Source organism: Phenylobacterium sp., from assembly GCF_025351295.1.
In the GTDB taxonomy this organism is placed as follows: Bacteria; Pseudomonadota; Alphaproteobacteria; order Caulobacterales; family Caulobacteraceae; genus Phenylobacterium.
This window is the reverse complement of sequence record NZ_JANXWD010000106.1, coordinates 57,672-147,487: the sequence shown is the minus strand read 5'-3', so window position 1 is coordinate 147,487 and position 89,816 is coordinate 57,672. Positions and strand designations below refer to the sequence as shown.

The window sequence follows — 89,816 nt, the reverse complement described above, 5'->3', positions numbered from 1 at the left end:
CCGGCGGCTGGGCGTCGGCCGCGGGGCGCGCATCAGGCCCGTCGGCCGGCGGCGGCTGGAAGCCCGGGCCGCCCGGAGGTCCGCCGCCCGGCCGGCCGCCGAACCGCCGCGGCGGCGGCTGCGGTCCGATCGGGCGCGAGTAGTTGAAGCCCCAGCGCAGCTCCTCGCGGTCCTCGCGGGCGAAGTTCACCGGGCGGTAGTCCACCTGGATGAGCTGGCCCTGGGCATTGCGCAGGAAGCGGTCGGGGAAGGCCGCCTCGATCTCCGCCGTCGCCGCCGGGAAGGTCTCAGTGGCGTTGTTGATCCGGCTCTTGATGTAGTTGGCGGTGAAGGTCAGGTCCTGCTTCTGCAGCGGCTTCCAGGTCAGCCCGACCTTGGTCACCCAGCGGTCGTCGCCGATCAGGGCCGCGTTGCCGCCGTCCAGCCGCCGCACGTCCACCGTCTGGCCGGTGGCGTAGTCGAAGATCCGCGCCGCCTCAGTCACCACCGTCGGCCCGCCCAGCTGCGCCATCGACGGCGCCGCCTCGTCGTAGGTGCGCGACACGATCAGGGTGACGCCTGTCAGCGGCCGCCAGTTCACCCCGGCGCCCAGGACCTTCAGCGTCCCGAAGTCGGAGACGTCGTTCACCGCCGCATTGCCGTTGATCGACAGGTCGCCCAGGAACCCCAGCACCTTGCGGCTCCGGCTGGCGATCGGCAGGTCGACGCTGCCCTGCGCCGACAGAGTGTTGCGCGACAGGTCCACGGACTGGGTCGTCCCGCCGCGCAGGGTCTCCGACGACAGCCAGCTGGCCGCCTCGGTCGCCCGCAGGCTGACATAGATCGGGCCCGCCGGCGCCTGGAAGGCCGGGCCGCTGACCAGGGCGTGGACCTGGACGCCGTCGCTGTCCGACCGCGCCTTGTTGCGCCCGCGCTCGCTCAGCAGGCCATCGGGGAAGGCCGCATAGGGATTGACGCTGCGCCCGGTCACCGCTGCCTGGAGCGTCGCGGCGTCGACGCCCACGTCGCTGCGGGTCAGGGAATTGGCGTGGTCGTAGGCGCCGGTCAGCGACAGCCGCCAGGTGGGCAAGTCGCGGTTCAGCGTGCCGCCCAGATGGCCGGTCCAGCCCTCGGTGTCCTGCGCCAAAGGCCCGAACGCGGTCGAGTAGCGGTCCAGCACGGTCGTCGGCCCGAACGGCGAGAACGGCCCGCCGCCGGGGACCAGCAGGCTGACGCCAGGCAGGCCGCGCAGGCCGTCGCTGCTGGTGGCGCCCAGGGTCGCGTTGAGCGTCCCGGTCAGGGCCTTGCCCAGCGCGCGCGTCACCACGGCGTTGGCGTTGACCGACCGGGTTTCGGGCGTCAGCGTTCGGTAGCGGCCCACGTCGCTGGCGTTGAGCATGCCCGCCGTCGCCGCGAAGTCGCCCAGCGTCAGGGTGCGGCTGGCCGCCGCCGCCGGCAGGCCGGCCACGGTGACGGGCTTGCCGGCCAGAGCGCTCAGCGCCGGGTCGACCTCGCCGCCCAGGAGGCCGGTGACATTGCCCACGAGGTCGAAGGGCAGGGCCGAGGGCAGGGGTGCCACGCCGCGCTCGTGCTCGGTGATCGCCGAGGCGACGCTGGCCTTCAGGTCCAGGTTGAGCCGGTTGTCGCCGCGGATGTGCAGCAGGTCCAGCTCGGCGGTCCCGCTGGCCTGGCCGCCCGCGGTGGCCCCGCCGCCGCCGGCCTCGACCGTGGTCGCCCGGAAGCGGCGGCGCAGCACGATGTTCACCACCCGCTGGTCGGCGGCGTAGCCGTATTTCAGCGCCACCTCCTCGGGCAGGATGTCGACCCGCAGGATCGCCTCGGTGGGGAGGTCGCGGATTTCGTTGAAGCCTGAGATGCGCCGCCCGTTCAGCAGCACCACCGGCGCCTCGCCGCCGCGCCCACGGTCGCTGCGGATCTCCGGCGCCAGCTCGTCCAGCAGCTCGGTCACCGTGCTGACGCCATAGGACTGGATCTCGGCCGGCCCCAGCTGCAGCTCCGGCTTGATGTCGCCCACCACCGCGCCCGGCTGCGGCCGCTCCTTGGCCGCGGTGACCACCAGTTCGCTGACGGTGGTGTCCTCGTCCTCGTCGACGTGCGGCGGCTTGGGCGGCTTCGGCTTCGCCGCGACCTTGGGGGCAGCCGCCTGGCCATAGGCGGGCAGGGCGCTTCCGGCCATGCCCGCGCCGATGAGCGCGCCGACCAGCGCAGACCGCTTCAGAAGTTTGATGCCAACCACCCGCTCGCGACCTTCGCAGCGTCCCTCGAACCGCTTGGTCCTATGCCGCCGCGGCCAAAGCGGGGCGAACTATTGCACCCCCGTGTCGTAAACGGCGCCGCGGAAATCCAGGCAGTCCTCCTTCCCCGCGAACGCGGAAGGCAAGACCGCCTACTTCGGGTCGGGCAGGCCCAGGACGCGCTTGGAGACGATGTTGAGGTTGATCTCCGAGGTGCCGCCCTCGATGGAATTGGCCTTGGAGCGCAGCCAGGATCGCACCGCCCCCAGTTCCTGCTGGGAATAGGCCTCGCCCTCCCAGCCCAGGCCGCCCAGGCCCATCGCCTCGAGCATCAGCTCGTTGCGCTCGTGGGCGATCTTGGCGCCGGCGTACTTCATGATCGCCGCGGTGTTCGACGGCCCGTTCGAGGCCCGCGCATCGTCGGCCGCCCGCTTCATGGTCTGCTGGAAGGCGCGGTTCTCCATCAGGTGGTCGGTGATCCGCCGCCGCAGGTCGGGCTCGTCCAGGCGACCCTGTTCATCCACGCCCAGCCGGTCCTTCGCCGCCTCGGGGATGGTCGGCATGGCTACCGTCTGGCCGATGTTGCCGCCGCCCAGCGAGCCGGCGATCGAGTCGCGCTCGAATTGCATCAGCCGCTTGGCCACCGTCCAGCCGCCGTTCAGCGGCCCGAACAGCTGGTCCTTGGGCACCTTCACGTCGGTGAAGAAGGTCTCGCAGAACGGCGAGGTCCCGTTGATCAGCAGGATCGGCCGGACCTCGATGCCCGGCGCCTTCATGTCGATCAGCAGGAAGCTGATCCCCTCGTGCTTCTTGGCCTTGTTGGTCCGCACGAGGCAGTAGCACCGGTCGGCGTTCTGGGCGCCAGATGTCCAGATCTTCGAACCGTTGACGAGGTAGTGGTCGCCCTTGTCCTCGGCGAAGGTCTGCAGGGAAGCCAGGTCCGAACCCGACCCCGGCTCGGAGTAGCCCTGGCACCACCAGACGTCGCCGTTCACGATTCCCGGGAAGTGCTCCTTCTTCAGCGCCTCGGAGCCATACTCCAGCAGCGTCGGGCCGAAGAACGACACGCCCATCCCGCCGATCGGGTTGCGGGCGCCGACCTTGGCCATTTCCTCGGCCAGCACCTTGGCCTGCTCGCGGGTGAGCCCGCCGCCACCGATCTCCTTGGGCCAGTTGGGCGTGCCCCAGCCCTTGGCCCCCAGCGCCAACCGCCACTGGGTAGCCTCGGCGCTCTCGGGCTTCGCCTGCAGCTTGGCCAGCTGGGCATCGGGCTTGCCGGCCAAGGCTTTCGGGAAATTGGCCTCCAGCCACGCGCGAGCCTCCGCCCGGAAGGTCTCCACCTCAACGCCAAAGTCCGCCATTACAGTCCTCCTCTGGATCCCGGATCGGCCTGCCGGCCGTCCGGGATGACGCTCCGCGTCACTTCGGGTCGGGCAGGCCCAGCACGCGCTTGGCCACCACGTTCAGGTTCACCTCGGACGTGCCGCCCTCGATGGAATTGGCCTTGGTTCGCAGCCAGCCGTGGGTGGCGACGATCTCCGGCGTATCGAAGCCCTCGCCGTCCCAGCCCAGGCCCTGGTGCCCCAGCGCTTCGATCATCAGTTCGGACCGTTCCTTGGCGAATTCGGCCGCCGCGAACTTGATGATCGAGGTGGCCGCCGACGGTCCGTTGCCGGCCCGCGACTCCGCCGCCGAGCGGCCGATGGTCAGGCGCAGGGTCTGGAAGTCCATCTTGTTGCGGGTGATCCGGGCGCGTAGGTCGATGTCCGACAGCGCGCCCATGTCCCCGGCGTACTTCATGGCGATGTTCGCCAGGTCGCCTGACGCGCCGCCCGCCGAGCCGCCCTCGCCGAACCCGGCCGAGATGTTCTGCCGCTCATACTGCAGCAGCCGCTTGGCGATCTCCCACCCGCCGTTCACCCGGCCGACCAGGTTCTCCTTGGGGATCTTCACGTCGGTGAAGAAGGTCTCGCAGAACGGGCTCTCGCCGCTGATCAGCTTGATCGGCCGCGTCTCCACCCCGGGCGTCTGCATGTCGATCAGCACGAAGGAGATGCCCTCGTGCTTCTTCGAGGCGTCGGTCCGCACCAGGCAGAAGCACCAGTCGGCGCGGTCGGCATAGCTGGTCCACACCTTCGAACCGTTGATCAGCCAGTGGTCGCCCTTGTCCTCGCACTTGGTCGCCAGGGCCGCCAGGTCCGACCCGGCGCCGGGTTCGGAGTAGCCCTGGCACCAGCGGATCTCGCCGTTCACGATCCGGCGCAAGTGGGTCTGCTTCTGGGCTTCGGTGGCGTATTCCATCAGCACCGGGCCCAGCATCCAGATGCCGAAGGCCAGCACCCCCGGCCGGTACTGGCCGGCCGCAAGCTCCTGGTTCAGCACCCGGGCCTGGGCCGGCGAGAGGCCCCCGCCGCCGTACTCCTTGGGCCAGGTGGGCGTGGTCCAGCCCTTCTGCGCCATCCGCTTCATCCAGACGGTCTGTGGATCGCCGGAGTTCGCGAAGGCGCGACCGCCCCAGACCGCTTCGGGGTCGGTCTTGGCGTTCGGATCGCGCAGCTCGGCCGGATAGTTGGCCTCCAGCCACGCCCGCACCTCCGTCCGGAAGCCGTCCAGTTCCGTGGCGCCGAAATCAGCCATGGCCATCTCCTGAATACGAACCTTGGCGCCAGCTTAGCGCCCGGCCCCGGCAGGGCCAAGTGAGATGAAACGCTTGTTTGAGCGCGCTGGCCCCGACCTCGGCTATACAGCGCCCCGATGCGCATCCCCCGCGACCTCATGCCCGCCGCGATCGCCGCCGCCCCCTGGACGGGCGCGCTGCTGACGCTGGCGGCCGGCGTCATGCTGCTGGCCTCGGGCGCGACGCCGTCCGAGCCCGAGCGGTTCCTGGCGCTGATGAAGTTCGAGCCGGTGATCCTGATCGAGATCGGCCACTTCGTCTCCAGCGTGCTGGGGCTGGTGCTGGTGATGCTGGCGTTCGGCCTGCGCGCCCGCCTGGACGGAGCCTGGGCGGCGACCATGATCGTGCTGCTGCTGGCTGCGCCGCTCAGCCTGATCAAGGGCTTCATCTGGGAGGAGACCACCCTGCTGGTCGGGCTGGCCGCGCTGCTGGCGCCGTTCCGCGAGGCTTTCCCCCGGGCCGCGCGCCTGACCCGTATGGAGGTCACGCCGGGCTGGCTGTTCTCGGCCGTCTGCCTGGTGGCCGGCGCGGGGCTGCTGGGCCTTTGGTCGTTCGAGCACGCCGACTACGCCGACCGGGCCTGGTGGCGGATGATGGTCGACGCCGACGCCGCCCGCTCGCTGCGCGCCTGGGCCGGCGCGGCCCTGGCCCTGCTGGCCGTGGGCGTCTGGCGGCTGTTCGCCACCGCCGCGACGCCGCCCATCGTCGGCGAGGAAGACCCCGATTATGCGCGGGTCCGCGCCATCCTGGCCAGGGCGGAAATCTCCAAGACCAACTCCAACCTGGCCCTGCTGGGCGACAAGCGGTTCCTGTTCTCGGCCTCGGGCGAGAGTTTTCTGATGTTCGGGGTGCGGGGGCGCAGCTGGATCGCCCTGGGCGCCCCGGTCGGGCGCCGCGACGAGCGGCTGGAGCTGCTGTGGCGGTTCCGCGAGCTGGCCGACGCCCACGCCGCGCGCTGCGGCCTCTATGGCCTGGACGCCGAGGACCTGCCCGACATCGTCGAGCTGGGCTTCTCGATCCAGAAGCTGGGCGAATCGGCCCTGACGCCGCTGGAGACCTTCAGCCTCGAGGGCCGCCGGCGTGGCAACCTGCGCCGCGCCTGGCGCAAGGCGGCGGAGGAGGGGGCGACATTCACCGTCGTCCCGCCGGCCGAGGTGGCGCCGCTGATTCCCGAGCTCAAGGCGGTGTCCGACGCCTGGCTGGAGGGCCATGCGGGCGGGGAGAAGGCCTTCTCGCTGGGCGCCTTTCGGCCCCGCTACGTCGCCGAGTTCCCGGTGGCCGTGGTGCGCTGGCAGGGGCGCATAGTGGCCTTCGCCACCCTCTGGACCATCCCGTCGAAGGAGGCCTTCTCCATCGACCTGATGCGCTACGTCGAGGCGGGCCCGCGCAACATCATGGACTATCTGTTCGTGGAGCTGATGGCCTGGGGCGCGCGGGAAGGCTACGCGGCCTTCGACTTCGGCATGGCCCCGCTCTCGGGCCTGGACGACCGCCCGCTGGCCCCGATGATGTCGCGGGTGGGCCGGCTGCTGTTCGACCGCGGCGAGGAGATCTACAACTTCCAGGGCGTGCGCCGGTACAAAGACAAGTACGACCCGCTCTGGCAGCCGCGCTACGTCGCCGCCGCCCGCAAATGGGCCATCCCCGTCCTCCTGGCCGACGCCAGCCTGCTGGCCTCCGGCGGCATGGCCGGCCTGACGCGCCGACCGAAAAGGGCGGAGGAGCCGGCGGTGGAGGCGGCTTGAGCGGCGCGCGCTCGGCTCCGTAGGCTTGCGGATTTTGAAGGTTGTCTATATTTTGACTGGATTGACGGTCAAAAGAGCGGCGCATGAGATCGGTGGCAAAGAAGTTGGAACCCGTCGCCCGACGGCCGAGGGTGGCCAAGGGCGTCCCGCCGCGCTTTCCGGCCCGGCTGTCGATCGCCAGCCTGATGGATGCGACAGGCGCGGTGCGGGTCGATGAGGTGGCCGACGCCTTCAGCATGACCAAGGCCCAGCTGGCCGAGACGGCCGGGCTGGCGCGAGAGGTGTTCCAGAAAGCCAGCCGGCGTGACGGCCCCAAGGCGCAGAGCCGGGTGCGCGAGATGCTGGAGATCATCAGCCTCGTGCAGGGCTGGGCGGGGGGCCCCGCCCAGGCGATGGCCTGGTACCGCGCCGAGCCGATTCCGGCCTTTGGCGGGCGCACGGCCGAGGCGCTGGTGAAGTCCGGATCCGCCGGCGCGGTGCGCGACTACGTCGATCATCTGGCGACCGGCGGCTACGCTTGAGGTTCACGGGCGAGTGCTTCCGGGCACACGACCCCAACTGGTCCTGGACGCCGCTGTCAGGCGCCGGCGCGGCCCTAAAGGGCCGGCGGTTCAACTGGCCGGGACTTGAGACCCTGTATCTTTCCCTCAGCTTCAACACGGTCTTCCGCGAGGTCTCCGGCGGCTTCGCCCACCGCCTGACGCCCTACGTCCTGTGCAGCTACGACGTCGATTGCGACGATGTCGCCGACCTGCGCACCGAGGCCGGTCGGGCGAACCTCCGCGTTGAACTCGCAAGTCTTGCCTGCGCCTGGGGCAGCGACCTCGCGGTCGGCCGCGAACCGGCGTCGTGGCGGGTCGTCCGCCGGCTGCTCGCGGAGGGTCATGCGGGCGCCCTGGTCCCCAGCTTCGCGAACGGCGCGACGGCTGACGATCAGAACCTGGTGCTCTGGCGCTGGGGGCCGGACTTGCCGCACCGGGTCACGGCCTACGATCCCTCGGGCAAGCTGCCGAAGACCCGGCTGTTCTGAAGCCGGGCGTCCCGCAGCATCACCGCCCCGGTGGGTGGATGCCGTTGGCCTGCAGGCCGGTGAACAGGGTCGCGAGCGCGCCGGCCGCCGCCAGCACCATGATGAACCGCCAGGGAATCAGCCGCGGGCCCTTGAACGGGTTGGGCGGCCGCGCGCCGCGCCAGCCGGCGAAGGCGGCGACCGCCAAGGCGGCGCCGGAGACCGCCAGGGTCGTCGTCAGGTCCATGCCGCAGCCCTAGCCGAAGCCGTTCGCCCCATCCACAGGAACCGGCGCCGCACACCAGATGTAGCGTTTACGTCGCGTTTACACCCCAGGTTTCGGTCGATAGCGTCCCTGACAGCACGGGAGATACGATTCGGATGAGCGCGGGGGCGCCCTGGAGCGTAAAAGGTATCGATCCCAAGGCCCGCGAGGTCGCGAAGGATCTCGCCCGCCGTTCCGGGATGACGCTTGGCGAGTGGCTGAACCGGGTGATCCTGGAGGACGACGTCCCCGAGGAGATCACGCTCGAGGAACAGTTCGCCGAACGCCCGCACCGGATCTCCCAGGGCGCGCCGCACCTGCGCGCGGTGCCGACCCCCACCCCGCCGGACCTGGCCCGCGTGGCCTTCGCCCTGGACCGCCTGACCGACCGCATCGAGGCCTCCGAGACCCGCACCGGCCTGGCCATCCACGGCGTGGAGCATTCGGTCCGCCAGGCCCTGGCCCGCATCGAGACGTCCGAGCGCGAGCAGCACGCCGCGGTGATGCGGCTGGAGGGGACCCTGGCCGAGGCGTCGGCCGAGCAGAACTACATCGGCGAGCGCGTGCGGCGGCTGGAGTCCGAGGCCGGTCCCCGCTCCGCCGAGGCCCTGCGCGCGCTTGAGGGCCGCGTCGCCCGCGTCGAGCCCGAGGCCGTCGTCGACGTCGTGCTCCAGCGCCTGAGCGACCGCCTGGCCCAGGCCGAGGGTCGCACCGGCGCCGCGCTGGAGGACCTGAAGGTCTCGCTCTCCACCCTCGACCAGCGGCTGTGGTCGGTGGAGCGCGGCGCGGGCGAGCAGACCGAGCTGAAGTTCGAGGCCCTGGGCCAGGTGCTCACCCACCGGGTCGAAGCGGTGCGCGCCGAGGTCGCCCAACGGCTGGCCGAGACGGCCGGCGGCGCGGTCGAGAGCCGCCTGGCCGAGATGGCCGAGCACATCCGCCATGCCGAGGCCCGCTCGACCCGGGCCGTGGAGGAGATCGGCCGCCAGGTGCTGGCCATGGCCGAGGTCGTGGGCAGGAAGCTCTCCGACGCCGACCAGCGCAGCGCCGACGCCATCGACCAGGTTGGGACCGAGGTCGCCCGGATCGCCGGCGCTGTCGAGCTGCGCCTGGCCCGCGGCGAACACGCCCAGGCCGCGGCCTTCGAACGGCTGACCGCCGAACTGACCCGCGCCACCGAGGGCCTGACCGAGCGCCTCACCGTGTCCGAACAGCGCGCCGCCGAGGCCATCGAGGGGGTCGGCGCGCAGGTGGCCCGGGTCACCGAGCGCATCGAGGCCCGCCACGAACGCGCCGACCTGAGCGACGAGGCCCGCCTGAGCGACGAGGCCCGCCTCGGCCCACCGCCCGAGCCGGAGCCCGAACCCGGCGTCACGCCGTTCGGACCCGAGCTGTACTCCCGGGCCGAACCTGAACCTGGAGCCGAAGCTGAATCCGAACCTGGGACCGAGGCCGAGCCGGAGGCCGAGGCGGGCCCGATGCCGGAGACCATCACCGCGCCCTGGCGCCGCCTCGAGCTTGACGTACCGCAGCCGGGGGTCCCCGGGACCTTCGCCCCTATCGCCGAGGCTGACGATGACATCTTCGCGCCCGACCCCAAGGACCCGCCGCCGCTGGGCCCGCAGCTGTCGACGCGCGAGGTGATAGACAAGGCCCGCGCCGCCGCCCGCGCCGCCCGCGGCCCCGAGGTCTCGCCGATGCCGGAGATGAGCGCCAAGGTCGACGCCCGGGCCGCCTCCGGACGCCTGTTCCAGGGCTTTGGCATCCGTGCGCGCCGCCAGAACACCGCGTTGCAGACCGCCCTGATGGTGGCTGGCGGCGCGGCCTTCCTCAGCGTCGGCGCCGCGGGCCTGACCCTGATGCAGGGCTCCGGCCGGTTGCACACGGCCGACGACGTCGCGGTGTTCGGACCCCACCCGCGGGCCGCCATGGCGCTCGCGCCGACCGCCGTGGCCGCGCCCGACCCGGTCGCGGCGCTGACGCCGCCGGCCTTCAGCCAGGTCCGCGCCGACGTCGAGGCCGGCGTCCCCGGCGCGGTCGACAAGCTGCGTGCCCTGGCGGCCAGCGGCCAGGCCCAGGCCCAGCTCTACCTGGGCCAGCTCTACGACGCCGGCGAGGCCGGCCTGCCGAAGACCCCGCAGGAGGCCCGGCGCCTCACCGCCCTGGCCGCCGAGAGCGGCGACGCGGCGGCGATGCACAACCTCGGCGTCTACGTCTTCCGCGGCGAGGGCGGACCGCCCGACCCGGCCGCCGCCGCGAAGTGGTTCCAGAAGGCCGCCGAGGCCGGGGTGGTGGAAAGCCAGTACAACCTGGGCCTCCTCTACCAGTCGGGCAGCGGGGTCGGTCGCGACCTCGGCCAGGCCCGCCACTGGTTCAAGCTGGCCGCCGCGCACGGCGACGCCGAGGCCCGGCGCGCCCTCACCGATCTGGCCCGCGGCGCCCAACCCGCCGCGGCGACGAAGCGCGCCACGGTCGCCCGCGCCGCGCCCGCGCGCGCCGCCGCCCCGCACCCCGCCCCGGCGCGCAGCGCCAGCGCCGCCTCGCCGAACGTGAAACAGGCCCAGGTGATCCTGGCCCGCCTCGGCTACTACGAAGGCCCCGCCGACGGCCAGGCCAACGAGGCCTACAAGGTCGCCCTGTTCCGCTACCAAAAGGACCAGCGCCAGACCGCCGCCGGCCCGCGCCCCTACGTCGCCGAACGGTGAAGCTGGGGCTCGCACCCCAAACCCGCTCATCCCGGCGAAGGCCGGGACCCAGATGGATTGGCTCAGAGGTGGGTTCGAGGGACCCGGCGGTCATCCGAGCCAACCCGGCGCCCATCGATCTGGATCCCGGCCTTCGCCGGGATAAGCGGTTAGGTCTGGACCCAGCGCCGGCTCGGGCCTAGGCGCGGACGGTGGACATCTACCTCCCTATCGCCGAGGTCGCGGTCAACGCCCCGCTCATCGTGGCGCTGGGGGCCCTGGTGGGCTTCATCTCCGGCCTGTTCGGGATCGGCGGCGGGTTCCTGATGACGCCCTTGCTGGTGGTGTTCGGCATTCCGGCGCCGGTGGCGGTGGCCAGCATGGCCAACCATGTGGCCGGCTCGTCGATGTCCAGCGTCATCGCCTATGGCCGCCGCCGCGCGGTGGACTTCCGGATGGGCGGGGTGCTGGCGGCTGGCGGCGTCGTGGGCGCCGTCGCAGGCGTCGAGTTGTTCCGGCTGCTGCGGCTGCTGGGCCAGGCTGACCTGGTGGTGTCGCTATCCTACCTGCTGTTCCTCAGCGTGATCGGCGGGCTGATGCTGACCGAGAGCGTGGGCGCCATCCTGCGCCGCCGCCGGGGCCAGCCGCCGCCGCCGCGCCGCGACCGCCGCCCGGTCTGGCTCTACGGCCTGCCGCTGAAAATGCGCTTCCCCCGCTCGCGGCTGTACATCAGCGTGATCCCGCCGCTGGTGCTGGGCGCCTTCGTGGGCGTGCTGTCGGCGATCATGGGGGTGGGCGGCGGCTTCGTCCTGGTGCCGGCCATGGTCTACATCCTGCGCATGCCGGCCGGCATGGTGGTGGGCACCAGCCTGATGCAGATCATCATCACCACGGCGCTGACCGGGGTGCTGCAGGCCGGCCGGAACCAGACGGTCGACATCGTCCTGGCCAGCCTGCTGCTGGTCGGCGGCGTGGTCGGCGCGCAGCTCGGCGCGCGGGCCTCGTCGCGGTTCCGGGCGGAGGAGCTGCGCGCCATCCTGGCCTTCATCGTCCTGCTGGTCGGGCTGCGCATGGGACTCGGCCTGTTCCTGACGCCCGACGAGCCCTTCATCCTGATGTCGGGGACGGGCTGATGGCGGCCCTTCCGCCACCCGGCCTGCCGGCCGCCCCGCAACCCGTGGCGGAGGCCTCGCAGCCGGTCATCTCGGCGGCCCTGACCAACGCCAAGGTGCTGGTGAAGTCCGACTTCCGCGGCGCCCGCATCGTCCTCTACGGCGCCGTCTTCGACCCCGCCGCGCGGCCCAGCGACGTCGTGGTCCTGGTGCGCGGGCCCGAGCAGCCGATCCGCATCACCCGCAAGCAGAAGGCGCTCGGCCTCTGGCTCAACAGCCGCCCGGTGGTGTTCCGAGGCGCGCCGGGCTTCTACCGCGCCGCCTCCAACCGCCCGCTGGACGACATCGCCCACTTCGGCGAGTTGCGCCGGCTGGGCGCCGGGCTCGACCACCTGGGTATCAACGCCCCCGCCGAGGAGCGGACCGAGACCCGCTACGGCGTCCGCGACGTGGTGGTCTCCAGCCTGGGCGCCGACTACTACCAATGGCGCAACGCCGTCGTGCGCCTGAAGGAGAAGGCCCGCCTGTACGACGAGGACGACCACGGCGTCAGCTTCGTCGACAGGGGCCTGTTCCGCGCCGAGATCGCCCTGCCGGCCCAGGCGCCCACCGGGGTCTATCGCGCCGACATCCTGCTCTTCCAGCAGGGCCGGCTGGTCTCGGCCCGGGCCCGCACGCTCACGGTCGAGAAGGTCGGCCTCGAACGGGCTCTTTACCTATGGGCGCATGAGAGGCCATGGTCCTACGGATTGGCTTCCATGGCGTTCGCCCTGGCGGCCGGTTGGGCGGCCTCGGCGGCATTCCGGAGAGATTGATTGCTCATGGATGACGTACGACCCGCCGCCAAGGCGGAGTCCATTCCTGCCGCGCTGTGGGGGATCGCGCTCCTGGCGCTGTCGCCGTTCCCGGTCTCGACCTACCTCTATTGCTATGGCCCGGCGTCCGGGATGGGGTCGGCGCTGAACGCGCTGATGCTTTGGTCGGCGGTGGTGCTGTCGTTCCTGGGTGGCGTCCGCTGGGGCCTGGAGACCCGCGAGGCGCAGCCGCGGGCGCTGCGCCAGGCCTTCTCCGCCCTCTGCGCGGTGGCGGCCTGGGTGATGATCCTGGCCCGCGGCCGCCTGCCCGAGACCTGGGTGATCGGCGGCTTCATCGTCGCCTTCCTGATCCAGTGGCTGTTCGACCACCAGACCCCCGACACGCCGTCGCGCTATCCCATGCTCTCCACCGCCGTCACCACCGCCGGCTGCGTGTCCCTCGCCTGGGCGCTGGAAAAAGCGATGAACGCCTAGAGCCTTTCCGGTTCAAATGGAATCATTTGAAGCGGACAAAAAGGCTCTAAATCAAAAGCTTAGAGCACGACGGGCGCTTGAACCGGTATCCACTTCAAGCTGTCGTGCTCTAGGCCCGCTGCCCGCCGCCCTCTGCGAAAAATCTGCGGTATCCTACCCGTCCGGGTAGCGCGCCAAGGGTCAGGCCAGGTGATCCTCAAGGTCGACGCGGACCTGAGGACGGCGACCATGAAGATGATGTTCTACATTGCGGTAGGGGCCTTGATGGTGGCCGCCGCCCCGGCTTCGGCGGCGCGGGTCCACTACCACTTCGCGGGAACCATCGATGCGGTCCTGAACCCGGCGTCGGCGCTGGGCGTGATGGTCGGCGACGCGGCGGTGGTCGATGTGTTCGCCGATCCGGCGGCGCGCGTCGACGTCACCGCCGCCGCCAACGCCGCGTTCGGCGCCCACTACACCCGGCTTGAGGCCGCTTCCCTGGATCACCCCGGCGACAGCCTGCAGTTTTTCGTCCACCTCGACGGCGGTGACCTGATCCAGCTCTATGGGTCGGACCAGCTCGGCTCGCCGGACCCGCTGCTGCACATCCCGGCGCCCTACGTGCTGTTCAACAGCGGGCGATTCTTCGGCGTCGGCTTTGCCGGGGCCAACGCGCTCGGCGAAGCGATCTTCACCGCGGGCGCGTCGCCGCAACGCTTCGACTTTGTCGGCGGCGATATCCGCGCGCCGGGCCCGTCGTTCGGCGGCCACTTCGACTACAGCAACACGCCCGGGGTTCCCGAACCGGCCAGCTGGGCGCTGCTGATCCTGGGCTTCGGGCTGATCGGCGCGGCGATGCGGCGGCGCCCTGTCGCCGTCGTGGCTTGAGGAGACGCTGTGATGAAACTCGCCGTCCTGCCCCTTGTCGCCGCGCCCTTCGCGGCTGCGCTGCTGGCCGCCGCGCCCGCCAACGCCATCCTGTGCAACCTATTCACCGAGTTCGGCGACCCCGCGGCGCATTTCAGCTGGGGCGGCTATCTCGATGGCGCGTTCACGCCGTTCACCGACGCCAGCGGTTGCGTGATCGCCGGGACGTCGTGCCTGCACGCGGATAGCGAACCCCCGCTCGGCGTCTACAAGACCCTCGGCGGGGCGTTCAAGGCCGGAACCGTGCTGGTCCCCGCCGGCGCGCTGATCTTCCATCCCGGCCCGCTGTCGCGCGCCGCGGTGCTGTTCACGGCCCCGCAGGCCGGACGCTACACCTTCACCGGCAGCGCCTTCGTTGCCGACACCGACCCCAGCGGCACGTTCATCATCGGGCTGCTGCACCCCGGCGGGGCGAACTTCACCGAGTTCAACCTTGGCAAGCTGGACGCGCTGGACCCGGCGCTCGGCTTCAACCTGACCGCCACGCTCAAGAAGGGCGACAGCTACGGCTTGGCCGTCGACAACGCCGGCAGCTATTTCAACGATTCAACCGGGTTGAAACTGCTTGTCAGCCATGCCCCGGAACCGGCGGGCTGGGCGCTGCTGATCGCCGGATTCGGGCTGACCGGCGCGGCGATCCGACGGCGGGCGGCGCTGTCGACCCTCTGACCCTTCGTCGCTCGTGTGATCGAATCCGCTGTTCCCCCAGCCGCTCAATCGCAGTATCTTAGCAGTGTAAACATTGCGGGAGGCGAGGATGGCGGACGGCGGGACAGCGCTGGTGACCGGTGGGTCGGGCTATATCGGCGGCTGGTGCGTGGTGGGGCTGCTGCAGCAGGGCTACGTCGTGCGCGCCACGGTGCGCGACCTCGCCAAGGAGGCCGACGCGCGGGCCTCTATCGCCGGCGTCGTGGACCCCGGCAACCGCCTCAGCTTCCACGCCGTGACCCTCACCGCCGACGCCGGCTGGGACGCAGCGGCTGAGGGTTGCGACTATGTCCTGCACGTCGCCTCGCCGCTGGGCGTCGCCGAGCCCAAGGACCCCGACGTGCTGATCCGGCCGGCCCGCGAAGGCGCGCGGCGTGCCGTCGCCGCGGCGATCAAGGCTGGGGTCAAGCGGGTGGTCCTGACCTCCTCGGTGGCGGCCACCAGCAAGGGCTCCGGCGGCGGCGACTGGACCGCCGACGAGACCACCTGGACCGACCCCGACGCGCGCGGGGTCAGCGCCTATGCCCGCTCCAAGACCCTGGCCGAGCGCGCCGCCTGGGAGCTGATCGCCGAGCACGGCGGGGCCACGACGCTCGCCACCGTCAACCCCGCCCTGGTCCTGGGCCCGGTGCGCAGCGGCGACTTCTCCGACAGCGTCCAGGTGGTCGAGCGCCTGCTGACCGGCCGGGTCCCCGGCCTGCCGCGGCTGGGCTTCAACGTCGTCGACGTGCGCGACGTGGCCGACCTGCACATCCGCGCCATGACCGCGCCGGAAGCCGCCGGCCAGCGCTTCATCGCCGCCGCCCACCACGCCTGGATGGCCGACATCGCCGCGATCCTGCGCGCCCGCCTGGGCGAGGCGGCCGCCAAGGTCCCGACCCGCAAGGTGCCCGACCTCCTACTGCGGCTGGTCGGCCTGTTCGACAAGGACCTGGCCTCGGTCGCCCCCAGCTTGGGGCACAAGCACGACTTCAGCTCGCAGAAGGCCCAGGACCTGCTGGGCTGGCGCCCGCGCGCGCTGGAGGACACCATCGTCGACTGCGCGACGAGCCTGATCGCGACAGGCTCGGTCTGAGGCGTCCCTCGTGCCTTCCCCGCTGCGCGTGGGAGGCAAGGGCGGACGGTCCATGGCGCGGCGCAGCTTGACCTTACGTGGGGCCTATGATCACGGTTTCGTGATCGTAGGAATTCCCGCATGAAAATCCTGGTTCTCATTGCGTTGGCCGCCGCCATGGCCCTCGCCGGTTGCCAGAAGCCAGTTCAGAACCCGCTGACCCGTCCGAGCTTCAGCGGTCAGCGAGGCCGGTTCGTCGGCGTGGGCATCTACACGCCGGGTCGGATGTGGCGGCAGATGGCGCCATCCTCGGCGAAGGACACCGCCGCGGTCTCCGTGAGCCCACCCGGCGCTGTTCTTGAGGACGACGAACAGGTGATCGTCGTGATCGACAGCGCGTCTGGCGAGCTGCGTCAGTGCGGCAATCTCAGCGGCCGTTGCATCTCGATGAATCCGTGGTCGAGGCCGATTGCCGCCGCCCTTCTGGTCCCGGTCCCGCTGCTCAGGCACGCGCAGGACCTGGACGAAGAAGCCGCAGCGAAAAGCCGGGCGGAGGACGCAGAGCTCAAGTCGAAACTCAAACTGCGATAGAGCCTTTCCGGTTCAAATAGAATCATTTGAACCGGACAAAAAGGCTCTAAATCAAAAGCTTAGAGCACGACGGGCGCTTGAACCGGTATCCACTTCAAGCTGTCGTGCTCTAGCCGCCCCACCCTAAAAGAACACACTCGCCCCCACCACGATGCCGCCGCGGCCGGGCGAGGGGTGCGGGTGCGGGGTGGCGTAGGCAGCGATCCAGGCCAGGCGCAGTTCGCCGTGGTCGAAGCCGCGGACGGCGGCCAGCATCAGGTCGTAGCGGTGGCGGACCGGGACCTCGGCGGTCGGGCCGTCCAGCCGCTTCAGCAGGCCGACGTGGGCCACCAGCCGCCAGTTCTCGGCCGGTCGATAGACGCCGCTGAGGTCCGCGTAGAGCGTGTCCACGCCGCTGTGGAGGTAGTTGGGCGAATAGCTGACCCGCAGGCTCAGGTCGTTCCGCGCCACCCCGGCATAGACCTCGTTGTAGCGGACCGGATAGCGCTGGTTCACCTGGATCTTCACGTTGGTGTTGCTGGCCCCGACGTCCCACGACAGTCCGTCGGCGTGGTGTTTCGCGATCCCGATGTACTCGATGTCGCCCAGCCGCTTGACGTCTCCGCCGCCTGTGTCGGCGACGATCACCGAGCCCCCGGCGTAGGCGCCGCTGGGATGGTCGTAAGCCGCGCCCAGGCTGAGCGCCGGCCGCCGCTCGGTGAGCGACACCCCGCGCAGCCGGTAGTCAGAGGTGAGCGCCAGGCTGCCGCTCAGCTGGGCCTGGGCTGGCGGCGCCAGGCCAAGCGCCGCCAGCCCGCACAGCAACCCCAGGCCTGGAGCGAGGCGGCGGCTCACCTTAGGGGCGCGGAATCGCCGAATAGGCCACGGGCTGGGCGCCGCCGCAGGGGCCGGCGGCCCCTAGCAGGGACGCGCAGGCATCGATCCCACCGCCGACCCGGGCGACCACCAGGGTCAGGGGCGAACCGCCGCGCCGGTCGTGCTCGCGCAGCAGGGCGAACAGGCCGCTGACATGGGCGGCGGAATAGGAGCTGCCGCTGACCAGGCCCCATGTTCCGCCCGGCTGGGTGGTCGGCACGTCGCGGCCGGGCGCGATGAAGGCGCCGGGGCTGGGGCCGCCGCTGCCGCTGGCCACCGCGACCACGCCGGGATGCGAGGCCGGGAAGCCGCCCCGCGCCAGGCCGGGGTCGACGGCGCCCACCACCACGATTCCCCGCGCCAGGGCCACGTCGATCAGCCGGCCCAGCAGCAGGTCGGGCGGTCCCGCCAGGCTGAGGTTGATCACCTGGGCGCTGTGCTCGATGGCGAAGCTGACCGCCCGCGCCAGGCTGAGGGTGTTGCAGAGGGTGGCCTGGGCGTCCTGCTGCCAGCAGGCGCGCAGCGCCAGCAGCCGCGCGCCCGGGGCCACGCCGACGATGCCGATCCGGTTGTCGGCCACCGCGGCGATGATCCCGGCGACGCCGGTGCCGTGCAGTTCAGGGTTGTCGGGCCGGCCCTCGACGAAGTTCTGGCTGGCCAGGACCTGGCCGGCCAGGTCGGGGTGATGGATGTCGACGGCGCTGTCGACCACCGCCACCCGCACGTTCCGGCCGGTGGCGTAGCGGTGCAGGGTGTCCAGCCGCCATTCGCGGGCCGCCGGCTGGGCGCGGTACAGCGGGTCGTTGGGCGGGGCGCCGGCAGTCAGGGCCGGGGCGGGGGCCTGGGCGTGAGCCTCGGCGCGATAGACATGCATCGGCTCGGACCAGGCCACGGCGCGGTCCTGCGACAACTGCGCCGCCACCGCCTCGGTCGACTGGCCGGCCGGCACGCTCAGCACGAAGCAGTCCAGCCCCACCACCGGCATCGGCCAGCTGGTCGACAGCGTCAGGCCGTGCGCGTGGGCCAGGCGCAGCGCGATCCGCCTCCGCGCCGCCTGGGCCGCGCCCGGGCCATAGCCGCCGCCATAGGTCGCGTCCGGGCGGTTGTGGTCCGCCGGCAGCCGCAGCAGCACCAGCACCTGGCGGTCGGATGGCTCCGGGCGCGCGGTCTCGGCCTGGGCCAGGCCGACCGCCGCCATCCAGGCCAGCAGGCCGCACAGCAGGTATCGGCGCAGCCAGGCCATCAGGGCGCCGCCCCGCTGTCGACCGGCTGGGCCAGCACGATGTCGGATCGCGCGCGCAGCGTCGTCAGCGCCTGGGTCCGTCCGGCGGGGGCGACGCGCAGCACATAGGCGTCGGCCGCGGTCGGTCCGCCGACCAGTTGCGCGCCGACGGCCCGCAGGCTGGCGCGCATCTGCGCCTCGGTCGTGTCGGGACGGAAGATCACCACCACGTTGCCGGCCTCGCTCACGGGCGCCGCGCCCAGGGCATGATAGCCCGCTGCGGGCGCGCCGGGCAGGCGCATCGACGACAGCGCCACCGCCCCCGCCGCCAGCGCCATGGTCGCGGCGATGCCCCAGCCCAGCCACGCGCTCCGCGCCGAAGCGCGCGCCGGGCGCGCGGCCTCGAGCGCCGGCTGGTCGGCCTCCAGCCGAAGGCGCATCCGCGACCAGCCCTCTTCGACGTCCACCGGCAGCCGCGCCACCTCGGCCTCCAGCCGGCGCTGGAAGCGCACCTCGGCCTGGCATTCCGCACAGCCGGCGACATGGACATCGAGGCTGGCCTGTTCGACCGCATCCAGCTGCCCGGTCACGAACCAGGGCAACAGCTCGCGCAGCGCCTGATGCTCGTCGTTACGGATATGAATGACGCCGTCCCCCATCACCACCAATCCGGGCCGATCTGGTCGGCCACCATGCCCTTCAGATGCCGCCGGGCATGGTGCATCCGCGTCTTCACCGTACCCACCGGGCAGTCGAGGATCTCGGCGATCTCGCGATAGCCGGCCTCGTGGAAATAGGTCAGGTCCACCACCGCGCGGTGCTCCGGCGACAGCTGGCCCATGGCGGTCGCCAGGATCTCCTGCAGCTGCCGCCGGCCCAGGTCCTGCTCCGGGGTCGCGTCCGGGCTGGCCCGGAACCCGGCCTGCGGATCCTCCACCGGCTCGTCGTGCCGCGACCGGGCCTTCAGCGCGGTCCGATAGGCGATGGCGAAGATCCAGGTCGAGACCTTGCTGGTCCCATTGAAGGCTTCCGGCCGCCGCCACACCACCATCAGGGTGTCGTTCAGCGCCTCCTCGACCAGGTGTGGCCGGCGCAGGATGTTGATCAGGAACCGGCTGAGGCGCGGGTGGTAGATGCGGTAGAGCTGCTCGAAGGCCCGCAGGTCGCGGCCCACGATCCGGGCGATCAGGCGTGTCTCATCGAGCGCCAGCGGTTGCACCACTGCGCTGCGCCGTTCGCCGATGTCACCGCCCCTTCGGAGCATGGGCCTCCCTTGCGTCTCAGCGTTTATGCCCCCCGGCGGCGGAAAGGTTCAAAGCACAACTTAAGCACCCGCCGCGCCAACCCCCGATTGAACCTTTTCCGAAGCGTCCGGCATTGACGTGAAGCGGCGCCGGGACCGGTGCGGGCTGTCTGGAACAATCTGAGGAGCACTGAAAATGCGGAAACTCCTGCTGGTCGCCGGCGCCATTCTCACCTTGGGCGCCGGGGCGGCCCACGCCAACACCGTGACCGATCCGACGGGCGACTTCCTGGCCAGCTTCGCTGGTCCCGACGATCCGGACCTCGACGTCACCAGTTTCACGGTCAACTATGACTTCGGGACCTCGACCTTCATGGTGGGCGCGACCTTCGCCGGCGCGATCAACGCGGCCAAGCCCGGGCTTTATGTGGTCGGCGTCGACACCGGCACCGGCCCGATCAGGCCGTTCGGCGGTATCGGCGAGCCCAATGTGATCTTCAACCAGGCGCTGGTGATCCAGAAGACCGGGGTGGGCGTGGTCAGCGGCCATCCGTTCACCGCGACCATCACGGGCGACAGCTTCACCGCCCTGATCCCGCTCTCCTTCCTGCCGTCCACCGGCTTCAAGCCGCAGCACTACGGCTTCAACCTGTGGCCGCGCACCGGCCTGGGCAACAGCGCCCAGATCGCCGATTTCTCGCCGCAGAACGCACTGCTCTCGCCGACGCCCGAGCCCGCCGCCTGGGCCCTCATGCTCGCCGGCTTCGGTCTGGCGGGCGCCAGCCTTCGCCGGCGTCGCGCCCTGGAGGCCGCCGCCGCCGACGCCTAGCGGGACCCCCCCGCCGTCCGATTGCGTCTCGCAGAGCCGGCTAACCCTCCCGTCTCGACGAGGGCCGGACGGCGGTCCCGCCGGGGCCGTGTCCCGCCAAAGCCAGGCCCAGGGGTCCCGTCCCCCCAGCCCGGGCCTGGCGGCGGGGCGCGGCCCCCACCGCGCTGTTCCACCGGCAACGCGGTCTGATCCTGTTCGGCGTCGGCGCCTACGATGCGTGCAGGACCGTCGCGGCATCCGGACCCGGCTTCGGACTCGTAGCCACCTCAGTGCGCGGCGTTAGCCTGCGGGCGAGGACAAAGGGCAGGGGGTGGTGGTGCGAGGGGCGAAGCTCGTTCTGGCGGTCTGGCTGGGCGTGGCCGCGCCCGCCGTGGCGGCCCCGAACTTCTCCGGCCTCTGGAGCAACAATTCCCTGACCCAACTGGAACGCCCGGACGACTTCAAGACCCTGGTGGTCACCGAGGCCGACGCCCTGACCTACGAGAAGAAGCACCTGGGCAAGCCGCCCGAGATCCCCAACGACACGATTGGCGGCGCTGACTCCGAATGGTGGGACACCGACATCGGCCTGATGCGCATCCGTGGCCAGATCCGCAGCTCCGAGCTCGTGTCCCCCGCCGACGGCCAGCTGCCCTTCACGGCAAAGGCCACCGCGTCACAGAAGGCCCGGTCCAAGCGCCGCAAGGTCGATTTCGACAATCCGGAGTCGCGCGACCGGAGCGAGCGCTGCCTCGCCACCGACGCTGCGGGCCCGCCCATGCTCAACGGCGGCTACAACGACAACTATCAGTTCGTGCAGACCCCGGGCCAGCTCGCGATGCTGGCCGAGCACATGGCCGCCCTGCGCATCGTCCGCCTGGCGCCGGACGCGCGGCACCCGCCGCCGTCCCTGCGCTTTGCCATGGGCGACTCCATTGGCCGCTGGGACGGCGATGTCCTGGTGATCGAGACCACCAACTTCATCGCCACCGATATCGGCTATGAGGCAGGCCCCGCGGACGACATGCGGGTCGTCGAGCGCCTCTCCCGCACCTCGCCCACCGAGCTGCACTATGAGTTCTGGGTCCACGCGCCGGCCGAGTTCACCCAGCCCTGGCAGGGCGAACTGACCTTCCACGCTACCAAAGGCCCGCTCTACGAATTCGCCTGCCACGAAGGCAACTACGCCCTGCCCAGCACATTGTCGGCCGGCCGTCAGGCCGAGGCCCGCGCCCGCGCGGCGTTCGCGAAGGTCTCGGCCGGGACGTCGGGGCTGCGGGGCCCGCTCAATCCCCGGCCAGCTGTCGCCAGCCCACCGCCCGCACCCGCGTGGTCCCCAGCGCGCCGGCCAGAGGGGGCCGCACGAACATCCCCGCGAACGCCGCGTCCAGCACGTTGAGGCCGCCGGCATAGGCGCCGAAGGCCGGCAGGATCGCCCGCTCGCCGTCGGTGATGAAACACCGTCGCCGCACGGTGCCGCGGGGCGCGCGGACCTTGGCGGCCGGGTGCAGGTGGCCGGCCACCTCGCCGGGCTGGGCGCCGGGCTGCGGCTCGTGGCGGAAAGTCAGGCCGGCCAGGGCGATCTGGTCCACCGCCTCGCCGGGCAGCGCCCGCGGCCCGTCGGCGTCGTGGTTGCCGATCACCCACACCAGCCTGCGGCCCACCGCCAGGGCCCGAAGCCGATCCGCATCGTCCGCCGCCAGCCGCCCCTCGCTCTTCCGGTCATGGAAGGTGTCGCCCAGCAGGATCACCATGGCCGGCGCCAGCGCGGCGACCTCCGCCTCCAGTCGCCGCAGGGTCTCGCGGGTGTCGTAGGGCGGCAGCATCTGGCCGCGCGCGGCGTAGCTCGACCCCTTCTCCAGGTGCAGGTCCGCCACCACGAGGCAGCCCTCGGCCTCCAGCCATAGCGCGCCCGAGCAGCGCATGGTCACCTCGGCGTCGCGAACCCGCAGCCGCAGTCCGCCGCACGGGCTGGCCGCGAACGCGTAGGTGTGGGGCAGGGGAGCAAGCGCGTTCACCGGGTAGCCTCTGCGATCAGGTCGTCTTCCGCCTCCGCCAGGATGCGGTCGCCGGCGGCGCCGGGCGAGCGTTCCTTGCCGATCTCCAGCAGGATCGGCACCGAAAACGGCGACAGGTGGTCCAGGGCGGAATGCCGGATGCGTCCGCGAATCCGCGCCAGCATGTCGCCCAGCCGCGCCACGTCGATGAGGCCGGTCGCCGCATCGGCCCGCGCGCACTGCAGCAGGATGTGGTCCGGCTGGTGACGGCGCAGGACGTCATAGATCAGGTCGGTGGAAAAGGTGATCTGCCGGCCGGTCTTCTGTTCGGCGCCCGGGAAGCGCTTCTCGATCAGGCCGGAGATGATCGCGCAGCCCTTGAAGGCCCGCTTCATCATGAAGCTCTCCGACAGCCAGGCCTCCAGGTCGTCGCCCAGCATGTCCTGCGAGAACAGCTCGCCGAAATCGATCGCGTCCATCGGCTCCAGAGACCAGATCGCCATCGCATAGTCGTTGCAGACAAAGCCCAGCGGCCCCACCCCCAGCCGCTCCAGCCGTCTCGTGAGGAGCATGGCGAGGGTCGTATGCGCCAGCCGCCCCTCGAACGGATAGCAGACCATGAAATGCCGCTGCCCCTTCGGGAAGGTCTCCAGCAACATCTCGTCCTCGGCCACGATCAGCGACCGGTCCCGCTGCAGTTCCAGCCACTCGCGCACGTCGGCCGGCAGCACGCTCCAGTGGTCCTGGTCGAACATCAGCTGGCGCACCCGCTTGGCCAGGTAGGTGGAGAGCGCGAACTTCGACGATCCCCACGACGGCATCTTGGGGTCCTTGTGGGCGGCGGGGGTGACCAGCACGTCCAGGTTGGTGATCCCCACCAGCGCCCAGATCTGGCCGGCGAAGATGAAGGTGTCGCCGGGGTCGAGCATCTCCAGCATGCCCTCCTCGATCTCGCCGATCTTGCGGCCCCCTCTCCCGCCGCGCATGGCGATGCGCACCGACAGCATGGCCGGGGAGACGATCGCACCGACGTTCAACCGATGCCTCTGCGCCACGTTCAGGTCCCGCACCTTCCAGCGTCCATCGGGTAACTGGACGATGCGTCGGAAGCGGTCGTAGGTCTTCAGCGCATAGCCGCCGGTGGAGACGAAATCGACCACCGCCTCGAAGTCCTCCCAGGTCAGGTCGCGGTAGGGCCCGGCCGAGCGCACCTCGTCGTAGAGCGCCAGCAGGTCGAACGGCTCGGAACAGGCGCAGCCCATCACGTGCTGGGCCAGCACGTCCAGCGCCCCCACCCTTGGCGGGTCGCCGTCGAGCTTGTTTTCCGCGATGGCTTCGCGGGCCGCCTGGCACTCCAGCATCTCGAAGCGGTTGGCCGGGACAAACAGCGCGCGGGACGGCTCGTCCAGCCGATGGTTGGCGCGGCCGATCCGCTGCACCATCCGCGACGCGCCCTTGGGGCTCGCCAGCTGGATCACCAGGTCCACGTCGCCCCAGTCGATGCCCAGGTCCAGGGTGGAGGTGCAGACCACGGCGCGCAGTTCGCCCCGCGCCATCGCCGCCTCCACCTTGCGCCGCTGCTCGGCGGCGAGACTGCCGTGGTGCAGGGCGATCGGCAGGTCGTCGTCGTTCAGCTTCCACAACTCCTGGAACGCGAACTCGGCCTGGAAGCGGGTATTGACGAACACCAGCGCGATGCGGCTGCGCCGGATGACGTCGTAGACCTCCTGCATGGCGTGCTGGGCGGTGTGTCCCGCCCAGGGGACCTTTCCCTCCGAGAGCAGGACGTCGACGATCGGCTGCGCGCCGGGCGGCCCGCGGACCAGGTCGATAGAGGCGGGGCCGTGCGCGCTGGGACCGCCCACGACGTCGACATTCCGATGCGACGCCATCCAGTTCTTGATCACCAGCGGATCGTCCACGGTCGCCGACAGCCCCACCCGCCGCATCCGCGGCGCCAGCACCTGCAGCCGCGCCAGGTCCAGGGCCAGCAGGTCGCCCCGCTTGGACGCATGCAGCGTGTGGATCTCGTCCAGGATCACGCAGGACAAGTCCTCGAAATAGAGCCTAGCCCCCTCCCACGCGCACAGCAGGGCCAGCTGTTCCGGCGTGGTCAGCAGGATGTCGGGCGGCTTCACCCGCTGGCGCTGGCGGCGCGCCAAGCCGGTGTCGCCGGTGCGGCTCTCGGCCACCACGTTCAGCCCGATCTCGGCGATCGGGGCGCCCAGGTTGCGCTCCACATCCACCGCCAGCGCCTTCAGCGGCGAGATGTAGAGGGTATGCAGGCCCCGCGGCGCATTGGCCGGCGGCCGCTCGCTGAGCTCGATCAGACTGGGCAGGAAGCCGGCCAGGGTCTTGCCGCCGCCGGTCGGCGCGATCAGCAGGGCGTCGCGGCCGGCGCGACCCTTCGCCACCATCTCCAGCTGGTGCGCGCGCGGCGCCCAGCCCCGGCCCTCGAACCAGGCCTGGAACCGGGCGGGCAGCACATCGGGGGCGGGACCTGAGGCGTCGGCCATCGTGCGCCTATAACACGTTCTCGTTCCGTTTCACTGGCGCTATGGCGGGATTCAGGATGAGAAGGACGGCGATGCGTTTCAGTCTCGCCATACTCGCCATCTGTGCGCTGGCCGCGTGCTCCCCGCCGTCGACCGGCCAGGGCGCCGCGGCCCATCCCACCCATGACCAGGCCGGGTTCCCGCTGCCCGACCGGCCGGTGGCCAGTATAGTCTCGCCGATCTGGTCCTCGGGCCCCGACCGCGACGCGGCCGACGAGTCCGGCCAGCTGGTCCGCGGCCTGGGCATCCGGTCCGGCATGGTGGTGGCCGATATCGGCGCCGGCTCCGGCTACCACACCCTGCGCCTGTCGCCGGTGGTGGGGCCGCGCGGCGTGGTCTACGCCGAGGACGTGATGGAGTCCTATCTCTCCGGCCTGCGCCGCGAGGCCGCCGGCCGCGGCCTGCGCAACGTCCGCATCGTGATCGGGACGGCGGACGACCCGAAGCTGCCGCATGGCGTCGACCGCGCCGTCCTGGTCCACATGTACCACGAGATCCAGAACCCCTACGCCCTGCTCTGGCGGCTGGCCGGCGACATGAAGCCCGGCGGCCGGGTCGGCGTCATCGACCTTGACCGTCCGACCGAGCGCCACGGCACCCCGCCGGCCCTGCTCAAGTGCGAGTTCGAGGCGGTGGGCTACCGCCAGATTTCCCAGGCCGAGTTGGACGGCGGCGTCGGCTACCTGGCCATCTTCGAGGCCCCCGCCCCGAAAGCCCGACCGCGGCCCAGCGCGATCAAGCCGTGCGATGCCCCGGACCAGGATTAGGCGCGGCGGCGATTCTCCCGGACGTGTGCTACCAGTTGCGCCCCGGCGGAGCGACGCATGCGACTGTTGATGAACATCCTCTGGTTTGTGCTGGGCGGCTGGATTTCCGGGTCGCTGTGGATCCTGGCCGGCCTGATCCTGGCGGTCACCGTGATCGGCTTGCCGTGGACGCCGGCGGCGTTCCGGATGGCCGGGTTCAGCTACTGGCCGTTCGGCAAGATCGTGGTCGAGCGCGACCCCGGGGTGACCAGCGGCTGCCTGAACATTCTGTGGTTGGTCCTGGCCGGTTGGTGGCTGGCGCTGCACCACATCCTGCTGGCCGTCGCCCTGGCGGTGACCATCATCGGCATCCCGTTCGCCTGGCAGCACGTCAAGCTGGCGGTGCTGTCACTCACCCCGGTCGGCAAGGCCGTGGTCGAGGTCTGAGGCTTCGCCCTACGCCGCCTTCGCGGAGTCCCAGACGCCGTCCCAGCCGGCCGGGGGCGGGGTTTCCGCCAGGGTGCGGGCGCGGCCCAGCATCAGGGCCGAGGGGCTGTCGTCCGGGGTCGCGGCCAGGGCCGATTCGAACGCCGCGATCGCCTCGGGCCACCGGCCGGCCGCCATCGCCTCGCGGCCGCGGGCATAGGCTTCCAGGGTGACGGCGCTCACCGGCGCGTCGGCGGTCAGCACCTGGAAGATTCGCTCCGGCTGCTGGCGGCCGCGCACCTTGATCGCATCGAGCTCGCGCATCGGGTGCGCCGTCCCGACCGCCAGGGCGGTGTCCTCGCAGATCACGATGCCGACGCCGTAGATCTTGGTGATCCCCTCCAGCCGCGAGGCCAGATTCACGCTGTCGCCGATAACCGTGTAGTCCATCCGCTTGGGCGAGCCGATGGTGCCGGCCACCACCTCGCCGCTGGCGATGCCGACCCCCAGCCGCACGGCGGGGGTGCCGCGGCCGGCGCGGCGCTGGTTGATGGCCACCATCATGCCGGCCATGGCCACGGCGCTGTCGACGGCGTTGAGCTCGTCGCGGCCCGAGCTCAGCGGCGCGCCGTAGACCGCCATGATCGCGTCGCCGATGAACTTGTCGAGCATGCCGTCCGATCCCGCCACCGCCTCGAACAGGTCGGTGAAGATCTCGTTCAGCATGTCGACCGTGTCGCGCGGGCCCAGGTGCTCGGCCAGGCTGGTGAAGCCGCGGATGTCGGCGAACAGAATGCTGGCCTGGCAGGCGGCGCCGAACAGCAGCTCGTCCTCGCGGCCCATGATCTGGTCGACCACGTTCTGGCTCATGAACCGGCGCATGGCGCCCTGCAGGCGCTTCCCCTCGCTGATGTCCTCCACGATGATCAGCAGGCCGGCCTGGCCCTCGTCGGCCATCAGCGGCACGATGGAGGCGTTGGCGGAGATGGTCTCGCCGGGCACCGTCACCAGGTCGGCGTCCAGCAGGGTCTTGGGCTGACCGCTGGCCGCCACCGCCCGGATCTCGTCCACCAGCCACGGGTTGTTGGCCACCAGCGCGGCCTGGGTCTCCGGATCGCCGGCCGCCTCCGGCGCGACGCCCAGGATGGCGCAGGCCGCGGCGTTCAGCTTCACCACGCGGGCCTCGCGGTCCAGGGTCACCACCCCGCTCGACATCGAGCGCAGGATGCTGTCGTTGTAGTTCCGCTCCGAGGCCACCTCGCCGAACAGGGTGGCGTTCTCGATCGCCACCGCCGCCTGCGCCGCGAAGGCGTTCATCCGCTCCACGTCCGAGTCGTCGAACACGTCGCCGTCCAGCCGGTTGAACGCCTGCATCACCCCCAGCTTGCGGCCGTCGCGGGTCACCACCGGCGCCGACAGCACCGTGCGCGTCCGGTAGCCGGTGGCCTTGTCGACGGCCTGGTTGAAGCGGGAGTCGGCGTAGGCGTCGGTGACGTTCACCGCCTCGCCCCAGTAGAAGCAGTCGCCGGCCAGGCCCTGGCGGGCCGGGAAGCGGATCTCCCGGCTGTCGACCCCTTCGGCCACCATCGACCAGAGCTCGTCGGTGCGATCGTCGTAGAGGAACAGCGAGCTGCGGTCAGCCTGCAGGATCTGCGAGGTGACCTGCACGATCCGGCGCAGCAGGGCCGCCAGCTCGATCTCACTGGCGATGGCGACGTTGACGTCCAGCAGCTGGCGCAGCTCGCCGCTGGTCGACTCCGCGGCGTCGATCGCCCCGCCCCAGCGCTCGGCCATGATCACGATCTGGCTGAGCAGCATGACCAGCATGCCGAGCGGCAGCACATCCAGCCCCGCCCCCTTGGCCGGCAGGAACCCGTTGGCCATCAGGTCGGTGTAGATCATGGCGCTGAAGAACATCACCATGCCCAGCAGGTAGACCGCCGCGCCGCGCCGGCGCCGGATGGCGGCCACGGTCACGATCCAGAGCACGAAGGCCAGCACGCCGATGCGCACCCACAGCGACCAGTAGGCGACCTCGCTCAGCCCCATGGTCCCGTTGGCGGCGGCGGCGACCGCATAGGCGATCAGGTCGATGGCTACCACCCCCTGGAACAGCCGCAGCGGCGTCTTGGGGCTCTCGCGCGGGAACAGCTCCTCGGTGTAGGCGAGGATCGCGCCCAGGGCGACGACCACCGACGTGTACTCGATCACCCGCATGCCCAACAGCGACAGGCCGGGCGCGGCGACCAGGATCAGGTTGTCATGGCTGAACACCGCCATCACCGGCATTACGCCGAGCGCGGAAAAGGCGAACCAGAACCAGCCGAGCTCGCGGCGACGGAAGACGAAGATGATCATCCCGTAGCAGGCCAGGACCATCAGGCAGGTCAGCAGCAGCATGCTGCGCAGCCAGTGCAGCGTGGTCCACTGGTTCATCGGCTTGGCGAGGCCGAACATCGGCGCCACCTCCAGCCCGTTCTCGCGCTGCCGGAACGAGGAGACGTCCACCTGCAGGTCCATCGGCAGGCCGTCGGCGTCGATCAGCACGTCGTGCGAGCGCACCGTGGGATCCGTCGTGGCGTCGGTCGGACCGGCCACGCCCTGTTCCGACAACACCCGGCCGTTCACGCTCACCCGCGAGGCCGCGTAGACCGTCGGCACATAGAGCATGTAGCGGCCCGGCCTCAGGCCGGTGAACAGCAGGTGGTAGCTGGCCGCGCCCTGCTCGGGCAGGCTGGAGCCCTTGTCCGACCAGCTGCCGGGCATCTGCATGAAGCGCTGCGATCCGGCCGGCGGGCCGGGCGGGCCCGTCCGCCAGACAAACCGCCACTGCCCGGCGAGCGCGATCGGCGCGGAGAGCGGATGGTAGCCCGTCAGGTCCAGGCGGCCCGCGACCGGCCGCGGCGCGTCACGGTCGACGGTCTCCACGAACAGCGGCCCGCACAGCAGGCAGACCAGCGCCACGACCGCCATGGCCGTGCGCAGGCGCGCGGTCCGCGCCCGGGCCCCCGTACGCGACGCCGCATCCAGGTCCGCGCTCCGTTCGGACGCCGCCATTCCACCCCTCCGAAACCCAATATCGCATTCAATTTCGGCGGAAGTCACGCGCTCGAAAGCCGCGACCTTCGCCGATGCCGCGCCGCCGGCGGCGCTGCCCCGCTCGCCTTGTCTCCGCCGCCGGGGAATGGGAAGAAACCGGCAGGGGAGCGACGCATGCACAATCACCAGAACCGCAAATCGGCGGGCGAGACGAATTTCGGCGGCAGGGCGTGGCTGCGGGCCCTGCTGGCGGCGGGCCTGGCCCTGCCGCTGATGTTCGGCCCGACCCTGGTCGCCTCGGCCCCGAACCGCCCGGGCGCGCAGGGTCATGCGGCGATCGGCTCCGCGGCGGTCGACGACGCCCGCCAGCTGGCGGCCGACCGGGAGCCGGGAACCTGGATGTCCGCCGGCCGGACCTACGACGAGCAGCGCTACAGCCCGCTGACCGTGATCGACAAGGCCAACGTCAAGCAGCTGGGCCTGGCCTGGTACGGCGACATCGACACCGAGCGCGGGCAGGAGGCCACCCCGGTCGTTGTCGACGGCGTGCTCTACGTCACCTCGGCCTGGAGCATGGTCAAGGCGTTCGACGCCCGCACCGGCCGCAAGCTCTGGGAGTACGATCCCAAGGTCGATCGCGCGACCGGCCAGATCGCCTGCTGCGACGTGGTCAACCGCGGCGTCGCGGCCTGGAAGGGCCGCATCTACCTGGGCGCCCTGGACGGCCGGCTGATCGCCCTGGACGGCCGGACCGGCAAGGTCGACTGGTCGGTCCAGACCACCGATCCCAAGCAGCCCTACACGATCACCCAGGTTCCGCGGGTCGTGAAGGGGATGGTGATCATCGGCAACGCCGGCGCCGAATACACCTGCCGTGGCTATGTCTCGGCCTATGACGCGGCGACCGGCAAGCTGCGGTGGCGGTTCTACACGGTGCCCGCCGCGCCGGGCGATCCGACCAACACGCCCCTGCTGGACAAGGCCGCCAGGACCTGGAGCGGCGAGTTCTGGAAGTTCGGCGGCGGGGCCACGGCCTGGGACACCATCCTCTACGACCCGAAAACCGACCTGATCTATTTCGGCACCGGCAACGGCCTGTCCTGGTCCCGGGAGATCCGCAGCCCGGGCGGCGGCGACAACCTGTTCGTCTCCTCGATCATCGCGGTGAAGGCCGAGACCGGCAGATACGTCTGGCACTTCCAGGAAGTCCCCGGCGACCAGTGGGACTACGACAACACCAACCCGATGATGACCGCCGACCTGAAGATCGGCGGCAAGCCGCGCCACGTGCTGATGCAGGCGCCCAAGACCGGCTTCTTCTATGTCTGGGACGCGGCGACCGGGAAGCTGCTGTCGGCCGCGCGGTTCGCGCCCGCCAACTGGGCCTCGAAGATCGACCTGAAGACCGGCCGTCCGGTGGAGAACCCGGGGGCCCGCTACACCGCGGCCAAGGCCGTGATCGTCTATCCGGCCCCGCTCGGCGCCCACAACTGGCACCCGATGTCGTTCAGCCCGCGCACCGGCCTCGTCTACATTCCGGTGACCGAGAACTCGACCGGCTTTGCCGGCGTCAAGCCCGATGGCTTCAAGACCAACTCGCGCACCTACAACACCGGCACGGTCTCGTTCTCAGACGAGATCACCAGGCTCTACGCCCAACCGGGCGCCCCGGCCCGGGGCAATATCCGCAGCTACCTGCAGGCCTGGAACCCGGTCACCGGCCGAGAGGCCTGGCGGGTCCCGGACAAGGACTACGGCGCCTCCGGGACCATGGTCACCGCCAGCGACATCGTGTTCTCCGGCAACTGGAGCGGCGAATTCACCGCCCTCGACGCGCGGACCGGCCAGCGGCTCTGGGCCGGCCCGACCCAGGCCACCGTCGTGGCCGCCCCGTCGACCTACACCATCGCCGGCGAGCAATATGTGGCCATCCTGGTCGGCGCCCGCGGCCTGCCGCCTGGCCAGGCGCGGACCAGCGCGGTCAGCGCCAACAACTCCCGCATTCTGGTGTTCAAGCTGGGTGGCCAGGCCCAGTTGCCGAGCGCCGCGGTCAAGGCCGCCGGCGCGACCTCGCACACCCTGAACCCGCCGCTGATGAGCGGCACCAACGAGCAGGTGATCGACGGCCAGGCCATCTACGGCCGCTATTGCTCCGGCTGCCACGGCGCCGGTGGGGTGGCCGAGAAGACCATCCCCGACCTGCGCTATTCCACCACCCTGCACAGCCTGGCCGACTGGAACGCCATCGTCCTGGGTGGGGCCCGCGCGGACAAGGGCATGGTCTCGTTCAAGTCGATCCTTGCGGACGGCGAGGCCGAGGCGATCCTCCACTACATCGTCAGCCAGGCCAACAAGGACAAGGCGACCGAGGAAGCGGCGGCGAAGACTGGGCGTTAGGGCGCGCATCGCTCAACCGGCCGCAGGGACGCCTTAACCCCTCAGGCGCTAAGCTGCTGGCGCGGTTCGCGACGTCCGTGGGTCGCGGGGGAGCTTGAACCATGCCCGTCAACACTGCCCAGGTCCTGGCCGCGCTGGCCGACGACGCCTATGGCGCCGATCCGGGCGCGCATGAGCCCATCGGCTTCACCGCCTTCGATTTCGCGGGCCTGCACATGCATGATGGGCTCTACACTCACGGCCATGGCGCCGCGGCGGTGTCGACCGGCATGCTGGACGGCCAGCAGGTGATGGTGGTGGCGTTCCGCGGCACCGACGGGGCGCACGACTGGATCAGCGACGTCACCAACATCGATGACCAGTACGGCGCCTTCAAATCCCTGGTGAAGGCGGTGGAGCAGTTCGCCGACGCCGGCGGCAAAGTCGTGCTGACCGGCCACTCGGCCGGCGGGGCGATGGCCCAGATCTTCATGTCCGAGCACCTCGGCGACGACCACTATCGCGCGGTGACCTTCGGCTCGCCCGGCGCGCTGCCCGAGAAGCATGTGTTCGGTGTCCACGCCGATCCGCGGATCACCAACTATGTGGTCAGCGACGACCCCATCGTGGTCCTGGGCGAGCATCGCGGCGACCTGATCGGCGATGCCGTGAAGACGGTCGGCGGCCTGTTGGGCGGCGTCCTGCAGGAGTTCGCCAGCCTGACCCACATCTCGCTGGGCGGGCTGTTCTCCAGCGCCAAGGCGATCGCCGGCGACTATGTGAACAACGGCATCACCGTGACCCTGCCGGGCGCCGGTCCGGCGCTGTCGGTCCACACGGCGCTGACCACCGGTCTGAGCGAGCACGACCCGGCGACCTACGTCGCCCTCACCGGCGCCAGCACGGTCTTCGAGCCGCACCTCTGGTGACGTCGCGCGTCGGCGGGATCGTGTTCGTCCAACTTTGATATCCCGCAGAGGGCGTATCGGATTGACACAGGCGCATTAGGCGTCTGCGGTGGATGTCCAGGTGGGGACAGGCCATGGCGTTGAAGTATTTCCTCGAGGTCGAGGGCCTCAGCGGCTCGTCCACCGCGGAAGCCTTCCTCGGCGCCTTCGATGTCATCCGTTTCTCGTTCGACGTCACGCACACGGATGAGAGCGCGATCGGAGGCGGCTCCTTCGGGATCAATACCTATGGGGGGCTTCGCATCACCCTGGCGAATGAGGCCGGGCTGACCGCCTTCCTCGACCTGGTGGCGACCCAGCATCGCACCAGCAGCGCCTCGCTGATCGCGGCGGGGCCGATCAGGGGCGAGCTGCAGGAATTACAGCGGATCAATCTGTCCAACGTCGTGGTCTCCGAGGTTTTCGAGACCAACGGCAGCGGGTTCGTCGTGGTGCTGAACTACCACGAGATCGGCTTCGTCGATCAGCACCAGAACCCGGACGGCACGCTCGGAACCCCCGACACCTTCGGCTTCGACCCGGGGCTGGTCACGACCGTGCCGGTTCCGCCGCCGGCCCATCAGGGGCCCGGGATCACCGCGGTGACCGCGAACCACTATTTCCTGCTGGTCGACGGTGTGGACGGTGGCTCGACGGACCCGCACCACCTGGGCTGGTTCGACCTGCCGATCGCCGTCTTCGACGTCACGTCGCTGTTCACGCGCGCCCGGGCAGCGAGACCACCGATCGGGCCGACTTCAACCCGCTGCAGGTCGACCTGAACAGCGATGCGGGGTTGACCAGCCTGCTGGCCAAGGCCGCGACCGGCAACACTATCGCAGGCGTCCGTATCGAAGGCGTCAGCCTGACCGGTCAGGTCGTCTACAAGCTCGACCTCGCTGACGTTCATGTCACCCGGGTGCTGGACACCGAGAACCCGGGCTACGAGGCGAACCTGGAGTTCGGCCGCATCCAGCTGGTGACCAGCGGTCAGAATGCCGACGGCACGCTCGCGCCGGCCCAGACCTTCACCTTCAACGTCGCCACCAACAGCACGAACATCGGAACGCTGCCCACGCTGACGCCCGGCGACACCGACACGCCGCGCGGCGCGGCGACCTTGTTCCTGGAGGTCGAGGGCCTGAGCGGCCCCTCGCACGTGGTGGGCCACGCGGGCGCCTTCAACGTCCAGCAGTTCGGCTTCCAGGACGACCATCCCTTCAACCCCGTCGTCGGCGGCGGCGCCGCCGGTCTCCCCAGTCTGTCGCCGTTGTTCGTCAGGCTGAAGGATGACGCCGGCCTCACGGACTTCCTGAAGCTGGTGTCCACTGCCCAGCACACCTCCGCCGTCTCGCTGGTCGGGACCGGCAATGCCGACGGCAGCGAATCCGAAGCCTTCCGCATCAACCTCGGCGACGTGGTGGTGACGACGGTCAAGGAATCGCTCAGCGGCGGCTACGATGTGCAGCTCAGCTACCGCCAGATCGGCGTCATCGAGCAGACCCAGAAGGACACCGGCGCGGCAGGGGTCCCGCTCACGTTCGGCTACGACCTCGATCAGGCCAAGGCGATCGCGCCGCCGCCGGCCGCCCATCCGGGCGTCGCGGTCGACAGCTCGCAGGCCACCCACTTCTTCATGCTGGTCAACGGCGTCGACGGCGGGTCGACCGACGCGCACCACGCCGGCTGGTTCGAGCTGGCCAGTTTCGACTATGACGCCTTCGCCAAGGCCGCCAGCGGCGGCGTCGGAAAGGTCGCCTACGATCCGCTGTCGGTGGTGCTCCAGGACTCCTCGGGCATCACCAACCTCCTGCAGAAGCTGGCGACGGGCCAGTTGATCACCGGCGTCCGCGTCGAGGGCGTCACCGACGCCGGCGCCACGGTCTACAAGCTGGACGTGGCGGACGTCCACGTCGCCAGGCTCGAGGACAGCCAGCGCGACGGCTACCAGGCCAGCTTCGACTACGGCCGCTTCCAGCTCGTCACCAACGGCCAGGCGGCCGACGGCAGTCCGGGGCCGGCGCAGACGTTCGCCTGGGACGTCGTCGCCAACAGGCTGGGCGTCGGCGCCCTGCCGACGATCGCGCCCGGGGATACCGACCCGCCGGTCCCCGCCTCGACCTTCTTCCTGGAGGTCTCGGGCCTGGGCGGCCCCTCGCACCTCGTGAAGTTCGACGGCGCCTTCAGCGTGTCCTCGTTCGCCTTCGAGGCCGACATCCCGACCAGCGCCGCTGGCGGCGGCAGCACCGCCGGCAAGCCGCATTTCGGGTCCGTGCAGGTGACCTTGCCCGACGAGACCGGGCTGTCGTCCTTCCTGCAGCTGGTGTCCTCCGGCCAGCACACCCCCGCCGCCTCACTGATCGGCGCCGGGGTCCGCGGGGGCCAGCTGATCGAGGCCTACCGTCTGAACTTGGCCAATGTGGTCGTCTCCGAGGTCCATGAGAACTCGGACCACGGCTATGTGGTCACCCTCGACTACCGCGAGATCGGCGTCGTCATTCAGACACAGAACCCGATCACTGGCGCGGCGGGCGCGCCGCAGACCTTCGGCTACAACATCGATACGGCCAGGTCCGAGCCGCCGCCGGCGCCGGCCACGCCCGATCCGGCGACGGACCCGCTCACCTCGCCCAACCACTACTTCCTGCTGATCGACGGCGTCGACGGCGGCTCGACCGACACGCGCCACGTCGGCTGGTTCGACCTGACCACCTTCGACTTCGACATCAAGGCGCTGCTCGATGCGGGCGGCGCGGCCAGCGGCAAGACCAACTTCGCCCCGCTGTCGGTCGGGCTGAACAATGTGGACGGGCTGACCGACCTGCTGGCCAAGCTGTCCCTGCACGGTCTGATCGCCGGCGCCCGCGTCGAGGGCGTCGGGGCCGATGGCCGCACGACCTACAAGCTCGACGTCGCCGATCTCCACGTGGTCAAGGTGCAAGACACCGGCGCCACCGACGCGGTCAGCCTCGCGTTCGGCCGCGTCCGGCTGGTCACCCACGGCCAGAAGTCCGACGGCAGCGCTGGCCCCGACCAGGTCTTCACCTGGAACGTGACTACCAACAGCGCCAACATCGGCACGCTGCCCGTCATCTCGCCGGCCACCCACGTGAACCATCCGCCGGTGGGGGACCCGGCCACGGCCACCACGGCCGAGGACACCGCCCTGATTGGCGTGGTCACCGGCTCCGACCCGGACGGCGATATCCTGTCCTTCGCCCAGGTCGACGGCCCCGCCCACGGGACCCTGACCCTGGGCTCCGACGGCGCCTACGCCTACACGCCCGCCGCCGACTACAACGGCCCCGACAGCTTCACCTACCGGGTCTCCGACGGGACCACGAGCTCCGACCCGACCACCGTCAGCCTGACGGTCACGCCGGTGAACGACGCCCCGGTGGGGGTGGCCGACACCGCTGCGGTCAAGGAAAACGCCAGCGTCACCATCGACGTCCTGGCCAATGACACCGACGTGGACCTGGGCGACAGCAAGACCCTGGTCTCGCTCTCGGCCACCGCCCTGGGCGGCCACGTCAGCATCGTCGGCGGCAAGGTGGTCTATGTGGCCGACGCCGACCGCTTCGACCTGCTGCGCACCGGCCAGAGCAGCATCGACAGCTTCAGCTACACCCTGCGCGACACGGCCGGCCTGACCAGCACCGCCAGCGTGCAGGTGACCGTCTCCGGCGTCGCCGACGGGCCGACAAAGACCGGCGGGGCGGGAAACGACAGCCTGGCCGGCACGGCGCTGGACGAGAAGCTGGACGGGGCGGGCGGCAACGACACCCTCGACGGCGGCCCGGGCGCCGACACCCTGGTGGGCGGGGCCGGCAACGACTCCCTGGTCGGCGGGACCGGCATCGACAGCCTCTCGGCAGGCGACGGCAACGACACCCTGGTCGGCGGGGCGGGCGACGACGTCCTCTCCGGGGCGCGGGGCAGCGACCTGTTCATCTTCGGCCCCGGCTCCGGCCACGACATCGTCATCGACTTCAAAAACGTCGAGGACGACATCCGCTTCGTGGGGTCGGGTTTCACCGGCTTCGCCGACATGGTGGCCCACAGCGCCCAGGTCGGCGCCAACACGATCATCACCACGGCGGCGGGCGACAGCGTGCAGCTGAACAACGTCCTGCTGACGTCCCTGCAGTCCGCCGACTTCCTGTTCGCGTGAGGACCTTCCAGATGACCTTCAAGCGCCTCGCCCTCGGCCTAGCGGCCGCCGCGGTCCTCACGCTGCCGGCCCGGGCCGATGTGGCCAACCCCAGCTTCGAGACCGGCGACCTCACCGGCTGGAGCTTCACAGACGGCTTCGTGGAGGTCGTGACCGACGCCGACGACGCCACCGGCGGCGCGGCGCCGTTCGGCGAGCACTTCACCGCCCCCGACGGCCGGTACTTCGCCCACCTGACCGCCGGCTCGGACGCCACGGACTTCGCCGTCTACACGACCCTCAGCCAGACCTTCGACATCCTCGGACCATCGAGGATCTCGGGCGACGCCGCGTTCCTGGCCTTCGACACCCTGCCGTATGACGACGACGCCTATGTCCGCATCTTCGATGCGACGACCAGCCATCTGCTGTTCGCCTCCAGCGTCGCCGCGGTGGGCGACAACGGCCACACCGACTGGACGTCGTTCACCAGCGGCCGGCTGGGGGCGGGGACCTATACGATCGAGGCGGGCGTCCGCGACGGCCTGGACTTCGGCTTCTCCAGCCAGTTGCTGCTGGACAATATCCAGATCAGCGCCGCCGCGGCGCCGGAGCCGGCCGGCTGGGCGCTGATGCTGCTGGGCTTCGGAACCCTGGGCGCGACGCTGCGCCGCCGGCGCGCGGCTTACTTGCCGCCCGCCTCCGCGTAGAGCCCGTCGGTCCGCATGGCGTTCCAGAAGCCGGCCGGGAACGGCCACAGGTCGTCCAGCTTCAGGCTGGCGACCAGCTTGTCCTTGGGCGTGCTGGCCTTCACCTGCGCCCGCGCCCGGTCCAGCAGGGTCGCGAGCTTGCCGCGGAACGCCACCACTTGGGCGCGGGTGAAGGGCTCGGCGCCGTGGCCGGGGATCGCCTGGTCCCAGTCCAGCTTCAGGGTGTCGTCCAGCGAGGTGATCCAGCCGGCGATCGAGGCGCCGCCCGCATAGTCGAAGTTGGGGTTGGCCGCGTTCAGTTCGTCCCCGGTGGAGACCGCCTTCAGGTCCGGAAAGTAGACGATGGTGTCGGCGTCGGTATGCGCGGCCGCGAAGTGCATCAGCCGCACCGTCTTGCCGCCCAGGCCGATGGTGTAGGTCTGGGCGTAGGTGACGTCCGGCCTGGCCGGGGCGGTCAGGGTCGGGTTGTTCGCCGGCGGCGTGAACTTGTCGAGCTCGGCCGGCAGGTTGCGCTGCGCCACCACCTTGGCCCCGGCGGCCAGGAACCGGCCGGTGTTGCCGGAGTGGTCGGCGTGGTGGTGGGTGACGACCAGGTACTTCACCGGCTGCGGGCTGACAGTGCGGATCTGCGCCATCAGGTCGTCGTAGAAGGTCTGTCCGGGGTTCTTGCCATCGACCACTATGAGACCGGCCGACGTCACCCGCACCGTGGTGTTGCCGCCGCCGCCGGTGACCATGAACAGGCCGGGCTTGACCGCCTTGATCGCCTGGGGGGCCGGCGGCGGGGCCGCGGCCGCCGGGGTCTGCGCCTGGCCGGCGGGCGCGGCGAGGACCAGGGCCAGGAGGGCGGCCGCGGCCGCTGGAACGGGACGAAGTCTCAAGGGGCGTCTCCTTTGGCCTGCCGCCAGGGCCGGCGGCGGATGCGATCCCGCGCCCGCATCGATGTCAAGCGCCCGGCCGCGCATCAGGCGCGGGGCGCCGCTTGACGCTACGTGACCGCTTACGCCTCCCGCCCGCCGCGCTTAGTGTCCCGTCCCACAGAGCGGGAGGAACGCCATGAAGGACTTCGCGGGCAAATTCGCCGTGGTCACCGGCGGTGGCACAGGCATGGGGCGCGAGCTGGCGCGTCAGCTGATCGCCGAGGGTTGCAGCGTCGCCATGTGCGACGTCTCCGAGAAGAACATGGCCAGGACCATCGCGCTGGCCACCGCCGACGGCATCCCGCAGGGCGCGAAGATCACCGCCCACCTGGCCGACGTCTCCGACGAGGCCCAGCTGATCCGCTTCCGCGACGAGGCCGTCGCCGCCCACGACATCGACCGGCTGCACCTGCTGTTCAACAACGCCGGCATCGGCGGCGGCGGCTCGATCGTCACCGGCGAGCGGACCGAATGGGAGCGGACCTTCAACGTCTGCTGGGGCGGGGTCTATCTGGGCGTGCGCACCTTCCTGCCGCTGATGCTGGCCGCAGACGAGGCGCACATCGTCAACACCTCGTCGGTCAACGGCTTCTGGGCCAGCCTGGGGCCCAACGTCTCCCACACCGCCTATGCCGCGGCCAAGTTCGCAGTGAAGGGCTTCACCGAGGCGCTGGTCACCGACCTGCGGCTCAACGCCCCGCACATCAAGTGCTCGGTGGTCATGCCGGGCCACATCGGCACCGAGATCGCCGCCAATTCCCGCAAGGTGATCAATAATTCCGACGACGATGCGCTGTCGCCGGAGGAGATCGCCCGCGCCCGCAAGCGCATGGCCGCCATGGGCATCGAGGTCGACAAGATCCCGGACATGGCGCTGCAGGCCATGGTCGCCGAACAGGCGCGGCGCTTCCACGACGACGCGCCGACCACCGCCGAGGCGGCGGCCACCGTCATCCTGGACGGGGTGAAGGCCGAGCGCTGGCGCATCCTGGTCGGCGACGACGCGCACCGCATGGACGAACTGGTCCGCGCCGACCCCGAGCAGGCCTACGAGCCGGCCTTCTTCGAGACGCTGTCGGCCGCCGTCGGCTGGCGGCTCAACAACATCGCGGCGGCCCGGGCTCCGGAGTAGGCCGGCGGCGTGGCCAATTGGCGCACCGGCGCGACGGAATCGCCAAGCCATTGAAATTGTTGGCGCCCTGAACGTCTGAGGACGCCGGTAAGTCGATAGGCTTGCGCCTGTTTCCAGGTCGCCAGCGTGTTTGATTAACCGCGAACGGCGAAGGTGGATCCGACCTCTCGGAGCCCGCTTCATGTTCAAAGTCCTGCTTTGCGTGACGATGCAGCACAATTGGTGGCTGGTCGTCGTCGCGGCGCTGGTCTGTGTTCCCGCGACCTTCGCGACCTTCTTCCTCTATTCGAAGGTTCCGGCCTTCCCCCTGGCCCGGCGCTGGGCGTGGCTTTCCATGACCGGCGGCGTCGCCGGATCCGGCATCTGGACGACGCACTTCGTCGCCATGCTGGCCTTCCGGACCGGGCTGCCGACCGGCTACGCGGCCCTGCCGACCCTGGGGTCGCTGGGCGTGGCGACGATCGGCACGACGCTGGGCTTCGCGGTGGCGTCGGCGGAGGGGCCGCGCCCGCGCCTGACGCTGGTGGCGGGCGGCCTGATCGTCGGCCTGGGCATCACCTTCATGCACTACGTCGGCATGGCGGGCTATCGGACGGCCGGAGTCCTGCACTGGGACGCCGTCTATGTCCTGGCCTCGGTCCTGGTCGGCGCCGCTTTCGCCACCCTGGCGCTGTGCGTGGCGCGGACCGGCGCCGGGCCGAGGCGCCAGGCGATCGGCGCCGGCCTCCTGACCCTGGGCATCGTCGGGATGCATTTCACCGGCATGACCGCGGTGACCATCGCGCCCGACCCCGGTGTCGCCGTGCCGGCCTCGCTGATGTCGGACGGGGTGATGGTGGTCGCCGCCGTGGCGGTGACCGCGCTGATCCTGCTGATCGCCACCGGCGGCGTGGTCTTCGATTCCGCCAGCCGCAATGGCCATCTCAGGCGCCTGCGGGAGGCGCTGGACGTCATGCCGGAGGGCCTGGCCTTCTATGACGCCTCCGACCGCCTGGTCGCCTGGAACACCCAGTACGCCGACCTCTGCCGCATCTCCGGGACGGCGCTGAACGTCGGCATGCCGTTCGCCGAGATCCTGCAGTCGAGCATCGTCCACGGCGCCTATCCGGAGGCCGTGGGGCGCGAAGCCGCCTGGCTGGCCGAGCGCAAGGCCGCGCGCTGGAACGAAGCCCCCAGCCTGACCCAGCGGACCGCGGCCGGCCGCTGGCTGCGCGTCACCGAACGGCGCACCGCCGACGGGGGCACGGTCTCGGTCAGCGTCGACATCACCGACCTGAAGCAGGCCGAAGCGGCCATGGGCCTGGCCCGCGACAAGGCCGAGGAACTGGCGCGGCGGGCCAATGTCGCCGAGGGCATCGCCGGCCTGGGCCACTGGCGGCTGGACGCGGTGACCCGGGAGATCACCTGGTCGGCGCAGATGTATCGGATCTATGACGTCGCCCCGGATGTGCCGCTGGACCTGGCGGCGCTGCTGGCCATGACCCACCCCGACGACGCGGCCGCCTCGGCGGCCCGGCTCGAACGGCAGTTCGTCACCGGCGAGACCGACGAGAATTCCTTGACGCGCATCGTGCGCGCCAGCGGCGAAGTGCGCTTCCTGGCCGGCAATTCGTCGGCCGAGCGCGGGCCGGACGGCGGCATCGTCGCCATCATCGGCACCATCGTCGACGTCACCAATCAGAAGGCGGCCGAGCTCGCGGTGGCGCGGAGCGAGGAGCGCTTCCGCCGGCTCGCGGTCAATGCGCCGGACATGATCAGCGAAAGCACCCTGGACGGGCTCATGACCTATATGTCGCCGGCCAGCCTGGCGATCACCGGCTTCACGCCGGAGGAGCTGGTGGGCCGCAGCTCTTTCGACCTGATGGAGCCCGAGGACGCCGAGCGGGTGCGCGAGATGTGCGCCGCGGTGTTCGCGTCGAAGGGCAGGCTCGCCGCGTCGCCCGTCGAGTTCCGCGCCCGGCACAAGGACGGCCGCGAGCTGTGGCTGGAGTGCAAGCCCACCCTGGCCGCGGACCCCGCGACCGGCCGTTTCAGCGGGCTGAACGATGTCATCCGCGACATCACGCCCCGCAAGGTCCTCGAGGCCCAGCTGCGGCTGGCCCAGGCCGAGGCGGAGGCCGCCGCGACCGTGAAGGCCGACTTCCTGGCCAACATGAGCCACGAGCTGCGCACGCCGCTGACCAGCATCATCGGCTTCACCGGCCTGGCCGCCGAGCAGGCCGATCTCACCGAGCTGACCCGTGACTATATCGCGCGGGTGGGCAATGCCAGCCGCGCCCTGCTCTGCACGGTCAACGACATCCTCGACTTCTCGAAGCTCGAGGCCGGGCAGGTGAGCATCCACCCCGAACCCGTGGCGCTGGCCCGGCTGTGCGGCGCCACGCTCGACCTGTTCATGCCGCAGGCCGGGGCCAAGGACCTGAGCCTGACCCTGGACGGCGATCCGGCCGGGGAGGCGCTGGTCGTCGCCGTCGATCCGGACCGCGTCCGCCAGATCCTGCTGAACCTGGTCAGCAACGCCGTGAAGTTCACCACCACCGGCGGGGTCACCCTGCGCACCCGCTATGACGCGGCCGCCGCGCGCCTGCGCGTCGAGGTGGCCGACACCGGCGCCGGCCTTGCGCCGGAGCAACAGGATCGGCTGTTCAAGCGTTTCTCCCAGATCGACGGCTCGCTGACCCGGGCCCAGAGCGGCACAGGTCTCGGCCTGGCGATCTGCAAGGGCCTCGTCGAGGCCATGGGCGGGGCGATCGGCATCGAGAGCCGGGTGGGCGAGGGCAGCCGGTTCTGGTTCGAGGTCCCCGCTCCGACGGCGTCCCTGCCCGGCGCCGCGACCGGCGCTCCGGCCTCCGACCAGATCAGCTTCCCGGGCGTCCGGGTCCTGGTGGTCGACGACAACCCGGCCAACCGCGAGCTGGCGCGCCTGTTCCTGGCCGGGGTAGGGGCCGAGGTCGCGGAGGCCGCGGACGGCGAGACGGCGGTGCGGATGGCGATGGAGCTGCCCTACGACGTCATCCTGATGGACGTGCAGATGCCGGTCCTGGATGGCCCTGGCGCGCTGCGGCGGATCCGCGGCGTGCGCGGACCCAACGACGCCACGCCGATCCTGGCCTTCACCGCCGACGCCGAAGCCGACGCCAGGGCCCGGCTCACCGGCCTGGGGTTCGACAGCATCGTCGAAAAGCCCGTCACGCCCCAGACCCTGATCGCCGCCGTCGCCCGCGCCACGGCCTTCGCCGAACAACTCGAGGAGGGCTGGAATGCCGCCTAGACACTGTATTCTGGTGGCCGAGGACGACCACGACGTCCGGGAACTGATCCGCACCCGCCTCACGGCGCTCGGCCACGACGTCCATACCGCCCGGAACGGCGCCGAGGCGCTGGCCCGCATCACCAGCGTCAAGCCGGCGGCCATGGTGCTGGACATCAACATGCCGGTGGTGGACGGGTTCGGCGTCCTGGAGGAGCTCCGTACTCGGGGCTGCCTGTTCCCGGTCCTGGTGCTGACCGCGCGCCACGCCGCCGACGACGTCCGCCGCGCCGTGAGCCTGGGCGCCAAGGACTACCTGACCAAGCCGTTCAGCGAAGCCCAGCTCCAGGCCCGCGTCGCTCGCCTCCTGCGCGCCCCGGCCGCCGTCCCGCCGACCAGCGCCCTGGTCGGCGACTAGGGCCGGCGGGATTCCTAGTTCCGCCGGGGGATCACCACCGGCATGGTCTCGTAGCCCTTCACAAAGCTGGAATAGACCCGCTTCGGCTCACCCACGAGTTCGATCGCCGGGAAGCGCTTCAGGATCTCTTCCCAGATGATGGTCAGCTGCAGCTCGGCCAGCCGGTTGCCCACGCAGCGGTGGATGCCGAAGCCGAACGAGATGTGCTGGCGTGGCCGCTCGCGGTCGATGATGTAGTCGTTGGGCCGGTCGATCACGGTCTCGTCGCGGTTGCCCGAGACGTACCACATGACCACCTTGTCGCCCTTGCGAATGGTCTTGCCCTGGAACTCCACGTCCTCCAGCGCCGTGCGCCGCATGTGCGCCAGCGGCGTCTGCCAGCGGATGGTCTCGCTGACCATCGAGGGGATCAGCTCCGGGTTGGCGCGCAGCTTGGCGTACTGGTCGGGGTTCTGGTTCAGCGCCAGGATCGAGCCGGAGATGGTGTTCCGGGTCGTGTCGTTGCCGCCGACGGTCAACAACACGACGTTCCCGAAATACTCGCGCGGCTCCATGTTCCGGGTGGCCGGATTGTGCGCCAGCATCGAGATCAGGTCGCCGGCCGGCGGGGCGTTGACCTTGGCGTTCCACAGGCCGGTGAAATAGGCGTGGTACTCGCCGAAGATCGCCATCTTCTGCTCGATCGACTCGACGATGCCGCCAGGCTGCGGCGCGGCGGTGACCACGTCGGACCAGTAGGTGATCTTGCGGCGGTCTTCCTGCGGCGCGTCGAACAGCGTCGCCAGGGTCATGGCCGTTAGCTCCTTCGACACCAGGTCGACCCAGTCGAATTCCTGGCCGATCGGCAGGCCGTCGAGGATCGCGGCGCAGCGCTCGCGGATCTGCGGCCCCATCGCCGCCAGCGCGGTGGGGTTGACCGCGGGCGTCACGGCCTTGCGCTGCACGTCGTGCTTGGGCGGGTCCATGGCGATGAACATCGGCAGCGGGTCCATGTTGGCCTGGCCGCCGGCGATGGTGATCCCGCCCTTCATGAAGTCGCTCGAGAACCGCCCGTGGTCGGTGTCGATCGCCATGATGTCGTTGTACTTGGTGATCGACCAGTAGGGGCCGAACTCGTGCTCCTCGCAGTAGTGCACCGGGTCCTCGGCCCGCAGGCGCTCGAAGATCGGCCACATGGCGTCGGCCTGGAACAGCGCCGGCTGGGCGGGGTTCAGCTTCGCCAGCGGCAGCGCATAGGCCTGCGCCCGCGCCTCAACCAGACCCATCAGATTGCCGTCCGCAGCCATAGCCGTTCCTCCGAGCGTTCTGGCAAAGTGAACACCGATAAGATGGCTTTGACCAGCATCAGCATGGACCGTCCACGAAAAACCAAATCCTTCCCCCTAGGGTGGAAACCATCCCCGACGCCGCAGGCGAGGGTCGATGGGGGAAGTGCGAGCGCTGACAGTCCCGTCACATCCCCCATTGTCGCCCGGCTTCGCCATTGGCGACATTTCCCCCGTGTCGGGGGAAAGTCTTAAGCCGGCACAGGCATCGCGCCCGCCAGGTAGTCCATCTTGCCCAGCGGCACGCCCTGGCTGCGCAGCAGGCCGTAGGCGGTCACCATGTGGAACAGGAAGTTCGGCAGCGAGAACTGCAGCAGGAAGTTGCGCGCCGTGAAGGTCATCGTCCGCCCGGGCAGCGGCAGTTCGACGGTACGGCTGTCGTCGCCCTCCACGGCGGTGCGCGAGACGCCCTCGACGAAGGCGATGGTCGTGGCGATCCGGGCCTTCAGCTCTGGCCAGGTGGTCTCGGTATCGGGGAAGCTGGGCGCCGTCACCCCGGCCAGCCGGGCCGCGCCGCTCTTGGCCGCGTCGCTGGCTAACTGGATCTGCTTGGTCAGCGAGCCCATGTCAGGGGCCAGCCTGGCGTCCAGGTATCCGGCGACGTCCGCCCCGCTGGCGGCGGCATGCGCCTCGGCCTTCGCGATCCAGACCTCCAGGTTGCGCAGCATCTGCAGGTAGACCGGGATCGAGGCGTCATACAGCGAAAGGGCCATCAGGCTCTCCAGGGAAGGCTAACGAAGGCCGTCACATGGGGCGCGCCGGCGCCAGGCGCCAGCGCATATCGCCCGCCACTTTCGCTGGATTATCGCAATTCACTTGCGAAGCGGCCCGCGGTTCGGCGTCATGGTGGGAAAGGCGCCCCAGACGCGCCGTTCTGGAGGATCGATCATGGCCGACGGCTCTACCCAGGTTCGGCGCGCGGCGCAGGCCGACGCCTACGCCCAGCCCCTCGAAGCCCTCAACCCGGCCCAGTCCGACCTGTTCGCGGCCGACGCCATGTGGCCGATCTTCGACCGCCTGCGCGCCGAGGACCCGGTCCACTACACGCCGCGGGGCGAGGTCTACGACGGCTTCTGGTCGATCACCCGCTACAACGACATCATGGCCGTCGACACCAACCACCAAGTGTTCTCCTCGGCCGACGGCATCGTGCTTCAGACGCTGGAGGCCAAGGCCGAGTCGGAGAAGCGGCCGCGCGGCTCCAGCTTCATCGCCATGGACCCGCCGCAGCACGACGTGCAGCGCAAGACGGTCAGCCCGGTCGTGGCGCCGGCCAACCTGCAGGCGATGAGCCCGATCATCCGCGCGGAGGCGGGCAAGATCCTGGACAGCCTGCCGATCGGCGAGACGTTCGACTGGGTCGACCTGGTCTCCAAGGAGCTGACGGCCATGACCCTGGCCACGCTGTTCGACTTCCCGCAGTCCGAACGGCGGACGCTGACCCACTGGTCCGACATGTTCACCAACGCGCCGGGCTTCGGGCCGGCCAAGAGCTGGGAGCACAAGCGCGCCGAGGCCGACGCCTGCTTCAGCCGCTTCACCGAGCTCTGGAACGAGCGGGTGAACGCGCCGCCGAAGTTCGACCTGGTCTCGATGATGGCCCACTCCGAGGCCACCCGGCACCTGGGCCTCACCGATTATCACTCCAACGTCGTGCTGCTGATCATCGGCGGCAACGACACGACACGGAACACCATCTCCGGCTCGATCTACGCCCTCAACAAGAACCCGGACCAGTACGAAAAGCTGCGCGCCGACCCGTCGCTGATCACCTCGATGGTCTCCGAGACCATCCGCTGGCAGACCCCGCTGGCCCACATGGCCCGCACCGCCACGGAAGACTTCGAGATGGAAGGCAAGACCATCCGCAAGGGCGACCGCGTGGTCATGTGGTACGTCTCGGGCAACCGCGACGACAGCGTCATCGCCGACCCCAACACCTACAACATCGAGCGTGAGCGCCCGCGCCAGCACCTGTCGTTCGGCTTCGGTGTCCACCGCTGCGTCGGCAATCGCCTGGCCGAACTCCAGCTGCAGATTATCTGGGAAGAGATCCTGGCCCGCTTCCCCAGCGTCGAGCTGGTCGGCGAACCCCTCCGCTCCCATTCGGTGTTCGTGAAGGGCTACGAAACCTTGCCGGTGGTGATCCCTCGCCGGAACTAGGCGGTGTCGGCCTGGCCCTAACCGGGATCGAGGCGTATCCGGCGCAGCCAGCCTTCCAGGATGGCGAACGCGCCGAAGGCGATCAGGCCGACCGCGGTCAGGCCCAGCATGGTGCGCCCGAACGGCCAGGTTATCAGCAGCTCAAGGGCGCCGCCCAGGCCGCGCGCCTCGGACGCCCGGGCGTGCAGTCCCGCGCTGGCCAGCAGCAGCCCGGCGGGCAGCAGGGCCACGCCGCGCCCGAAATAGCCGATCCGCGCCACGCCGCCGGCCAGGGTCCGGGTCTGCGGTTCGCAGTCCAGGCCGTGGCCGAAGTGGCCGAAGGCGGCGCGCGCGACGCTGCCCGCCCCCGCCGTCAGGACGAACAGACCCATGGCGATGACCATCGCCGCGCCGAACGGCAGGTCCAGCAGCCTGGCCACGAAGGCGCGCGTGGCGGCCTGGTCGTCAGGGTGGTGCAGGTCGGTCATGGTGTCCATCAGCCCGAACACCGAAACCGCGAGGCCGCCGTAGGCCAGGCCGCTGATCGCCTGGCCGGCGCGGCTGGCCAGGCCCTGGGCGGTGCGGCCGCAGCGGTCGACGTCGAAGATCGCCTGCAGCGCCCGCCAGCCGGCGAAGGCGTAGAGGCCCAGACCCACCAGCCACAGCAGCACCAGCCCCGCCGGCCACTGGCCCCAGGCCTCCAGCGCGCCCAGGGCGCCGCGCGCGTGCGGGCTCAGGCGCATGGCGGCCATCAGGGCGATCACGCCCACGCTGAGGTAGACGGCGCCGCGGGCGAGGTAGCCGACCCGGGCGGCGGCCTCCAGGAACGCCGTCCACGGCCGTTCGCCGAACCGCCGCTGCAGACGGGCCAGCGGCGCGCCGAGGTGCGGCAGGCTGAGCGCCTTCATGCCGCGGCGGCGAGCGCGAACCGACGGCAGTGATCCAGGTAGGCCGCCTCGTGCACCGCCACCAGGTCGACGACGCTGGACCACAGCCAGGACGGGGCGTCGAGGGTTCCGGTGCGCGCGCGGTTGAGGTCCGCGCGCCAGGCGTCGCGGGTCGGTCCATCCATCTGGCGCCCATGCGCGCGGCCGACCACGCCGGCCAGGTAGCGGGCGAGCGCCGTGGCCTCGCCGCGGGTCAGGCGATCAACCTCGATCTTCAGGTCCTGGGGCATCAGTTCGCGCAGCACCACGGGCCGGTCCAGCAGGCGGGCGGCCAGCATCCGCTCGCCCAGGTTCGGCGACAGCGCGCGAGCGCCGGTGACCACGCGCACGGCGTTGTCGCGCGGCGCTGCGATGCCCTGGGCCCGCGGCGCGGCGGCCTTCACCGCCTCCTTGACGTCCACCAGGCATGACGCGGCCTTGTCGCCCTCGCCGACCCGCAGCATGGCCGCATAGCGCAGCCGGCCCAGCGAGCTGCAGCCCTTGACCCAGTAGGCGGCGTCGACCAGGGCCACCGGCGCCTGGTCGTCGCGATGCTTAAGGCCGGTGATCATGGCGTGGACCGCTTCCTGGGCGAACAGCGCCTCCAGCGCCGCCCGCTCGTCGCCGGCCAGCGGCCAGAACTTCTTGCCCAGCGGCAGCTGCGGCTCGACCGTGGCCAGCCGTTCCTCGGCCAGGTGGCGCCAGCGGCGGCGCACGGAATGGCTCAGCAGGCTCTGGATCGCCGCCGGCCGGTTGCTCTTGTCGCCGGGCCGATCGAACCGCGCGGCCAGCGCGGCCTCGTAGCCGGCCGCCAGCTCTTCCAGGATGTGGGCGGTGGTGACGCCCGGCAGGTCCGAGCCCCGCGCGGCCGAGGCCAGCGAAAGGCCCAGGCGGATCAGGTCGTGCGCGGGATTGCCGATCACCGTCTGGTCCAGATCGCGGATCTGCACCGCCACCCGGCCCTTGGCGTCGGCCAGCGGCCCCAGGTTGCCGACGTGGCAGTCGCCGCAGATCCAGACCGGCGGGCCCTCGGGCACGGCGCCGGCGCTGTCCTGCAGCCACTCGTAGAACCGCACCGTGCTGCCGCGCACATAGGCGTGGGCCGAGCGGGCCATCTTCATGTTGCGGGTCTCGGCCAGACGCGCCGCGCGAACCGCCGGGTCGGCGCCCGGGTCGTTCGCGGGATCCGGCGCCATCGTGATGGCCACCTTCGGAGGCTTGGTCATGCGGAGTTCCCCGAGCCGGCCCTGCGCGGGCGCATGGACACGCTAAAGCCCGCGGGCCGAGATGGTTCCGCGCGGCGCGCTCAGGTATCGGTGAGGGTGCGGCAGGCGAAGGCCATGCGGATCGCGCCGACCGACCCCGGCGCCGGCGTGGTCCAGGGGGTGGGGATGAATTTCGGCGACTGCCAGGACTTGCCGGTCAGCGCGGCCGCCTCGTGATAGGTCTCCTCGACCACGCGGCTGACGTTCCTGCGGCAGTCGAATTCCCCAAGGCTCTCCACCGAACGGAAGGTGAAGCCGTCGTGCTCGCGGGGACCGTCGGCGTCATAGGCGGTCCAGACCCGGCGCAGGCCGGCGTCGCCCTGGCCGGCGGGGCGCATGTAGACGAACACGTCCTCGCTGGCGGTGATCAGGGTCCAGCCGGCCTTTTCCAGCTCCGGCGAACTGGCGCGATCCTGCGCGCGGGCGGCGCCGCATAGGGCCAGCGCCACCGCCATCGCCATATACGCCAGCCGGGGCCCGGGCCTGTTCATCGAGCCATCAACGCCAAAAACCAGCGCCGGTGTCCAGCCCGGTTCAGCCTCGCCAGCCCGCGGCGCAGGTGAACGGCGGCTAAACGCAAGGCTCAGCTTTGCCTCAGCGGCGGGGGCGCAACCTGTCCTCTTGATCCGCGGTCCCTCGCGGACATTGGATGAGGTAAGGGTCATGGCCAGCGCCATCGACTGGAAGCTCCTGGACCACGCGGCCGCCACGCCGGTCGAGGTCGGCGACGTGGTCTCGGCGGATGCCGGCGGCATGCCGATCTATCGCGTCGTGGCCCTGGCCGGCGGCCAAGTCTGGCTCGGCGGCGACCGCGACGCGACGGCGCGGGTCATGCCGCTGGAACGGTTCCGCTGGCGCGGCGGTGAGGCGATGGCCGGGGCGGCGGCTTAGCTCGCGGCCTTCGCCGCCGCTCGGGCGGCGTCGACGAAGGCTGTGCGGGCCGCGTTCAGTTCGCGGCCGACCGCCGTGGGCCAGGCGGCGTTGGTGACGATGATGATGCGGTCGTCGCGGAAGGTGGTGATCGACTGGCCGTAGATGCCCACCGCCTCGTAGCTGCCGTTGCTTCGCATCCACCAGAAGTACCCATAACCGGCGTCGCCGTTGTCGATCTGCTTGGTGGTGGCCTGGCCGATCCACCAGTCGGGCAGCACCTGTTTCCCGCCGGCCTTGCCGCCGTCCAGGATGAACTGGCCGACGCGGGCGTAGTCGCGCAGCGTCATGGAGAGGCAACAGCCGCCGCGCTCGTGGCCGCCCAGGTCGGTAACCCAGATGGCGTCGGCCTCCATGCCGTAGGGCTTCCACAGCGTCTCGGAGGCATATTCGCTGACGCTCTTGCCGACCGCGTTCGAGACCAGGATGCCGACCAGGTCGGTCTCGCCCGTATTGTAGTGGAACTTGGTTCCCGGTGGGTTGGCGCGCGGCAGCTTGCGCATGTAGCTGACCATCGGGTTCACGCCCGGCTCGGTGACCTCCGTCCCGGCGACCGCCACATCGGCCTTGGGGTCGGTGTAGTCCTCGTTCCACCGCACGCCCGAGCTCATCATCAGCAACTGGCGCACGGTGACGCCGTCGTAGCCGGAGCCCTTCAGCTCGGGGATGTAGTCGGTGACGGGCGCGTTGATGGACTTGATCTTGCCGTCGGCGATGGCGGCGCCCACCAGGGTCGAGGTCACCGACTTGGCCACCGAGAACGAGGTCCAGCGATCGGTCGGCTTGCGGCCCATGGCGTAGCGTTCGAGCAGGATCTTGCCGTCCTTCAGCACCAGGACGCCCGATACATTGTAGGCCTGCATGTACCGGTCGACCGTCCAGGTCTTGCCCGCGTAGCTGAAGGTCGGGTCGATCTGCCGGGCGGCCATCGGCAGGGGATGAACCTGGTCGCCGCGCTTGATGATCTCAGCCTTGTAGACGGTCTCCATCGACCGATAGCCGTCGCTCTGCTGCTGCGGCGTCCAGGTCAGGATGAAAGGCGTTCCGGGCTTCAGCGCCACCTGCGCGCCCGCCGTCGCGCCGCTGAAAGCCGCTGCCAGCGCTGCCGCGACGGCCAGCCCGATCACCTTGCGCATGCTCTGATCCCCGTGTTTGGGCGGAAGCTAAGGGTCGCCGCGCCGCTTGCCTAGCCGGCTGCGTTCAGGGCCGGATTCGCATTTGAGGCGTATGCGCTCGCCGGTTGCAGGGAAAACTGAGACCATGGCCGAGCTTGGGCCACGACCCGAGGCTTTGTTGGGGGCGTCCATTTCTACGAACACCGATGTCGCCATCGTTGGCGCGGGCCCCTACGGCCTTTCAATCGCGGCGCACCTGCGGGCGCGGGGTGTCGATCATCGCATCTTCGGCTCGCCGCTCTCGACCTGGCGCGAGCGGATGCCGCCGGGGATGGTGCTGAAGTCTGACGGCTTCGCCTCCAGCCTGTCGGCGCCGGGGCGAGGCTTCACCCTGCGCGAATATTGCGCCCAGAACGGGGTGCACTATCACCCCACGGGGCTCGCGGTGGCGTTGGAGACCTTCGTCGACTACGGGCTGGCGTTTCAGCGGCAAGAGGTTGCGCAGCTTGAGCCGCAGCAGGTCGTGGCGCTCGCCCCGGCCGCCGGCGGCTGGCGGATCGAGCTGGACAACGGCGGCGTGGTCACGGCGCGCCGGGTCGTGCTGGCGGTCGGCATCACCCATTTCGCGCGAACGCCCGAAGCCTTTGCCGGCCTTTCGGCCGACCAGGTCAGCCACTCCAGCGATCACCGCGACTTCTCCCGGTTCGCCGGCGCCGAGGTCACGGTGATCGGCGCGGGCTCGTCAGCGGTGGACGTGGCCCTGGGGCTGGCCGCGGCCGGGGCGAAAACGCGGCTGGTCGCGCGCCGGGAGGCCTTGAAGTTCGCAAGGCCCAGGGACACGGAGACGCGCAGCCTCTGGAGCCGTATTCGCCACCCGAGCTCGGGGCTCGGCAATGGGTTGCGCTCGCGGCTGGCCTGCGACGCGCCGGATCTGTTCCGGGCGCTGCCCCGTGAAGCCCGGCTGGCGATCGTGCGCCGCCATCTCGGTCCATCCTCGCTGGCCGAGCAGAAGGCCAAGGTGGAGGCGGGCGTGGAGGTCCTGACCGGACGCCGGATCGCGACCTTGTCCGGGGCGGGCGGGCGGGTGCGTCTCGGCCTGGCGAGCGCCGATGGGACCCCGGCGCAGGTGGCGGCGGACCACGTGATCTGCGCCACGGGATATGAGGCGGACGTGCAGCGGCTGAGCTTCCTCGAGGCCGGTGTGCGCGACGGCCTGCGGACAGCCGGCAAGGCGCCGGCGCTGTCGGGTGGTTTCGAGTCCTCGGCGCCCGGTCTCTACTTCGTCGGGATCGCGGCGGCGGCCACCTTCGGCCCGCTCATGCGCTTCATGTTCGGCGACGAGTTCGCGGCTCGCCGGGTGAGCGCTCACCTGCAGCGGCAGGCGCTGTGAGCGCCGCGGGAGCGGTCACGCTGCGTGCGGGGCGAGGCGGGCGGGCGCTGTTCGTGATCCCCGGCGCCGGCGGATCGGCGCTGGAGCTGAAGGACTTCGCCGCGGCCCTGCCGGGCCGGCGACCGGTGATCGGGCTCGAACCCTTCACACCGCAGGCCGGCGGCGACCAGCCCATGACGGTCGAGGCGATGGCCCTCGTGGCGGCCGCCGCGATCCGCGAGCGCCAGCCGGCCGGCCCGTATCAGCTGATCGGCTATTCGTTCGGCGGCCTGGTGGCCCTGGAGACCGCCCTGGCTCTGCGGGAGGCCGGCGAGGCGGTGAGCTTCGTCGGCCTGGTCGACACCGTCTTCGACCGCCGTTTCTGGCCGCTGGGCCTGTTCCTCGCGGCGACCGCGCGGCGTACGGTCGGCCATCTGGCCCGCCTGGCGCGCCGGCCGCTGGGCGAGGCGCTTCCTGAGCTGGCCACGCGGGCCGGACGCCTGGCCGGCCGCGTCGCCGCGCGGGGGGGCGGCGGCCCGGTCATGGTCGCCGCACGGGCGGTGCAGGCGCGCTGCCTGATCGCCATGGCCGCCTACGCCCCCAGGGCCTGCGCCGTGCCGGTCACCCTTTTCCAGTCGACCCGCGACGGCGATTTCGGCTGCGATCCAGCCGACCTCTGGCGGCCGTGGATCGCCGAGCTGGAGGTGCGGCCGATCGACGGCGCCCACCTGGACCTGGTGCGCGACGCGGCGGCGCTGGCCGCCCTGGCCCAGGCGGTCGATGCCGCCCTCGCCGCCGCCGACGCGCCGCCGACCCGGGTGCTGCTGGCCGCGGGCTTCAACTGGATCGCCACCGCGCGGCTGGCCCTGGGCCTGACCGAGGCGGGTTTCGCGGTGCAGGCCGTCTGTCACCGCCGCCACAGCCTGCGCCGGCTGGGCTTTCTCGAACGGCTGAATGCGCTGGATCCGCTCAGGCTGGAGACCAGCCTGGAGCGCGCCATCGGCGCCGGCCGGCCCGACCTGATCCTCGCCTGCGACGATCCGATGACCCAGGCGCTGCACCGGCTGCACGACCGCGCCGATCCGGCCACGGCCGACGGCGCCTGGCTCCGGGCGCGCCTGGCCCGCTCGCTGGGGCCGCCCGAGACCTATGCCTGGCTCTATTCCCGCGCCGCCATCACGGTGATCGCCAACGAGGAGGGGGTGCGCCACCCCGCCACCGGCCGCGTCCGCAGCCTGGACGACGTCGCCAACTGGATGGCGGATCGTCCCGGCCCCGCGATGCTGAAGAGCGACGGCAGCTGGGGCGGCCGCGAGGTGGTGTTCGTCCGGGACCCGGCCGAGGCCGCGCGCGCGTTTCGCCGCATGAACGCGCCGCCCGGCGCCTTGCGCAGCCTGAAGCGGTGGCTGGTCGAGGGCGATGCGACGTCGTTGAAGGCCTTGCTTGCCCGACGCCGGCCGGCGCTGAGCCTGCAGGCCTTCGTGCCGGGGGTCTGCGGCAATGCGGCAGTGGCCTGCCTGGAGGGTCGCGTGCTGGCGGCGGTCTATGTCGAGGTGGTGCGCAGCAACGGCGCCCTGGGACCGGCCACGGTGGTCCGGGTGATGGATAACCCCGATATGGCGCGGACGGTGGAGGCCATGGTGCGGCGCCTGGGGCTGACCGGCCTCTGCGGCTTCGACTTCATTCTCGAGGCGGGGACGGGGGCGGCCCACATGATCGAGCTCAATCCCCGCGCCACGCCCACCGCTCACCTGACCGGCGCCGACGGCGGCGACCTGCCGGCCGCCCTGCTGGCCGCGCTGCGCCAGCGCGCCGCGGCGCCCCGGCGACGGCCCATCTATGCCGGTGGGCTGGTGGCCCTGTTCCCCCAGGAGCTGCGCCGCGACCCGGTCAGCGTCTATCTGCGCTCGGCGCACCACGACGTGCCGTGGCATGCGCCCGACCTGGTGGACATCGCCCTGGCCGAGGCCGGCACGCCGCGCGCGCTCCTGGACCGTCTCGCGCGCGGGCTCGCGCCGCGCACAGGTTCCCTTCCGCCGCCTTAGGCGCTAGGCCCCCGGACATGGCCGAGTTCGACTTCGATGCAGTGGTTGTGGGCGCGGGCGCGGTGGGCCTGGCGTGTGGTTTTGCGCTGGCAAGGCGCGGCCTGAGCGTCGCCGTGCTGGAGCGGGAGGCGGCGATCGGCCAGGGCGTCTCCTCGCGCAATTCCGAGGTGATCCACGGCGGGCTCTACTATCCGAGCGGTTCGCTGAAGGCGCGGTTGTGCGTGACGGGGCGGCGGTTGCTGTACGCCTTCTGCGACAGTCACCACGTGGACTACGACCGCTGCGGCAAGCTGGTGGTGGCCGAGACGGCGGATGACCTGGACCGGCTGGAGGCGATCCTGGCGCAGGCCCTGACCAACGACGTCGAGGGCATGGAACGGCTGACGAAGGCGCAGACCCTGGCGATGGAGCCCGGGCTGGCCTGCGAGGGTGCGCTGCTGTCGCCGCAGAGCGGGGTGTTCGAGAGCCACGCCTACATGCTGGCCCTGCAGGGCGAGATCGAGGCGGCCGGCGGGGCGGTGGTGCTGGCCACCCCGTTCGAGGGCGCGACGCCGCTGGACGGCGGCGGGTTCGAGGTGCGGGCCGGCGGGGTTGAGCCCACGGTGCTGAGCTGCCGCGACCTGGTGACCGCACCGGGCCTCTCGGCGCAAGGCGTGGCAGGCGATATCGAAGGCTTCCCGGCGGACATGATCCCCAAGGCCCACTACGGCAAGGGAATCTACTTCCGGCTGGCCGGCAAGGCGCCGTTCCGCCACCTGATCTATCCGCCGCCGATCCCCGGCGCGCTGGGCACCCACTATCGCCGCGACCTGGGGGGGCAGGGGGTGTTCGGGCCGGACCTGACCTATGTCGAGGCGCCGGACTACACGGTCGATCCCGGGGCGGCGGCGGCGTTCTACCGCTACATCCGCCGCTTCTGGCCGGGCCTGCCCGACGGCGCCCTGTCGCCCGACTACGCCGGTGTGCGGCCCAAGATCCACGGGCCGGGCGAGCCGCAGCCCGACTTCCGCCTGGACGGGGCCGATGTGCACGGCCTGCCGGGGCTGGTCGCCCTGTTCGGGATCGAGAGCCCGGGGCTGACCTCGTCGCTGGCGATCGGGGACGAGGTGGCGGCGCGGCTGGGGCTGTAGCGCACAGGATTTGGATTCCGCCGCGTCATTCGCCGATACTCCGCCTCAGGGAGACACCGATGAAGAACCGCATTACCGAGCTGCTGGGCGTGAAATACCCCATCGTCCAGGCCCCGATGGGCTGGATCGCCCGGGCGCAGCTGGCCAGCGCGGTGTCCAACGCGGGCGGGCTCGGGATCATCGAGACCTCCTCCGGCCGCCTCGACGAGGTGCGCGAGGAGGTGAAGAAGATGAAGACGCTCACCGACAAGCCGTGGGGCATCAACGTCGCCCAGGCGTTCGTGCGCGATCCGGACATCGTGTCGTTCGTGGCCGACCAGGGGGTGAAGTTCGTCACCACGTCGGCCGGCGACCCGAACCGCTACTGCGAGGCGCTGAAGGGCCGCGGGCTGACCGTCTTCCACGTGGTTCCGTCGCTGGCGGCGGCGATGAAGGCGATCGACGCCGGGGTCGACGGGCTGGTGGTCGAGGGCGGCGAGGGCGGAGGCTTCAAGAACGGCCGAGACGTGGCGACCATGGTGCTGCTGCCGCTGGTCTGTTCGAAGGTGAAGGTGCCGGTGATCGCCGCGGGCGGCATCACCGACGGACGAAGCATGGCCGCGGCCTTCTGCCTGGGCGCGGAGGCGGTGCAGATGGGGACCCGGATGGTCTCCGCCGCCGAGAGCCCGGTGCACCAGAACTGGAAGGACATGATCGTCGCGGCCAAGGAGACCGACACCGTCTTCCTCAACCGCCACGGGCCGGGGCCGGCGCTGCGCGCGCTGCGCACGGAAAAGACCACCCGCTTCGAGCTGGAGCCGCCGCCCAACATCATGGCCGAGATGGCCAACGCCCTGGCCCTCTACTTCGGCGGCGACATGGAGGCCGCGATCGCGCTGTCAGGCCAGGTCGCCGGGCGGATCGATTCGGTGAAGCCGGTCGCCCAGATCCTCAACGAGACGATCGAGGAGTTCGAGGCGGTGATGATGGAGATGGGCGCGAAGTACGGGCGGGTCCCGGCCTAACTCAATCCCGCTCAGCGGACTTTTGCCTACTTCGGCAGGGTCGCCAGCCAGTTGAGAATCTCCATTTCGAGCCGGATGCGGGCGGAGTTCCAGCCGTGGTCGGTGGCGACGTGCAGGGTGGTGACCTTGCCACCGGCCTTGCGGATGGTGGTCACCAGGGCGTCGCTCATGGGCGCGAGGCCGTCGTCGGAGGTCAGCACGAACAGGGGAAGCTTCGCCAGACCGGGCGCCGCGGCGGCGAACGTGTAGGGTCCCAGCGTCCCGACCTCTTGGGCCATGCTATCGGCGGTGACGCCGGCCAGGCTCTCCATGTCGTTGCGCGCGATGTCGAGACGCTGCGACAGAGGCGTGTACGAGGCCATGCCCATGTCGGCGGCCGAGATCATTACCGCGCCGAGGACGCCCGGATCGCTGCCCGCGGTCAGGGCGGTGACCCAGCCGCCCATGCTGTGGCCTATGACCACCAGGCGCCTCGGGTCGATCTGAAGCTTGACGGCGTTGGCGGGGTCGCGGGCATAGGCCAGGGCGGCCTTGCCGTCCTCAAGGTTGCCCTTGAAGCTGAACGTCCCTGGGCTGCCCCAAGAGCCGCGGTAGTTAAGGGTGACCACCGTCCAGCCGGCGCGCCGTATGGCCTGGGCCAGGTCGAGGTTCTTCTCGTTTCCCGGCAGGCCGTGGAACAGCACGACGGTCGGGTGTGGGCCGGCGCCGGAGGGGATGTAGGCGATCCCGTTCACCTCTACCCCGCCGGTGGGGATATGCAGCACCTCCATGCGCGCCGGATGGGCGGCGTCGGCCGGCGGGTCGGTGAAGATCGCCGCGGGGGGCGCCGCCCGGGCCGCGCCGACGAGGGTCAGGGCCAGTCCTGCGGCCAGCAGCCAGCGATGCGTCATCCGGTTTCCCCCACGATGGTCGTCAGCGCGTCTTTCGGCGACGCGCCCTCCAGATGGATCAGCGCCCAGACCGCGAAGAACAGCAATGGCCATTTTTGGCCGGGCCGCCCGCCGCGCATCCGGGCGGCGGCCTCGTCGCCCAGCACCTGGCGCACGGCGGCGACCTGGCCGATGCGCTGGGCGATGTCGGCGGCGCGGGGGGCGATCCAGGCATCGACCGGCACCGTGAAGCCCTGCTTCCTCGCCCAGGGCCGGGCGGCGGGGCATTCGCGTTCCAGCCACTTGCGCAGCAGCCATTTGCCGTGGCCGCCGCGCACCTTGAACCGGTCAGGCAGGTTGAAGGCGAAGGCCGCCACCTCGCGGTCCAGGAACGGCGTGCGGCCTTCCAATCCGTGGGCCATCAGGCAGCGATCCAGCTTCAGCAGCAGGTCGCCCGGCAGCCAGGTGACAATGTCGGCCCACTGCGCCTGTTGCAGCGGCGTCAGGCCCCTTGGCGGCCGGGCGGCGTCGCGCCAGGCGGCCAGCACCTGGGGCCGGGCGCCGCGCGGTTCGGCGGGACGGCCGCCCAGCCAGGCCGGGCGCAGGGCGCGGCGATAGCGGCCGTAGCCGGCGAACAGCTCATCCCCGCCCTCGCCGGTGAGCACGACGGTCAGCGCGCCCTTGGCCGCCTCGGCGAGCTTGTAGGTGGGCAGGGTGGCGTAGTCGGCGGTGGGGTCGTCCAGCGCCCAGGCGACCTGCGGCAGGATGCGCCAGAAGTCCGCCTCGCCGAAGCGGGTCTCACGCCAGTCGAGGTTCAGCGCGCGGGCCACCCGTTCGGCCTGGGCGCGCTCGTCCGCGGCGCCGGGGGCGTCGAAGCCGCAGGTGAAGGCGGTGACCGGGCGCGCGTTGAGGCGGGCCATCAGGGTGGCGATGGCCGCGCTGTCGATGCCACTGGAGAGGAACAGGCCGTAGGGGACGTCCGAGCGCTGGTGGACCCGGACGCTGTCCTCGAGGACAGCGTCGAGGCGGCGAATGAGCGCTCGCTCCTCCCCCGCGCCGAAGAGCGCGGGGGAGGGGGACCGCGAAGCGGTGGAGGGGGCGCGAGGCGGGGAACTCGGCGCTTGAGGCTTCACGCCACCTCCGGCGGCTTCGCCGCCACCTCCCCCGTCGTCTTCACGACGGGGGAGGAGCGCAAGCGGCGGACGCCGGTGGCTGCTGACGATCCGGCCGCCGCGCACTTCGACGACCTCGCCCGGCGCGAGGCGGCGGAGGCCCTGGAACAGGGTGCGTTCGCCCAGGACGAAGTTGAGGTCGAGCAGTTCGCGGGCGGGGTCGGCGTCCAGCACCGGCGCCATCAGGCCCGCCGCGAAGAACGCGCGCGGCTCGGAGGCGAAGGCCGGGCCGGCGCCATGCTGCATGATGTAGAGCGGCTTGATCCCGAACGGATCGCGGGCCAGCCAGGTGCGACCGTCGGCGCCGATCAGGCAGAGGCCGTACATGCCGCGAAGCCGGCCGATCGCGGCCTCGCCTTCGCGGGCGGCCAAGTGAAGGAGGGGTTCGAAGTCCGAGCCGGTGGCCAGGGTCAGGCCGAAGTCCTGGGACAACTCGACGTAGTTGTAGGCTTCGCCATTGCCGATCACCGTCGCGCCGGCGGCGTGCAACGGCTGCCAGCCGCCGTCCAGGTCGATGATCGAGAGCCGCGCGTGGGCGACGCCGGCGGTCCCCAGGGTCTCGATGCGCACGCCGTCCGGGCCGCGGTGCGCCAGGGCCGCGATCATCGGGCCGACGACGGCCACGTCGCCGCCCAGCACCCCGGCGATGCCGCACATCAGCCGGCCCCGTAGTCGGCGAATAGCGCCTTCCACTGCGCCACCACGGCGGCCTCGGAGAATTCCGCCGCGACCCGCGCCGCGCCCGCGGCCGCGAACCGGGTGCGCAGCGTGGGGTCGGCCAGCAGGCGCCGGACGCCGTCGGCCAGGGCGTCGGCGTCGTCGACCGGGACCAGCAGGCCGTCGTCGCCATCCTGGATCAGGCCGGCCGGCCCCTGGCTGGCGGCGGCCACCACCGGCAGGCCATGCGCCCAGGCCTGAATCACCACATTGCCCAGCGGCTCGAAGCGGGACGGAAAGACGCACGCGTCGGCGGTCCGATAGAGCGCCGAGGCGTCGGTCCGCCAGCCCAGGAAGCGCACCCGCCCGGCCACGCCAAGGGCCTCGGCCATCCCCTTCAGCTTGGCCTCCAGCGGCCCGACCCCGGCGATCCACAGGTAGGCGTCCGGCAGCTGGGCCAGGGCCTGCAGGCTGACGTCATGGGCCTTGTTGTCGTGCAGCCGCCCCATGGCCAACAGCAGGGGCGAGCCCTCAGGCGTCGCCAGGCTGGCGCGGTCGACCGGCGCGGCGTCCGGCGGGGCGGCGGCGAAGTTGGGAATGCAGGTCACCCGGCCGGCCGGCCAGCCCTGGTCGACGATCCACTCGGCGATGTCCTCGGTGTTGGCGACCAGCCGGTCGAAGCCCTTGTAATATTTCAGGCTATAGTAGCCCCCCAGCCGTCCGATCCGCGCCCAGGGGCCGCGTGGGGTGTGCCGGGCCGCCCGGTTCATCCAGGCCAGGGCCACCCTGGTATGCTGGACGGCGGCGAAACCGGCGGCAGCGGGCCGGGTCAGGATGTCGATCGGGCCGCCGAAGCGCAGCACCCGCACCGGCACGCCCGCCGCCTTCAGCCGGGCCTCTCGCGTCGCGTTGCCGCGGATGGCGGCAGCCTCGGTCACGCCCGCCCGCTTCAACGCCCGCAGGAGGTCGACGAAGTAGGTCTCCGCCCCGCCTTCGCCGGCCGTTCCCAGGAGGTGCAGGACGCTCATCGCAGCGCCAGCCTAGCTGGTGATCGCCCTTCGCCCAAGCGCTTGAAGCGCAGCGGCTTCGCCCCTATAAACCGCGCCTCGCGCGAGCGGGGCCTCTGGCTGGGTAGCTCAGCTGGTTAGAGCGGTGGATTCATAACCCACAGGTCGACGGTTCAAGTCCGTCTCCAGCCACCAGGGCCCCCCGCGCGAATTACCCTCAGCGCCCGCAAGCTCAGGCGACGTCGCGGTCCTCGGCGGGCGCTTCGGTCGGCGCGTCTTCGGGCGTGTTGATCTGGATCGACACTTCATAGCCCTGGGCCTCGGCCTTGCGGGCCGCGCCGCTGGCGGCGACCACGGCGGTGTCGAGGCTCGAATAGGGGCCGAAGCGCCGGCCGTTCAGGCCCACCTTCCAGACGCCGTCGATGAAATCGACCGAATATTCGACCTGCGGCATGGCGCGCCCCCTCGCCGGACTGGAACGAGATTGAACGCGATTCGGTCAGCCGCGCGAAGCACGACCTCTGGCACGGGGCTTGTTTGCGTAACAGGTCAGGTGGTCCAGAACGGAACACTGTTCGATGGAGAGAAGCCGATGGCGACTTCCGTTGTTGTAGCCCGCACCAAGCCGGACGGGCTCGAGTACCTCACCAATGACACCCGCGTCGGGTGGACCGACGCCGAGCAACTAGCGGCCCAGTTCGCGACGGTGCGCGAAGCGACCCGCGCGGCGATGCGCCTGCCCAGCCGCCTGCGCGCCTTCGCCCTGCCGGTCAGCGCCTAACCCGGCTCGGCCTCGCCCCACTCGTTCCACCCGGCGATCCGGGGCGTGCGGGGCACATACATGCTGTCGTGGCGGGTGACCCGGAATCCCGCCGCCTCGATCGCCGCGGTGACCGGCCGGGTCAGGTGGCAGCCGCCGGCGATGTGTTTCCACACCGGCTCGACGCGGCGCTGCCATCTGGCGATGTCGGGATCGGGCGCCAGTCCGTGCTCGCAATAGAGGAACCGCCCGCCGGGTTTCAGCACGCGGCGCGCCTCGCCAAGGGCCGCGGCCGGTGTGTGCACCGAGCACAGGGTGAAGGTGCAGACCACGCAGTCGAAGCTGGCGTCCTCGAATGGCAGGGCCTCGGCGGTCCCGTCCTCGACCTTCACCTTCAGGCGCGGATCGCGCGGGGCGGCCTCGGCGAGGGCGCGCAGTTCGGCGGCCGGGTCAACGCCGGTGACGCTCGTCACCTTGGTCGGATCGTAGAACCCCAGGTTCAGGCCCAGGCCGATGCCCAGCTCCAGAACCCGGCCCGCGGCCAGCGGCACGACCTTGGCCCGCTGCTTCATCATCGGCGGCGACGAACAGCCGGCCTTCAGCAGGCGCGGCAGGATGAACCGGTCGTAGAGCGAGGCCATGGCCCACCTTGGCGCAGCCGCCCCGCCCCGGCTAGAGCGCGGCAGGCGAAAGTGGATCCCGGTTTCGCCGCCCGACGCGCTCTAATTCAAAGAGTTAGGGCCTTTTTGTCTGGTTCAAGCGAGGCCATTTGAACCAGAAAGGCTTTAGCGCGGTTCGTAGACCTTGGGGGCGGGCCAGAGCACGACGGGACCCAGGGTCGTGCGGTCGCCTTCGAAATTGATCGTGGCGTGCGCCACCTCGTCCGAGCCCTGGCGCGCACCGGCGACCGCGGCGGCGGCGGCGGCCTGGTCCGGCGCGACCGAGCCGCTGGCCCCGAGCGCGCCCAGGGCGCGGGGCGCCTGGCGCAGCGAGACGTCCAGCACGCCGGTCAGGCGGCCGTCCGAACCGACGCCCAGGGCGCCCGAATTGACCCCGATCAGGGCGTCCCCCGCGGTCAGACCGGCGCGCTTGACGTTGATCCTGCCGCCAGCCCGCGACCACGCCGCCACGGCGTCGGCCCAGGTGGCGCCGCGCAGGGCGTCGACCTTGGTGAGCCGGCTGTCCCACGCGATGGACACCGGCTTGTCGCCGGCGATGCGGCCCAGCAGGCCGGCGAGCTGGGCCTTGCCATCCTGGACCGAGACCCAGACCCCCGCCTCGTCGCCGAGCTCGGCCGGCGCGCGCCGCAGGTGGATCTCGACCCGCTCGGCTGCGGAGAGGCCGAACGGCGCCGCGCCGGCGCCGGGCGTGAACGTCAGGCCGGTCCCCTCGAACGAGATGTTGGGCGGCGCATTGGCGAAGTGGCTGAGGCTGGCGCGGATCAGCCGGCCGCTCACCCGCACCGGCCCGCCGGTCGGCCGCACGAAGGTCAGCCCCTCCGGCGCGGCGACGATCCAGTGGGTGGGAGCGTGCATGAAAGCCTGTCCCTCGAGCCGCGGTGTCTCCAGCCCCCAGCCGGAGCGGTCGCGGATGCGGGCCTCGGTCAGGGCGATGTTCAGCCGGAACGGATAGCCGCCGATGCTGCGGTCGCGCCAGGCGACCTCGTAGCCGGCGTGGCGCAGGGCGGTCGCCGTAGCGTCGAGCCGTCGGATGGCCTCGCCGCGCGCCCACACCCAGGCGCCGCTCCAGACCACGATTAGCAGGGCGAGCAGGCCGAACGGAATGTAGAGGCCCAGCCGGCTGAGTTTGCGGGGCGGGGTCGGATCGGGCACAGACATGGATCGGTTCGTTGGGCAGTTCAGGGTGGCTCGGGGCGGGATGGCGTCGGAACGGTGGGTGTTCGGCTATGGGTCGTTGATGTGGCGGCCGGGGTTCCCGTTCGCGGAGCGGCGCGGCGCCATCCTACACGGCCGCCGCCGGGCGTTCTGCATCTATTCGGTCCATCATCGCGGCACCTATGAGCGGCCGGGACTGGTCCTGGGCCTGGCGCCGGGCGGGGCGACGCGGGGGGCGGCCTATCGGGTGTCGGAGGCGGACTGGGCGGAAGTCTACGCCTATCTGCTGGAACGCGAGCAGCCCACCGAGACCTATATCGAGGCGCGCCGTTTCCTGAAGCTGGACGACGGTCGCCGGGTCGAGGCCCTGGTCTTCCTCTCCGATGTGGGCCACCCGCAGTGGGCCGGGGCGCTGACGCTGGAGCGCCAGGCCGAGCTGATCGCCGGCGCAACCGGGCTGTCGGGGCGCAACGTCGACTACCTGCGCGACCTGGTGGCCCACCTGCGGGAAATGGGCGTGCGCGATGTTGGCATGGAGCGGCTGCTGGACTTGGTGGAAGAGCTCTGAGCTTTCCCTCCCCTTATGGGTAGGGCCGACTCGACGAAGTCGAGCGGGGTGCGGAACTGTGGGCCGGAGCGCGGAGTCGAAGCTTTATCGTGACTTCCCCACCCTGATCGCTTCGCGATCTGTCCCTCCCCAGAAAAAGGGGAGGGAAAGCTACAGCCCCATCAGCTCCGTCGACTTCGCCTCGATCCGCTCTTCCAGCAGCCGCATGAACTCCGCGCGCTTCAGGCCGGGCGGGATCGGCTCGAGATATTCGAACACGATGAGGCCTGGCCGGCGGACGAAACCGTGGGCGGGCCAGTGCACGCCGGCGTTGGTGGCCACCGGATAGACCGGCACGCCCAGCTCGCGATAGAGCGCCGCGATGCCGGGCTTGTAGTCCGGTTCGGCGCCCGGCGCCTTGCGGGTGCCTTCCGGGAAGATCACCACCTGGCGGCCGTCCTTGAACAACTCCGCCCCCTCGCGGATCACCTGGCGCATGGTCTTCGAGCCACCGTCGCGGTCGATGACGATGGCGCCGGCCTTGATCGCGTACCAGCTGAACCAGGGGATCCAGGCAAGCTCCTTCTTCATCACGAAGGCCGAGGCCGGCAGGAAGGTGAACTGGGCGAACACATCCAGCATGCACTGGTGCTTGGGGGCGACCAGGGCGGCGCCGGCGGGCGGCGTGCCGCGCACCTCGACCCGGATGCCGCAGATCGCCAGCAGCCCCACCACGCCGCGCCCCCACATGTGGAACATTCCCAGCGTCCAACGGGTGGGACCCAGCAGCACGGGCGTGCAGACCACCGCGACCGCCGCGGTCCACAGGTAGAACAGCGCCACATAGACGAGCGAGCGCAGTGCGGTCACGGACGGCCCTTCGGTTGCGCCGCCGGGGCTTCGCGGGGGCCCAGCCCCAGCACCGCCTCGCGGCCGAGGATCGCCAGATACTTGCAATACTCGACCACCATCAACCGCGCCGCAGCGGGATCGCGCCACCAGCCGCGGGATTTCAGCGCCGGGGTCGGGACGGCGAAGGTCTCGGCGGTGATGCCGGTGTCGCGCAGCACGGCGTTCAGCTCCAGCATGGCGCGGGGCATGTGGTAGTCGGCGGTGACCACGATCAGGCGGTTGTAGCGCATGGCCTGGGACCAGGCGGCGGTCTCGCGCGCATTGCCCACCGTGTCGGCGGCGGTGAAGCCCAGGTCCACGCAGCAGTCGTAGAGGCGGCGCACGGCGCGCGAGATGTGGCGGATGTCCTCGCGGCTGGCCATGGGATTGACGCCGGAGACCAGGACGCGGCGGCCGTAGCCGTCCTCCAGCAGGCTGACGGCGGCGGCGATGCGATCGTTCGAATTGGCGCCGGTCAGGACGACGATCCCCTGGGCCGGGGTCGGCGCGCGCGCCGGGGTCTGCTGCTGGACCCGGCCGGCGAAGGCCAGGAGGCCGCAGAACCAGATCAGCGCCACGACCAGGAAGGCGGCGACCGACTTCATCAGAGGTCTTGTATCAGCCGGCGTGCGGTGAGGCGTGCGGCGACCGCGGCGACGATGGCGGCCAGCAGCGGGCAGGGCAGCACGGCCAGCAGGTCCAGCCAGGCGATGGGCAGGGCCGGCGTGATCCCCTGGCCGCCGCCGACCAGCCGGAGCAGGCCGCCGGCCAGCGCCGCCGCGGTGGCCCCGAAAGCGCCGGAGATCGCCGCGATCCGGGCGAAACGCAGCTCGAACAGGTTGGCGATCTGGCCGTCCTCGGCGCCCGTCAGGTGCAGCACCTCGACCACGTCGCGCCGCGCAGCCAGGCCCGCGCGGGTGGCGAAGGCCACGACGGCGGCGGCGGCGAGCGCGATCAGCAGGAACAGCGCCGCGCCGGTCCAGCGGACCACGCCGGCGGCCTGGCGGATGTCCTTGATCCAGATCTGGTGGTCGTCGACCACGGCGTCCAGGCCCTGCGCCTTCAGCGCCTGGCGAAGACCGGCGGCGGTGGCCGGCTGCTTGCGATCCAGGCTGACGGCCACCAGGCGCGGCACCGGCAGGTCCTCCAGGTCGCTGACGTCGCCAAGCCAAGGCCGGATCAGGTCGTAGGCCTTCTCCTTCTCCAGGGCACGGGCCTCGGAGACGCCCTTGACCCCGGCCAGGGTCTCGGCCGCGCGGGCCGCGGCGGCGTCCGGGGTCTCGCCGCCCCGGGCCCGGACGATGACCGTGGCCTCGCCGGTCAGCTGCCCGGCCCAGCCATGCGCCGCCCGGTCGCCGGCGATCACGCCCAGCGCCGTCAGGCAGGCCAGGAAGCACAGGACCGCGATAGCGAAGATCAGCGCCGGGTCGCGCGCGTCCTGTTCTGGCAGGAAGGCGGCGGGACGCCAGCGGGCGGGATCGAACGACTCGCTCACGTCGTGGGTCCCTGCGGCGGCAGCGGCTTCAGCCGGCCCTTGTCCAGGTGCAGCACCGGGCGCGCCGAGCGGGCGACCAGGTCCTGGTCGTGGGTGGCGATGATCACCGTGGTGCCCAGGCGGTTCAGCTCGACAAACAGGCGATAGATCCTCAGCGCCATCTCGTGGTCGACATTGCCCGTGGGCTCGTCGGCGAGCAGGATTTCCGGCCGGTTCACGACGGCCCGCGCGATGGCCAGCCGCTGCTTCTCCCCGCCCGCCAGGGTCGGCGGCCTGGCGTGCATGCGCCCACCAAGGCCCACCCAGGTCAGGAGCTCGGCCACGTCGCCGCGATACTCCGACGGCTTGTGGCCGGCGATGCGCAGCGGCAGGGCGGCGTTGTCGAAGGCCGACAGGTGGTCCAGCAGCAGCAGGTCCTGGAACACCACCCCGATCCGCCGGCGCGCCCGGGGCAGGTCGCGCGCGGTCATCCCCGCCACGTCCTCCCCGAACAGCCGCACGGTCCCTGCCGACGGCCTGGCGGCCAGGTAGATCAGCTTCAGCAGCGAGCTCTTACCCGCCCCGGACGGCCCGGTGATGAAATGGAACGAGCCGCGCGGCAGGCTGAGCGAGATATCGCTCAGCACGTCGGGTCCGCGGCCATAGCGCATGGAAACGCCAGCGAAACGGAGGATTTCGTCGGCCGAAGGGTCTTCGGCTGCGGCGCTGGGGTTTCTGGACATGGAGGCCGAAATCGGCGACCTCGGAGTGAGGGTGCTGGAGCGTCCGATTCGACCTCATGATACTGACCTGTCCAGAGTGCGCTACCAGCTATTTCGTGGAGGACGACCGCGTTCCTCCACGGGGGCGCTCGGTCAAGTGCTCCAGCTGCGGCGCCCGCTGGCGCGCCCTGCCGGACGGTGAGCCCGAGCTCGAAATCGCGCCGCCGCCACCGGCGCCGCCGATCGCCCAACCGGGAGACGACGGCCTCGGCGCGGTCGACGATGACATCCTCTTCGTTCCGGGTTCGGCGAAGGCCAAGGCCGGCAGGAAGGCCGCGCCGAAGGGCCGATCGCCGCTGCTGGCGGTCGGTGTGGCGGTGCTGGCGATCCTGGCCCTGGCCGCCGGGGCGGCGGTGGTCCTGCGCCAGCAGATCGCCGACCGGGTCCCGGCCAGCGCCCGGCTGTTCGCGGCCATCGGCCTGCCGGTCAATTCGCTGGGTCTGGTGATCGAGGACGTGGTCTGGAAGCCGGCCTTCCTGGCGGGCCGGCCGGTGCTGGCGGTGACCGGCTCGATCCGCAACCTGCGCAAGCAGACCATCGTCGCGCCCGCCGTCCGCATCGGCCTGCTGGACAAGGCGCAGCAGCCGCTGACCACCTATCGCCTGGCGGTACAGAACGGGCGGGTGCCGCCGGGCGGACGCCGCTACTTCGCCTGGAACCTGCCGGACCCGCCGGCCGGCGCCCATCACCTCGACATCGGCTTCGACCTCGCCGCTGCTCTGCGCCCGCCCGCCGCCTCGACGTCGCCCCCATCCGGCGCGCCGCCCACGCCCGCCCCGGTCGAGGCCAAGCCGCTTTCCCCTGATTCTCCGGACGCCCTGGCCAAGCATGAGTGACCCCGATCCCACCATCCTGATCTCCGAGGCCGAGGTGACCCAGCGCGTCGAGGCGCTGGCCGACCGGATCGCGCCGCGCATCGACGACCAGACGGTGGTGGTCTGCCTGCTGACCGGCGGCCTGTGGTTCGCCTCGGACCTGACCCGGGCTCTGGCGCGGCGCGGGCGGATGGTGGGCTTCGACGCCCTTTGGCTGGCCTCGTACAAGGACGGGCGCCAGTCCAGCGGCCGCTGCGAGGTGCGCGCCGATCTGCAGCGCCCGATCGCCGGGCGCAAAGCGCTGGTGGTGGACGACGTGTTCGACACCGGCCTGTCGCTTTCGGAGGCCGCCCGCCTGGTCCGCGACTCGGGCGCAAGCGAGGTGCTGACCGCGGTGTTCGCCCGCAAGCCCTGGCCGACCCCGCGGGCCATGGAGCCGGACTTCGTGGCCTGGGAGGCGCCGGGCCGGTTCCTGGTCGGCTACGGCATGGACGTGGCCGGGCGGATGCGCGGGTTGCCCTACATCGGGGCGATGGATTGAGCGGGCTGACGATACGCCAGGACGATCTCCAGGGCGCGCCGACCCGCGACCTGCTGGCGCTGCACCTGGCCGGCATGCACGCGAACAGCCCGGCGGGCCACGTCTTCGCGCTCGATCTTTCGGGGCTCCAGGTCCCGGAGGTCACGGTCTGGAGCGCCTGGCGCGGCGAAGCGATCGCGGGAATCGGGGCGCTGAAGGCCCTGGGCGGCGGCGGCGGCGAGATCAAGTCGATGCGCACCCATCCCGACCATCTGCGCCAGGGCGTGGCCGCGGTGATTCTGGAGCACATCATCGACGCGGCTCAGGCGCGGGGGATGACCCGCCTCAGCCTGGAGACCGGCAGCGGCCCGGCGTTCGACGCCGCGCTGGCGCTCTACGCCAGGCGCGGGTTCCGCTCAGGCGGCGCGTTCGGCGACTATGTGGCCAGCGACTTCAACCAGTTCATGCATCTGGAGCTTTAGGCCAGCCACCGCGCCGGGCGTTGCGTGGTCCATCCCGTTAAAGTCACTCGATCGGCCGATCGGAATCGAGTGGGGCAAGCCTGAATTTGTGACACCATACGCCCCGTGCCACATTTCCCCGGCCATCCCTGATGTCCAAACCGACCGATATTCGCATCGCGCCAAATGCCCGCATGGTGTTGCCCGAGGCTGCGCGTGAGGCTTTGGGTGTCGCCGGCGCTGGTCTGGTGGCGGTGTCGGTGGACGGCGACGCGGCGCCTTGACCTCGATGGCGTCGAACGTGCGGCGGGCGCAGGCGCTCTATCGGGCCCATGTGCGGGAAGACCAGTCGAGCGACGCGTTTCTGGAAGGCCGACGCCTGGAAGCCGAGAAGGCGCCGCGCTGACGATGGCCCGCGCGGTCTCGACGCCTCGGCTGTGATCGCGCTGCTACGGGATGAGCCCGGCGCCGAGATGATCGCCAGCTATGCGGGCGTTGCTTGCAAGGGTGCGGGCGTCTAGAGCCACGGCGCCGGACGTTCCCGGTCGAGCATGTCGGCGTACGTCGGGCGCGGCCGGACCACCGCGAACTCGGCGCCCTTGACCAGCACCTCGGGGACCAGCAGGCGGGAGTTGTACTCGCTGGACATGGCGGCCCCATAGGCGCCGGCGCTCATGAAGGCCACCAGGTCGCCGGCCTCCAGCGGCGGCAGGAGGCGGTCGCGGGTGAAGGTGTCGCCGGTCTCGCAGATCGGGCCGACCACGTCGTAGGCCACGGGCTCGCCGGTCCGGGGCCGGAGCGGGCGGATGTCGTGGTAGGCGTCGTACATGGCCGGCCGCAGCAGGTCGTTCATCGCCGCGTCGATCACCAGGAAGCGCCGACCCTCGGGCCGCTCGTGCACGTGGATCACCCGGGCCACCAGCACCCCGGCGTTGGCGGCGATCATCCGGCCGGGTTCGAAGGCGAACTGCACGTCCAGTCCCTGCATCACGCGCCCGATCATGGCGGCGTAGTCGTCGGGCGAGGGCGGGATCGGCTGGTTGAAGTAGGGCACGCCCAGGCCGCCGCCCAGGTCCAGGCGCTCGATGGTCAGCCCCTCGGCGCGGATGCGCTCGACCAGGCCGCGCATCTTGCCGAAGGCCTGCTCCATCGGGGCCAGGTCGGTGATCTGGCTGCCGATGTGGCAGGCGACGCCCACCGGCCGGACGCCGGCCATGTTGGCGGCGTTGGCGTAGAGCCGCTCGGCCTCGGAGAACGAGACGCCGAACTTGTTCTCGGACTTGCCGGTGGAGATCTTGGCATGCCCGCCGGCCTCAACGTCCGGGTTCACCCGGATGGCGACAGCGGCGCGCCGGCCCAGGCGCTGGGCGACCCGATTGACCAGGTGCAGCTCGGGCTCGGCCTCGACATTGATCTCGGCGACGCCGGCTTCGAGGGCAAACGCGATCTCCGCCTCGGTCTTGCCGACCCCGGAGAAGACGATCCGCTCGGGCGGGACGCCGGCGGCGAGCGCACGGCGCACCTCACCCTCGGAGACCACGTCGGCTCCGGCCCCCAGCCTGGCCAGGGTCCGCAGCACGGCGACGTTGGAGCTGGCCTTCACGGCGAAGGCGATCAGCGGGTCCTTGAGCCCCGCACCGACCAGGGCGTCGCGCAGGACGGTGTAGTGCCGCTCCAGGGTGGCCGACGAATAGACGTAGACCGGCGTGCCCACCGCCTCGGCGATCCGGGCCAGCGGGACATCTTCACAGGCGAGCTCGGCCCCCCCGGGACCGTCCAGGAGCTCGAAGTGATTCATCGCGGGTTCGCGTCGGGGTCGGGCGGCGAGGAGGGCAGTTGCGCGTCGGTGGGGCGTTCGCGCGGGTCGACCGTCTGCACCGGCCGCGTCGGGTCCTGCGGCAGCGGCCGGTCGGCCGCGGTCGGCGCCCGGTGCTTGGCGCCGAACATCGGGGCGGGGCGCTCCAGCTGGCCGACCTTGCCGCAGCCGGCGAGAGCGCCCGCCAGGATCAGGGCGCTCGTGATCGCCAGGGCTCGACGGCTCATGCCAGCAGTTCCTTCCAACGCGTGATCTGCGCCCGGACCTGGTCCGGCGCCGTCCCACCATAGCTCTTGCGGCTGGCCACGGATGCCTCCGGGGTCAGCACCCCGTAGATGGCCGGCGTGATCCGCTTGTCCAGCCCCTGCAGGTCGGCCAGGGGCAGGTCAGGCAGGGCCACGCCCAGCGCTTCGGCCCGCTTGACCGCCGCGCCGGTGATGTGGTGGGCGTCGCGGAACGGCAGGTTCAGCTCGCGCACCAGCCAGTCGGCCAGGTCGGTGGCGGTGGAGTAGCCGGCGCCGGCCGCCGTCTTGAGCTTTTCGCGGTCGGGCTGCAGATCGGCCACCATCCCGGCCATGGCCAGCAGGCTCAGCTCCAGGGCGTCAAAGGCCTCGAAGGTCGGGACCTTGTCCTCCTGCATGTCCTTCGAATAGGTCAGCGGCAGGCCCTTCATCACCACGGTCAGCTGGGTGAACGACCCCAGCAGGCGGCCGACCTTGGCGCGCACCAGCTCGGCGGCGTCGGGGTTCTTCTTCTGCGGCATGATCGACGAGCCGGTGGTGAAGGCGTCGGAAAGCTTCACGAAGCCGAACTGCGGCGTCATCCAGATCACGATCTCTTCGGCCAGCCGCGACAGGTGGGTGGCGCAGATCGTGGCCGCCGCCAGGGCCTCGAGCGCGAAATCGCGGTCGGCGACGCTGTCCAGGGAGTTGGCGGTCGGCCGGGCGAAACCGAGCGCCTTGGCGGTCATGTCGCGGTCGATGGGGAACGGCGATCCCGCCAGCGCGGCCGCGCCCAGGGGACTCTCGTTCATCCGGATGGCGGCGTCGCGGAACCGCGTGGCGTCGCGGCCGAACATCTCCACATAGGCCATCAGGTGGTGGCCGAAGGTCACCGGCTGGGCCGGCTGCAGGTGGGTGAAGCCCGGCATCACCGCGTCGGCGTGGGGCTCGGCCTTGGCCAGCAGGGCGCGCTGCAGCGCCTCGACCTGGCCCAGGCTGCGTTCGCAGGCCTCGCGCACCCACATGCGGAAATCGAGCGCCACCTGGTCGTTGCGCGAGCGCGCGGTGTGCAGCCGCCCTGCCGTCGGTCCGATCAGCTCGCGCAGGCGGGCCTCCACATTCATGTGGATATCCTCGAACTCGTCGCGGAACGGGAAGGTCCCGGCGGCGATCTCGGCGTCGATGGCGGCCAGCCCGCCCTGGATCGCAGCTTCGTCGTCGCTTGAAATCACGCCCGCACTGCGCAACATCGCGGCGTGCGCCCGGGACCCAGCCAGGTCCTGGGCCGCCAGACGCCGGTCGAAACCGATGGAGACGTTGATCGCCTGCATCAGTTCGGCCGGTTTGCCGGAAAACCGTCCGCCCCACATGGCCTGTCCCGCCGAAGCGGGCCGGGCGGGCGGGTCAGAGGAAGAGTCGGTCATATGAGCGAAGGTCCAGAAGCAGGCGGCCAGGCGGCGTCGGGGAAGCCCAGGCGCGGGGTGCTGACCTGGGCCGTGGTCGGCGCCGCCGTGGTGGGCGCCGCGGCGGTTGTCTACATCATCGGCCAGTCATCCACCAAGACGGCGCCTGTGGTGGCAAGTGTGCCGGTGGCCGAAACCCCCGTGGCCTTCGCCAAGAAGCTGAGCACACCGACCCAGCCGACCCCGGCGCCGGACTACACCTTCTACGATTCCACCGGCAAGGCGCTGACGGTGGCCGACTTCAAGGGCAAGGTCGTGGTGCTGAACACCTGGGCCACCTGGTGCGGGCCCTGCAAGGTGGAGATGCCGACCCTGGCCCGGCTGCAAGCCGCCTATGCGGGCAAGCCGGTCGAGGTGGTCGCCGTCAGCATCGACACGCCCGAGGATGCGGCCAAGGCCGTCCTGTTCATCGGGCAGAACAGCCCGCTCAAATTCTACCACGACCGCGAGATGAAGCTGGTCTTCAAGATCAACGCGCCGGGCACGCCGACCACGGTGATCTACGGCAAGGATGGCATGGAGCAGGCCCGGGTCGCCGGCGACGCCGACTGGACCAGCCCCGAGGCCCGCGCCCTGGTCGACAAGGCGCTGGCGGGGGGCTGAGCGCAACGATGAAGCAGCCCAGGGGCCAGACTCAGCTAGACCCTTGGAATTTCAATATCATAGACAACCAGGAGCGCTCATCCCAGCGAAGGCCGGGACGCAGATCCGATGGCGGAGATGCGGGTTGGACGGGCTCAGCGCTTCTGGAGCCCACATCTGAGCCATTCCATCTAGGTCCTGGCCTTCGCCAGGATAGCGGTATTGGTACGGACCCTAGGCCGGGACAGCCTGCTTCGCCGCCTGGGCCGCTTGCTGGTTCGACAGCGTGCGGACCAGGCTGACCAGCGAGCTGCGCACGTCCGGCGGCAGCTTCTCGAAGCCGGTGAGCAGTTCCAGCGCGCCCGGGGTGCGCATGCGGGTCAGCAGGTCGAGGTCCTCGGCAGTCTCCTTGTCGGCGCCGTCGAACACATCCATCAGATCGGTGACCCGGCAGCGCAGCGCGCGAGAGATCTGCACCAGCCGCGAGAAGGAGATCCGGTTCGCGCCGTTTTCGTACTTCTGGATCTGCTGGAAACTGACCCCGCACTGCTCGGCAAGCGCTTCCTGCGACATCCCGATGGTGCGACGGCGAATACGCACGGCGGCTCCCAGCGCGATATCCATAGGATCCGGCGCCTTGGTCGACACCTCCGACATAGATTCCTCCCTTGCGCGGTGTTCCCCGTCCGCGCCGCAAGCCCAAGTTGCGACTAAAATCCTTTGTTGCGGAACTGCAAAGCCTTTTCAGCCCTCAGGGGATTTCGTACAATCGGTACGGCCCGTAGGAGGCGAGTGGCAAGTTAAGGTCTTGGTGACCGAAGCACCCCGGAAGTGTCGCGACACAGAGTTGTGATTCCCGAAGGCCATGCGCGTCATCCAACTGCATCCCCCGTTCGACCATGGCGCAGCCCTCCGCGTGCCACCCGCCCATGACCGGAAGAACTGGGCCGTGCTCTGGCGCTGGCTGGGGGACCAGGCGCGCTCGGTGGCCGAGGCGTCCGCCGTCCAGGTGCATACGCCGGAAGGCCCGGTGGTCGCCCATGCCGGTGACTGGATCGTGCTGTCCCACTCCGGTTCCTTCCACGTGGCTCATACGCTCCGGCCCCACGACGCCTAAAGCCTTTCTGGTTCACGTGGACTCACTTGAACCCGATAAAAAGGCTCCCAGTCTTTTGAATTGGAGCGCGTCGGGCGGCGAAACCGCGATCCACTTTCGCCTGACGCGCTCTGGTTTCGTCGACGGGTTGAAGGACCGGCCCGCGCGTGGAACGCTGACGTCGAAACCCACCAGGCGACCCGCATGCTGCCGATTTCCGAAGTCCTGACTGTCCTGGCCGTGAACTTCACCCTGTGCGTGGCGGGGTTCCTGATCCTGTGGCGGGTCGGGGCGGCGATCCGCGATGTCAGCTTCATCGATTCGGTGTGGGCGCTGGGCATGGGTGGCGTCGCGCTCTCGACGTGGGCCCAGGTGGGCTGGACCGGGCCGCGGCAGGGGCTGCTGGTGGCGATCTGTCTGGCCTGGGCGCTACGGCTGGGGTTGCACCTGCTGCTGCGCTGGCGGCGTCACGGTCCGGACCGCCGCTACGTGCGCATGATGCAGAAGGCGCAGGCCGAGCGGGGCTGGGGCTACGGCTATGCGTCGCTGCGCCTGGTCTTCGCGCTCCAGGCGCCGTTGATGTGGGTCGTCGCCCTGCCGGTCCAGCTGGGCCAGATGGCCGCCGGGCCGGCGCCGTTGGGGCCGCTGACCTGGGTCGGGGCCGGCCTGGCGCTGGCCGGCATCGCCTTCGAGACCGTCGGCGACGCCCAGATCACCCGCTTCAAGGCCGATCCGGCCAACGCCGGCCGGGTGCTGGCCGGCGGGCTGTGGCGCTACACCCGCCATCCCAACTACTTCGGCGACATCCTGACCTGGGTGGGCCTGTGGCTGATCGCGGCCGGCGCGCCGCTGGGCCTGTGGGCGCTGCCCGGGCCGGCGTTGCTGATCTTCCTGCTGACCCGCTGGAGCGGCGGCGTCACCTATGAGCGGCGATTGACGAAGACCCGGCCCGGCTATGACGACTACCAGCGCCGCACCAGCCCGCTTATCCCCTGGCCGCCGAAGCCGGCCGGGCCCGACAGCGTCTGAGGACTCCGCCATGCCGCTCGTCAACCGCGTCCGCTCGACCCTAGGCGACACCGACCACCCCTATATGACCGGGGCCTGGACCCCGACCTTCGAGGAACACGACGCCGACGACCTCGTCGTCATCGGCGAGATTCCGGGCGACCTGGACGGGGTCTATGTCCGCAACACCGAGAACCCGGTGCACGCGCCGATCGGCCTCTACCACCCGTTCGACGGCGACGGGATGATCCACGCCATGAGCTTCCAGGACGGTAAGGCCAGCTATCGCAACCGCTTTGTCCGCACCAAGGGGTTCGCGGCCGAGCAGGCGGCGGGCGGGGCGTTGTGGGCCGGCCTGGCGGAGCATCCGTCGAAGTCCACGCGGCCCGGCTGGGGCGCCCAGGGCAGCCTGAAGGACTCCTCCTCGACCGACGTGGTGGTTCACGCGGGCCAGATCCTGTCGACCTTCTACCAGTGCGGCGAAGGCTACCGGCTTGACGCCAACACCTTGGCCGACCTGGGCGTGGAAAGCTGGGTGCCCGCCGACGGCATCTCGGCCCACCCGAAGGTCGATGAGGCCACCGGGGAGCTGCTGTTCTTCAACTACTCCAAGCAGGCGCCCTACATGCACTATGGCGTCGTGGGGCCGGACAATCGACTGAAGCACTATGTGCCGATCCCGCTGCCGGGGCCGCGGCTGCCGCACGACATGGCGTTCACGAAAAACTATTCGATATTGAACGAATTGCCGCTATTCTGGGATCCGGAGCTGCTGCTGAAGGGCTATCACGCCGCCCGCTTCCACCGCGACATTCCCACGCGGTTCGCCATCATCCCGCGCTACGGCCAGCCGCAGGATATCCGCTGGTTCGAGGCCAAGCCCTGCTACTGCCTGCACTGGATGAACGCCTATGAGGCGGGCGACGAGGTGGTCCTGGATGGCTACTTCCAGGAGGATCCGGAGCCGCCGGCGCTGGAGGGCTGGCCGCGCAAGCTGGGCCAGATGATGGCCTATCTCGACGAGCACTCGATGAAGCCGAAGCTGTACCGCTGGCGCTTCAACCTGAAGACCGGGGCGGTCCGCGAAGGGGCCTTGGACGACCGGGTGCTGGAGTTCGGCTCGTTCAACCAGAAGATCGCCGGGACCAAGGGCCGCTACCTCTATTCGACGACGGCCAAGCCCGGCTGGTTCCTGTTCACCGGCATCGTCAAGCACGATCTGGACACCGGCCGCTCCTGGAGCCTGGAGTTCGGGCCGGACCGCTATGGCTCCGAGGCCCCGTTCGCGCCCCGGGTCGGGGCGACGGACGAGGACGACGGCTACCTGATCAGCTTCGTCACCGACCTGGCCGCCGACCGCTCGGAGTGCGTGGTGGTGGACGCCAAGGATATCGCGGCGGGGCCGGTCTGCCGGATCCTGCTGCCGCACCGGATCTCGTCGGGAACCCACGCCTGCTGGGCGGGACGCGACCAGCTCGGTCTCTAAGCGCCTTCCCCGTCCCGAAGAGGACAGGGGAGGCGGCTCAGCGTGAAGCGATGAGACGGAGGGCGCGCCAGAGCCTTTCTGGTTCAAGTTGAGTCACTTGAACCAGAAAAAAAGGCTCTACCTCTTTGAATTAGAGCGCGTCGGGCGGCGAAACCGGGATCCACTTTCGCCTGACGCGCTCTAGTTGGGCTTCTTGCCGCCCAGCTCCGCCATCAGCTCTTCCTTGCGCGCCTTCAGGCGTTCGCCCATGGCGTCAAGATCCTCGTCGCCCTTCTTGGCCTGGGCGAACAGGCCGCCGGGCTGTTCCTCTTCCTTGACGTGGTGGGTGATGTACTCGCCCAGCACCTTGACCTTGGCGTCGTAGTATTGCTCCGACGGCTTCATGCCCTCGATCTCGGCGATCAGCTTCTTGGCGCCGTCGTGCTCGACATAGGCCTCGTCCAGCATGTCGTCCTCGATATCGCCGCGCTCCTCGGGATAGAAGATCTCTTCCTCGATCTGGGTGTGGACCTTCAGCGCCAGGGCGATCTTGTTGAACAGCGCCTGCTTCTCGGCGTCGCCCTCCAGCTGTTCGTATTCGTCGAACCAGCCGGCCACCTCGCGGTGGTCCTTCTTCAGCAGGCTGATCGCCAGGGGGTCGCGCCGGCCGGTGCGGCGGGTGCGGCGGGCCTGGGTGGTCTTGGACGTCGCCTTCGCGGTCGTCGCCATCTGTCTCTCCAAATCTGGGCTGATCGTACGGTTAATGAATGTGGGCGGACCTGTTTCTGCGCGGCATTTCGGGAGCCTCCATGCCGAACCGTCCCACCAAACGCCGGCTCGGCGCGGACGGTTCCAGGCGGGCCGGTGAAGGGAGCGATCAGGACAGGCGGATCGTGGCAATCAGCGCGATGTCGCCGGCGGAGCGGCCGACGCGGATGTCGTAAGCGCCCGGATCGACCACCCAGCCCTCCGCCGCCAGGTCCCAGGTTGCGAAGGCGCCGGCCTCCAGCTCGAGGGCCAGGCGGCGGGTCTCGCCGGGCGCGAGCGTCGCCTTGGCGAAGGCCTTCAGCTCCTTCGGCGGGCGCGGGAGCCGGGGGGCCTGGGGCGCGACGTAGACCTGGACCACCTCGCTCCCGGTCCCCGCGCCGGTGTTGGTGACGCAGACCTCGACGGTGACCGCCTGGCCGGCGACACCGGTCGCCGGCGCGGCCAGGTCGGACAGCGTGAAGGTCGTGTAGCCGAGCCCGTGGCCGAACGGAAACAGCGGCGCGACACCGGTCTGGTCGAAGTCGCGGTAGCCGACCGCCAGACCCTCGGCGTAGTCGCAGACCAGCGGGTCCGGGCCGGTCGCGTGCGCGGGGTGGTCGCCAAAGGCCCTGGGGTAGCTGATCGGCAGGCGGCCGCCGGGCTCTTGGGCGCCGAACAGGACCGCGGCCAGGGCGTCCGGTCCGGTCTCGCCGGGCAGCCACATCTGCAGCACCGCGCGCGCCTGGTCGATCCAGGGCAGGGCGAAGGGCGATCCGGTGTTCATGACCACCACGGTGCTGGAGTTGGCCGCCAGGACGGCGCGGGCCAGGTCGTCCTGGCCGCCGGGCAGGGCCATGTCCGCGCGGTCGTAGCCCTCTGCCTCGGTGACGAGGCCGGATCCCAGCACCAGGATCACCGCGTCGGCGGCCCTGGCGGCTTCGATGGCCACGGCCGCGTCCGGGCGCGGCGGGCGGATGCCCAGGCTCAGGTATTCGTAGCCCTTCGCCCGGGGCGTGTAGTCGACCTGGAGCCGGTAGCCACGGCCGGCCTCCAGCGGGGCGCTGGCCAGGCGGCGCGGGACGCGGCGGCCGATGACGTCGAAATGGTCCTCGGCGGCGGACGTGTCGGTCGTGATCAGCGGCGCGCCGTCCAGTGAGAAGCGCGGCGCGCCGGTGGCGCGGACACCGAACTCATGGACCCCGCTCTCCTCCGGCCAGAACCAGCCGCTCCAGCGCAGCGAGGCATAGGCGGGCCGGTCGCCGCTGGCGATCTGCGGGGCGCCCCAGGCGATCGGCGTGCGTTCGAGCGCGGTGGCGTGCGCCGCACCCGAGCCGTCGGGACTGGCGAAATAGTCCACCTGAAGCCCCTCGGCGTCGCGCGCCCGCGTCGGGCTGAGCCGCCAGGCCGCGGGGGTCGGCGGGAAGGGGTCGTTGTCGACGCCGCGCGCCTCGATCACGGTGACCTCCGGGCCCAGGAGATCCCGCAGCCCCTCGGCCGGCGTCTTTACGCGATCGGTCACCACCTGCGAACTGCCGCCGCCCTGCAACAGGCACCGGGCGGCGTTGGGCCCGATCAGGGCCACGGTCTTGAGCTTGGGCGACAGGGGCAGCAGGCCGCCGTCGTTCTTCAGCAGCGTCATCGCCTCGCAGGCGGCGTCGAAGGCGATGGCTTGGTGGCGGGCGGTGCGCAGTTCGCCGCCCGGGCGCGGGCCGGCGTCCATCAGCCCGGCCCTGACGATCAGCCGGACGACACGCCGCGCATTGTCGTCGATCTGGGCCAGCGGCACGTCGCCGGCCTCCACCGCCGCCAGCAGCTTGTCGCCGAACCAGCGGGCGGGTCCCGGCATCTCCAGGTCCAGGCCGGCGTTGGGCGCGTCGACGGTCGAGTGCACAGCGGCCCAGTCGGAGACCACCATCCCCGCATAACCCCACTCGTCCTTCAGGATGTCGGTGAGCAGGCGGCGATGCTCGGAGGCGTAGGTCCCGTTCAACTTGTTATAGGAGGCCATGACCGTCCACGGGTCGGCCTCGCGGACCACCCGCTCGAAGGCGGCCAGGTAGATTTCACGCAGGGTGCGCTCGTCGACCCGGGCGTCGACCCGGAAGCGTTCCAGCTCCTGGTTGTTGGCCGCGAAGTGCTTCAGCGACGCGCCGATCCCCTCGCCCTGCAGGCCGCGGACATAGGCCGACCCCATGACACCGGCCAGGTAGGGGTCTTCCGAATAGGTCTCGAAGTTGCGGCCCCAGGTGGGGATGCGCATGATGTTGATGGTCGGCGCCAGCACGACGTGGTCCCCAAGGGCGTGGGCCTCGCGGGCGATGGCGGCGGCGACCTGCCCGGCGGTGTCGGGGTTCCAGGTGGCGGCGATGGCCACGCCGACCGGGAAGACGGTGGCCGGCACACCGTCGATCGAGCGCACGCCCGTGGGGCCGTCGGTCATCCGCAGGGCCGGTAGCCCCAGCCGCTCGATGGGGTGCAGGGTGAAGGAACTGGCGCCGGCCAGCAGGCGCACCTTCTCCACAAGCGTCATCTGCCGCAGCAGGTCGGCGACGCGGTCGTCCAGGGCGGCGAGGCTCACTGCCCCTCCAGGATGCGGAACTGTCGCTCCGGGTCGTCCTGGGTGACCACCGTGCCGTCCGGCAGGCGGACGTGGGCGCCGTCGGGGGCGTACTGCAGAATGTAGGCCTTGCGCACCGCGTCGGTCAGGTTCGGGCCGGTCCGGTGGGGCGCGAGCGAGGAGAAGACCACGATGTCGCCCGCCCGGGCCGGCGCGGCCACGGCGTCCGGCGCGTCCTCCAGGCAGACCCGGCCGGCCTCGCCCTGCCAGTGCTCCAGGGTGCCCAGCTTGTGCAGGCCGGGCGCGATCCAGGGGCAGCCGTTCTGCTCATCCACGTCGACCAGCGGGATCCACAGGGTGAGATACTGCTGCGGCTCGACGAAGGTGTAGCCGTTGTCCTGGTGCCAGGGGAATTCCTGCGGCTTCTCGGTCTTCTTGTAGACCGACTGGTCCCAGTAGAGCCGCACCGGGCCGCGCATCAGGTCGTGGCAGATGCCGCGCACCACCGGGTGCTGCGCGAACGCCCCAAGCACCGGTGACTGGCCGGCGATATGGATCGTGAAGCTGATGCTTTCGGTGACCGTCAGGCGAAATCGGCCGCCGGGCCTGCTGTTGGCGAAGTCCATGGTGGCCTGTTCCAGCGGGTCGATGGCGGCGGTGACCGCGGCGATCTCGTCGGGGGTGAAGGCGGCCCGGTAGACGAAAAAGCCATGGGCGTTGAAGGCGTCCACCTGTTCCAGGCCGAGCGTGCGCAAGTCGGTGCGCGGGGCGTCCTGCCAGGCGAAGCCGATATTCAGGGGGTGCGGGCGGGGGCTGGAGGTCGTGGCCATGGGAAGGAAGCATATCAGGTCCTCCGCGGCCGGGGAGGTGGGCCAAACCATCCGCGTTCTCAGGCCGATGGCCCGACCAGGGTGGCTAGCCGTGCGAACCGGCGGTTCCCGCGCAGCGCGTCGAAGTCGCTGTCCCGGTCTAGCCAGGGCCGCGCCCAGGGGCCGCGCCAGCCGCAATCCACCACCTGCTCCAGGGCGTCCAGCGCGGCCTCCGTGCGGCCGTTGTGCGCCAGGGTGTTGGCGAGGTGGAAGGCCAACGGCTCGGCGTGCGTGCGGGCGAGCTCCATGTCGATGGCCGCGTCCTCGGGACGGCCCAGGGCGTGGAGGCAACGTGCACGACCCGCCCGCGCGCGGAAGTCGTCAGGATGCTCGGCGAGGCGGGCGTCGAGCCGCGGAAGCGCTATGCTGAAGTTCTGACGGGATGCCGACGCCTCGCCCAGTATCCGCCTCAGCTTGCCAGCCAGCACCAGGGCGTACGGCTCGCCTGGCGTCAGGCGGGCCGCGCGTTCCAGCATCGCCGCCGCCGGTCGAAACGCCAGCGCGGACATGCACACGCGCGCCGCGTGGTAGAACACGACGCTGCTGCTGGGCCCGAGCGCCACCGCACGCCGGATCAGGTCCGTGGCCCCGGCAAAGTCGGCTTGGTAGGCGCAGGCGTGCGCGTCCACCGACCAGGCCTCGGCCAATCCGCCCTCGAGGCGCAGGGCGGCTTCGCAATGGCCGCGAACCCGTGGGACGTCCATCGGATCCTCGACATAGTCCGTGAACAGCAGCGCCTCGGCCAGGCCGGCGTGGGCGACCGCCAGCCTAGGGTTCATCCGCAAGGCCGTGCCGTAGAGCTCGATCGCGGCGTACAGCCCGGTCCGGCCGCCCGTCTCGCGCAAGGACAGCGCCTGCAGGTAGGTCCCGTAGGCTTCCAGGTCCGCGGCCCAGCCGCCGGGGAGCGCGCCTACGCCGTCCTCGCCGGCGGGACTCGCAAGCAGGCGGTAGCCCGTCTTGTGGACCGTCTCGATGTATCGCGGCCGGCGGAAATCGTCGCCGAAGGCCCGGCGCAGCTCGGCGATCACCTGGGTCAGCACCTCCTCGCCGACCGTCTGGCCGCCCCACGCCGCGTCCAACAGCGCATCGCGCGACCAGACCCGCCCGGGTTCCTGGACCAGGTTCAGCAGAACTTGCGCGGCCTTCGGCGAAAGTCGATGCTTCGCCTGCCCTGAAGACAGGTATCGCGAGTTCGGGTCGAAGACCCAGTCGGCGATGACGTGCATTTTGGCCTGCCCAGCGTCGTCCATACGTTCGTCAATTGAGCAGGGATGTCAAAGGCCGGCCTGAGGCCTGATTTACTGTCGAGCGTTCCCGGTCCGCCCTGCGAACGCTCGGAATCCTAATGAAAACCCTCTGATTCCATCAGGTTTCCGCGTGGCGCGCGGACCAGTCTGGATCTTCGAGCTTGGCGCCAAGTCGGGGCCACAGAGCGTGAGAAGATGGCGAGGCCATCCGGCGGCCATCAGGAGGAACTGCATGACTCGGAACTGCAAGCTCGCGGCCGCGGCCGCTGTGTTGGCCCTGGCCGTCGGTGCGGCGGCGGGCGCGGACGCCTCGGTGCTGACCTTCGACGGCGACATCTGCAACGGCGGCCTCACCTGCAGCGACAGCTTGCGCATCGATCAGACCTACGGCGACACCGCCGCGGTGGACGTGCAGTACAACCACGACATCACCAGTCCGGCCAACACGACCGGCGCGGCGGGCGCAGAACTCCAGTGGTGGGACACGGGCTACAACGACCTCGTCAACGTCGCGTGGGGGGGCGTGAACGACGCTGCCGGGACGCCGATGATCTTCCTGAAGCCGGTGACGGGGCGCACGGTCACCCTGAACGGGTTCGACCTCGGGGGATTTTTGCTTGCCGAGCGCGAGACCCAGGTCACCATCGTCGATGGCTTGAACAATGTACTCTACGCCTCCGGCACAATCATGGCTGGCACGGGCCCCATAACGGCCCGCCATTTCAGCTTCAACCTCTCCAGCGCGACAGGGATCGGCATCCAGTGGGGCCCGAGCGGCTTCAATGTCGGGATGGACAATGTCGACTTCACTACGGGAGCGGCGGCCGGGGTCCCCGAGCCTGCCACCTGGGCGATGCTGATCCTGGGCCTTGGCGCCGCCGGCTCACTGATTCGTCACCGCCGCGCCTTTGCGTCCAGCTAGAGCCTTTCTGGTTCAAGTGGAGTCACTTGAACCAGATAAAAAGGCTCTAACTCTTTGAATTCGAGCGTGTCGGGCGGCGAAACCGGGATCCACTTTCGCCTGACGCGCTCTAGCGAACGCCCTTCCTTTTCCACGAAGTCGCAGAGGGCAACCGCCTTCTTCGGGGTGCGGTCCCCCTCCGCCGCCTGCGGCGGGAAAGGAAGGCTCAGCGGGCGAACCGCTGCGGATGGGTAAACACCTCGAACGCGTCGTCGCGCGCCACCGCCACCAGGGTCATCCCGGCCGCCTGCGCCGTGCGGACCGCCAGCGCCGTCGGCGCCGAGACCGCGACGAGGACCTGGGCGTTCATCATCGCGGCCTTCTGCACCATCTCCACCGAGACGCGGCTGGTCAGCAGCAGCAGGCCGTCTCCGGCGCGGACACTGGAACGGGCCAGGGCGCCCACCAGCTTGTCGAGGGCGTTGTGGCGGCCGACGTCTTCGCGCAGGGCGACGATGCCGTCCGCCGGCGTCCACCAGGCCGCGGCATGGACGGCGCGCGTGGCGGCGCCCAGGTGCTGGGCGGGCGACAGCGCGGCCATGGCCGCATGGATGGCGGCGGGCGAGACGCTGAAGCCCTGCGGCACGCGCGGCGGCGGGCGGGCGGCCTCGGCCAGGCTGTCGATCCCGCAGAGGCCGCAACCCGTGGGGCCGGCCAGCGTGCGGCGGCGGCTGGCCAGGGCGGTGGCCGCGGACTGCCTCAGCCATATGCGCAACTCGATCCCGTCGGCGGCCGGGACGACCTCGAGGCCGGTGATCTCGTCGGGAGCCGCGATCAGCCGCTCGGTGAGGCTGAAGCCGACCGCGAAGTCCTCCAGGTCGGCCGGCGTGGCCATCATCACCGCGGTGGTGGTCGCGTCGTGGACCAGGGCGACGGCGGTTTCCTCCGGCAGCTCGCGGCGCCCCGTCTCCGGACCCGATGTCGTCCAGCGGGTCCGCCCGTAAGGCCGGGACGCGGTCACGCCAGGCGGCCCACGGCCTCGGCGGAGATGGGGTCGAGGCCGTCGCCGCCGGCGGCGTTCCAGGCGACGAGCTCGGCGCGCATCTGCGGGTCCCAGAAGCTCCGGAGGTGGCCGGCGACACCCTCGGCGGGATCGCCCGCCTGGGCGGCGAAGAACTTGGCGATCTGGTTGGCCATGTAGATGAGCCGTTCCGGCCGCGTCATTCGGCCGGCGCCCCAGCGACGCGCCGGCTGCGCGCGCTCATCGCCTCATACCGGGCCTGCCAGTCGGAGGGGCCGTTGGAGGGGGCGACCTGCACCGCGGTGACCTTGTATTCCGGGCAGTCGGTGGCCCAGTCGGAATATTCGGTGGTTACCACATTGGCCTGGGTCACCGGGTGGTGGAAGGTGGTGTAGACCACCCCCGGCGCGACCCGGTCGGTGATGCGGGCCCGCAGCGTCGTCTCCCCCGCTCGGCTGGCCAGCCGCACCCAGTCGCCCGCGGCCACGCCGCGCTCCTCGGCGTCGTGTGGTGGATCTCCAGCACGTCCTCCTCATGCCAGATCACATTCTCGGTCCGCCGCGTCTGGGCGCCGACATTGTACTGCGACAGGATGCGCCCGGTGGTCAGCAGCAGCGGGAAGCGCGGACCGATCTTCTCGTCGGTGGGCACGTATTCGGTGATCACGAACTTGCCCAGGCCGCGGACGAACCGCTCCAGATGCATCACCGGGGTGCCCAGGGGCGCGGCCTCGTTGCAAGGCCACTGCACCGAGCCCTCGCGGTCCAGCAGGTCGTAGGAAACGCCGGCGAAGGTGGGGGTCAGCGCGGCGATCTCGTCCATGATCGCCGCCGGATGGCCGTAGGCCATCGGATAGCCCAGGGCGTTTGAGAACAGCTCGGTGACCTCCCAGTCCTCGTAGCCGTTGCGTGGCCCGATCACCTTGCGCACCCGCTGGATGCGGCGCTCGGCGTTGGTGAAGGTGCCGTTCTTCTCCAGGAACGTGGAGCCGGGCAGGAAGACGTGGCCGTAGTTGGCGGTTTCGTTGAGGAACAGGTCGTGGATCACCACGCACTCCATGGCCGCCAGGCCCGCGGCCACGTGGCGGGTATTGGGGTCGGACTGCAGGATGTCCTCGCCCTGGATATAGATGGCCTTGAACCGGCCGGCGACCGCGGCGTCCAGCATGTTAGGGATGCGCAGGCCGGGCTCCGGATCGATCGGCGCCCCCCAGGCCGCCTCGAACAGCGCCCGCGTCGCGGCGTCGGAGATGTGGCGATAGCCGGTGAGCTCGTGCGGGAACGAGCCCATGTCGCAGGCGCCCTGCACGTTGTTCTGGCCTCGCAGCGGGTTCACGCCCACCCCCGGCCGGCCCAGGTTGCCGGTGGCCATGGCGAGGTTGGCGATGGCCATTACGGCGGTGGAGCCCTGGCTGTGCTCGGTGACACCGAGGCCATAGTAGAAGGCGCCGTTGCCGCCGGTGGCGTAGAGCCGGGCGGCGGCTCGCAGGTCGGCGGCGGGGACGCCGGTAGCGGCCTCGCTGGCCTGCGGCGAGTGTTCGGGGCGCGCCACGAACTCGGCCCAGTGCTGGAACTCGTCCCAGTCGCAGCGTTCGCGCACGAAGGCCCCGTCGCAGAGACCCTCCGTGACGATCACATGGGCCATGGCGACCAGCACGGCGACGTTGGTCCCGGGTCGCAGCGGCAGGTGGTGGGCGGCCTCGACGTGCGGGGTGCGGACCAGGTCGATCCGGCGCGGGTCGATGACGATCAGCTTGGCGCCGGCTCGCAAGCGCCGCTTCATCCGTGAGGCGAACACCGGATGGCCGTCGGTGGGGTTGGCGCCGATCACCACCATGACGTCGCAGTCCTCGACCGAGTCGAAGTCCTGGGTGCCGGCAGAGGTCCCGAAGGCGGTCTTCAGGCCGTAGCCGGTGGGCGAGTGGCAGACGCGCGCGCAGGTGTCGACGTTGTTCACCCCGAACCGGGCGCGGATCATCTTCTGGACGAGGTAGGTCTCCTCGTTGGTGCAGCGCGAGGAGGTGATGCCGCCGATGGCGTGGGCGCCATACGTTGCCTCGATGCGGGTGAACTCGGCGGCGGCGTAGGCGATGGCCTCGTCCCAGGAGACTGTGCGCCAGGGGTCCTGGATCGAGGCGCGGATCATCGGCTCCAGCACCCGCTCGCGGTGGGTGGCGTAGCCCCAGGCGAAGCGGCCCTTGACGCATGAATGCCCGTGGTTGGCCTTGCCGTCCTTCCACGGGACCATGCGCACCAGCTCCTCGCCGCGCAGCTCGGCCTTGAAGGTGCAGCCGACGCCGCAGTAGCCGCAGGTGGTGACCTCGGCGCGCTCCGGCTGGCCGATCGCGATGACGGCCTTCTCGGTCAGCGCCGCGGTGGGGCAGGCCTGGACGCAGGCGCCGCAGGAGACGCACTCCGACGACAGGAACAGCTCGTTCTGGCTGGCGGTGATCTTCGAGCCGAAGCCGCGATCCTCGACGGTCAGCGCCAGGGTCCCCTGCACCTCGTCGCAGGCGCGCACGCAGCGGGAGCAGACGATGCACTTGGCCGGGTCGAAGGTGAAGTAGGGGTTGGACGCATCGCAGGGCAGGCCGGTGTGGCTCTCGCCCTCATGGCCGTAGCGAACCTCGCGCAGGCCCACCGCGCCGGCCATGTCCTGCAGCTCGCAATCGCCGTTGGCCGCGCAGGTCAGGCAGTCCAGCGGGTGATCGGAGATGTAGAGCTCCATGACGCCGCGGCGGAGCTTCGCCAGCTTCGGCGTCTGGGTGTGGACCACCATGCCGGCCGCTACCGGGGTGGTGCAGGAGGCCGGCGTCCCGGCGCGGCCGTCGATCTCCACCAGGCACAGGCGGCAGGAGCCGAAAGCCTCCAGGCTGTCGGTGGCGCAGAGCTTGGGGATCGAGGTCCCGGCCTGCCTGGCGGCGCGCAGGATCGAGGTCCCGGCGGGGACGGTGACGGCGCGGCCGTCGATGGTCAGGGTCACGGGTTCGCCGGTAGCCTGCGGCGTGCCGAAGTCAATCTCGAGGACGCGGCTCATCCGACCGGCTCCGCCGCCGTGACGGGCGCCGCGAAATCCTCGGGAAAGTGCCGGATGGCGCTCATCACCGGATAGGGTGTGAACCCGCCCAGGGCGCAGAGCGAACCAAATTTCAGTGTCTCGCAGAGGTCCTCGACCAGGGCGAGGTTGGCGGCGACCTCGCGGCCGGCGCGGATGCGGTCCATGACCTCGACGCCGCGCTTCGAGCCCAGGCGGCAGGGCGTGCACTTGCCGCAGCTCTCGAGGCCGCAGAATTCCAGGGCGAAGCGGGCCTGGGCGGCCATGTCGACGCTGTCGTCGAACACCACGACGCCGCCGTGGCCGATCAGGCCGTCACGGGCCGCGAACGCCTCGTAGTCGTAGGGCGTATCGAACAGGGCCGGCGGGAAATAGGCTCCCAGCGGGCCGCCGCACTGGACGGCGCGGACCGGGCGGCCGGTGGCCGTGCCGCCGCCGATGTCGTGGACGATCTGGCCCAGCGTCAGGCCGAAGGGCGCCTCGTAGAGGCCGGGGCGGGCGACATTGCCGGCCAGCTGGATCGGCTTGGTCCCGCGCGAGCGGCCGGTCCCCAGCGCGGCGTAGGCCGCGGCGCCGTGCTGCAGGATCCAGGGCGCGGCGGCCAGCGACAGCACGTTGTTGACGATGGTCGGCCGGCCGAACAGGCCGCGGTGCGCCGGGAGCGGCGGCTTGGCGCGCACCTGGCCGCGCCGCCCCTCAAGGCTCTCCAGCAGCGCCGTCTCCTCGCCGCACACATAGGCGCCCGCCCCGACCCGTAGTTCGATGTTGAACGATCCGAGCAGGCCGTCGCCGTGCGCGATCTCCAGCGCCCGGGCCATGGTGGCGTTGGCGTGCGGGTATTCGGAGCGGGAATAGATGAAACCCCTGGCCGCGCCGACCGCGAAGGCGGCGATGGCCATGCCTTCGATCAGCAGGAAGGGGTCGCCCTCCATCAGCATGCGGTCGGCGAAGGTACCGCTATCGCCCTCGTCGGCATTGCAGACGATGTACTTGAGGTCGCCGGCCGCCTCCCGGGCCGTCTTCCACTTGACGCCCACCGGGAAGCCCGCGCCGCCGCGGCCGCGCAGGCCGGAACGGTTGATCGTCTCGATCACCGCGTCGGGGCCGATCTCGCGGGCGCGATCGAGGCCGGCGAAGCCGGGCGGAACCAGCGGGTCGACGACGCCGCAGCGGGCGAAGGTGAGGCGGGTCTGGCCAGCCAGCCAGGGGTACCGCTCGATGTCGCCCAGCGCCAGCGGGTGGTGGCCGCCGGCCAGGATCGCGGCGGCATCGGCGGGGGTCACGGGGCCGTAGGCGGCGCGGCCGGCCGGCGTCTCGATCTCGACCAGGGGCTCCAGCCAGACGAGGCCGCGCGAGCCGGTGCGGACCACCTCGGCGCCCTGCGCGGCGAAGGCCCGGGCGACGGCGTCGGCGCCCACGGCCAGGGCGGCGGCGTCACGGGGCACGAAGACGCGGGTCATGCAGCCCCCAGGGCCGCGGCCAGGCGGCGGGCGTCCAGCCGCCCCAGGGGCTCGCCATCGACAAGGGCGGCGGGGGCGACCGCGCAGAGGCCCAGGCAGTAGACCGGCTCGACGGTCACCGCGCCGTCGGCGGTGGTCTCGCCCCAGGCCAGGCGCAGGCGAGCCAGCAGGCCGGCGGCCCGGGCCTCGCCGCCCATCGCCTGGCACGCCTCGGCGCGGCACAGGCGAACCAGCCGCCGGCCGGCCGGGGCGTCGCGGAAGTCGTGGTAGAAGCTGACCGCCCCATGCACCTCGGCGCGGGTCAGGTTCAGGGCCTGCGCCAGGAACGGGATCGCCGCCTTGGGGACGCAGCCGAACGCCGCCTGGATTGCCCGCAGGATCGGCAGCAGCGGCCCGTCCAGCCCGGCATGCGCGTCAACGATTGCGCGCGCAGTGTCGGGGTTCCAGTCTGCGGGGTGAAGCGAAGTCATGCTGGCATGCTAGGCCGAATCCGGCGGGCGCATTCCACCTTCACATCGTCGCGCGCTTCAGAAATGCTGCGCGTCGCCTGGAGAGTCGAGGGGACGAGACCATGAAGACGCGCGCCGCGGTGGCCTTCGAGGCCAGGAAGCCGCTGGAGATCGTCGAACTGGACCTGGAAGGCCCCCGCGCCGGCGAGGTGCTGGTGGAGATCAAGGCCACCGGCGTCTGCCACACCGACGCCTACACCCTGGACGGCCTGGACTCCGAGGGCCTGTTCCCGTCGATCCTGGGCCATGAGGGCGCGGGCGTGGTGGTCGAGGTGGGGCCCGGCGTCACCTCGGTGGCGGTGGGCGACCATGTGATCCCGCTCTACACGCCCGAATGCCGCCAGTGCAAAAGCTGCCTCAGCCGCAAGACCAACCTCTGCACGGCGATCCGGTCCACCCAGGGACGCGGCCTGATGCCGGACGGCACCAGCCGGTTCTCGTACAAGGGCGAGACGATCTATCACTACATGGGCTGCTCGACGTTCTCGAACTACACGGTCCTGCCGGAGATCGCGGTGGCCAAGATCCGCAAGGACGCGCCGTTCGACACCGCCTGCTACGTGGGCTGCGGCGTGACCACCGGCGTGGGAGCGGTGGTCAACACCGCCAAGGTGGAGGCGGGCGCCACCGCGGTGGTGTTCGGCCTGGGCGGTATCGGCCTCAACGTCATCCAGGGCCTGAAGCTGGTGGGTGCGGGGATGATCGTCGGCGTCGACATCGAGCCCATGCGCGAGGCCTGGGGCCGCAAATTCGGCATGACCCACTTCGTCGATCCGCACCGGCTGGACGGCAAGGACCTGGTGGCCCACCTGGTCGAGCTGACCGACGGCGGCGCCGACTACACCTTCGACGCCACCGGCAACACGGCGGTGATGCGCCAGGCGCTGGAGGCGTGTCATCGCGGCTGGGGCCAGTCGATCGTCATCGGCGTGGCCCCGGCCGGCGAGGAGATCTCGACCCGGCCGTTCCAGCTGGTCACCGGCCGGGTCTGGAAGGGCACGGCGTTCGGCGGGGCGCGCGGGCGCACCGATACGCCGAAGATCGTCGACTGGTACATGGAGGGCAAGATCCAGATCGACGCGATGATCACCCACCGGCTGCCGCTGGAGCGGATCAACGAGGCCTTCCACCTGATGCACGCCGGAACCTCCATCCGCACCGTGGTGGTCTATTGAGCCTGGAGACGGTCTCGACGGCGAAGAGCTTCGGGGGCTACCAGGGGGTCTATCGCCACGCCAGCCGCGAGACGCGGACCGCGATGACCTTCAGCGTGTTCCTGCCGCCGCAGGCTGCGGCGCCGGGCGCCCGGCTGCCGGTGGTCTGGTATCTGTCGGGCCTGACCTGCACCCACGCCAATGTCACCGAGAAGGGCCAGTTCCAGCGCGCCTGCGCCGAGCTGGGGATGATCTTCGTGGCGCCGGACACCAGCCCGCGCGGCGAGGGCGTGCCCGACGATCCGGACGGCGCCTACGACTTCGGCCTGGGCGCGGGGTTCTATGTGGACGCGACGGAGGCGCCCTGGGCCGCCAACTACCGGATGGAGCGCTACATCGTCTCCGAGCTGCCGGAGGTGATCGCCGCCAACTTTCCCGCCGACCTCGGCCGCCAGGGGCTGACCGGGCACTCCATGGGCGGGCACGGGGCGCTGACCCTGGCGCTGAAAAACCCCGGCCGCTGGAAGAGCGTCTCGG

The 89,816-nt window shown here is 70.8% G+C and carries 85 protein-coding genes and 1 tRNA gene (1 of these 86 only partly in view); 44 read left to right on the top strand and 42 right to left on the bottom strand.

What is annotated here, in order from left to right; translation table 11 throughout:
* From Q0R13_RS15780 to Q0R13_RS15770, 3 genes are all read right to left on the bottom strand, one after another.
* A partial coding sequence (locus Q0R13_RS15780) for a TonB-dependent receptor (protein WP_293905606.1) occupies window positions 1-2,176 on the bottom strand: 2,176 nt, incomplete at its 3' end.
* A gap of 210 nt (window positions 2,177-2,386) precedes the next feature.
* Window positions 2,387-3,595 (bottom strand): acyl-CoA dehydrogenase family protein, encoded by a 1,209-nt coding sequence (locus Q0R13_RS15775; protein ID WP_293905604.1) that lies wholly within the window; start codon window positions 3,593-3,595, stop codon window positions 2,387-2,389.
* A gap of 58 nt (window positions 3,596-3,653) precedes the next feature.
* Window positions 3,654-4,871: an acyl-CoA dehydrogenase family protein gene (locus Q0R13_RS15770; RefSeq protein ID WP_293905602.1), complete on the bottom strand. Its 1,218-nt coding sequence runs from the start codon at window positions 4,869-4,871 to the stop codon at window positions 3,654-3,656.
* 117 nt (window positions 4,872-4,988) lie between these two features.
* On the opposite strand from Q0R13_RS15770, the gene Q0R13_RS15765 reads away from it, so the two are divergent.
* From Q0R13_RS15765 to Q0R13_RS15755, 3 genes are all read left to right on the top strand, one after another.
* A complete protein-coding gene (locus tag Q0R13_RS15765; RefSeq protein ID WP_293905600.1) occupies window positions 4,989-6,656 on the top strand; it encodes a phosphatidylglycerol lysyltransferase domain-containing protein in 1,668 nt (555 codons plus the stop codon).
* An 83-nt stretch (window positions 6,657-6,739) separates the two neighbouring features.
* Window positions 6,740-7,177 (top strand): antitoxin Xre/MbcA/ParS toxin-binding domain-containing protein, encoded by a 438-nt coding sequence (locus Q0R13_RS15760; protein WP_293905598.1) that lies wholly within the window; start codon window positions 6,740-6,742, stop codon window positions 7,175-7,177.
* Entirely contained in the window at window positions 7,174-7,686 is a 513-nt protein-coding gene (locus Q0R13_RS15755; RefSeq protein WP_293905596.1) for an RES domain-containing protein, read from the top strand. Before Q0R13_RS15760 ends, Q0R13_RS15755 begins: the two co-directional genes overlap by 4 nt.
* A 19-nt stretch (window positions 7,687-7,705) precedes the next feature.
* Here the strand turns inward: Q0R13_RS15755 and Q0R13_RS15750 are convergent, their stop codons facing one another.
* Complete coding sequence (locus Q0R13_RS15750) at window positions 7,706-7,912, bottom strand: hypothetical protein (protein ID WP_293905594.1); 207 nt, start codon at window positions 7,910-7,912, stop codon at window positions 7,706-7,708.
* Between the two features lie 134 nt (window positions 7,913-8,046).
* On the opposite strand from Q0R13_RS15750, the gene Q0R13_RS15745 reads away from it, so the two are divergent.
* The 8 genes from Q0R13_RS15745 (at window position 8,047) to Q0R13_RS15710 (ending at window position 16,271) form a co-directional block, all read left to right on the top strand.
* A complete protein-coding gene (locus Q0R13_RS15745; RefSeq protein ID WP_293905592.1) occupies window positions 8,047-10,632 on the top strand; it encodes a peptidoglycan-binding protein in 2,586 nt (861 codons plus the stop codon).
* 191 nt (window positions 10,633-10,823) lie between these two features.
* Window positions 10,824-11,744: a sulfite exporter TauE/SafE family protein gene (locus Q0R13_RS15740; RefSeq protein WP_293905590.1), complete on the top strand. Its 921-nt coding sequence runs from the start codon at window positions 10,824-10,826 to the stop codon at window positions 11,742-11,744.
* On the top strand, window positions 11,744-12,538 hold the full coding sequence (locus Q0R13_RS15735; RefSeq protein ID WP_293905588.1) for a TIGR02186 family protein: 795 nt from the start codon (window positions 11,744-11,746) through the stop codon (window positions 12,536-12,538). Before Q0R13_RS15740 ends, Q0R13_RS15735 begins: the two co-directional genes overlap by 1 nt.
* Window positions 12,539-12,544: 6 nt before the next feature.
* Window positions 12,545-13,012 (top strand): DUF3429 domain-containing protein, encoded by a 468-nt coding sequence (locus Q0R13_RS15730; RefSeq protein ID WP_293905586.1) that lies wholly within the window; start codon window positions 12,545-12,547, stop codon window positions 13,010-13,012.
* 189 nt (window positions 13,013-13,201) lie between these two features.
* Entirely contained in the window at window positions 13,202-13,879 is a 678-nt protein-coding gene (locus tag Q0R13_RS15725) for a PEPxxWA-CTERM sorting domain-containing protein (RefSeq protein ID WP_293905584.1), read from the top strand.
* A 12-nt stretch (window positions 13,880-13,891) separates the two neighbouring features.
* Entirely contained in the window at window positions 13,892-14,587 is a 696-nt protein-coding gene (locus Q0R13_RS15720) for a PEPxxWA-CTERM sorting domain-containing protein (RefSeq protein WP_293905583.1), read from the top strand.
* Between the two features lie 88 nt (window positions 14,588-14,675).
* Window positions 14,676-15,701, top strand: coding sequence for an aldehyde reductase (locus Q0R13_RS15715; protein ID WP_293905581.1), 1,026 nt, complete (start codon window positions 14,676-14,678; stop codon window positions 15,699-15,701).
* Window positions 15,702-15,821: 120 nt separating this feature from the next.
* Window positions 15,822-16,271 (top strand): hypothetical protein, encoded by a 450-nt coding sequence (locus Q0R13_RS15710; RefSeq protein WP_293905579.1) that lies wholly within the window; start codon window positions 15,822-15,824, stop codon window positions 16,269-16,271.
* 123 nt (window positions 16,272-16,394) lie between these two features.
* Here Q0R13_RS15710 and Q0R13_RS15705 read toward each other — a convergent pair whose 3' ends face one another.
* The 4 genes from Q0R13_RS15705 to Q0R13_RS15690 are packed head-to-tail and all read right to left on the bottom strand — an operon-like array spanning window position 16,395 to window position 19,612.
* A complete protein-coding gene (locus tag Q0R13_RS15705) occupies window positions 16,395-17,105 on the bottom strand; it encodes a TorF family putative porin (RefSeq protein ID WP_293905578.1) in 711 nt (236 codons plus the stop codon).
* 1 nt (window position 17,106) lies between these two features.
* Window positions 17,107-18,369, bottom strand: coding sequence for a S8 family serine peptidase (locus tag Q0R13_RS15700; RefSeq protein ID WP_293905577.1), 1,263 nt, complete (start codon window positions 18,367-18,369; stop codon window positions 17,107-17,109).
* On the bottom strand, window positions 18,369-19,007 hold the full coding sequence (locus Q0R13_RS15695) for an anti-sigma factor (protein WP_293905576.1): 639 nt from the start codon (window positions 19,005-19,007) through the stop codon (window positions 18,369-18,371). Before Q0R13_RS15695 ends, Q0R13_RS15700 begins: the two co-directional genes overlap by 1 nt.
* Window positions 19,007-19,612 (bottom strand): sigma-70 family RNA polymerase sigma factor, encoded by a 606-nt coding sequence (locus Q0R13_RS15690; protein ID WP_293905574.1) that lies wholly within the window; start codon window positions 19,610-19,612, stop codon window positions 19,007-19,009. Before Q0R13_RS15690 ends, Q0R13_RS15695 begins: the two co-directional genes overlap by 1 nt.
* A 175-nt stretch (window positions 19,613-19,787) precedes the next feature.
* On the opposite strand from Q0R13_RS15690, the gene Q0R13_RS15685 reads away from it, so the two are divergent.
* Window positions 19,788-20,420 (top strand): PEPxxWA-CTERM sorting domain-containing protein, encoded by a 633-nt coding sequence (locus Q0R13_RS15685; protein ID WP_293905571.1) that lies wholly within the window; start codon window positions 19,788-19,790, stop codon window positions 20,418-20,420.
* Window positions 20,421-20,736: 316 nt separating this feature from the next.
* On the top strand, window positions 20,737-21,798 hold the full coding sequence (locus Q0R13_RS15680) for a hypothetical protein (RefSeq protein ID WP_293905569.1): 1,062 nt from the start codon (window positions 20,737-20,739) through the stop codon (window positions 21,796-21,798).
* Here the strand turns inward: Q0R13_RS15680 and pdeM are convergent.
* Complete coding sequence (gene pdeM / locus Q0R13_RS15675; RefSeq protein ID WP_293905567.1) at window positions 21,686-22,417, bottom strand: ligase-associated DNA damage response endonuclease PdeM; 732 nt, start codon at window positions 22,415-22,417, stop codon at window positions 21,686-21,688. The genes Q0R13_RS15680 and pdeM overlap by 113 nt on opposite strands.
* On the bottom strand, window positions 22,414-24,912 hold the full coding sequence (locus tag Q0R13_RS15670) for a ligase-associated DNA damage response DEXH box helicase (RefSeq protein ID WP_293905564.1): 2,499 nt from the start codon (window positions 24,910-24,912) through the stop codon (window positions 22,414-22,416). The genes pdeM and Q0R13_RS15670 overlap by 4 nt, the downstream gene beginning before the upstream one ends.
* A 71-nt stretch (window positions 24,913-24,983) precedes the next feature.
* Here Q0R13_RS15670 and Q0R13_RS15665 point away from each other — a divergent pair, with 71 nt between their 5' ends.
* Entirely contained in the window at window positions 24,984-25,718 is a 735-nt protein-coding gene (locus tag Q0R13_RS15665) for a methyltransferase domain-containing protein (RefSeq protein WP_293905563.1), read from the top strand.
* Between the two features lie 57 nt (window positions 25,719-25,775).
* A complete protein-coding gene (locus Q0R13_RS15660) occupies window positions 25,776-26,144 on the top strand; it encodes a YccF domain-containing protein (RefSeq protein WP_293905561.1) in 369 nt (122 codons plus the stop codon).
* Between the two features lie 9 nt (window positions 26,145-26,153).
* Here Q0R13_RS15660 and Q0R13_RS15655 read toward each other — a convergent pair whose 3' ends face one another.
* Window positions 26,154-29,180: an adenylate/guanylate cyclase domain-containing protein gene (locus tag Q0R13_RS15655; protein WP_293905558.1), complete on the bottom strand. Its 3,027-nt coding sequence runs from the start codon at window positions 29,178-29,180 to the stop codon at window positions 26,154-26,156.
* A gap of 156 nt (window positions 29,181-29,336) precedes the next feature.
* On the opposite strand from Q0R13_RS15655, the gene Q0R13_RS15650 reads away from it, so the two are divergent.
* The 5 genes from Q0R13_RS15650 to Q0R13_RS15630 all read left to right on the top strand — a co-directional run bounded on the left by Q0R13_RS15650 (window position 29,337) and on the right by Q0R13_RS15630 (window position 37,348).
* Window positions 29,337-31,559 carry a PQQ-dependent dehydrogenase, methanol/ethanol family gene (locus Q0R13_RS15650; RefSeq protein ID WP_293905556.1) on the top strand — a complete coding sequence of 741 codons (2,223 nt, stop codon included), beginning with the start codon at window positions 29,337-29,339 and terminating at the stop codon, window positions 31,557-31,559.
* Between the two features lie 101 nt (window positions 31,560-31,660).
* Window positions 31,661-32,467 (top strand): Mbeg1-like protein, encoded by an 807-nt coding sequence (locus Q0R13_RS15645; RefSeq protein WP_293905554.1) that lies wholly within the window; start codon window positions 31,661-31,663, stop codon window positions 32,465-32,467.
* Window positions 32,468-32,580: 113 nt separating this feature from the next.
* Window positions 32,581-33,267: a type VI secretion system tube protein Hcp gene (locus Q0R13_RS15640; RefSeq protein ID WP_293905552.1), complete on the top strand. Its 687-nt coding sequence runs from the start codon at window positions 32,581-32,583 to the stop codon at window positions 33,265-33,267.
* 14 nt (window positions 33,268-33,281) lie between these two features.
* Window positions 33,282-36,659, top strand: a complete 3,378-nt coding sequence (locus tag Q0R13_RS15635) for a type VI secretion system tube protein Hcp (RefSeq protein ID WP_293905550.1) — start codon at window positions 33,282-33,284, stop codon at window positions 36,657-36,659.
* Window positions 36,660-36,670: 11 nt separating this feature from the next.
* Window positions 36,671-37,348: a PEPxxWA-CTERM sorting domain-containing protein gene (locus tag Q0R13_RS15630; protein ID WP_293905548.1), complete on the top strand. Its 678-nt coding sequence runs from the start codon at window positions 36,671-36,673 to the stop codon at window positions 37,346-37,348.
* On the opposite strand, the gene Q0R13_RS15625 is transcribed toward Q0R13_RS15630, so the two are convergent.
* Window positions 37,324-38,229, bottom strand: coding sequence for an MBL fold metallo-hydrolase (locus tag Q0R13_RS15625; protein WP_293905546.1), 906 nt, complete (start codon window positions 38,227-38,229; stop codon window positions 37,324-37,326). The genes Q0R13_RS15630 and Q0R13_RS15625 overlap by 25 nt on opposite strands.
* 175 nt (window positions 38,230-38,404) lie before the next feature.
* Between Q0R13_RS15625 and Q0R13_RS15620 the strand changes: the two genes are divergently transcribed.
* The 3 genes from Q0R13_RS15620 (at window position 38,405) to Q0R13_RS15610 (ending at window position 43,068) form a co-directional block, all read left to right on the top strand.
* A complete protein-coding gene (locus tag Q0R13_RS15620) occupies window positions 38,405-39,400 on the top strand; it encodes an SDR family NAD(P)-dependent oxidoreductase (protein ID WP_293905544.1) in 996 nt (331 codons plus the stop codon).
* Window positions 39,401-39,581: 181 nt separating this feature from the next.
* Window positions 39,582-42,671 (top strand): PAS domain S-box protein, encoded by a 3,090-nt coding sequence (locus tag Q0R13_RS15615; protein WP_293905542.1) that lies wholly within the window; start codon window positions 39,582-39,584, stop codon window positions 42,669-42,671.
* The gene (locus tag Q0R13_RS15610; protein ID WP_293905539.1) at window positions 42,661-43,068 is read left to right on the top strand and encodes a response regulator; all 408 of its coding nucleotides are present in this window, start codon (window positions 42,661-42,663) and stop codon (window positions 43,066-43,068) included. The genes Q0R13_RS15615 and Q0R13_RS15610 overlap by 11 nt, the downstream gene beginning before the upstream one ends.
* Window positions 43,069-43,082: 14 nt before the next feature.
* Here Q0R13_RS15610 and Q0R13_RS15605 read toward each other — a convergent pair whose 3' ends face one another.
* Window positions 43,083-44,354, bottom strand: coding sequence for a cytochrome P450 (locus Q0R13_RS15605; protein WP_293905537.1), 1,272 nt, complete (start codon window positions 44,352-44,354; stop codon window positions 43,083-43,085).
* A gap of 230 nt (window positions 44,355-44,584) precedes the next feature.
* Window positions 44,585-45,106: a DUF1993 family protein gene (locus Q0R13_RS15600; RefSeq protein ID WP_293905535.1), complete on the bottom strand. Its 522-nt coding sequence runs from the start codon at window positions 45,104-45,106 to the stop codon at window positions 44,585-44,587.
* A gap of 175 nt (window positions 45,107-45,281) precedes the next feature.
* Between Q0R13_RS15600 and Q0R13_RS15595 the strand changes: the two genes are divergently transcribed.
* Window positions 45,282-46,556: a cytochrome P450 gene (locus Q0R13_RS15595; RefSeq protein WP_293905533.1), complete on the top strand. Its 1,275-nt coding sequence runs from the start codon at window positions 45,282-45,284 to the stop codon at window positions 46,554-46,556.
* A 17-nt stretch (window positions 46,557-46,573) separates the two neighbouring features.
* Here the strand turns inward: Q0R13_RS15595 and Q0R13_RS15590 are convergent, their stop codons facing one another.
* The 3 genes from Q0R13_RS15590 to Q0R13_RS15580 form a co-directional block, all read right to left on the bottom strand.
* Window positions 46,574-47,443: a DUF1206 domain-containing protein gene (locus Q0R13_RS15590; RefSeq protein WP_293905530.1), complete on the bottom strand. Its 870-nt coding sequence runs from the start codon at window positions 47,441-47,443 to the stop codon at window positions 46,574-46,576.
* Complete coding sequence (locus Q0R13_RS15585; RefSeq protein ID WP_293905528.1) at window positions 47,440-48,687, bottom strand: DUF2252 family protein; 1,248 nt, start codon at window positions 48,685-48,687, stop codon at window positions 47,440-47,442. The genes Q0R13_RS15590 and Q0R13_RS15585 overlap by 4 nt, the downstream gene beginning before the upstream one ends.
* 80 nt (window positions 48,688-48,767) lie before the next feature.
* Window positions 48,768-49,217 (bottom strand): surface-adhesin E family protein, encoded by a 450-nt coding sequence (locus Q0R13_RS15580; protein WP_293905526.1) that lies wholly within the window; start codon window positions 49,215-49,217, stop codon window positions 48,768-48,770.
* A gap of 172 nt (window positions 49,218-49,389) precedes the next feature.
* Here Q0R13_RS15580 and Q0R13_RS15575 point away from each other — a divergent pair, with 172 nt between their 5' ends.
* Window positions 49,390-49,617 carry a hypothetical protein gene (locus tag Q0R13_RS15575; protein WP_293905524.1) on the top strand — a complete coding sequence of 76 codons (228 nt, stop codon included), beginning with the start codon at window positions 49,390-49,392 and terminating at the stop codon, window positions 49,615-49,617.
* Here the strand turns inward: Q0R13_RS15575 and Q0R13_RS15570 are convergent.
* A complete protein-coding gene (locus Q0R13_RS15570; protein WP_293905521.1) occupies window positions 49,614-50,792 on the bottom strand; it encodes a serine hydrolase in 1,179 nt (392 codons plus the stop codon). The two genes, Q0R13_RS15575 and Q0R13_RS15570, sit on opposite strands and share 4 nt — an antisense overlap.
* A 157-nt stretch (window positions 50,793-50,949) precedes the next feature.
* Between Q0R13_RS15570 and Q0R13_RS15565 the strand changes: the two genes are divergently transcribed.
* The 4 genes from Q0R13_RS15565 to Q0R13_RS15550 are packed head-to-tail and all read left to right on the top strand — an operon-like array spanning window position 50,950 to window position 56,319.
* Complete coding sequence (locus tag Q0R13_RS15565) at window positions 50,950-52,161, top strand: NAD(P)-binding domain-containing protein (protein WP_293905518.1); 1,212 nt, start codon at window positions 50,950-50,952, stop codon at window positions 52,159-52,161.
* Window positions 52,158-54,185 (top strand): thioesterase domain-containing protein, encoded by a 2,028-nt coding sequence (locus tag Q0R13_RS15560; protein WP_293905516.1) that lies wholly within the window; start codon window positions 52,158-52,160, stop codon window positions 54,183-54,185. The genes Q0R13_RS15565 and Q0R13_RS15560 overlap by 4 nt, the downstream gene beginning before the upstream one ends.
* Before the next feature lie 17 nt (window positions 54,186-54,202).
* Entirely contained in the window at window positions 54,203-55,315 is a 1,113-nt protein-coding gene (locus Q0R13_RS15555) for an NAD(P)/FAD-dependent oxidoreductase (RefSeq protein ID WP_293905514.1), read from the top strand.
* 8 nt (window positions 55,316-55,323) lie between these two features.
* Window positions 55,324-56,319 (top strand): nitronate monooxygenase, encoded by a 996-nt coding sequence (locus Q0R13_RS15550; RefSeq protein WP_366853073.1) that lies wholly within the window; start codon window positions 55,324-55,326, stop codon window positions 56,317-56,319.
* Between the two features lie 26 nt (window positions 56,320-56,345).
* Here the strand turns inward: Q0R13_RS15550 and Q0R13_RS15545 are convergent, their stop codons facing one another.
* Genes Q0R13_RS15545 through Q0R13_RS15535 form a run of 3 tightly spaced genes read right to left on the bottom strand, consistent with a single transcriptional unit; the run spans window position 56,346 to window position 60,045 of the window.
* The gene (locus Q0R13_RS15545; RefSeq protein ID WP_293905512.1) at window positions 56,346-57,209 is read right to left on the bottom strand and encodes an alpha/beta hydrolase; all 864 of its coding nucleotides are present in this window, start codon (window positions 57,207-57,209) and stop codon (window positions 56,346-56,348) included.
* A complete protein-coding gene (locus Q0R13_RS15540; RefSeq protein ID WP_293905511.1) occupies window positions 57,206-59,017 on the bottom strand; it encodes an asparagine synthase-related protein in 1,812 nt (603 codons plus the stop codon). Before Q0R13_RS15540 ends, Q0R13_RS15545 begins: the two co-directional genes overlap by 4 nt.
* Window positions 59,017-60,045 carry a glycosyltransferase gene (locus Q0R13_RS15535; protein WP_293905509.1) on the bottom strand — a complete coding sequence of 343 codons (1,029 nt, stop codon included), beginning with the start codon at window positions 60,043-60,045 and terminating at the stop codon, window positions 59,017-59,019. The genes Q0R13_RS15540 and Q0R13_RS15535 overlap by 1 nt, the downstream gene beginning before the upstream one ends.
* A gap of 97 nt (window positions 60,046-60,142) precedes the next feature.
* Between Q0R13_RS15535 and Q0R13_RS15530 the strand changes: the two genes are divergently transcribed.
* A tRNA-Met gene (locus Q0R13_RS15530) sits at window positions 60,143-60,219 on the top strand.
* 37 nt (window positions 60,220-60,256) lie between these two features.
* Here the strand turns inward: Q0R13_RS15530 and Q0R13_RS15525 are convergent.
* A complete protein-coding gene (locus Q0R13_RS15525; RefSeq protein ID WP_293905507.1) occupies window positions 60,257-60,478 on the bottom strand; it encodes a hypothetical protein in 222 nt (73 codons plus the stop codon).
* A gap of 138 nt (window positions 60,479-60,616) precedes the next feature.
* Here Q0R13_RS15525 and Q0R13_RS15520 point away from each other — a divergent pair, with 138 nt between their 5' ends.
* Window positions 60,617-60,805 (top strand): hypothetical protein, encoded by a 189-nt coding sequence (locus Q0R13_RS15520; RefSeq protein WP_293905505.1) that lies wholly within the window; start codon window positions 60,617-60,619, stop codon window positions 60,803-60,805.
* On the opposite strand, the gene Q0R13_RS15515 is transcribed toward Q0R13_RS15520, so the two are convergent.
* Together Q0R13_RS15515 and Q0R13_RS15510 are read right to left on the bottom strand one after the other, a co-directional pair.
* The gene (locus tag Q0R13_RS15515; protein ID WP_293905503.1) at window positions 60,802-61,425 is read right to left on the bottom strand and encodes a methyltransferase domain-containing protein; all 624 of its coding nucleotides are present in this window, start codon (window positions 61,423-61,425) and stop codon (window positions 60,802-60,804) included. The genes Q0R13_RS15520 and Q0R13_RS15515 overlap by 4 nt on opposite strands.
* A 144-nt stretch (window positions 61,426-61,569) precedes the next feature.
* The gene (locus Q0R13_RS15510) at window positions 61,570-62,622 is read right to left on the bottom strand and encodes a DUF2125 domain-containing protein (protein ID WP_293905501.1); all 1,053 of its coding nucleotides are present in this window, start codon (window positions 62,620-62,622) and stop codon (window positions 61,570-61,572) included.
* Between the two features lie 40 nt (window positions 62,623-62,662).
* Here Q0R13_RS15510 and Q0R13_RS15505 point away from each other — a divergent pair, with 40 nt between their 5' ends.
* Window positions 62,663-63,187: a gamma-glutamylcyclotransferase gene (locus tag Q0R13_RS15505; RefSeq protein ID WP_293905609.1), complete on the top strand. Its 525-nt coding sequence runs from the start codon at window positions 62,663-62,665 to the stop codon at window positions 63,185-63,187.
* 150 nt (window positions 63,188-63,337) lie between these two features.
* Here the strand turns inward: Q0R13_RS15505 and Q0R13_RS15500 are convergent, their stop codons facing one another.
* From Q0R13_RS15500 to ftsE, 4 genes are read right to left on the bottom strand one after another with little or no spacing between them, the layout of a single operon-like run.
* Window positions 63,338-64,036, bottom strand: coding sequence for a lysophospholipid acyltransferase family protein (locus Q0R13_RS15500; RefSeq protein ID WP_293905499.1), 699 nt, complete (start codon window positions 64,034-64,036; stop codon window positions 63,338-63,340).
* Window positions 64,033-64,662 (bottom strand): YdcF family protein, encoded by a 630-nt coding sequence (locus Q0R13_RS15495; protein WP_293905497.1) that lies wholly within the window; start codon window positions 64,660-64,662, stop codon window positions 64,033-64,035. The genes Q0R13_RS15500 and Q0R13_RS15495 overlap by 4 nt, the downstream gene beginning before the upstream one ends.
* On the bottom strand, window positions 64,662-65,552 hold the full coding sequence (locus Q0R13_RS15490; protein WP_293905496.1) for an FtsX-like permease family protein: 891 nt from the start codon (window positions 65,550-65,552) through the stop codon (window positions 64,662-64,664). Before Q0R13_RS15490 ends, Q0R13_RS15495 begins: the two co-directional genes overlap by 1 nt.
* Window positions 65,549-66,274: a cell division ATP-binding protein FtsE gene (ftsE, locus tag Q0R13_RS15485; protein ID WP_293905494.1), complete on the bottom strand. Its 726-nt coding sequence runs from the start codon at window positions 66,272-66,274 to the stop codon at window positions 65,549-65,551. Before ftsE ends, Q0R13_RS15490 begins: the two co-directional genes overlap by 4 nt.
* Window positions 66,275-66,330: 56 nt before the next feature.
* Here ftsE and Q0R13_RS15480 point away from each other — a divergent pair, with 56 nt between their 5' ends.
* The 5 genes from Q0R13_RS15480 (at window position 66,331) to Q0R13_RS15460 (ending at window position 68,515) form a co-directional block, all read left to right on the top strand.
* Window positions 66,331-67,149, top strand: a complete 819-nt coding sequence (locus tag Q0R13_RS15480; RefSeq protein WP_293905492.1) for a zinc-ribbon domain-containing protein — start codon at window positions 66,331-66,333, stop codon at window positions 67,147-67,149.
* The gene (locus Q0R13_RS15475; RefSeq protein ID WP_293905490.1) at window positions 67,142-67,669 is read left to right on the top strand and encodes a phosphoribosyltransferase family protein; all 528 of its coding nucleotides are present in this window, start codon (window positions 67,142-67,144) and stop codon (window positions 67,667-67,669) included. Before Q0R13_RS15480 ends, Q0R13_RS15475 begins: the two co-directional genes overlap by 8 nt.
* Complete coding sequence (locus Q0R13_RS15470) at window positions 67,666-68,130, top strand: GNAT family N-acetyltransferase (protein ID WP_293905488.1); 465 nt, start codon at window positions 67,666-67,668, stop codon at window positions 68,128-68,130. Before Q0R13_RS15475 ends, Q0R13_RS15470 begins: the two co-directional genes overlap by 4 nt.
* 131 nt (window positions 68,131-68,261) lie before the next feature.
* Window positions 68,262-68,393: a hypothetical protein gene (locus Q0R13_RS15465; protein WP_293905486.1), complete on the top strand. Its 132-nt coding sequence runs from the start codon at window positions 68,262-68,264 to the stop codon at window positions 68,391-68,393.
* Window positions 68,390-68,515, top strand: coding sequence for a hypothetical protein (locus tag Q0R13_RS15460; RefSeq protein WP_293905484.1), 126 nt, complete (start codon window positions 68,390-68,392; stop codon window positions 68,513-68,515). The genes Q0R13_RS15465 and Q0R13_RS15460 overlap by 4 nt, the downstream gene beginning before the upstream one ends.
* 111 nt (window positions 68,516-68,626) lie before the next feature.
* Here Q0R13_RS15460 and lysA read toward each other — a convergent pair whose 3' ends face one another.
* The 3 genes from lysA to argH are packed head-to-tail and all read right to left on the bottom strand — an operon-like array spanning window position 68,627 to window position 71,570.
* A complete protein-coding gene (gene lysA / locus Q0R13_RS15455; protein WP_293905481.1) occupies window positions 68,627-69,907 on the bottom strand; it encodes a diaminopimelate decarboxylase in 1,281 nt (426 codons plus the stop codon).
* Window positions 69,904-70,152 carry a hypothetical protein gene (locus Q0R13_RS15450; protein ID WP_293905478.1) on the bottom strand — a complete coding sequence of 83 codons (249 nt, stop codon included), beginning with the start codon at window positions 70,150-70,152 and terminating at the stop codon, window positions 69,904-69,906. Before Q0R13_RS15450 ends, lysA begins: the two co-directional genes overlap by 4 nt.
* Window positions 70,149-71,570: an argininosuccinate lyase gene (gene argH, locus Q0R13_RS15445; protein WP_293905476.1), complete on the bottom strand. Its 1,422-nt coding sequence runs from the start codon at window positions 71,568-71,570 to the stop codon at window positions 70,149-70,151. The genes Q0R13_RS15450 and argH overlap by 4 nt, the downstream gene beginning before the upstream one ends.
* Here argH and Q0R13_RS15440 point away from each other — a divergent pair, their 5' ends adjacent.
* Complete coding sequence (locus Q0R13_RS15440; RefSeq protein WP_293905474.1) at window positions 71,571-72,212, top strand: TlpA disulfide reductase family protein; 642 nt, start codon at window positions 71,571-71,573, stop codon at window positions 72,210-72,212. It begins immediately after the preceding gene.
* A 213-nt stretch (window positions 72,213-72,425) separates the two neighbouring features.
* Here Q0R13_RS15440 and Q0R13_RS15435 read toward each other — a convergent pair whose 3' ends face one another.
* Complete coding sequence (locus Q0R13_RS15435; RefSeq protein ID WP_293905472.1) at window positions 72,426-72,815, bottom strand: helix-turn-helix transcriptional regulator; 390 nt, start codon at window positions 72,813-72,815, stop codon at window positions 72,426-72,428.
* Between the two features lie 292 nt (window positions 72,816-73,107).
* On the opposite strand from Q0R13_RS15435, the gene Q0R13_RS15430 reads away from it, so the two are divergent.
* From Q0R13_RS15430 to Q0R13_RS15420, 3 genes are all read left to right on the top strand, one after another.
* Window positions 73,108-73,308, top strand: a complete 201-nt coding sequence (locus tag Q0R13_RS15430) for a hypothetical protein (protein WP_293905470.1) — start codon at window positions 73,108-73,110, stop codon at window positions 73,306-73,308.
* Window positions 73,309-73,491: 183 nt separating this feature from the next.
* A complete protein-coding gene (locus Q0R13_RS15425) occupies window positions 73,492-74,316 on the top strand; it encodes a DUF1295 domain-containing protein (RefSeq protein ID WP_293905468.1) in 825 nt (274 codons plus the stop codon).
* A 10-nt stretch (window positions 74,317-74,326) separates the two neighbouring features.
* Entirely contained in the window at window positions 74,327-75,781 is a 1,455-nt protein-coding gene (locus tag Q0R13_RS15420; protein WP_293905466.1) for a carotenoid oxygenase family protein, read from the top strand.
* A 180-nt stretch (window positions 75,782-75,961) separates the two neighbouring features.
* On the opposite strand, the gene Q0R13_RS15415 is transcribed toward Q0R13_RS15420, so the two are convergent.
* From Q0R13_RS15415 to Q0R13_RS15400, 4 genes are all read right to left on the bottom strand, one after another.
* Window positions 75,962-76,489 carry a hemerythrin domain-containing protein gene (locus tag Q0R13_RS15415; protein WP_293905464.1) on the bottom strand — a complete coding sequence of 176 codons (528 nt, stop codon included), beginning with the start codon at window positions 76,487-76,489 and terminating at the stop codon, window positions 75,962-75,964.
* Window positions 76,490-76,637: 148 nt separating this feature from the next.
* A complete protein-coding gene (locus Q0R13_RS15410) occupies window positions 76,638-79,085 on the bottom strand; it encodes a glycoside hydrolase family 3 C-terminal domain-containing protein (RefSeq protein ID WP_293905462.1) in 2,448 nt (815 codons plus the stop codon).
* A complete protein-coding gene (locus tag Q0R13_RS15405) occupies window positions 79,082-79,894 on the bottom strand; it encodes a phytanoyl-CoA dioxygenase family protein (RefSeq protein WP_293905460.1) in 813 nt (270 codons plus the stop codon). Before Q0R13_RS15405 ends, Q0R13_RS15410 begins: the two co-directional genes overlap by 4 nt.
* Window positions 79,895-79,953: 59 nt before the next feature.
* Entirely contained in the window at window positions 79,954-81,183 is a 1,230-nt protein-coding gene (locus Q0R13_RS15400; RefSeq protein WP_293905457.1) for a winged helix-turn-helix domain-containing protein, read from the bottom strand.
* Between the two features lie 229 nt (window positions 81,184-81,412).
* On the opposite strand from Q0R13_RS15400, the gene Q0R13_RS15395 reads away from it, so the two are divergent.
* Window positions 81,413-82,102, top strand: coding sequence for a PEPxxWA-CTERM sorting domain-containing protein (locus Q0R13_RS15395; RefSeq protein ID WP_293905455.1), 690 nt, complete (start codon window positions 81,413-81,415; stop codon window positions 82,100-82,102).
* Between the two features lie 205 nt (window positions 82,103-82,307).
* Here Q0R13_RS15395 and fdhD read toward each other — a convergent pair whose 3' ends face one another.
* The 6 genes from fdhD to Q0R13_RS15365 are packed head-to-tail and all read right to left on the bottom strand — an operon-like array spanning window position 82,308 to window position 88,086.
* Entirely contained in the window at window positions 82,308-83,102 is a 795-nt protein-coding gene (gene fdhD, locus Q0R13_RS15390; RefSeq protein ID WP_293905453.1) for a formate dehydrogenase accessory sulfurtransferase FdhD, read from the bottom strand.
* Window positions 83,099-83,305, bottom strand: a complete 207-nt coding sequence (locus Q0R13_RS15385; RefSeq protein WP_293905450.1) for a formate dehydrogenase subunit delta — start codon at window positions 83,303-83,305, stop codon at window positions 83,099-83,101. The genes fdhD and Q0R13_RS15385 overlap by 4 nt, the downstream gene beginning before the upstream one ends.
* A complete protein-coding gene (locus Q0R13_RS15380; protein WP_293905607.1) occupies window positions 83,302-83,571 on the bottom strand; it encodes a molybdopterin dinucleotide binding domain-containing protein in 270 nt (89 codons plus the stop codon). The genes Q0R13_RS15385 and Q0R13_RS15380 overlap by 4 nt, the downstream gene beginning before the upstream one ends.
* A complete protein-coding gene (fdhF, locus tag Q0R13_RS15375) occupies window positions 83,472-86,138 on the bottom strand; it encodes a formate dehydrogenase subunit alpha (protein ID WP_293905448.1) in 2,667 nt (888 codons plus the stop codon). The genes Q0R13_RS15380 and fdhF overlap by 100 nt, the downstream gene beginning before the upstream one ends.
* Window positions 86,135-87,616 carry an NADH-ubiquinone oxidoreductase-F iron-sulfur binding region domain-containing protein gene (locus Q0R13_RS15370; RefSeq protein WP_293905446.1) on the bottom strand — a complete coding sequence of 494 codons (1,482 nt, stop codon included), beginning with the start codon at window positions 87,614-87,616 and terminating at the stop codon, window positions 86,135-86,137. Before Q0R13_RS15370 ends, fdhF begins: the two co-directional genes overlap by 4 nt.
* Window positions 87,613-88,086 carry a formate dehydrogenase subunit gamma gene (locus tag Q0R13_RS15365; RefSeq protein ID WP_293905444.1) on the bottom strand — a complete coding sequence of 158 codons (474 nt, stop codon included), beginning with the start codon at window positions 88,084-88,086 and terminating at the stop codon, window positions 87,613-87,615. The genes Q0R13_RS15370 and Q0R13_RS15365 overlap by 4 nt, the downstream gene beginning before the upstream one ends.
* A gap of 101 nt (window positions 88,087-88,187) precedes the next feature.
* Here Q0R13_RS15365 and Q0R13_RS15360 point away from each other — a divergent pair, with 101 nt between their 5' ends.
* Complete coding sequence (locus tag Q0R13_RS15360) at window positions 88,188-89,300, top strand: S-(hydroxymethyl)glutathione dehydrogenase/class III alcohol dehydrogenase (protein ID WP_293905442.1); 1,113 nt, start codon at window positions 88,188-88,190, stop codon at window positions 89,298-89,300.
* Window positions 89,297-89,816 carry the 5' portion of an S-formylglutathione hydrolase gene (gene fghA / locus Q0R13_RS15355; protein ID WP_293905440.1) on the top strand. 332 nt of this gene lie beyond the right edge of the window, so 520 of the gene's 852 nt are visible here — the first part of the coding sequence; the start codon lies at window positions 89,297-89,299; the stop codon falls past the right edge of the window. The genes Q0R13_RS15360 and fghA overlap by 4 nt, the downstream gene beginning before the upstream one ends.

Bases quoted from the DNA above. Each gene is read 5' to 3' on its own strand.
- Q0R13_RS15775 (WP_293905604.1), bottom strand. From the start codon at position 3,595: ATGGCGGACTTTGGCGTTGAGGTGGAGACCTTCCGGGCGGAGGCTCGC.
- Q0R13_RS15770 (WP_293905602.1), bottom strand. From the start codon at position 4,871: ATGGCTGATTTCGGCGCCACGGAACTGGACGGCTTCCGGACGGAGGTG.
- Q0R13_RS15765 (WP_293905600.1), top strand. From the start codon at position 4,989: ATGCGCATCCCCCGCGACCTCATGCCCGCCGCGATCGCCGCCGCCCCC.
- Q0R13_RS15760 (WP_293905598.1), top strand. From the start codon at position 6,740: ATGAGATCGGTGGCAAAGAAGTTGGAACCCGTCGCCCGACGGCCGAGG.
- Q0R13_RS15750 (WP_293905594.1), bottom strand. From the start codon at position 7,912: ATGGACCTGACGACGACCCTGGCGGTCTCCGGCGCCGCCTTGGCGGTC.
- Q0R13_RS15745 (WP_293905592.1), top strand. From the start codon at position 8,047: ATGAGCGCGGGGGCGCCCTGGAGCGTAAAAGGTATCGATCCCAAGGCC.
- Q0R13_RS15735 (WP_293905588.1), top strand. From the start codon at position 11,744: ATGGCGGCCCTTCCGCCACCCGGCCTGCCGGCCGCCCCGCAACCCGTG.
- Q0R13_RS15730 (WP_293905586.1), top strand. From the start codon at position 12,545: ATGGATGACGTACGACCCGCCGCCAAGGCGGAGTCCATTCCTGCCGCG.
- Q0R13_RS15720 (WP_293905583.1), top strand. From the start codon at position 13,892: ATGAAACTCGCCGTCCTGCCCCTTGTCGCCGCGCCCTTCGCGGCTGCG.
- Q0R13_RS15715 (WP_293905581.1), top strand. From the start codon at position 14,676: ATGGCGGACGGCGGGACAGCGCTGGTGACCGGTGGGTCGGGCTATATC.
- Q0R13_RS15710 (WP_293905579.1), top strand. From the start codon at position 15,822: ATGAAAATCCTGGTTCTCATTGCGTTGGCCGCCGCCATGGCCCTCGCC.
- Q0R13_RS15700 (WP_293905577.1), bottom strand. From the start codon at position 18,369: ATGGCCTGGCTGCGCCGATACCTGCTGTGCGGCCTGCTGGCCTGGATG.
- Q0R13_RS15695 (WP_293905576.1), bottom strand. From the start codon at position 19,007: ATGGGGGACGGCGTCATTCATATCCGTAACGACGAGCATCAGGCGCTG.
- Q0R13_RS15690 (WP_293905574.1), bottom strand. From the start codon at position 19,612: ATGCTCCGAAGGGGCGGTGACATCGGCGAACGGCGCAGCGCAGTGGTG.
- Q0R13_RS15685 (WP_293905571.1), top strand. From the start codon at position 19,788: ATGCGGAAACTCCTGCTGGTCGCCGGCGCCATTCTCACCTTGGGCGCC.
- Q0R13_RS15670 (WP_293905564.1), bottom strand. From the start codon at position 24,912: ATGGCCGACGCCTCAGGTCCCGCCCCCGATGTGCTGCCCGCCCGGTTC.
- Q0R13_RS15665 (WP_293905563.1), top strand. From the start codon at position 24,984: ATGCGTTTCAGTCTCGCCATACTCGCCATCTGTGCGCTGGCCGCGTGC.
- Q0R13_RS15660 (WP_293905561.1), top strand. From the start codon at position 25,776: ATGCGACTGTTGATGAACATCCTCTGGTTTGTGCTGGGCGGCTGGATT.
- Q0R13_RS15655 (WP_293905558.1), bottom strand. From the start codon at position 29,180: ATGGCGGCGTCCGAACGGAGCGCGGACCTGGATGCGGCGTCGCGTACG.
- Q0R13_RS15650 (WP_293905556.1), top strand. From the start codon at position 29,337: ATGCACAATCACCAGAACCGCAAATCGGCGGGCGAGACGAATTTCGGC.
- Q0R13_RS15645 (WP_293905554.1), top strand. From the start codon at position 31,661: ATGCCCGTCAACACTGCCCAGGTCCTGGCCGCGCTGGCCGACGACGCC.
- Q0R13_RS15640 (WP_293905552.1), top strand. From the start codon at position 32,581: ATGGCGTTGAAGTATTTCCTCGAGGTCGAGGGCCTCAGCGGCTCGTCC.
- Q0R13_RS15630 (WP_293905548.1), top strand. From the start codon at position 36,671: ATGACCTTCAAGCGCCTCGCCCTCGGCCTAGCGGCCGCCGCGGTCCTC.
- Q0R13_RS15620 (WP_293905544.1), top strand. From the start codon at position 38,405: ATGAAGGACTTCGCGGGCAAATTCGCCGTGGTCACCGGCGGTGGCACA.
- Q0R13_RS15615 (WP_293905542.1), top strand. From the start codon at position 39,582: ATGTTCAAAGTCCTGCTTTGCGTGACGATGCAGCACAATTGGTGGCTG.
- Q0R13_RS15610 (WP_293905539.1), top strand. From the start codon at position 42,661: ATGCCGCCTAGACACTGTATTCTGGTGGCCGAGGACGACCACGACGTC.
- Q0R13_RS15605 (WP_293905537.1), bottom strand. From the start codon at position 44,354: ATGGCTGCGGACGGCAATCTGATGGGTCTGGTTGAGGCGCGGGCGCAG.
- Q0R13_RS15600 (WP_293905535.1), bottom strand. From the start codon at position 45,106: ATGGCCCTTTCGCTGTATGACGCCTCGATCCCGGTCTACCTGCAGATG.
- Q0R13_RS15595 (WP_293905533.1), top strand. From the start codon at position 45,282: ATGGCCGACGGCTCTACCCAGGTTCGGCGCGCGGCGCAGGCCGACGCC.
- Q0R13_RS15590 (WP_293905530.1), bottom strand. From the start codon at position 47,443: ATGAAGGCGCTCAGCCTGCCGCACCTCGGCGCGCCGCTGGCCCGTCTG.
- Q0R13_RS15585 (WP_293905528.1), bottom strand. From the start codon at position 48,687: ATGACCAAGCCTCCGAAGGTGGCCATCACGATGGCGCCGGATCCCGCG.
- Q0R13_RS15580 (WP_293905526.1), bottom strand. From the start codon at position 49,217: ATGAACAGGCCCGGGCCCCGGCTGGCGTATATGGCGATGGCGGTGGCG.
- Q0R13_RS15575 (WP_293905524.1), top strand. From the start codon at position 49,390: ATGGCCAGCGCCATCGACTGGAAGCTCCTGGACCACGCGGCCGCCACG.
- Q0R13_RS15570 (WP_293905521.1), bottom strand. From the start codon at position 50,792: ATGCGCAAGGTGATCGGGCTGGCCGTCGCGGCAGCGCTGGCAGCGGCT.
- Q0R13_RS15555 (WP_293905514.1), top strand. From the start codon at position 54,203: ATGGCCGAGTTCGACTTCGATGCAGTGGTTGTGGGCGCGGGCGCGGTG.
- Q0R13_RS15545 (WP_293905512.1), bottom strand. From the start codon at position 57,209: ATGACGCATCGCTGGCTGCTGGCCGCAGGACTGGCCCTGACCCTCGTC.
- Q0R13_RS15540 (WP_293905511.1), bottom strand. From the start codon at position 59,017: ATGTGCGGCATCGCCGGGGTGCTGGGCGGCGACGTGGCCGTCGTCGGC.
- Q0R13_RS15535 (WP_293905509.1), bottom strand. From the start codon at position 60,045: ATGAGCGTCCTGCACCTCCTGGGAACGGCCGGCGAAGGCGGGGCGGAG.
- Q0R13_RS15525 (WP_293905507.1), bottom strand. From the start codon at position 60,478: ATGCCGCAGGTCGAATATTCGGTCGATTTCATCGACGGCGTCTGGAAG.
- Q0R13_RS15520 (WP_293905505.1), top strand. From the start codon at position 60,617: ATGGCGACTTCCGTTGTTGTAGCCCGCACCAAGCCGGACGGGCTCGAG.
- Q0R13_RS15515 (WP_293905503.1), bottom strand. From the start codon at position 61,425: ATGGCCTCGCTCTACGACCGGTTCATCCTGCCGCGCCTGCTGAAGGCC.
- Q0R13_RS15510 (WP_293905501.1), bottom strand. From the start codon at position 62,622: ATGTCTGTGCCCGATCCGACCCCGCCCCGCAAACTCAGCCGGCTGGGC.
- Q0R13_RS15505 (WP_293905609.1), top strand. From the start codon at position 62,663: ATGGCGTCGGAACGGTGGGTGTTCGGCTATGGGTCGTTGATGTGGCGG.
- Q0R13_RS15495 (WP_293905497.1), bottom strand. From the start codon at position 64,662: ATGAAGTCGGTCGCCGCCTTCCTGGTCGTGGCGCTGATCTGGTTCTGC.
- ftsE (WP_293905494.1), bottom strand. From the start codon at position 66,274: ATGTCCAGAAACCCCAGCGCCGCAGCCGAAGACCCTTCGGCCGACGAA.
- Q0R13_RS15480 (WP_293905492.1), top strand. From the start codon at position 66,331: ATGATACTGACCTGTCCAGAGTGCGCTACCAGCTATTTCGTGGAGGAC.
- Q0R13_RS15475 (WP_293905490.1), top strand. From the start codon at position 67,142: ATGAGTGACCCCGATCCCACCATCCTGATCTCCGAGGCCGAGGTGACC.
- Q0R13_RS15465 (WP_293905486.1), top strand. From the start codon at position 68,262: ATGTCCAAACCGACCGATATTCGCATCGCGCCAAATGCCCGCATGGTG.
- lysA (WP_293905481.1), bottom strand. From the start codon at position 69,907: ATGAATCACTTCGAGCTCCTGGACGGTCCCGGGGGGGCCGAGCTCGCC.
- Q0R13_RS15450 (WP_293905478.1), bottom strand. From the start codon at position 70,152: ATGAGCCGTCGAGCCCTGGCGATCACGAGCGCCCTGATCCTGGCGGGC.
- argH (WP_293905476.1), bottom strand. From the start codon at position 71,570: ATGACCGACTCTTCCTCTGACCCGCCCGCCCGGCCCGCTTCGGCGGGA.
- Q0R13_RS15440 (WP_293905474.1), top strand. From the start codon at position 71,571: ATGAGCGAAGGTCCAGAAGCAGGCGGCCAGGCGGCGTCGGGGAAGCCC.
- Q0R13_RS15435 (WP_293905472.1), bottom strand. From the start codon at position 72,815: ATGGATATCGCGCTGGGAGCCGCCGTGCGTATTCGCCGTCGCACCATC.
- Q0R13_RS15425 (WP_293905468.1), top strand. From the start codon at position 73,492: ATGCTGCCGATTTCCGAAGTCCTGACTGTCCTGGCCGTGAACTTCACC.
- Q0R13_RS15420 (WP_293905466.1), top strand. From the start codon at position 74,327: ATGCCGCTCGTCAACCGCGTCCGCTCGACCCTAGGCGACACCGACCAC.
- Q0R13_RS15415 (WP_293905464.1), bottom strand. From the start codon at position 76,489: ATGGCGACGACCGCGAAGGCGACGTCCAAGACCACCCAGGCCCGCCGC.
- Q0R13_RS15405 (WP_293905460.1), bottom strand. From the start codon at position 79,894: ATGGCCACGACCTCCAGCCCCCGCCCGCACCCCCTGAATATCGGCTTC.
- Q0R13_RS15400 (WP_293905457.1), bottom strand. From the start codon at position 81,183: ATGGACGACGCTGGGCAGGCCAAAATGCACGTCATCGCCGACTGGGTC.
- Q0R13_RS15395 (WP_293905455.1), top strand. From the start codon at position 81,413: ATGACTCGGAACTGCAAGCTCGCGGCCGCGGCCGCTGTGTTGGCCCTG.
- Q0R13_RS15385 (WP_293905450.1), bottom strand. From the start codon at position 83,305: ATGACGCGGCCGGAACGGCTCATCTACATGGCCAACCAGATCGCCAAG.
- fdhF (WP_293905448.1), bottom strand. From the start codon at position 86,138: ATGAGCCGCGTCCTCGAGATTGACTTCGGCACGCCGCAGGCTACCGGC.
- Q0R13_RS15370 (WP_293905446.1), bottom strand. From the start codon at position 87,616: ATGACCCGCGTCTTCGTGCCCCGTGACGCCGCCGCCCTGGCCGTGGGC.
- Q0R13_RS15365 (WP_293905444.1), bottom strand. From the start codon at position 88,086: ATGACTTCGCTTCACCCCGCAGACTGGAACCCCGACACTGCGCGCGCA.
- Q0R13_RS15360 (WP_293905442.1), top strand. From the start codon at position 88,188: ATGAAGACGCGCGCCGCGGTGGCCTTCGAGGCCAGGAAGCCGCTGGAG.